Genomic DNA, 105500 nt, shown 5'->3' with positions numbered 1-105500 from the left:
CAGTCAGTGGTTGCCACTGAGAGGTCATGTTTTTGTTGCTTGGTCGCTACAAAGTTGACCTGACTACCAGCTTTTTAGATTCCCCAACACACTCTAAGCCATTCCTCATTCCAGAAAGCCGGGTACTGCGTAGGTTCAGTAGTATGAAGCGTCTTCATGGTGTAAACCAACTTGTCTAAATCAGTCTCTATCTCGGTTACTATCTTATCGAACTTAGCTAATTCTATGGTGATAAACGTGAGTTGGCTATCAATGATTTCACCAATTTCACTTCTAAGATTGGCCACGGTATGAAACGTCTCAGTTGGTAGGATGTTCTTGGCCAGAATGGCGATAGCATAAATCTTCGGTAACTTGGCATAGTCGAACGTCCCCCGTTCCACTACCGTATTGAACTTATGCAAGGCGTAAAAACGGTCCGCCGTCGCGGTTCATGCGCTGAATGAAATGTGGGGCTATACCCAACTGCATCTCAACGATAAACTGACTACCGTTCTCATCAGTGCAGGCCAGGTCGAAGATACCGCTACGGCTGTCGATAGTCAGCGCTTCAAATGTGTTTTTGTCAAATTGTACTTGCCGAATGGGGGTATCGGATTTGATGAGGGCCTGTAGCGCAGTACGTAAAAACAAGTTGTCGGCTTCATTACCAAAAGTGGCTTTGAAACCGTAATCAGAAAGTAAGGAGATATATGGACTGTTTTGCATAGGTCAAAGGAAGTTAGAGTGGCCTGGCTGCGGGGAGAACAGGAGTAATGCCAGAAGTTGCTTTATAACCCATTGCGCGGATAGCACTTACGTTGCCAGACACAGCAACGTACTAAAAAAGGGAATTGGCGGCCTGCTAATTTACTCAGCGAGTCTGTCCGGCTTTTTTCAGCCAGTCGAAGACGCGCGGCACGGGTAGCGCATCGACCTGATGCCCCTGATCTCCCACGGTAGTTTTGGCTGCGAACAGCGAATTGACAATTGCTTCTTCGGTGGCTTCGATAGCGGCCATAAACAGCGCCGACGTATTATCATTCCTCAACAGCGCCAGCGTATCGAGCGATGTTTTGCTGTCGTGCGGAAGCTGGTACGCGGTTGACACCGCAATCACGTAGTCGCCACTACCGTTCGATGCGATACCGCCGGTTTTGGCCAGCCCCATGAACGCTCGTTTGGCCAGTCGTTTCAGGTTGCGGGCATCCAGCGGTGCATCCGTCAGCACGACCATCATACACGAACCATCCAGGTTCTCTTTGAACGAATACTTGCCCAGCTCCACCCCCACGGGCATACCGGCAATCTGCAACACGCCACCGAAATTAGTTTGTACCAGCACGCCAACGGTATACCCCCCGAGTGACGACGGCAGCTTTCGCGACGACGTTCCGATGCCGCCTTTGAATCCGAAACAGACCGTTCCGGTACCAGCACCGACATTCCCTTCCGCTACCGGCCCGGTTTTGGCTTCCTGAATGGCGGTCAGCACGTGCTGTTTTGTAATGTGTCGCCCCCGGACGTCATTCAGGAAACCGTCGTTTGTTTCGCCCACAACCGGATTGACCGATCGCACCTGTTCGTTTCCTGGTTGCCTGAGTGTATAGTCGATAAGCGCATCGGTCGCCGTGGGTACCGACAGTGTGTTGGTCAGTACAATGGGCGTTTCCAGCGTTCCCAACTCCTCGACCTGACTGTAGCCGGTCAGTTTACCGAAGCCGTTACCGATGTAGATCGCAGCCGGACTTTTTTGCTGAAACAGATTACCCGTATGCGGCAGAATGGCCGTCACCCCCGTCCGAACCGACGCTCCCTGCTGAACAGTCACCTGCCCGACGCGCACGCCGGCCACGTCGGTAATGGCATTGAGCGGACCGGTCGGGAGTACCCCGAACCGGATACCGTACTCACGCGGCCGCTTCACCGACTGCGCTAACGTCATGGTAGTCAGGAATACGCCAAGGTTGACAAGGCAAAGTGTACGTAACGTAATTGGCATAAACCAGGCAGATCAGCGTAGCGAATCGGCTAAAATAAAAAATTAGTGGGCATCAGTCGCGCGATTCCCTTGCCTCGCTCAACATTACGGGCCGTAGGGTGTTTCATTGCTAGCAACCCAGCTACTTAACACCGAATCACCACTTTGCAGCATGGCTTCTGATCAATCCTCAATCGAGCAACTTAGTGTAAATACCATACGGCTTTTGTCGGTCGATGCCGTCGAAAAAGCCAACTCGGGTCACCCCGGCCTGCCCCTCGGCGCGGCACCTATGGCGTACGTACTCTGGTCGCGTTTCTTACGCTTCAACCCACAAGACCCCCATTGGCCCGACCGCGACCGGTTCGTCCTGTCGGCGGGTCACGGTTCGGCACTGCTCTACAGCATGCTGCATCTGTATGGCTATGACCTGTCGCTCGATGACGTGAAAGCGTTCCGGCAACTACACTCCAAGACGCCGGGCCACCCCGAGTCGAACCTGACGGCGGGTGTCGAAGTAACAACCGGACCGCTTGGGCAGGGTTTCGCCAACGCCGTCGGTATGGCGATGACCGAGCGTTTTTTGGCAGCCAAATACAACAAGGAAGGCCACACGATCGTCGATCACTATACCTATTCACTGGTCAGCGACGGCGACCTGATGGAAGGGATGACAGCCGAAGCTGCTTCGCTGGCCGGTCACCTCAAACTGGGCAAGCTGATTTTGCTGTACGACGACAACCACATATCGCTCGATGGCCCGACCAGTCTGGCGTTTACCGAAGACCGGATGAAGCGGTTCGACGCCTACGGCTGGCACACGCAGCAAGTCGAAGACGGCAACGATCTGGATGCGATTGAACAGGCGATCAACGCAGCAAAGGACGACACAGAACGTCCATCGATCATTGCCGTTCGGACGATCATCGGCTATGGTAGTCCGCTGGAGGGTACGAACAAGGTACACGGTAGCCCGCTCGGTGAAGAAAACACCCGTAAGGTCAAAGAGTACTTTGGCTTCGATCCCGACAAAACGTTTGTCGTCCCCGACGGTGTACAGGAACATCTGGCGGAACCCGGCAAAAAGGGAGCGGACCTGCAAGCCGACTGGCAGAAGAGGTTCGACGCATTCAAGAGTAACTTCGCCGACGATGCAAACCTGTTTGACCTATCGTTCGCCGGGAAACTACCCGATGGCTGGGATACGAACCTGCCCACGTTTGGTGCCGACGAGAAGCCAATGGCAACCCGGCAGGCATCGGGCAAAGTACTGGATGCACTGAAAGAAACGGTTCCCTACCTGTTTGGCGGATCGGCGGATCTGGCGTCGTCCAATGAGATGCCTAAAAGCGGTGATGTTAGCTTTCAACCGGGTCACTACGAAAATTCAAATGTCTGGTTCGGCGTACGCGAACACGCGATGGGCGGGGCGCTGAACGGTATGGCGCAGCACGGTGGCGTCCATCCGTACGGTGGCACGTTCCTGAACTTCTCCGACTATATGCGGGGTGCTATCCGCCTGACGGCGCTGGCTGAATCGCGGGTCACGTTTGTCTTCACGCATGACAGCATTGCTGTGGGCGAGGATGGTCCGACGCACGAGCCGATCGAGCAGGTTGTCTCGCTACGCACGATTCCAAACATCGTCGTTATCCGCCCCGCCGATGCCAACGAAACGGCCTGGGCGTGGCATATCGCTATGACGACGCCGAAATCGCCCGTCGTGCTGATTCTGTCGCGGCAGAAGTTGCCCGTGCTCGATCAGGAGAAATACGGGTCGGCCAAAAACGTCGAGAAAGGTGCCTATATTCTGAGCGAAGCCAACGGTGGCAAACCCGAACTGATTCTGATCGGTACTGGCTCGGAAGTCTCGTTGGTAATGAAGGCGCAGGAAGAACTACAAAAAGAAGGTATTCCAACGCGCGTCGTCAGTATGCCGTCGTGGGAACTGTTCGAGAAGCAGGACCAGGCGTATCACCACGAAGTACTGCCCCCAACCGTTCGGAAACGGCTGGCTGTCGAAGCGGGATCGCCCATCGGCTGGCATAAATATGTCACTGACGAAGGTACGACGATCAGCATGAACCGCTTCGGCCTGTCAGGGCCCGGTGATGACGTGCTGGCTTACTTTGGCTTTACCGTCGACAACGTGGTCAAGTCAGCCAAAGCCGTGCTGGCAGGTGAGCCGGAAGGCATGGAGAAGAAGGAAGTCCTGTCGTAACAGGAGTTTAGACAGCAAAAGGGCCCGGACTTGCATCCGGGCCCTTTTGCTTCGTATTAGCGAATCTCTACCTCATCGACACCCAGTTGGGCTGGCTTGCCTGGGTTCCGCATGTCGGCCGGCACCGTACCGATCGACCGGGCAACGATACGGACGTAGCGGGCTGATGTCTGCGCAAAGTCGACCGGGAGCCGGACGATCGTACGCTTGCCGTTTTCCTGCGCGTTCGTTTTCACCGTAGTCGCCGGGCGATACGTCTGTCCATCATCAGACACCGACACCTCGATTTGCCTGGGCAGGCAGATATTCTTGGCCGTGTATTTCAGGAACCCGACCCGTACACCCTGTACCGGCTGCGACTGCCCCAGATCGACCGTCAGGCCGAAGTCGCCAGCGAACGACACGATCCCCGCAACTTCATACCCGCCCATGCCGACGGTGTTGCCATCCGTCAGGCTCAGATTTTTATCGGGTCGCCCCGTCGCAGCCGGATATTGGAGGGTGTATGACTTGCCGGTTGCTTTCGAAACGAGAAACTCTTTCTGCACTTTAGCCAGCTGACTCAGCGGTGTTCTTCCGGCAAAAGCAGCCGTTCGTACCGTTGCCGTTTGCGCCAGCAGCACCGAGTCTTTTAATACGGGCGATTCCGCCGATGGAATACTCCCGTCAATCGTGTAGCGAATGTCGGTTACGTTAGCCAGCCGCTTATCGGGTTTGAGCGACACCGCGACGCGTCCGTCAGCCGTGGCCCGGCTCACCGGCACCGCATCGTATACCGTCCGGGCGTAGTTTGTCTTGACCGACGACAACCGCGCAAATAGACTGGGTATCCGTCGGCTGAAATCGTCGTAATTCTTGCCTTCCAGTGGGCTCCAGGCTACTTCAGCCAACGCAGCCGCCCGGGGCCAGATCATGTACTGCAACTGATCGACATCCGGAATATATTCAGTCCATACATTGCCCTGTACGCCCAGAATATGTTTTGCTTCGGCGGGCGACAGCTCTGTCGGCGTAGGGTTGTACGAGTAGACCTGCGACAGGGGCAGATTACCACCGAATGCCGTCGGCTCCTGCGCCGGATCGCCCTGGTAATGGTCGAAGTAACAGAATCCGCCCGGCGTCATCACAACGTCATGCTGTTGACGGGCCGCTTCGATACCGCCCTTCACGCCCCGCCAGCTCATCACCGTGGCATTCGGCGACAGCCCACCTTCCAGAATCTCATCCCAGCCAATAATCCGCCGACCTTTCGACGTTACGAACTTGTCGATGCGTCGGATGAAATAGCTTTGCAACTCGTTCTCGTTTTTCAGCTTCTCGCGCTTCATCAGTTGCTGACAGAAAGCGCTGTTTTTCCACGAGACTTTCGGACACTCGTCGCCACCAATGTGAATGTATTTACTGGGGAACAAACCAATCACTTCGGTCAGCACGTCCTGAAGAAAAGAGAACGTCTTTTCGGTCGGACAGAACACCTCGTCGAATACCCCCCATTTTGTAGCGGCACTGTACGGACCCGGTGCGCAGGCTAGTTCAGGGTAAGCCGACAAAGCCGCCAGGGCGTGCCCCGGCATCTCGATTTCCGGTACGACTGTCACGAACCGCGCTGCCGCATACCGCACCACGTCACGCACTTCATCCTGCGTGTAGAAACCGCCGTATGGCTTACCGTCGAACACCTGCGGGTCGTACTCATCGTAATGGCCGACCAATGTTTCCCGGCGGTTTGCCCCCACCTGCGTCAGCTTCGGGTATTTTTTGATTTCGATGCGCCAGCCCTGATCGTCGGTCAGGTGCCAGTGAAAGGTGTTGATTTTGTGCAGCGCCATCAGATCGATGTACTGCTTGATAAACGAGACCGAAAAAAAATGGCGGCTCACATCGAGGTGCAGGCCACGATACACGTAGCGAGGGCGGTCCTCGATCCGGCAGGCTGGTATCGCCAGATTGGTCAACCCACTATCGGGAAGCTGACGAGTGGGGGCCAATGCCGCCGGTGGTAGTAGCTGACGCAGCGTCTGAATACCGTAGAAGAAGCCGCTCGCTCGCGATGCTTCTACAGTCACCAGCTTGTCGGTGATGTCGATGCGGTACCCTTCCGTACCCAGTGACGTGTCGCGGGCCGGAATAAACTGAATAATGTTGCCGGGGACGGCCATACGGTTGCTCAGACGTACCGTCAGGGAAACGCCCGTTGCCCGATTCAGTTGCCGGGCGAATGTATCGGCGACCGCTTTCAGATCGGCCTGTCCGGGCGGGATCAGCAGGGTCGTTGTTCGACTGAGTATAAATTGACCGGCGCGGGGGTCGAGTTTGGCCGGTCGGGGAATAATGGTGTAGCGATCGAGTGACTGACTAAATCCGGTATGGACAAGCAGCAGGGTAAGCGCACTCAGCAACCAATAGCGGGCAAGCATGAAAAAAGGCGTTCAGATGATGTCGGCAAAAATACGTCGATTTCAGCTTGCACTCATCGCCAATGTGTAGGTGGGATCAATTACGCGCTGACCAACTACCGACTACCTGTCTGTAATGCCTGTCTGGTGATACACAGGACATTTCCACCATCCGAATTTTATTTTACTGTTAATATCGTGGCAGGAATATTGTTTTACCAGAAATCGATATACCTTCCCGAGTTAGTTGTCTACTGTATCATCTGGCGAATAAATAGCTATCTCTCAACCTGAATCGTATGCACTCTTCGTTACCTGTTCTTACCGTCGTTGGCCTGGTTTATTTAGGCAGCCTTTCCGCGATGGCCCAGCAAACGTCATCAACACTGGCTCTATCCGCAACCAGCCAGGCCGACGTAACAAGGCTCGCTGACAGTTCGTCGTCAAAAGTCCGTGCAGTCAGTCAACTTCTTAAAACGCGTTGTCTGGATACGGGCTTGTTACGCCTTGGCTCGACCTGCACCTTTCAAGTGACCGAACCAGTGATCGTCGGTGATCGGGCGTTTGCCGTTGGCGATCGGATTCACGCCCATGTCGAGGAAGTGAAAGGTGTAACAGGGCGCGTTTTCATGCGGACCGACCGGGTCGTCTCCGCAAAGACACAGGAAACCACAGTCTTGTCGATGGTTGCCGTTGAGCAACCTCGTCAGCCGGGGGTCAGCATCCCGCACCTGCTCGACGGCTGGAAACTAAGCTGGGAACAACGCTAGGCCAGTACTTTAGGGCCTTCCTGATTAATTTCGGAAACATATGCTTCACTGGTAATGCCAACGGCCAGAAAGGCCTGCTGCATGGCAGCGCCGATCTGCTCGGCGGTATCGGCATCCCGGCTCAGCGCAAACATCGACGGGCCTGAGCCGGAAATGCTGCATCCCAGCGCACCCGCATCCAGTGCCGCCTGCTTGACTTCGTTGAATTCGGGAATCAGAATCGACCGGACGGGCTCGATAATAACGTCGACCAACGAGCGGCTGATGAGGTCGTAATCGGGCGTCATCAGGCCGGCAATCAGGCCCGCCACGTTCCCCATCTGTATGATGGTATTCTTCAGCGACACCTCGTTTTTCAGAATAAACCGGGCATCTTTCGTATTGACCTCAATATCGGGGTGAACGAGCGTACAGAACAGCGACGCCGGCGTCTGAATCCGCACAACGTCGAGCGGATTATAGCTACGCACCATCACGAAGCCACCGAGTAGCGACGGGCCGACATTGTCGGCGTGGGCCGATCCGCAGGCAACACGCTCCCCTTCCATTGCGAACGGCAATAACTGCAAGGGCGTCAGTGGGCGACCCAGGAGTTCGTTGACCGCATACACGCCCGCAACGGCACTCGCTGCGCTCGATCCCAGCCCGCTGCCCAGCGGCATCTGTTTATTCAGCACCATCTCGATGCCGAGATCCGGTTGCCCGATATGCTTGAGGTAGGTTTGAATCGAAATGCCAGCTGTATTTCGGCTCGCTTCGCGGGGTAGCCGGCCTTCGTCGCCAATAATATCGGTGATGCGAACGCCGGGCGTTTCGCTGCGCGTCAGGATAACCTCATCGCCGGGACTGGCTACGGCAAAACCAAAAATATCAAATCCGCAAGCCACGTTGGCAACGGTAGCAGGGGCAAATACGCGAATGGATTCCACAATAAAACAGAAAAGCACACCGGTAACCGGGTTGTTGCAAGTTTAGCAATTTAGGGTCTGAAAACCAATCGGGCGGCAGGGTTAGCGACCGCGACTGTCCGTGTAAACCAAAACCACACCGGATTGGTATTTATACCTAGCTGACAATAGCCGGTTTGATTGCTGTATTATTTTCCCAAACCGCTGTATTTACCAATGATTATGGGGTAAACTAGGCAGGTTTGCGATTTTTCAGCAAAATTGCCACGCCAATCGCTTACCGGCTAACTGCTGGAAGACGAAGTCGCCTGTTCTGCTTCGTCGCTCCACGAATTTCGTTTACTAACCGATGAAGGACTACATCCGCCCAATCAAACGCCTGCTCGTTGTCAACCGGGGCGAAATCGCCATCCGCATCATGCGGGCCGCCACCGAGCTTGGGATCACCACCGTAGCCGTTTACACCTACGAAGACCGCTACTCGCTTCACCGCTATAAAGCCGACGAAGCGTACAAAATTGGCCGCGACGAAGACCCGCTGAAACCGTATCTCGACGTAGAAGGCATCATTTTGCTGGCCAAGCACCATCAGATCGATGCCATTCACCCCGGCTACGGCTTTCTGTCGGAGAACGTAAACCTGGCCCGGCGGTGCCGCGAAGAAGGTATTATTTTCGTCGGTCCATCGCCCGAAGCCATGGACGCCCTCGGCGATAAGGTACGCGCCAAAAACCTGGCTACTTCGGCACAGGTACCCCTGATCCCGGACTCGCGCGAGCCGGACATGACCCCTGAGTTTGCCCTCACGGAAGCCGAGCGCATCGGTTTCCCGGTGATGGTCAAGGCGGCTGCCGGTGGCGGTGGTCGCGGGATGCGTGTCGTTCGGCAGGCCGAAGATTTCGAGAAAGCCTTTGCGGAAGCGAAGAACGAAGCCCGCAACGCCTTCGGCGACGACACGATCTTCCTCGAAAAGTTCATCGAAGATCCCAAGCACATCGAGGTTCAGCTGCTGGGCGATCAGCACGGTAATATCGTTCACCTCTACGAACGCGACTGTTCGGTGCAGCGCCGGTTTCAGAAGGTTGTCGAAGTAGCCCCGTCGTTCGGACTGCGGCAGGAAACCAAGCAGAAATTATATGCCTATGCGTTGCAACTGGGCCGGGCGGTTAATTATTCCAATGCCGGAACGGTTGAATTCCTGGTCGATAGAAACGAAAACATCTATTTCATCGAAGTCAACCCACGGATTCAGGTTGAGCACACGATCACGGAAGAAGTAACGGGCATCGACATCGTTCGGACGCAGATTCTGATCGCGATGGGCTACCGGCTCAGCGACAACGGTATCTACATCACGCATCAGGACGAAGTGCCGCTCAACGGCTTTGCCATTCAGTGCCGCATCACGACCGAAGACCCGGCCAATGGCTTCAAGCCCGACTTCGGCACGATTACCGCCTACCGCAACGCGGCCGGGTTCGGTATCCGGCTCGACGAGGGCAGCAGCTATGCGGGCATGAAAATATCGCCCTACTTCGACTCGATGATCGTGAAGGTATCGGCGCGGGGACGGACGCTGAAAGGCGCTACCCAACGGTTGACGCGGGCGCTGCTCGAATTCCGTATCCGGGGGGTAAAGACCAACATCGGCTTCCTGCTGAACGTAATCAGTCACCCCATTTTCCAGCGGGGTGAAGCGCGGGTGTCATTTATCGAAACGCATCCCGAACTATTTAACTTCCGCAAGCCACAGGACCGCTCGACACGGGCGCTCAACTACCTCGCCGACGTTATTGTCAACGGCAATCCCGAAGTAAAGAAGAAAGACGACAGCAAAATTTTCCGCACGCCCGTCGTCCCCTTCTCCGATCCGTACAGCACCTACCCGGCCGGTAACCGCGACCGGTTGAAAGAATTGGGTCGCGACGGTTTCGTACAATGGGTGAAGGACCAGAAAAGCGTTCTGTACACCGACACGACCTTCCGCGATGGACACCAATCGCTGCTGGCGACGCGTGTCCGGACGCAGGATTTGCAGAAGGTCGCAGCCGGCTTTGCCAAGGCGCATCCTGAGCTGTTCTCGATGGAAGTCTGGGGGGGCGCTACTTTCGACGTAGCCATGCGTTTCCTCTACGAGAGTCCGTGGAAACGGCTGGAAGCCCTGCGCGAAGCCATGCCGAACATGCTGCTACAGATGCTCTTCCGGGGTTCCAACGCCGTCGGCTACTCGGCTTACCCAGACAATCTGATCGAGAAATTTGTCGAGAAATCGTGGGAATCGGGCATCGACGTGTTCCGTATTTTCGATTCGCTCAACTGGGTCGAAGCCATGAAAGTGAGCATGAAGGCGGTACGGGAGCGCACCGACGCACTTTGTGAAGCGGCTATCTGCTATACCGGCGACATGCTGGACCCGGCCAAAAATCAGAAGTACAATCTTCAGTACTACCTGGACATGGCCCGGCAACTGGAGGACGAAGGTGCGCACCTGCTGTGTATCAAAGACATGGCCGGCCTGCTGAAACCACTGGCAGCCGACGTACTGGTCCGTGAACTGAAGCAGGCCGTCGACATCCCGATTCACCTGCACACGCACGACACGGCGGGCATTCAGGCGGCTACCTACCTGAAAGCCATCGACGCCAATGTCGATATCGTCGACTGTGCGCTTGGTGCCTTGTCGGGCCTGACCTCGCAGCCCAATTTCAACTCGGTGGTGGCGATGATGGAGACGCACGAGCGCAACTGCCCCATCAATCTGACGTCGCTCAACGCCTATTCCAACTACTGGGAAGATGTCCGCGAGTACTACTACCCGTTTGAGTCGGGAATGAAAGGGGGCAGCGCGGAAGTCTACGAGAATGAGATTCCGGGTGGGCAATATTCTAACCTGAAACCGCAGGCGATTGCTACGGGTCTGGGCGACAAGTTTGAGACGCTCAAGAAAAACTACGTCATTGCAAACCGGCTGTTCGGCGATATCGTCAAAGTAACTCCTTCATCAAAAGTGGTAGGCGACATGGCGATCTTCATGACCGCTAACAACCTGACTGCCGACGACGTCGTCAACCGGGGTGAATCCCTGGCGTTCCCGGAATCGGTGCGGGGCTTCTTCAAAGGCGAGCTGGGCCAGCCGGTAGGTGGTTTCCCGAAAGACGTGCAGGAAGCCGTGCTGAAAGGAGAACAGCCAATCACTGGTCGCCCGAACGAGCACCTCAAACCCATTGATTTCGACGCCGACTTCAAGAAATTCGAGGAGAAATACCCACTCAACGCTGGTTTCGAAGACTACCTTTCCTACCAGATGTATCCGAAGGTGTATGACGAATATTACAAAGCCAACGAACAGTACGGCGACGTAAGCGTCATCCCGACCCCGGCTTTCTTCTACGGTCTGAAGGAGAACGAAGAGATTCTGATCGAGATCGAAGAAGGTAAGAATATTCTGGTACGACTCCTGTTCAAGTCGGAGCCCGATGAATACGGTATGCGGACGATCACATTCGAACTGAACGGTCAAAGCCGGCAGGTGCAGGTACGCGACCGGGCCTTGAAGGTGGCGAAACAACTGAACGCAAAAGCCAGCAAAGACGGCGATGTCGGTGCGCCACTTCAGGGTCGCCTGACACGAATCCTGGTGAAAGACGGCGACGAGGTGAAGAAGAACCAACCGCTGTTCGTCATCGAAGCGATGAAGATGGAAAGCATCGTATCGGCTCCGAAAGCTGGGAAGGTGTCCAAGGTTGTGCTGTCGGAGGGCACCGTCGTCGAGCAGGACGACTGGGTCGTTGAACTGTCGTAAACCCATTGTTTTTCAACACAGAGGCACAGCGCGCACCGAGTTTTCAGCTCCGTGTTCTCTGTGCCTCTGTGTTTATTATATTCTATGGCTGTATTTTCACAGATACGGGACAAGAGTGCTTGGGATATTGAATTGTTGTAGCTTTATGTAAAACGAGACCAGTTATGACTCCTAATCCCCCACTGTCTAATTTGCAGATGAGTTTACTGAAACTGTATACCAGCCATGTATCGGACGAAGACCTGATGGCTATTAATCAGCGTATCGTCGATTACTTCGCTGAGAAAGTAACACGTGCGGCAGATACAGTTTGGGACGAGAAGGGATATTCGGATGACCTAATGCAGCAGTGGCTAGAGGGCGACTTTCGAAAAGGCAAACCTGAATGAAAATTGTTCTCGATACTAATTGCTTACTGGTTTCACTATCAGCCCGTTCAGCTTATCACTGGTTGTTTCAGGCAATTCGGCAAAAACGATTCGAACTGTTCATTTCCAATGAGATATTGACTGAATACGTTGAATTAATTGATCGGTACTTCAGCCCGGCGGTGTCAGAACCTGTCTATCAGCTACTAACTCAATCCGATCACGTTCATCAAGTCGAGATTTTCTTTCACTGGCCACTAATTACGAATGATCCCGACGATGACAAATTTGTCGATTGCGCCTTTGCTGCCAATGTTGACTTCATTGTAACAGAAGACCGACATTACGAGGCATTGACAACCGTTGATTTTCCGAAACTGACGGTTATTAATCTAGAGACATTCAAATCGCTGTTGAAGATAAACTGATTTTATGTGTCAATTTGCAGACTGATTGGTCGTTGAATTTCCATAAATCAACTGTTTTTTTAACACAGAGCCGCAGAGAACGCGGAGGTAACCACTGTGCTCTCTGTACCTCTGTGTTTAGATATGGTTCTATTGGAAACCATGTATTAGCAACCTGGCCCCTAGCGCCAGTAGCGTGTTTTCTTCTACGACAACGGCACCGTACAATCCTGACCGTCAGCATCTACCCTTTATATACTTCGCCGGCCGACGTTGACGTTGCCTACCTACGTATACAGCAAATTGGTTACTTGTTGATCTGTAACAAGGCGTCCCGACCCGTGATTTCCGATGCGCTTGCCAAGGCGACGACCGGGCGTTCGGCGGCATTATGAACTGCCAGCTCGATGGCGTTGCGTAGGCTGGATAGGTGAAAGGGTTTGTTTAGATAAGCAGCCGGGTACGTATGCTTGGCTCGCTCCAGCGTTTCCCGATCCGTCGTCGCTGTAAGATAAATGATCGGGACGGGTCGTTTGGCCAGTAGGTGACGGGCAGTTTCAATGCCGTCCCAATCCCCTTTCACGACAATGTCACACAGTACCAGATCGACGGTATTGGTCTGATACAACTCAAGAGCTTTACGACCGTTGCTGGCGATCCCGACAACGCGGTACCCTTCTTCTTCCAACCGATCAGCCAGGTCCATTGCCAGGATAGGCTCATCTTCAACCAGCAGAATATTGACTTCTCCGGGCACTTTCATAGTACGTACAGCTTTGGGGTAGTAAGGGAATCGTTCGATTAGGATACCCCAAATTAGCCCCAAAACGGTTCGTCCGTCATACTCTTGACAGCCTGTTCGTATCGATTCGTGTATAAAAGTCGATCTATTGTATGGCAACCGTAACTTTTTGCGTATGAACAGAAAAGTCATACCAACCGCCTGATAAATAAGGCGTTATTACTCACCCGTTGTTCGTACGGAAGTTAGTCGCCTGCTGCTGTTTGGATGAGCAGATTCGCTTTCCTGACGTTCGTGTTTATACGATCGGTTTCGATCAGTCCGTCACGTAGCCGGATGATCCGGTGAGCGTACTCGGCGATGTCTTCTTCGTGGGTAACCATGATGACGGTGTTCCCCTTGCTGTGAATCTGATCGAAGAGGTCCATAATCTCGTACGACGTCTTTGTATCGAGGTTCCCCGTTGGTTCATCGGCCAGCAAAATACTGGGATCGTTAACCAGCGCGCGGGCTACCGCTACCCGTTGCCGCTGCCCGCCCGACAGTTCGTTAGGCCGGTGATGGGCGCGGTTTTCCAGTCCCACGTTTTTCAGCGCCTGCATTGCCTTCTCCGTACGATCGGCCTTGCTGTATCCTGCATAGATAAGCGGCAGCGCCACGTTTTCGAGCGAGGTTTGTCGGGGCAGCAGATTGAACGTCTGGAATACGAAGCCAATCTCTTTGTTGCGCACTTCGGCCAGGTCGTTCTCACCCATCCGGCTTACGTCCTGATTGTTGAGAATATACTGCCCGGACGTGGGGGTATCCAGACAGCCAACGATATTCATCAGCGTCGACTTACCCGACCCGGACGGTCCCATGAAGGCAACATATTCGCCTTTGCGAATCTGAATCGTGATCGACTTCAGGGCTTCGACGACCTCCGTCCCCATGACGTACCGTTTCGCAATCTGACTGGTTTCAATGATGTTCATGCTCCGTTCCCGTTAGGCTGCCCCACCGACAAGCCACCGTATCCACCAAAGCTAGCCTATTCCACAAATTTCTGCCGGCTGTTTTCGATCAGCGCCCGTTTTTTCTGATAATCCGCTAGAAACGCCTGATAGTCGGCGGGCGAACTGGCCGACTGTAAGTTGGCCAGCGCGTCGTCGGCATAATCGGGCAAGCCAATAGCCAGACACAAATTGGCGTATTTACGCAGCAGAACAGGCTGATCCTCGTTGTAGGGCAGCGCCGACAAAACCAGATCGTAAGCGGCCTGTGTCTGTTTTCGCGCCTGCAACTGATCGGCGACGGCGGTTACGATACGGGCATTAAGCGGAGCACGGTACAACGCCCGCTTAAACCACGTCATCGCTTTGGCGGGCTGTCGGGTTCGTTCATAGGTCTGCCCAAGCCAATAGTCAGCCTCGGCCCGCTGCTGCGGAAGGATCGAGTCGGTCATCGTTTCCGCCGACCCCACGCTGCGCCGGAATGCCGACAGCCGAATCGCGGCAACGTTACGCAGCGAAATAGCCAGTGGGTCGACTCCTTTGGTGGGCATGCCCGACAGCATGAGCTGGGCGTTACGCCATTGCAGTTGCTGCAAATACTCGTTCGTCAGATAGACGCCCGCAACGGTTTTCAAACTAGGATTGACGATGGTTTCCCAATACGCCCCCCGTCCGGCGTTATCGGGTCGATACGCCACGTAGATTGCCTTCTCGATGTCTGTCGTGGGTTTTCGTTCATCGTACAATACCTGCTTCAGCGAGGCCACCACCGGATCGGTTTTAGCCGCCGTTTCCCAGTACGACTGGGCGACGGGCAGGTCGCCCTTTTTCGTCAACGCAACCGCCCGGTAATAGATCGACGTTGTATCGTTGTTGGCACCAAACTGATCGGCTGCCGCCTGAAAGAGCCCTTGTTCCAGCATCCAGATACCGGCTGTCTGTCGATACGCTGGGCCGTCGAGCTTATTGTCTTGGGCCAACTGAGCCAGGATGTTAAAGGCTTCTGCCGGGCGAAACGCCTTGTATTCCGCCATCGCCTGGGCCAGCAGCAGTTCATCCGTAAAATCCTGATTCAGCGGATTCGCCAGCAGCGGCCGTAATCGGCTAGCCAGCACCGTATCGGGTTGCTGGTTGACGATCGCGTAGTTATACAGGTTGGCAAATCGCCCGATGCTCAGCCCCTGACCGGTCGGTGCAGCAGCCAGCCAGGCAGGTCGGGTCGGTCGGGTCGTGTCGTTCTGCGCGACCAGCCGCAGGGCCAGCGCATTCGCCTGATAGGATTCGTACTCGGACGGCTTGATGGAAGTAGCCAGGGTTGAGTCGGCTGACAACACCAGCGGATGACGTGCGTAGAAACCCAGCAGGTTGGCTTCCGGCACGTCGCCGTTACCGGCCTGTGTACTCGCGGCTTTCAGGTAATAGTAAGCTGAGTCGGCCACGCTCGTGCGGGCGTAGAGGAAGCCCAGGTTGTTTTTCAATTCCCCATTATCCGGGAAGGCGTGTATCCCCTGCTGCAACGCTTTGACAGCCTCGAAGAACAGACTCGTTTGCAAATAAGCCTGACTCAGCCCGGCATAATCCTGCGGGTGTGGTTGCTTGAGCGTAGCCCGTTGGTAATAAAACGACGCGGTTGCCTGATCGTCCTGCCGCATCGCCAGCGACGCCAGCGAATAGTTGGACTTATGATTCTGAAACTCCTGCTCCAACGCCAGCCGGTAGAACGCTTCGGCAGACGGCTGCTGATTGACGGCTACGTAATAGTCACCCAGTGCATTGTAATAGCCGGCTATAGCCTGCCGCAGCGAGATGAGCCCCCCCGTCGACAGCAGCACGATGGTAACGATGAAACCGACGATACGGAACAAACTCAATTCCAGTCGTTTGGGTTTGTACAGGATACGGTGAACGGCCCGGTGCTGTTTGAAGATTGGCCAGAAGTTTATGTACACATACACCACAAACACCAACCCCATACCCAAGTGTGTGTAGACGATCACGTCCTCAAACATCTCGGTAATCGGGTCGTTGGCCGTGGCAAATGCGTAGCCAATGGTTAGCGTGGTCAGCAGCGCCAGTCCTATGTACAGGAAGGCCCCGCCATCCCGAAACGACACGACATCCTGTTGTGCGATAAGCCGCCGAAAACCCCAGATGCCAATCGTCGCCGAAACCAAATAGAGCAGAAACGGGCTTATGGCCAGGACGTCCCACTCGACCATCTTGGTATTTTTCAGCCAGATCATCACCAGATTGACCAGGTACAGGCCCGTGATGACCAGAAAGTTGCGGGTCCCAAGTGTAGTTCCCGGCGCAGTGGTCGGTTCGGCAACCAACCCGGCGATTTCTGCCACCGGGCGATTCTGCTCGCGGCTCGTTGAGGTTAGCCAGACCAGCCCGGCAATAATCTCCGCGCTGATGAAAAAGATAAAGCCAACGCTAAATACCAGCAACACGGGTAGGCCGTAACTCAGCAGCGTCATGGCAGGAAACGCCACCGGCGTCACCGAGCGCAGCGCCAGTGCGGTTGCGCCCGTCAGGAGCGAGAACGCTAGCAGTCGGCTATAAATCGGCAGGTCAGGGCGGAAGGCGTGGAAGTAGTAGCTCAAGCCGCCGAACAGCACAGTCAGCATCAGAAACAGCGTATTACCGGTCAGTTCCGGTATGTCGAGCATTTCCCAGCGAAAGAACGCCATACCCAAAATCAGCATGCCCATGCCGATCAGGTAACGTAGCCGGTCGAAACGAGAAATAGCGCTGAAGATCAGGACAAACGCAATGGCTACACCCGTCAGGCAAGCCGTCGCCAGGGCGGGATGAATGGCCATGGCCGAGGCCAGGAACTGTTCTGATACGGTGTACGCTTTCCCGCCTGCGGTGTAGCTGAGCAGACCATCGGTAAATGTGTGAACGGCAACGGGAACCTCGGCTAGTTCACTGAGCACATCCCAATGAATGGCGGTATTGATGCCGTTGAGCCAGGCAAACGTCATCAGTCCCAGGCTGATAACCACTAAACATAAACCGACCAGATAACCCAGCCGGTGCGAACGATTCCACGTTTTCCAGAAAAACAGCGACGACATACTGCCCTAACGCACGCTCGCGCGGCTTAGTGCCTTGATAACATCGGGTATGAATCGTGTAGCCTGGACCTCCAGGTCCGGGTGGCCGTCAGGCCAATTGATTCAGGCGACAGCTGATGGGTCGCTATCGCGCCCACCCGGACCTGGAGGTCCAGGCTACACAATCTACATCCTACCCCCGACCGGTCATTTTCGTCAGCTTCAGTAGCCATTCGGCGGCTTCCGGCGTCAGTTGATCGGGTTGCAGCCGCCATTGCCAGCTACGGCCACCCAGACCCGGCGTATTCATCCGGTTCGTTTCGTCGAGCTTCAGCAAGTCCTGCACCGGAATGATCGCCAACCGCGCCACCGACTGCATCGTCAGCCGGCAGACTTGGTCGACGACGTTCTCCGTCGTTACCGGGAAGCCCATGTAGTCATTGAGCCGCTCGCAGACAGCTTCACTGCTTTCCCGGAACCAGCCCAGCGTCGTGTTATTATCGTGCGTACCGGAATAAACCACGAAGTTCTCAGCGTGATTATGTACGATGTGCGACGACGTAGGCAGATCTTCGCCAAAGCCGAACTGTATAACCCGCATGCCCGGAATACCGTAGTGGCGCAGGTGAGGCTGCACGTCGGCTGTGCGGGCACCCAAATCTTCAGCGATGATCGGCAGCGTGACGAATTGCCGATACATGGCGTGCATAAACGCTTCGATCGGTGCTTTCACCCATTCACCCACCTTGGCCGTCGGTTCACTCGCCGGAATTTCCCAGTAAACGGCGAAACCCAGAAAGTGGTCGAGCCGGGTAAGGCTGTAGAGCGACATCTGATGCCGCATTCGACGCATCCACCAAGCAAAGCCCGTCCGTTCGTGCTCTTCCCAGTCGTAAATCGGGTTACCCCACCGCTGTCCGTATTCGCTGAAATAATCGGGGGGCGCACCAGCTACGTATAAGGGTTGCAGGTTTTCGTCCAGCTTGAACATGGTCGGATTGGCCCACACATCGGCGCTGTTGAACTGTACGTAAATTGGAATGTCCCCGATCAGGTGAATTTTACGCGCATAGCAGTAATAAATCAGCTCATTCCATTGCCCGAAGAAGAAGAACTGCTGAATCTTGATGAGTTCGATTTTGTCGCGCAGCCGTTCTGTGTGCTGACTGATGGCGTCGGGGTCACGTCGTACCAGTTCTTCGGGCCAGCGTAGCCAGAACGGCTCACCAGTGTCTTCTTGTAACGCCGAGAACAGGGCATAGTCATCGAGCCAATGCGCCTGCCGTTCGATGAACTGTACGTAATCGGCCTGCCGAGCAATGGATGCGTCGCGCCGGAACGTTTCAGCTGCCTGCTCAAGCAACGGACGTTTCTTCAGCCAAGCCGCGTGCAGTGTCGACGGAGCCAGTACGAGCGGACCAGCCAGAACCGCCGGGTCGCCCGCCGACGGTTCACTCAGCGTTACGTCTTCGAGCGGCTTTTCGTGCAGGGTAGTCAGATCTTCTTCACGAAGCAGGCCTTCTTCAGCCAGCTTCTCCAGACTGATCATAAGCACATTACCGGCAAAGGCCGACGGGCTGCTGTATGGCGAAAAACCGGCTCCGGGGTCGACAGGTGTCAGCGGCAAAATCTGCCAGTATGTCTGACCAGCGGATTCCAGAAAATCAGCAAAGCGATAGGCCTCAGGACCCAGGTCACCGACGCCATGTGCTGATGGCAGTGACGTAATGTGGAGTAGTAATCCGCTTGAGCGTTGTTGTAGCATGAATAAGCAGTAACGTTGATACCAATTGGTGCGCCCGATACGGTCAGGTGACGTAACCCGTCGACCTGTCAGGCGTTTAATCGGTCAATCCGGCTCGGTTGACCAACTGACTTTTGTACAAATACGCGCCAGTCGCTTTTTGTTCTGTAAGATTGGTAAAAACCTTACTGCCAATCGAATCGTCTGAGCGGATACGGGTAAAATGCAAAAATGCCCGCTTTACTTTCCGCCGTTTATATCCTACTTTTGCAGTCCCAAACAATGGGCAACTTTTCAATCAGCAATACCACATACAGATGATTACGGAAACGGCAGTCAATACAGGTAAGATTACGCAGATAATCGGGCCGGTTGTAGACGTGAGTTTCGAAGGCGAAGGCACGCGGATTCCCGCGATCCTTGACGCCCTCAAAGTGACGAGAGCCAATGGTCAGCAGGTTATTCTGGAGTGTCAGCAGCACCTGGGTGAAGACCGCGTTCGGACCATCGCCATGGATTCGACCGAAGGCCTTTATCGCGGCATGGACGTAACGGCGCTGGGCACGCAGATCACCATGCCTACGGGCGACGGTATCCGCGGTCGGCTGTTCAACGTCGTTGGTGAAGCCATCGACGGTATCCCCCAGCCTAAAAGCGCAGGTGGCCTACCCATCCACCGGGAAGCCCCCAAGTTCGAAGACCTGGCTACGTCGACGGAAGTTCTGTTTACCGGTATCAAAGTAATCGACCTGCTGGAGCCCTACGCGAAAGGCGGTAAGATCGGTCTGTTCGGTGGAGCCGGTGTCGGCAAGACCGTACTGATCCAGGAATTGATCAACAACATTGCGAAAGCATACGCTGGTCTGTCGGTATTTGCCGGCGTGGGTGAGCGTACCCGCGAAGGAAATGACCTGCTTCGCGAAATGATCGAAGCCGGTATCATCAAATACGGCGACAACTTCAAACATTCGATGGAAGAAGGTGGCTGGGATCTGAGCCAGGTCGACCTCGAAGAAATGACTAAGAGCCAGGCTACGTTCGTGTTCGGTCAGATGAACGAGCCGCCGGGAGCCCGTGCACGGGTAGCCCTGTCGGGTCTGACGATCGCTGAACACTTCCGGGATGGTGATGGTGAAGGTGCCGGTCGCGACATTCTGTTCTTCGTCGACAACATCTTCCGCTTCACGCAGGCAGGTTCAGAGGTATCGGCTCTGCTGGGGCGGATGCCGTCGGCCGTAGGATATCAGCCTACGCTGGCTACTGAAATGGGTGTCATGCAGGAGCGCATTACCTCGACCAAGCGTGGTTCGATCACATCGGTACAGGCCGTTTACGTACCTGCCGATGACTTGACTGACCCTGCGCCGGCTACGACCTTCGCTCACCTTGATGCAACGACTGTATTGAGCCGAAAAATCGCCGAGCTGGGTATCTACCCTGCCGTTGACCCCCTCGACTCGACCTCGCGGATTCTGAGTGCCGAAGTACTGGGCGACGCGCACTACAACACGGCACAGCGGGTAAAAGAGATTCTGCAACGCTACAAAGAATTGCAGGACATCATCGCCATTCTGGGTCTGGAAGAACTGTCGGAAGAAGACAAACTGGTTGTAAGCCGTGCCCGTCGGGTGCAGCGCTTCCTGTCGCAGCCCTTCTTCGTAGCTGAGCAGTTCACCGGTCTGAAAGGCGTTCTGGTTCCCATCGAAGACACCATCAAAGGCTTCAACGAAATCATCGACGGCAAGTACGATCACCTGCCGGAAGCAGCCTTCAACCTTGTCGGTACGATCGAAGATGCCATCGCCAAAGGTGAGCGCATCATGAAAGAAGCCGGGCAGTAATACTTAGTTAGGGTTTTCAGTATTCGGTTTTCGGTTGGTCTCACGCGGCAATTGTCCTGCGCTAGTTTCCCGCAAACCGAATATTGAAAACCGCTTACCAAGTCTGATACTTCTGTCCAGGTAGCCCGTCTAACCGATTAACTAATCACCACAAGAAATATGAAACGTATCGTATTGTCTGGATTGTTAATCGGATCACTCGGCAACCTGGCGCAGGCGCAGACCATACCGGGAGCAACGACCAATGTGTCGAAACCCACGATACTGGGCGCAGTTCGGGACTCAGCAACGCTTTCCGGTCCGCAAACTACGGCAGGGCTGGCTACCGACGACACAGACGCGCAACTGGATAAAGCCGTGACTGCACTGAACAACGGTGACAAGGCGGGCTCGACACAGGCGCTACAGGCAGGTATTACCGGGATGGAAGCCACGGCCCAAAAAAGCTCCAGTTCGTTCAAAGACAAGGTACTCGCTCAGGTTAGCAAGCTGAAAGCGTTGTTACCCCTTATCGCTGGCGGTAGTCTTACTGGTAATGGGTTGCAGAAAGCGATCGGCCTGGCTAAGCTGGCATCGAATGCCGGTAAGCTGGATGGCCTATTGTCAGCAGGTTCGCTGCTTGGTAAAGCCAGTTCACTGACTAGCGGTCTTTCCGGCATCAGCAGTGGTCTTTCAGCGCTGGGTGGCAGTACACAATCTACAGGTCAGTCGCTGATTACGGCCGCCCTGGGTAGTGTTAGCAAACTCGATCAGGGTGGTTTTGCTGCCAAAGCCGCCGAACCGGTTGTCAAAAATCAGATCGGCAGCGTTCTTAATTTTGTAAAAGGGGCTTTATAGCCACATAGCCATGACGCTAGATATTATTACCCCCGACCGTAAGGTCTTTTCCGGTGAAGCAACGTCGATCACGTTTCCGGGTAGCGAAGGTCAGTTTCAGGTGCTGAACGACCACGCGCCCCTGGTCAGCACATTGGATCGCGGTCCGATCGTCGTTCAGTCGGCGTCAGGTCAGCAAGTATTCACTGTTGACGGTGGTGTCGTCGAAGTACTGCAAAACAACGTGCTGGTACTGGCCGAAGCCATCGTTGCTTAAGGACAAACTAGTTTGAACAGAACGGGGTAGCCTAGGCAGGCTACCCCGTTCTGTTCAAACATTCGGTATAATAGGGTCTGTTTCAATTCATAACGATATAATAAGGGGGCAACTGTGTAGTTGCCCCCTTATTATATCGTTACAAAACTATCCGGTAGATGAGACGCAACGGGTCGCCGGTATTGTCTCTACATGGCTGCTTCTTCGGCGTAGGCTTCGGTAGGGACGCAGGCGCAGACGAGGTTCCGGTCGCCGAAAGCCGAATCGATCCGGCTTACGCTTGGCCAGAACTTACGAGCCCGAACGTACGGCAACGGATAAACCGCTTTCTCACGACTATATGACCGATTCCAATTGTCCGACAACACGACAGTAGCCGTGTGGGGCGCATGTTTCAGTACGTTATCTGCCTTGTCAGCCGTACCGGCCTCGATTTCACGAATCTCTTCGCGGATGGCGATCATCGCGTCGCAGAACCGGTCGAGTTCAGCTTTTGATTCGGATTCGGTCGGCTCGATCATCAGCGTACCCGCAACCGGGAACGAAACGGTCGGCGCGTGGAAACCGTAGTCCATCAACCGCTTGGCAATGTCTTCTACTTCCACACCAGCCGCCGATTTGAACGGACGGCACTCGATGATCATTTCGTGTGCAGCGCGGCCGTTGGCACCGCTGTACAGCGTTTCGTAATGACCTTCAAGCCGCGCTTTGATATAGTTTGCATTCAGAATAGCCTGCTTGGTCGCACGGGTCAGTCCTTCGCCCCCCATCATCGCGATGTAGGCGTATGAAATGGTCAGAATACTGGCCGATCCATACGGGGCAGCCGATACCGCTGGGATAGCTTCATTACCACCCGTTTTTACCACCGCGTGACCCGGCAGGAACGGAACGAGTTGCTCGGCAACGCCAATCGGCCCCATGCCCGGTCCACCACCACCGTGGGGAATGCAGAAGGTTTTGTGCAGGTTCAGGTGACAAACGTCCGCACCGATCGTAGCGGGCGACGTCAGACCAACCTGCGCATTCATATTCGCGCCGTCCATGTACACCTGCCCACCATGCTGATGGATGACGTCACAGATCTCTTTGATACTTTCTTCAAACACACCGTGCGTCGATGGGTAGGTAACCATCAGGCAAGACAGGTCGTTGCTGTACTGTTCCGCTTTTGCTTTCAGATCAGCCACGTCGATATTACCCCGCTCATCGCATTTTACGATCACGACTTTCATACCGGCCATCACCGCACTGGCGGGATTGGTACCGTGTGCCGATTGCGGAATCAGCGACACCGTCCGGTGATTGTCGCCCCGGCTTTCGTGATACGCCCGAATAACCATCAGCCCCGCGTACTCACCCTGCGCGCCCGAGTTGGGTTGCAGCGACATAGCCGCAAAACCGGTGATGGTACAAAGCCACTTGTTCAGATCGGCAAACAGTTGCTGATAGCCCGTCGTCTGGTCTTTCGGCGCAAATGGGTGAAGCTTGCCGAACTCAGGCCACGTTACCGGAATCATTTCGGCGGTAGCGTTGAGTTTCATCGTACAGCTACCCAGCGAAATCATCGAGTGAACCAGCGAGAGGTCTTTTTCTTCGAGTGATTTCAGGTACCGAAGCATCTCGTGCTCGGTGTGGTGGGTGTTGAACACCGGGTGCGTCAGGTAGTCCGATGTACGGATCAGTCGCTCCGGCCAGCTAATTTCCAGGTTAGCCACCAGCGCATCGAGGTCTGCTTTTACGCCGAATACGTTGAGCAGTTCCGCTACATCGGCCAATGTCTTGGCTTCATCGAACGAAATGCTGACGTGCTCGTCGTCCGCGTGGTAGTGCAGGTTCAGCTGTGCCGCCCGCGCCGATTTGCGGAGCGACTCTACATCGTCGACCCGAACGGTGATGGTATCGAAATACGCTTCCGTTGTCAGACTCATACCGCTCTGCTGCAATGCCGTTGCGAACAGACTGGTCAGCCCATGCACGTGCTCGCCGATTGCGCGCAGGCGGGCCGGACCGTGGTATACGGCGTAGCTACCCGCCATCACCGCCAGCAGTACCTGCGCCGTACAGATGTTCGAGGTTGCTTTCTCGCGCCGGATATGCTGTTCGCGCGTCTGCAACGCCATCCGCAGGGCCGGCTTACCGGCCGCATCCTGCGATACCCCGATGATACGACCCGGAATCTGACGTTTGAAACTATCGCGGGTGGCGAAGAAAGCCGCGTGTGGCCCACCGAAGCCCATGGGAACGCCAAACCGCTGTGCCGAACCAACAACGACGTCGGCCCCCATTTCACCCGGCGGGGTGAGTAACGTCAGGGCCAGCAGGTCGGCGGCAACGGCCACCGTAATACCCAGTTCGTGCGCTGACGCAATCAGGTCGGTGTAATCGAATACTGAACCATCGGTAGCCGGGTATTGAAGGAGCATCCCAAAGATATCACCTTTCGTCAGATCGGCCCGCTGATGATCGCCAACCAGTACGCTGATACCGACGGGCGTTGCGCGGGTTTTGATGACGTCGATCGTCTGCGGGTGGCACCGTTCGGACACGAAGAAGGTCGTTGCATTTTTCCGGCTTGCCGGGCGCGTGGCAAACAGGAGGTTCATGGCTTCGGCAGCCGCCGTTGCTTCATCGAGCAGCGAGGCATTGGCCAGGTCCATCCCGGTCAGATCGGATACGACAGTCTGGAAATTCAGGAGTGCTTCCAGTCGTCCCTGCGCAATCTCCGCCTGGTAGGGCGTGTAGGCCGTGTACCAGGCCGGGTTTTCCAGAATATTGCGAAGAATCACGTTCGGCGTCAGGGTATCGTAATACCCCATACCGATGTATGACTTAAAAATCTTGTTTTGAGACGCTAGTTTGCGGAAATCAGCCAGAAATTGGGCTTCCGTTTTAGGAGCAGGCAGATCGAGTGGAGCCTGTAGCCGAATCGCTGCGGGTACAGTCTGATCGATCAGTTCATCGAGGGTGGCTACGCCAACGGTACGAAGCATATCGGCCTGAGCCGCGTCGGTTTGACCGTGATGACGGTCTTCAAATACGTCTGTTGGAAGAAGATTCAGTTTCATGCCGGGGTGGCCCTTGGTTGTCTGTCTGTCAAAACGCAAAGGTACGCAAAAGCTGCCACTACGGACTTGCCGCCCCCAAAAACAAGCAGTACTTTCGGCGGTAATCCGTTTACGGTATACGGTTTGCGGCTGATGGTTCATAATCCGCCCGCTACTGCGTCTGTAGACCGAAATCTGTAAACCGTGTTTCTAAAAAATGACCTGCCGAATCTGTGCCAGTCAAACTAATGTACTGTTTCGGGCGACGATCCTGAGCAAGTATGCTATCGCTTACTACGAATGCCCGACCTGCCGGTTCGTGCAGACCGAAACGCCTTATTGGCTCGATGAAGCCTACCAAAGCGCGTTCACGACGACCGATACGGGAACGCTTCGCCGTGGGCAGGTACTGGGCGACTCGGCCATTGCGCTCCTGTTTTTCCTCTTCAATCGGTCCGGGCGGTTCGTCGATTATGCTGGCGGGTACGGCGTCTTGACCCGCTACATGCGCGATGCCGGTTTTGATTTTTATACAACCGACCCGTACGCCCCGAACCTGCTGGCGAAAGGATTCGAGGCTCCCCTACCGGCCAACACCGCCGACCGGTATGAACTGGCGACAGCCTTTGAATGCTTTGAGCATTTCGTCCATCCCGCCGACGAGTTGCGCAAGATCCTGGCGTATACCGACAACGTATTTTTCACGACCCAGCCCTGCCCTACTCCGGCCCCGGCAGTAACCGACTGGTGGTATTACGCACCACACCACGGGCAGCATGTGGCCCTCTACCGCCCCGAAACGCTGGCTTACCTGGGTAAACAGGTGGGGTTGCATTATTACAACTTGCTCAACTACCATCTGTACACGCGTAAGCCGTTCCCCCCGCTGGTATTTCCTCTGTTAGTGGCCGCCGGCCGGTTTGGTCTGGCATCGGTACTTCGGCTATTTCTAAAGAGCAAGACCGTGTCCGACGCAGCGCTGCTCGAACAACGTACACAGGCAGGTCGACTGACGGTTTGAGCTTTTCGGTATACGGTCTTATAGTCTGTAACGAGCCCCGTATCGCAGGACAACCACCGTACGATAAACCACTGAACCCCGTAAGCCGTACATTGTAATTCCGTTCATATGCCCACCGCTCCTGTTCTGTTTCTGATCTTTAACCGACCCGATACCACGCAGCTTGTCTTCGAACAGATTCGGCAGGCCCGCCCCGCCCAACTCTTCATCGCTGCCGACGGCCCCCGGCCAACCAAATCGGGGGAGGCTATGCTGTGCGCGCAAACTCGTCAGGTTGTCCATCAGGTCGACTGGGATTGTGAGGTACGCACCCTGTTTCGGGAGCAGAACCTGGGTTGTAAGCGGGCGGTGTCGTCAGCGATCGACTGGTTCTTCGCGCAGGTCGACGCGGGCATCATTCTGGAAGATGACTGCCTGCCGGAGCAACCATTTTTTTCGTTCTGCACCGACCTGCTCGACCGGTACCGCGACGATGACCGGGTCATGCACATCAGCGGTATTACGTTTCAGGCACGGCGAGACGTAACAGCCGGCGCTTCGTACTACTTCTCGGGCTTTGCGTCTATCTGGGGCTGGGCCACCTGGCGTCGGGCGTGGCAGTACTACGCTGTCGACCCTACCGAGAACGCCAGCAACGTGTCGCTGGCAGCGCCGTACTTCAACCAACGGCAGCGGTGGCTGCTGGGTGAGGTAATCGCGGGTCGACTCGACACTTGGGATGTGCAATGGCTGGTCGCGATTCGCCGACACAACGGCCTGTCGATTGTGCCCCGCGTCAGTCAGGTTACCAATATCGGGTTCGGTCTGGGCGCGACCCATACCGTTCGAAAGCCGAACTGGCTGGCCGACCTGACTGCGGCTCCGCTCGAATTACCACTTGTTCACCCATCCACGGTCGCCATCAATACAGAAGCCGACTGGTACGACGCTACGCATATTCACCGGCAACCCTGGTATATGCGTATCCTGGAATGGGGATATTTTTCGCTGATGGGACTGGTAAAACGCTAGTCGATCTCCGCCAGCAACTGCCATAGTGCCTGCGTCACCCGGTCGGTAGTCAGGCTATCGACAGGTACCGGGGCTTCGGCAACGACGGTTGGGGCTATTGCTGGCAAACGGTGCATCCAGTCGTCGAAGAAAGCGGGATAAACATGCCGGATGTAGGGGGCGATAGCCGCTGGATACGGATGCCAGCGAACAATTGATTTCCCCGCCGACAGTGACAGGCAGGGCGTACCGACTGACGCGGCAATGTGAACGATACCCGAATCATTCGCCAGCACCAACCGGGCCTTTTGTACGACACCGATCAATTCTCCCTGCGACAGCTTCCCCATCAGCGATTGCACGGGCAGATTGGCTGGCAAGTGGGTTTTTAACTCGTCGTACAGGTAAGTCTCGGCCGCCGTTCCCGTTACCAGTACCGACCAGTCCGGCCGTAGTTGGTGCAATACGATCAGCACATCCGCAAATCGGCGCATCGGCCAGATTTTGTCGGGTGCCCCCGCCCCCGGCGATACAATGACGAACGTGCTGGGTAATGCTACGTGCGTCACCGAAACAGCTGGTAATTGCAAGGGTAGCAGGGGCACCGGCTGACCAAGCAGTTGGCTGAACACTTGCCGATTCCGCTCGGCTTCGAATACCACGGCGGCATCGGTAGGTAACAGGCTGGTATAGTAGCGATTACCCCAACTGGCCTCCAGCGCCGTTGTGTTCGCCAGATCGGTTACGCAGCCAATACGCGCTTCGGCATTGCAGACGCGCGTTATGAAGTCGTCCAGCACCAGTACCCGGCTGTACGTTGGCGTGAACGTTACAGCAAAACCTAACTGATGCAGCTTGCGACCTATTTGTAGTCGATACAGTGGTTGGGTAGACAGTTTGTAGATGTCGATCCAGTGAAAGCTGTCGAACAGGTCGGCGTCGGCAAACTCCGCCATTTGCCGAAAGGCCGCATTTCCAACCAGGCAAAACGCGTATGCCTCATAGTCGGGGTGGGCACGCAGCTGGCGTACGTAGGCCCGCAGCATCAGGTAGTCGCCCAGCGCGTCGAATTTGAGAATCGCCAACGTTGGTTTCTCCGGTGCCTGTCGACGCGTCGTCAGTATCGCCACGGTATCGACCAACCAGAGCACCAGGTCGATACCGAGCAATACGGGTCGCAGCCAGGGCGATGTTTTCAACAGGCGTATCGACTGCTTCAGGTTCATCAGGACTACCAGCTAATCAGGCGAGTGGGGTTTCGATAGCCGGGCTATAGGTACGAAGCCAATCCGCCTACGCCCTGCCAGTGAATCTTATTTTAATAGCTTATACAAACCAACGATCAGTCGATTGTGCCGTCGGTGCAACCACCGGGTCAGCGCCGAGCGGGTATACAACTGCATTGTCTGTTCATCTTCCAAAAACTGTTCGACGTATTGCTGCCCCCCTTTTGACTGCCCATGAATGCGAAAGGCCGACGTCGGTTCCCGCAACACCGCCGGCGGACTCTGCTGCGCCAGGCGTAACCAGAAGTCGTAGTCCATCGTAAAGTGCAGGTTTTCGTTCAGGTACCCTACCCGTTCGTGAACCGAACGTCGCCAGAATGTCGCGGGTTGACACACCGCATTCGTCAGGCCCAGATAAGCCTGGTTCGGTAGACTTCGCAGCAGCAGCTTGTAATACCGGATTGGTTGCTGAATAGGTGTACCAACGGCATCGACGATCAGGCAGTCAGCCGTAAGCCAGTCGCTATCGGGATGAGTGGCGAAATAGGTTCCGACGCGCAGCAGGGCACCGGGCAGAAAATAGTCATCGGAGTTGAGCCAGCAGACGATCTCGCCCGTTGCCCGTCGCAGGCCCTTATTGATCGCGTCGGTCTGCCCCCGATCCGGTTCGGAAATCAGTGTCAGTTGCGACTCGTAGGCTTTCAATACACTGAGCGTATTATCGGTCGAGGCACCATCCATCACGATGTAGTCCAGGTGCGGGTATCCCTGCGACAGTACCGATTCGACCGTTTGCCGGATAAAGTCACCCTGGTTGTACGACGGCGTAATGACTGTAATCGTCGGTAACGTCATGGCACTACGGGTTCAGACGGAGTCGCGCGTGTCTCCTGCTGTGCCTTCAGTCGTTCCAGATCCTGCCGCAGATAAGCCATCTCGTGCGTTATATCCTTGATCTGATTCTGTAGTTTCGAGATTACGACCGACAGGTGAACGAGAAAGACCAGCATGGCCGACAGGGCCGCCAGAAAGATCAGCGAAGGTGGATAGAATACGCCCAATAGCGTAGCGATCTGCTCCAGGCCCCGGCGCCAGATTGAAAATACGATCAGCAGTACCGTACAGACGATCCAGATAATCGAGTACTCCTCGCGCAACTTACCCCGGACAATCAGCCGGAAGATGGTCAGCATGAACAGCAGTGCGCCGGTGATGCTGACAATCTGTATGGTTATAGGAATCGTTTCCATGTCAGCCAGCTAAGGGCGTCAGGGTCCTGCGACCACGAAGCCGAATGTAGACAAATAAGATACCGAGCGTCACTTTGAGCATATAGTAGAACGCACGGCCCGTGTTGATCGACGACACGCCCCCCTGCCGTTCCCGCATCTGCACCGGTACTTCCTGAATGCGCAGCTGGTGCAGGCCAAACTGAACGATAGCTTCCGGCTCAGGGTACTCGTCGGGATAATATCGGTCGACAATCGCGAGCGTCCGGCGGTTGAATGCCCGGAAGCCCGACGTGCTGTCGTGAACGGTCTGCCCGATAAGCCAGCGGTTTAGCCGGCGGAAATAGTTGATACCGATTCGCCGAACGGCCGTCGACTGAAAACCCGTTCGTTCCAGAAAGCGGGACCCAATCACAACGTCAGCCTTATCAGCCAGCAATGGAGCCAGCAGTTTGGGGAGCTCATCTGCCGGATGCTGCCCATCGCCATCCATCTGCACAGCCATATCGTAGCCGTGTCGGTACGCGTAGCGATAGCCCGCCTGCATTGCCCCGCCGATGCCTAGGTTAACAGGCAGGTTGAGGTAGTTACAGCCGGGCAACGTTTGCAGTTGTACCAGTGTCCCGTCGGTCGAGCAATCGTTGACAACCAGTGTGTCGAGCACCAGTCCCGATTGGTGCCGGGCCTGCGCTACGTCGTTGACCACCGACACGATGGACGCTTCCTCGTTGTAGCAGGGAATGACGATCAGAATGCGCGGTGCTGGCGTCGGACTCATTCGTCGGTACGTTCGTAAATTTTGATCGACCCCATGTTACTGACGAGTTTGGCGCAGCGCACCTCTACCGGCTGCGGCTCCCGATCGAAAATGAGGTATTTAACTTTCAGCTGCTTAAAGCGAGGGGAACAGGGGTCCATCGCAACCGTATACGCATCTTCGAAACTCTGCTGAATAATCACGCTGTCGCGCCCGTCGATGTACGTCTGATACACGGTATGGGCATATCGGTTATAGGCAGAATCCCGTTTGGCAGTGGGGTCAAGTACGCGCATAATGGGCCGAACGGGTAACGTTTTCACGCCCGACAGCAGGTCGACTCCCGTGGCCGTCACCAGATACGAGATATACTGACTACCGAACACGGCCCAGCGCTTACCGGGATCTTTCCTGTCGATCTCCTGCACGGTTTTATAAATAGTGTGCTGTGTGATCGGGGCCAGTCCGACGGCGACCGGGTTAAATCCCAGGTTAGGCAGCAGATACAGCACCACCGCTCCGGCAAACAGCACCGTGCGGTATTTCACCTGTATGTTGATCAGCAGCAGCACGTTCAGGAACGTGAAGAAGAGCACGGGCAGAAACAGCTGGTAGGAGCGGAAAAGTCCTTCGGTATCGTTCAGATTGACATAGGCCGTGTACAGTACAAAGCCAAACGCGCCCGCGATGGCCAGCACCTTTGCACCCAGACTTGTCACGAGCTGATGTCGATTGATGTACGCGAGATATATGATCGTCAGTATTACGCCCGATACCCCCAACGGCACCTGCGTCCGGCGGGTTGGGCTCATACTCATCAGCGTCGATTCCGCCAGCCATTTCGGCCAGCCGTATTCAATCCATACAACCTGCGCCAGAATCCAGATTGCCAGCAGCGCCAGCATCCAGTCGACCTTGCGCTTCACGACGAAATACACCAGCAGGCTGGCCGCAATGACCGGGGTGAACGTGAGGTAGTGCGATAGTTCGCAAATGTTGAGCCAGCTTTTGGGGTACCGTTGCGGGCTAATCAGCCACGAATAGTATTCCGAATACCAGTTCGCGATAAAGCCGGTTCCGCCCGACTCCGACCGGCGTCCCGGATACACCGTGTTGACCATCGCGTCGACAGTTGGCTTCAGATCGCCGTACCAGAGCACGAATAGAGCGCCCAGTAGTGCCAGCGTTCCGGCCCCCACGCCAATAGCCGTCCACTGGTCAGCATCGAAGCGAAACTGATCCCGATGTTGCAGGCAGTACGCCACAAACAGAATCAGAAACGTGTAGCCCAGCGGCACCTGAAACGGCGGGTACACCAGCATCAGCGAACAGAGCAGCGACCAGCCAAACAGGAGTCCCCAGCCGATTTTACCGACCAGCCCCTGTTTGCCAAACAGAATGTACACCCCGCTGACAAACAGCAATGAAAACAAGCCGACCGCCATGTCACAGCCACCGTTCCACATCTGCGACGCCGACGACATCCATAACCACAGGCTCCCGAATACCGACAGCACAAAGTTGTTACCGGTCAGTAGCATGAACAGCAGAAAAGGCAGTAGCAATACGGTAAAATAATTGAAGTTGACCTGCCAGGCAACGGCCTGTTCCTGGCCCAGAAAGAAATGCCCCCACATCAGTGGCTTGAAAAGCATGAGCGGATGGTAGGCGGGTGAATTAAGCAGCGCAATCTTCTCGCCACCGAGTGCTTCATTCACTACCGGAAACCCTTTGTTGCTGTTGGAAAGCGTGTTCGGCACCCAGACGGCGTAATCGTCCATGCGGATGGCTTGCGGTTGGCCCCGCAACAGCCCCCGTCGGGCATCCGATCCATCCGGAATCAGTTGATTCCACATCGCCACCGACAGCGTATGAATTTTCAGCAACGACAGTAACAGAAACAACCCCGTCACGATGCCCATGTACCACTTCGTCCGGCGATCGAACCGAATCAGCGTAAACCCCGGCTCGGCAGAATCCGTCAGCGGCTCACTCCGTTCGACGGCCTGGATTTCAGAAACGGACTGATCCACGGTCGTGACAGCCGGTTTTGGGCGCGTTACCGGGGGGGTAGTGCGCTTTTTGTTGAATTTTGACATAGAGGAGAGAGAAACAAAAAACCCTTCAGGGCAATCAGGATGCGGTATGGAGGATGTCTTATCAAAAATAGCCAGCTCACCTTTCTTCTGCAACCTCAGCGAGGTGGATGCCCAAAATGACGATTGACCCGGCGACCAGTTTTTTGACAAAAACCGGGCCGGTTTTTGCCACTGCTGACGCGGCTATTTGCCGAATCCAGCCGGTTATACCGGCCTTTTGTTCGTACTTTGTCCGTTCATATAGTCATTATGGTGCCGTTTCTAAAACGTCTTTTACCGCTCATTATCGGGTTGGTACTGCTATACGTCGCGTTGAAAGACGTCTCATTTGCCACCATTGCGCAACAGTTTCGCCTAGCCGATTACCGCTGGATTCTGCTGATGGGTGTTCTGCTGATCGTTACTCTCTTTTTACGGGGAATGCGCGGCCGACAACCTTTACTGGCTCTCGGCTATACACCCACTACGTTTCGGGTAACGGTCGCGTTGCTGGCCGGCACCACGGCGAGCATGATTATCCCCGGCTCCGGTGAGCTGACACGCTGCGCTACCCTGCAACGCACCGACGGTGTTGCCTTCTCTCAGGCTGTTGGTGCGGTAGTTGCCGAACGGGTACTCGATCTGTTGGCGCTACTGGCCGTCGTTATGCTGACTATTGTGCTGGAGTTCGACCGGCTGCGCCACTATTTTGGTGGGTATGCGCTCCGTTTGCCCTCCACTACCGCCTGGTGGCTGCTGCTGGCCGGACTGGTGCTGGCGGGCCTGCTACTCTGGCAAGTCCGGCTAATCGACTTTACCCATCCTCGCTGGCAACGCCCTCTGGCAAAACGTATTATCGGCTTTGGACAAGGCTTGTGGGAAGGCTTACTTTCGCTACGTAAGCTACCCCAGCCGGTCCTGTTCATCACGCTTACCATACTAAATCAGGTGATGGCCTGGCTGATGACTTATTGCCTGATGATGTCGCTACCCACCACCCGGGCATTACCCCTGCTGTCGATACTGACCACCGAAACTGTCGCTTTCCTGGGCGCGATACTTGTCCCGACGCAGGGCGGTATCGGCACCTATCACCTGCTGATCGGACGTGTGCTGATGCTGTATGGATTGCCCCTTGCACAAGCAACCGCACTGGCCACGTTTCTGCACGCCGTCAATTTTGCCATGACGCTTTTCGTCAGTAGCATCGGTTTTCTGATTGCCTCGTTCTTCTTTGGGAATGGTCGTCGTACAGCACCGATGTAACCCTATCTCCAGACCTATAATATTTTCAAACCCTTTTATATCTCGTCCGCAGACCGAAACCTGGTCGAACAGTCAAAAGCTGGTTACGCAGGATATGGCCGTGTCACTCTTCTACCGGGTCTCCGGCTGCCATTCGTGCGCAGGTGGGCGACGAGGCAGAAACCGTTCAGGCCGAGAACAGGCCCGTCGTGAGGGTTTGTTCAGGCGACCTGAGCGCAGCGACAAGTAAGTGCCGACAAGGCCGTTCTTTTAGACATAAACTGTCTTGCCTATGAAATCCGTGCTGCTGTTTATGGCTAGTGGCCTGCTGACGAAGGTACTCGCCCAGTCGCCCGTTGTCCCCGCCCCCGACGTTCAAATCAAGACCGCCGTGTTGGCCGCCCCCGAAGACAAGCGGGCCGGTGCGACGGTGTATGGATACTCCCCAAAGAATGAGTTTGTGCTGTTACGAAAAGGGACAAACGAACTGGTTTGTCTGGCCGACGATCCCGCGCAGAAAGGATTGAACGTATCGTGCTATCACAAAGACCTTGAGCCGTTTATGGAGCGGGGCCGTGTGCTGAAGAAAGAAGGAAAAAAGCCCGACGAGATTCTGACGATCCGGGAGCAGGAGGTGAAAGCCAAAAAACTGACGATGCCGTCGCATCCGTCGACGCTGTATTCGTACACCGCTAAAGCCGACGACTTTACTCCCGAAACGGGCGACGTTGCCAGCGGCTACCTGCGTTACGTCATTTACATTCCCTATGCTACTGTCGAGAGTACGGGCCTGCCCCTTAAACCGGCGGCTCCCGGCATGCCCTGGATTATGGACCCCGGCACCCACCGGGCGCACATCATGATCAATCCGCCCCAGTTGCCGAGTGCATCGCACTGATAATCATTGGTATCAAACAGCTTTCCTTTTCCGATTTGCCCCCGATCGTGGATTGTCTTTATTGCGCTTTCGCAGCAACAGCCACAGCGGTAGCGGCCGAATTAGCCACCAAATCAGTTGGTATCCATCAGACTATTGAGTCGGACAAGGAAGTAAGATTTGGCTGAAATTATTACGACTGGTAACGGTTTAAAATGCAAACGAGTCCTACTGTTTCAATAGGACTCGTTTGCATTTTGGTTTACGTAAATTCTCGTTACTCTGTCAAACTCTGAGCCAGTAGCGACGAAATAACACGTACGGTTTCTGGCTCACTGAATATGTTACTTAATATGTCTATGAACTGTTGCTGATTTTTGGCTTCTACATTTCCATTAGCCCAACTGATATTCACAGGATAGACAAAAGCGCCATGCTCGATAGCTAGTAACTTGTATCTGTAATTGCTTAGAGCAGGCGCTATTATAGAGAACGTATGTACAATTTCCCTGGTGGGAAAATCGACTGTTTCCACTTCGGCAGAAAGAACGTTATTAGTTTTATGAATCAGGTGGTTCGCCTGTTCTTTCAAGATGTCTTTAGGGCTTTTTACTGGTTCGACAGCGAAATCAGGCCAAAGATTCTGCGTTTCCATCGTGATCAAAAACTTAATGTAAAGAATAGAGGCAAATGATCCGAATATTTCGCCTTATCAGGCATGTTCCTTCTTGTCAATAACGATACGCTACCATCCGTTTCGAGTATTTGTAAGCTATCCTTGACGAAATTATCAAGCAAAGCCGGACGAATCAACACTTGATCAAAGACATTCCACTCGTAACAGACATGCTCAGCATGTGCATAGTAATACGTCCCGGCAGCAAGTTTGTTCAGGTCACCGAATAGGGTCCACGTTGGATTATAAAAATACGGAAAATTCTGTTTTTGCACTGTCCGTGCCCCTTTCCGGGCCACCTCGCTCGACATCGTTGCGTGAAAACCATTCGCCTTGATCATACCCGTCTCAAACGGGTTCATGTTAAAGTCACCAATGACTACGTGTCTATTCACGCCCAATCGTTCCTCAGCTTTACGTAGTTGATCGGCAACAAGTGTAGCCGCTTCATTCTGACTATCTGCCGAATGGCTACGTTTGTCTACCAGATGGACACCTGTTAGCAAGAAGTCGACACTTGTTGAGAGCCGAACATGACGAATCGTCACTCGATCACTTTCATCGACAGGCGGAATAAAGTGGTGATCAAAGCGCGTGATAATTGTCAGCTTGAAACATTGGGATAGTGGATGATTTGAAAAATAATACGGTCCGGTTGTGTTCAATGCCTGAACCAACCGGACCGTACTAACTGGGTTTTCAGCCAATATCAGAATATCGACAGAACGACTGTGCGCAATGTTGACGATCTGTGTTGTGAGGTCTTTTTTCTGGACGTTCCAGAATAATACGTTTAATTCCATTTTCGGGTACGTTGCGCTATCAACCGCACTCCAAAAATCAGACATCGATTTTACAACCGGATAATTTCCGCGCCGATGGCGTTGAGTCGGGTATCGATGTGCTGATAGCCCCGGTCGATCTGTTCGATGTTGTCGATGATGCTGGTGCCGGTCGCCGACATAGCCGCGATCAGTAAGGCAACGCCCGCCCGAATGTCAGGCGACGACATGCGGATGCCTTTCAGCGGCATCTGCCGGTTCAGGCCTACTACCGTCGCGCGGTGCGGATCGCAGAGAATGATCTGCGCGCCCATGTCGATGAGTTTATCGACGAAGAACAGGCGGCTTTCGAACATCTTCTGGTGAATGAGCAGCGTGCCCTGCGCCTGTACAGCCGTTACCAGCACGATACTTAGCAGGTCGGGCGTGAAGCCGGGCCACGGCGCATCGGCAACGGTCATCATACCACCATCAAGGAAGGTGTCGATCTGATACCGCTCCTGCGCCGGAATGAAAATATCGTCGCCCCGGAATTCCATCTGAATACCCAGTCGCCGGAATTGCTCAGGAATGATGCCCAGTTGCGGAATCTGACAGTTTTTGATTGTAATTTCCGACTGTGTCATGGCGGCCATCCCGATAAACGAGCCAATCTCGATCATGTCGGGCAGCATGGTGTGCTCGGTACCGGTCAGTTCCGAGACGCCTTCGACGGTCAGCAGGTTCGACCCAACACCCGTGATTTTGGCACCCATGCTGTTGAGCATCTTGCTCAGCTGTTGCAGGTAAGGCTCACAGGCCGCATTGTAGATCGTGGTCGTGCCTTCAGCCATCACGGCGGCCATCAGTACGTTGGCCGTACCGGTTACCGAAGCTTCGTCGAGCAGCATGTACGTACCGCGCAGATTGCTGGCATCAACCTGATAATAGCCACCGTCGTTGGCGTCGTAGTTGAACTGAGCACCCAGCTTTTCAAAACCCAGGAAGTGCGTATCCAGCCGGCGACGGCCGATTTTGTCGCCACCCGGCCGGGGAATACGTCCCTTCTTGAACCGGGCCAGCATCGGGCCAAGCAGCATGACCGAACCGCGCAGGGCCGCAGCCTTCCGCTTATAGGTGTCGCTTTCGAGGTAGTCGAGATTCACGTCCGACGCCTGAAACCGGTACGATCCTTCGCCAATACGCGTCACCCACACGCCCATGTCGCCCAGCAGGTCGATCAGCTGATTGACGTCGCGGATATTGGGGATGTTGTGAATCGTGACGGGTTCTTTGGTTAGCAGAACAGCGCAGAGAATCTGGAGTGCTTCGTTTTTTGCACCCTGCGGAATCAGTTCACCCTTGAGTTTACGGCCACCCGTAATTTGGAAAGATGCCATGCCTGGAATGGTTGAAAGCTACGTCAGCCGGAGACGGTTTACCCACCACCCGACGACGCTATCTGGTTGTTTATTGAGTTAGCGTAAATAAAGCAGCAAGCCCGCCCTGTAATCACCCGACCGACAACTTACCGGCGACGCCGGTCATTGTTGTTGTTGTTCCGGTTCTGCCCGCCCCCGCCCTGATTATTGCGGTTGTTGTTATTACCCAGGTTGCGCCGGTCGTTGTTGTTATTATTCCGGTTCTGATTGCCCCCCTGGTTGCGGTTGTTGAAGTTACGTCGGTCGTTATTGTTGTTCCGATTCTGGTTACCACCTTGGTTGTTGCGGTTGTTGCCACCACCAATGCGCTGCGGTTGCGACGCTTCGCCGGCCCGTTCCCGTGGCGTCGACTCAACCAGCCCCTGCTCACGAATCAGCTTGACGTCGTCGTACAGTTTACCTTTCGATATCTCGATCAGGCCCTCGTAGATCGTCTCGTCTTCAACCGCTTCTTTGTTCCAGGCCTGGTAGAACGTGCGCATCAGCCGTACCAGATACGACACAAAGGCCCGCCGTTCATCGGCATCGTCCAGTGCGACGGCTTTCGCTACCAGTAAATCGACATTACGCCCAAAGTGTTTGAACTTCAGGTGGTGCGTATTGTAAGGTACCGGCTGCGGGTGCCGGCCCAGGGCTTCTTCCGACGGAGGTGGATACGGGCTGTCGACGTCCAGCGTGAAGTTGGAGATAATGTAAAGATCGTCCCACAGTTTATTGTAGTAGTCCTGACCTTCCTTCATGCCGGGGTGAATCTGGCGCATCAGCTCGATCAGGATGTGGGCGTAACGGGTACGCTTCTCCCGATCTTCGATGTTGACCATGTTATCAACCAGCTTTTGTATACTGCTGCCGTATTCTTTCAAGAGCCTTGCTGTTGGAGTATGGACAAAAGTACGAACAATCAACCAGTATCCACTGCCTGTATGCACCCACATCGGCAAGGTCGGAGAAAGGCGCTACCTTTGTCGCTCACAAACGCCATACCGGCTCTCTGCCCACTGAAACCGTTTCTACGCACGTACCGTCCCGAACTAGTCGACACCTTCCGATTGAGCGTCCCGATCATCATCGCCCAGCTGGGTGTGGTACTGATGGGCGTTACCGATAATCTATTTGTCGGACGGCTGCTGGGAGCGGTTCCGCTGGGGGCAGCTGGGCTGGCAACGTCACTCTCATTCCTGATGTCGAGCGTGGGTGTTGGTGGCTTATCAGTTGTTGCTGCGCTGGTCGCACAGGCCAATAGTCAGGATAATGCCCCGCTGATCAACCGCCTGTTTCGGGCCGGCCTGTGGGCGTCGGTACTGATGAGCGTCGTACTGGGCGGGCTGTCGGTGATACTGGCGTTTTACTTCGACCTGTTTGGGCAATCGCCCGACGTAACCCGGCTGGCGCGTGATTTCATGCTTATTCTGAGCGCGTCGGTGCTGCCGCTGCTGGTCTTCGTAGCGACCCGGCAACTGTGCGACGGCCTGCGGAAGCCCCGCGTAGCCATGCTGATTACGTTATCGGCGCTGTTGCTCAACGCCCTGTTCAACTACGTCTTTATCACGGGAGTCGGTCCATTTCCGGCCTGGGGGCTGATGGGATCGGCGGCCGCGACGTTGCTGTCCCGCGTGTACATGGCTGTAGCCATGCTGGTTTACGTTTACTGGCAGCCGTCATTCAAACCGTACTTGCTAGCCGAATTTGCGAAACTGCCGGTTCGGGCCGAAATCAATCAGATTCTGCGCCTGGGGATTCCGGGCGGATTAACCTTTTTCTTTGAAGTTGCTACGTTCTCCCTGGCCGTAGTCATCGTCGGCTGGCTGGGCGACGATCGGCTGGCTGCGCACCAGATTGCCATCAACATGGCATCGGTGACGTATATGATGGCGACGGGCATCTCATCGGCCGCAGCGATTCGGGTTGGTGCGGCTATCGGTTTCAGCGACGTCGACGGTGCATTGCGGGCAGGGGTAGCAGCTTTTGCGCTATCGCTCAGCCTGATGACGCTGGCTGCCGCGCTATTCCTGACGGCCAACGACTGGCTGGTTTCGCTCTACATTCGCGACAATCCCGACGTAATGCGCATTGCCGCATCGCTGGTTATCATCGCGGGCTTCTTCCAGCTTTCCGACGGTGTGCAGGTCGTGGCGCTGGGTAGTCTGCGCGGGATGGCAGACGTCAACGTACCGACGCTGATGTCGCTGGTTTCGTACTGGGTCATCGCCCTGCCGCTGAGTTATGTACTGGCGTTTCCGCTTGGTCTGGATGCGATCGGCGTCTGGATCGGTTTACTCACCGGCCTGACTGTCGCAGCCGCCCTGCTGACGACCCGCTTCTTCCGACGCATCCGTCGGTTGCGTCAGGCAGCTATTTCGACCCTGACCGCATAGTCCTGATCCGACTAGCCAAAGATCATGGTGAACGTGCTTCCCTGCCCCGGCTGCGATTCGACCAGCAACTGGCCTCCGTGCCGCTGCATGATTTGCCGCGACAGGCTTAATCCAATACCGGAACCGGTTTTCCGGGTTGTGTAGAACGGGATAAATATCTGCTCTAGCGCTTCGGGTTCGATGCCCGGTCCGTTATCGGCAACATGAATACGTATCTGCCCGCCACTTTGCTCCACACGGACCTGAATCTGGGGCGCTGCGCTGCGCTCCATACTCTCGGCGGCATTCTTCAGCAGATTCAGCAGCACCATTTCGATCTGGGCGGCATCGGCGCGAAGCGTCAGACTGGCGGCTACGTCACCGCGCTCGATGGGACAATGCGGATAAGCCGCCAGGGCCAGTCTGATTACCCGGTCCAGTAAGGCACCGACGGCAACCGACGCCAGCACAGGCTGCGGGATGGTTGTAAAATGACGGTAGGCATCAACAAACTGCATGATACCCGTTCCCCGCTGCTCGATGGTTGCCAGTGCGTCGCGCAGATCGGCAATCGAATCCGACACGTCGACCATGACCGGCCCGCCACCGGACTCAGCCACCGGTGCCAGATCTGTCTCGACGATGTCGCGCATGGTACCCACCAGCGATACAATCGGCGTTATGGAATTCATGATTTCGTGCCGCAGTACCTTCGTCAGGTTCTGCCAGGCATCGAGTTCGCGCTGCTGCAACTCCGACCGGATGTTCTGAATGGAGACGATGGTAATGTAACGGCCCCGCAGTTGCACCGCCGTGCCCCGAATCGACAGTTCGTCATCGGCCGGCGTTCGGTATACAATCGGCCCTTTCGCGCCGGAAATGGCCTGTAGCTGCGTTGCCAGCTCGGGATGGGTTGTTTCCAGTTCAGAAAGATTGCGGAGCCGGTAGCTGTTCAGCAGTCGCAGCGCCGTCTGATTGACCAGTTCGACCTGACCGTTTGTATCGAATGTGAGCAGCCCGACACTGACGTGCTGCACGATAGTATTGACGTAATGCAGGCTGGTTTCTTTCTCAGCACGCGCCTGCCGGAAGGCATCGAGCACGGCGTTGAACTGCCGGTTCAGGTCCTGAAACGTCGGTCCCAACTGATTGTCGGTGCGAAAGGAAACGGCAAAATCAGCGTACTGTACCGATTCCAGAAAACGAATCAGCTTCCGGTTTACCCCAATCACAAACTGGTACAAGTTAACCACCAGTACCAGCCACGCAGCCCCGATCGGTACGAGTACCGGCCAGGTGTGCGCCCATGCGTAAACGGCCACTCCGCCCCCCATCAGGAGCAGAATGGCCGTTAATCGCCAGCCGATGCCAAACGCAAACCGATCCATGACGGCTTACGCAGCAATCCAGCTGAACGGATATTCAAGCGTCGGAATTTTGGTGCGATCAGCGACCCGACGTAGCCGCGCAGGCAATGCCATCAGGTAGTCGCGAGCCCGCTGTCCGGCATCGTTCAGATCAGTAACCGCGTCGATATGCCAGTCGATCAACAGCGCGTCAATGATGTCGATGTAGTCGTTAGTCGTGTACACGCCAATGCGCTGAGCCGCGTCGGAAAAGTGGCTGAACGTCTGACTCAGTTTCACCCCTGTTTCGCGCAGGAAGTGAGCGGGCATAACGATCTTTTTGCGCATCATCTCCTCGAACGCCAGCATCATCTCCGACGGATCGACTTCGAAAATTTTGCTTACGAATGCCTTGTAGGCCTTGGCGTGGCGCATTTCGTCGGACGCGATGACACCACAGATTTTCGACAGTTGCGGACAACCCGCCTGTTTGGCCAGCGTAGCCGTCCGGCGGTGCGACACGTTCGTTGCCAGCTCCTGAAACGAGGTGTACACGAAGTTTTTGTAGGGGTCGGTACCGGTACCGATGTCGAAGCCGTCGGCGATCAGGTACTGCGTCGATACCTCCATTGCCCGCATGTTCACGCGACCCGACAGGTACAGAAATTTGTTGAGCAGGTCGCCATGCCGGTTTTCCTCGGCCGTCCAGCCGCGAATCCACGAGGTCCAGCCGGTGGGTTCCGCCTGATTGACGCCTTCCATATCCATCAGCCACGACTCATACGTGGGCAGTGCTTCTTCGGTAATCGTATCGCCAACGAGCACGGCCATGTAGTCGTACGACAGTTCGCGGGCGCTTTCGCGAAACAGCCGGACCTGCTCCGGGAAGTCCTCCTGCCGACTGTCGGGCAGGAAGTCAGACGGTTGCCAGTTGGTTTCAATGGGTTTGAGGTAATCGCCGAGCAGGGTGTCAAGATTTTCGCCGACGTGCCGCATGACGTCCAGCCGTGAGCCAGATAAAGCCATATATGAGTTGCGTAAAAGCGTTCTGAAAACTGAAAATGGTAAGCAAGTTACGGCTATTCCGGTGGGTTATTTGTACGCATCGGCACTTAAATAACGAACCTATACCGGCATCGGTTATTTTTGGCTGAAAAATACCCATTTGCCTGTCCGTGGCTGTATGAAAAAATTGCTCGACTACGTACTGAGTGTCGTTTACGTCCTTTATTTCGGTCTGGTGTTGCTGGTTTTCCATGTGTTACAGGCGTTTGCATTCAACGTCTTTGGCCGCCCCGCCCACAAGAAAGTCGTCGATTACATGAACGCCAGCATGACCTTTGGCTGGCTGCTTACCGGCACGACGGTTCGCTTCCGGCAGACAACACCGCTTCCCACTGACAGGCCCATCATTTTCGTTGCCAATCACCAGAGCATGTTCGATATTCCGCCGATCATCTGGTTCCTGCGCGCCCACACGCCCACCTTCGTGTCGAAAATTGAACTGGCGCACGGTACGCCGGCGGTGTCGTATAACCTGCGCAAAAGCGGGGCCGCCCTGATCGACCGAAAAGACTCCAAACAGGCCATCATGGAGATTTCGCGGCTGGGTAAACTGATTCAGGAACAGAACCTGTCGGCGGTGATTTTTCCAGAGGGAACACGGTCGGCATCGGGACAGATGCGCCCGTTTGCGACGGGTGGCGTGAGCGTATTACTCAAGCGGGCACCCAAAGCTCTTGTTGTCCCCATTGCCATTCGCGGTTCGGGTGCGTTTACGCCGAAAGGACTGTTTCCATTGACGTCATTTTCGCGGCTATCCTGGGTAACACTACCGCCCATCGACCCCGCCGGTCAATCTGCCGACGAGGTGGTCCGTCAGGCCGAAGCGGCTATCACGGCTGAACTTGCGCATCCGCTGGCGATGGTCAACGCCTAGCCGAACAAGCCCGTTCACACACCGGAACCGAGCGATCCAGGAAGCGCTCGACGTCATCGTTAGTCCGTAGAATCAGCACGGTTTTATCGGCGGGTTGCTCGCGGAGGATTTGCCGGATCTGCTTTGTTTTGGCGGGGTAATTCCACACGAACCGCAGAAAATCCCAGTCCAGCCGTTCCGGGCATCCGGCCGCCTGATCGGCGCGAACCCGGCCGTAGTTTTTCAGGATTCGGCGAACGACCCGCCACAGGCAGACAAGGCGCGGCCGTTCCAGCAGGATGAGCGTATCCGCCCGATCGATGCGCCCGGCAACGGCCGATTCGCGGGTGTAATTGCCGTCCGTTATCCACTGTTCATTCACGACGATACCCGCAATAGCCGCCGTAAACACCTCGTCTGCCTGAATCACCCAGCCCGGACTGAAGAAATATTTGTCGAGATGAAAAACGGGTATCCCTGTCCGGTCAGCCAGGTGCCGGGCCAGCGTTGATTTCCCCGAACCCGGACTCCCGAAAATAGCGACTCGTTTCATCGACAACAGGCTACAACACATACATTAACTTCTATTCATCACGCCAGGCAGACAACCAGGAATTTTCTCTGTCATCCCGACGTCAGGAGGGATCTTCGGTGAAAGGAGACTTTTATTCTACTCCGAAGATCCCTCCTGACGTCGGGATAACAAAAAATGGGTCTTTCTGTGAGCCACTTACATGCCGAACTTCTCAAGCCGCCGATAGAGCGCCTGCCGCGACAGACCCAGTTCACGGGCGACGTCGGTGATATTTCCCTGATGCTTCTGCATGGCGCGCTGAATCAGTTGCCGTTCCATATCGTCGAGTTGCATGGTCTGCATAACCGGCGACGAAGCCGCTGTACTCTTGCGGAAGGCCATGTCAGCGGGTTCGAGTATGGTACCCGGTGCCAGAATGACTGCCCGTTCGATGCTGTGCTGTAGCTCCCGCACATTACCCGGCCAGTCGTAACTTTTCATCTCGGTCAGCAGAGCCGCGCTTAGTCCGGTTACGGGCCGATTGTACTGCCGGGCGTAGCGATCGATGAAATGTTCAGCCAGCAAGCGCAGGTCTTCGGGGCGCTGTCGCAACGGTGGCAGCACCAGTTCGATGGTGTTGATCCGGTACAGCAAATCCTGCCGGAAACTCCGGTCGGCCACGCGCTCGTTCAGGTCGACATTGGTCGCGCAGATCAGGCGAATGTCGACGGGACGGGCTTTGTTACTGCCGACGCGCGTCACCTGTCGCTGCTGTAATACGGTCAGCAGCCGGGCCTGTTGCGCCAGCGTCAGGTTACCGATCTCATCCAGGAAAAGCGTTCCGCCGTTGGCCTCCTCAAACCGGCCGAGCCGGTCTTCACGGGCATCGGTAAAGGCTCCTTTGACATGACCGAACAGTTCGCTCTCGAACAGGCTTTCGGTCAGCGCACCCACGTCGACACTGACAAACGGTTTGTCGCGTCGGTTCGACTGCGCGTGGATGGCGCGGGCGATCATGTCCTTCCCAGTCCCGTTCTCACCCAGAATCAGCATGTTGGCGTCAGTCGGCGCAACTCGGCTGATGGTATCGAGCAACGGGCGTAGCGAGGGACCGACGAGCGACTGCGTGAGTGATGGCCCCGCCGTACTTTTCGCCGGCTTCCGGCTGCTATCGTTCTTACCGGCCGACGCTGCGTTGTCGTTCTTCCGCTCATCGCCACCAGTCCGGCGAGCGGATTCACCCCGGGCAATCGCGCCCCGGATCGTTTCAACGAATTTATCGTTCTGCCAGGGTTTCAGCACGAAGTCGACCGCACCCGCTTTCATCGCCCGCACGGCCATCTCCACGTCGCCGTAAGCGGTGAACAGCACTACCCGCGCCTGGGGGTCGATGTCCAGAATACGGTCCAGCCAGGCAAATCCTTCGCGACCACTGCTGACGTCGCGCTGAAAATTCATGTCGAGTACAATGGCGTCATAGTGACTGTTGTTAAGCAGGAACGGCAGTTTTTCGGGATTTTTTTCGATATCGATCGAGCCGAAATGACGTTTCAACAACAGGCGGGCCGCCAGCAATACATCGGGGTCGTCGTCGACCAGCAGTACTCGTGATTCTTGCATAGGCCAAAGATAGAAGAGCCGGGCAAATGTTGCTTCCCGTTCGGGAATAAACGAATGATTGCCCATTTCTTGCCAACTTTGCCGCCTGACCGGGGTGGTATCCGCCATCGGTTTCTACGAATGACTACAGCCGCTCCCGCTCCGCTCGACAACCGACTTTTCTACGCGCTCGTCGCCATTGGCCTGCTTTTGAATGCAACCGGTTTGCTGGTGCCGATTATCGAACCCGACGACGCGCTATATGCTACGCTGCCCAAAACGATGGTGGAAACGGGCGACTGGGTTCGGCTCTACGTGTTTGGCCGCGACTGGCTCGACAAGCCACACTTTCAGTTCTGGATGACGGCCATCAGCTATAGTCTGTTCGGTGTCAGTTCATTTGCCTATAAGTTGCCCGCGCTGCTGTTTTTCTTCGGCGGGGTATACTACACCTACCTGTTTGCCCGGCTGGCCTATTCAAAACTGGTCGCACAGGTCGCGACGCTGGTTTTACTAACGACCTTTCACATTATTCTGTCGAACAACGACGTACGGGCCGAACCGTATTTGACGGGTCTTATCATCGGGGCGGTCTATCACTTCTACCGGCTCTACCGCAATGGCCCCGGCTGGCACCTGTGGGCCGGTGCCCTACTGACGGGCTGCGCCATGATGACCAAAGGGCCATTCGTCGTGCTGACGATCGGATCGGGCCTGGTTGTCGACTGGTTGTTGACGGGGAACTGGCGCGAGTTGCTCAAGCCACGCTGGTACGTAGCAGCTATCCTGTCGATGCTCTTCGCACTGCCCGAGTTGTATTGCCTGTACGTGCAATTCGATCAGCACCCGGAAACGGTCGTGTTCGGGCGGACCAACGTATCGGGTATTCGGTTTTTCTTCTGGGACAGTCAGTTTGGTCGGTTCTTCAACACCGGTCCGATCAAGGGCGACGGCGACAAGTTTTTCTTTCTCCACACGCTGCTCTGGGCATTTCTGCCCTGGTCGTTGCCCTTGTACGTGAGCGTCGGACAGGCAATTGGGCGGCTGGTCAAACGGCAGCACCCACTACCGGAATACGTCTCGCTGGGGACGGGGCTGCTGATGTTTATCGTGTTCTCGCTGTCGCGGTTTCAGCTCCCGCACTACCTCAACATCCTATTTCCCTTCTACGCCGTACTGACCGCGCAGTTTCTGGTCAAGCTCAGCGCCACCAACCTGCGTCGCTGGTCGATTGGTCAGCTCGTGATTGGGCTGGCCTTGATTGGCCTCCTAGTGCCGCTGATGCTGTTTGTTCATCCCAACCGACTGACAATGGGGCTGATCGGGATGGCGGTGGTGACCATCGTTATGTTGCTGCTGTTTCGGCAAAGCGATTTACCCTCGCTGGTGGGGCGCATGACGCTCGTCATGCTGGTAGTGGCCGTAGTTGTCAACGTCTTTCTGTTCGGCACGTTCGTACAGTATCAGGCTGGCATGGCCGCTGCTGCTTTTGCCAATCAGTCGCCGACCCTGGCTGGCCGGAAAACGTTTCTGTACGGCTCCGACACCTTCGGCGAAAGCTCCTGGACGTATGAGTTTGACTTTCGGGGGCCGACGCAGTACGTCCATACCGATTCGACCCTGCGCCGGCAGGTAACGAATCGCCCGATGCTGGTATTCACCTCGGCACCGTATGCCGACACGCTAACCAACCACGGCTTTCGGGTACAGCACGTCGCGACTTTTCCTTATTACCACATCACGCAGCCCGAACCGGCATTTATGAACTACCAAACCCGTGCAGCAACAACGAAACCGTATGTACTGCTGGAGGTGCAGCGATAGGTTCACCGACCGGACACGCATCGTCCGCTATCGGACAGCCCACATCAAAACAATCTATCCAACTTACTGACAATCAAGCATCCACCAAGATTGGCATAGCATTGGTTCAGTAGTAAATGGCGAATGAAGAAGCGAAGCTACTCGCTCAGTCAACATTCACTCATTCGCTCATTGAACACATGGATCGCGTCTTACCTAAACGTTTCTGGACAAATCAGCGCCTTGCCCTCGTTGGGGGCGGCACCTTGTTAACGGCTCTTTTACTGTACACGTTTGTCTTCGCCGACCGTCGTTCTGCATTGAATGTCGAGAAAGATAAGATCACCGTGTCGGCCGTATCGACGGGTCCATTCGAAGATTTCATCGCCGTAACAGGCGTTGTTCAGCCGCTGAAAACCATCCGGCTCGACGCGATCGAAGGCGGCTACGTAACGCAGAAGCTGGTCGAGGGGGGGAGCACGGTGAAGAAGGGCGACGTACTGCTGAAACTGGAAAATCAGAGCCTCAAACTCAGCTTCCTGCAATCGGAAACCGAAGCCAACCGGCTCGTCAACGAATTGCAGAACACGCGCCAACGCCTGCAAATCGAGCGGTTTACGCTGCGAAAAAACCTCGCCGACCTCGAAGCCCAAATCGATCAGGCCAAAGACACCTACGACCGGCAGAGCAAGCTGTACAAGGATAAAGTCGTGTCGGAGGAAGATTACCTAAAAGCCAAACGAGCCTACGAACGGCTGGTCGGACAGCGCAAAATCGACATCGAATCGCAGAAGTATCAGGAAGACAACGCCAAGATTCAGATTAAACAACTCGAAGGAACGCTGAACCGCACGCAGCGCAACGTAGCCCTCTGGCAGCAGACGCTCGACAACCTGGTCGTCAAAGCCCCCGTATCGGGGCAGTTGTCGAGTATCGACGTAGAAGTTGGCTCGAACATCAACCGGGGCCAGAACATCGGGCAGATCGATGACATGAACGGCTTCAAGATGCGTGTCGGGGTCGATGAACATTACATCAGCCGGGTATTCGCGGGCTTGAACGGCACCTTCGAATTCAACGGCAAGAACTATCCACTCAGCATCAGCCGGGTGTACCCGGAAGTAAAAAGCGGCCGGTTTGAGGTCGACATGATTTTCCCACAGGGGGCACCCCAAGGCATCAAGCGTGGCCAATCGTCGCCGATACAATTGGAACTGGGCAAAGCGGCCAAGGCCACGCTGCTGCCGGTGGGTGGCTTCTTCTCCGACACGGGTGGCAACTGGGTATACGTGCTCGACAAAACCGGTAAGCGGGCCGTGAAACGCAGCATCACGCTGGGCCGTAAGAACCCCGAATTTTACGAAGTACTGTCGGGTCTGGAACCCGGCGATCAGGTCATCACCAGTTCGTACGAGAATTTCGGCGACAACGAGGTACTGAATTTCTAATTCGTCTTGAACTGTGCTTGTCTTGAACTGTGATTTTTTTGATTACACTGATTGACTGTGATTTTTCTTAATTATGAATCATAGCCTATCATCACAATCAAAAAAATCACAGTTCAAGACAGCAGTTCGAGATAAATCACTGTTCAACCATGATACAAACGGTTAATTTACAGAAGCTTTTCGCGACCGAGGAAGTTGAAACGACGGCGCTGAACGGCATTAACATGGAAGTAAAAGATGGCGAGTTCGTCGCTATCATGGGCCCGTCGGGGTGCGGTAAATCGACGCTGCTGAACATCCTGGGGCTACTCGACAATCCGAGTGAGGGCGAGTATAACTTCTACGGCACCGAAGTTGCCCGGATGACTGAACGGCAGCGGGCGCAGTTGCGGAAGGGCTCGATCGGCTTTGTCTTCCAGAGCTTCAACCTCATCGACGAACTGACGGTCTACGAAAACGTTGAACTGCCGCTGCTGTACCTGAAAACGCCCGCCGACGAGCGGAAAAAGCGCGTGGAAGAGACGCTGGAGCGGATGAGCATCATGCACCGCCGGAACCACTTCCCACAGCAACTGTCGGGTGGTCAGCAGCAGCGGACTGCCATTGCGCGGGCCGTCGTGGCGAAACCCAAGCTGATCCTGGCCGATGAACCGACGGGTAACCTCGATTCGAAAAACGGGGAAGAAGTGATGAAACTGCTGGGTGAGCTTAACGACGAAGGCACTACGATCATCATGGTTACGCACTCACCCTACGACGCGGGGTTCGCCCACCGGATCGTCAACCTGTTCGACGGAAAAGTCGTCACTGAGAACTTCCACGTGTAAGTATCTGAACTGTGATTCTTGTGATTACGCTGATAGACTGTGATTCAAGAAATCAATGCGATCAAAGCAATCAGATGAATCATAGTTCAGTATTGTCTTGAACTGTGATTCATCTGATTACACAGATCGGCTGTGATTTTTTTAAATCATTGTCAATCAAAGTAATCACAAGAATCATAGTTCAGACAATCACAGTTCAACCCTCTACCCTATGCTTCGCAACTATATCAAAATAGCGGTTCGCAGTTTGCTCAAGCACAAACTGTATTCCGGCATCAATGTATTCGGTCTGGCGTTGGGCATGGCCTGTGCCTTATTGATTGGCTTGTGGGTACGCGACGAGCTGAGCTACGACCGCTTTTGGTCCAATGCGAAGAACATCTACTTCGTGCGGTTTCAGTCGGAGTACCAGGGTGAAATCTACACCAACTTCGTCACGCCGGGGCCTTTGCAGGAAGCTATTGCCAACGATGTACCGGAAGTAGATGCCGTCACGAAAACAGACTGGGGGCGCGATTATCTGGTTAAAGTTGGTGATCGAAAAGCCAAGGAATTTGGTCATTTCGCCACGAGCGCCTTTTTCGATGTATTCGACATGACTGCCTTACAGGGTAATCCAAAGACGGCATTGGCGCAAACCAATCAGATCGTTGTTTCCCGGAAACTGGCTGAGAAATTTTTTCCGGATGGACAGGCGCTGGGCAAAACGCTGCAACTTGACAACGACAAATTCTACGTCGTCGGTGCGGTTGTCGATAACCTGCCAACTGCATCAACGATTCAGTTCGACTGGATCGTCAACTGGAAAGTGCAGGAGCAGGACTGGCAGACGAAGTGGGGTAATAATTCCTTCATGACCTATGCACGGCTCAACCCCAACACTACACAGGCGCAGGCGGAAGCGTCGATGAAATTGCTTTACAAACGGCATGCCCCCAAAGAGCACAGCGAGAATGTCGCCATGTTGCAGCCGCTCACCGATCTGCATCTGTACAGAGACTACAAGAATGGCAAGCCGGTCGGTGGCCGTATCGAGTACGTTCGCATCTTCTCCGTCGTTGCCCTGTTTATCCTGCTGGTAGCCTGTATCAACTTCATGAACCTGGCAACGGCTCGCTCAGCCATCCGCGCGAAAGAAGTAGGCGTGCGCAAGGTCGTCGGTGCGCTACGCTCCTCGCTGATCGGTCAGTTCATGAGTGAGTCGATCCTGACGAGTTTGCTGGCGATCATCCTGTCGCTGGTACTGGTCCGTATGGCACTACCGACATTCAACACACTATTCGACAAGCAACTAACCCTCAGCCTGACCGAACCCATGCTCTGGCAACTCGTTGCCGGTCTGGTACTGATAACCGGCTTCGTTTCGGGCAGTTACCCGGCCTTGTTTTTGTCGGGCCTCCAACCCATTCGTATTCTGAAAGGGCGCTTACAGGCTGGTAGCGGACCTGCCCTGTTCCGCCGGACGCTGGTCGTATTCCAGTTTGGTCTGTCGATGTTTCTGATCATAGGCATGCTGACCGTTAGTCGGCAAATGAGGTTTTTCCGTACCCATAACCTGGGTCTCGACCGGGAGAACGTTATCTCGATTCCGCTGGAAGGCGAGCTGGCCAGTGACAAAAAGCTGGATGTCGTCCGGCGGGCCGTTAGCCAGCTTCCATCGATTAGTTCGGTATCGACAGCCAACATGCTCCCAATCGATATTCAGAGTACATCGGGTGACTTGGTCTGGCCGGGGAAGGAACCCGGTATGGAAACCAGTGTATCGACCATGTCTGTCGGTAACGACTTTGTCAAAACGATGAACATCAAGCTGGTTGCAGGCCGGGATTTCCGTGCCGATAGTCCAGCCGACTCCTCGAATTACCTCATCAATGAAGCCACGGCCAAGTTAATGGGCATGCGCGATCCGGTTGGGAAGGAAGTAACGTTCTGGTATGGGAAAGGTCGTATCGTTGGGTTGATGAAAGACTTTCATATCAACTCACTGCACCAGGCCATCAATCCGCTGATTCTGACCTATACGCCACGAAATACAAGCTATTTGCTGATAAAGACCCACCCTGGCCAGACCCAGCAGGCGCTTACTGAGTTGGAACAACTGACTAAGTCATTCAACCCGAACTATCCATTCACCTATCACTTTCTGGACGAAGACTACGAGAAGCTTTACCGTAGTGAGCAGCAGGTACAGGAGTTGGTCAACTACTTTGGCATTCTGGCTGTCTTGATCTCGTGTTTAGGTTTGTTTGGGCTGGCGGCTTTCACGGCCGAACAACGGACCAAAGAAATCGGTGTCCGCAAAGTGCTTGGTGCCTCCGTCGCCAGCATCGTTGGTTTACTGTCTACGGATTTTCTCAAGCTCGTTCTGATTGCCATGGTACTGGCTTCCCCCCTGGCCTGGATGGCACTCGACAAATGGCTGAACAGCTTTGTGTATCGGGATACCCTGCCATGGTGGATTTTCGCCTTTGCGGCCCTGATAGCGGTAGTGGTCGCGCTGGCGACAGTAAGCTACCAAAGTATCCGGGCTGCGCTGGTCAACCCCGTCAAGTCACTACGCAGCGAATGATTGTCTGACGTGTCTTGAACTGTGATTCTTGTGATTACGCTGATAGACTATGATTCAAAAAATCAATGCAATCAAAGCAATCATAAGAATCACAGTTCAAGACTAGCACAGTTCAAGACTAGCACAGTTCAAGACTAGCACAGTTCAGGACATCGACCGTCCGAGCCCGTACGGCCCCTGTCCGATAGTGGACGTACAGACCTGCAACCGTACCATTAACCCGTTCATAATCAACGATTAAAAATCATGGCACGGCCTTCGATACTGTTCTACAAAACGCTATCGATTATGAAACCGCTCCTACTTTCTCTGCTGCTGGGTATCTCGTTTGCCGCGACGGCCCAAACATCCACGTCGACTTATTCCAGCACTCATTCGCAGATTAACGACAACGATAAAACGCTGTCTATCCAGATTGACGGGCAGCGTAACGGACAACAGTTTGCCTACAACCGGACATTCAACGTGCGGGGCATGAGCCGGGGGGAGAAAGATGCCCTGAAAAATCGCGTACTCGATTCGCTGGGTCTGGGTGAAGCACCACCCACTCCGCATCAGCCCATGCAGGTAGCACAGACAGTCCGATCGGAAAGAGACAGCCGCACAGTACCGGTTACGTTTACCTGCCCGACCTGTGAAGGGCGCGTGAAACTGATCGTCAGCGGACCGACGACCATTACGGAAGAGTTCGATGCACCAAAAAACAAGGGGCGCTTCCCCCGAACGATGTCGTTGCAGCCCGGCACCTATTACTACGAATACTGGCAGAACGGCGTGCAGCAGATGCACCTTCCCTTTACCGTGAAAACAGGGCAACAGAACGAAGTAACGGTGAAATAGTCGGCTTATAAAAAGCTGTTCAGCTCAAGTTGCAGGATGTCGGAAAACGATGATTCGGTCGTCAGGCCACCATCGCCTTTACGGTAGCGAAGCCATTGGCTGGTTTTGTAATTGTAAACGAACCCTTCAAGAATACCATAAGTGTCGTCTTCAATCAGCTTGATCACTTTGCCTGTATCATGTTTGAGACCACTCTTCTGGCATATTTCAACGATAACCCGTGTCTGTTCATACTGATGATCGTACAGAATCAGATCAGGAACCGGACTGGCATAGCCTTCGGTAAGCATCGTTTCCGGTAACGGCTCAAATGGAATCCGGCCCGACTGATAAAGCGGGTACAGTCCGGCGGTAAGCCGGGCAATTACGCTCTGGTGAATGATGGGCGCATTGACACCCATTTCATCTTCCAGAACAAGATACTGTAAGGATCTTGGCGGTGGATATTCGTTCATAGTCGACAAAAAAGAAACGCTTCTTTTCAAAGTTAATCAAAAGTTTATGCTGCGTAACTACCTCAAAATCGCCTTCCGAACACTCTGGAAAAACCGGACGCATACGCTGATCAATCTCGTCGGTCTGTCGGTCGCGTTCGGCACCTGCATCCTACTGTTTCTGACCGCCACCTTTGAACTGTCGTACGATCGCTTCCATGCGGATGCCAGTCGGATTTACCGGCTCAACTTCCTGGATACCCAGCGCGATGGTACGCCCGATCGAGGCCCGATCATGCCGTATCCGATTTCACCCGCGATCCGGACGGAGTTTCCGGAGGTAGAAGGCGTAACCCGCTGGTTCGATCAAAGTGCGAGTGTCCGCTGGCAGGATAAAACGTTCGGTGAAGATGTTCGGCGCGTGGATGCTGACTTTCTGACGATGTTTTCCTTTCCCATGCTTCAGGGCAAAGCCAGCACCGCCATGCAGGGCATCAGCGACATCGTCATCAGCGGGAAAATGGCAAAGGCCGTGTTTGGCTCGGTAAGCCCGATGGGCAAGACGGTACAGCTGCGGCTCGGCGATCAGTGGAAACCATTTACCGTAACCGGTGTCGCCGGCGACTCGCCGGAAAATTCATCGCTACAATTCGACGCCCTTATTTCCAGCCAAAACCAGGACGACTACCAGGCCTACAAAGACAAATGGGACCACGGTAACCATACGGTATTTATCAAACTGAAATCCGGTGTAACACCGGCTAGCCTTCAGCCTCGGCTACAGGCCCTGATGAACAAGTATTTTGCGGGCGACATTGCCGAACGAACCAAACAGGGTTACCCCAAAAACGAACTGGGTTTTCAGCGTAGCCTGCTGCTGCAACCGCTGACCGACATCCATTTCGATCAATCGATGGGCGGCAACACGACCAGCCGCGTATACATCTACAGCCTGCTGGTGATCGGCTTGTTTATCCTGGTCATTGCCTGCATCAACTTCGTCAATCTAACCATCGCCCAGTCCATCACGCGGGCGCGGGAAGTGGGTGTCCGCAAGTCGCTGGGTGCGCAACGCAGTCAGTTGTTCGGTCAGATCTGGGGCGAAACTGTACTGCTGTCGGGTACCGCTTTGCTGCTTGGTCTGGGGATGGCTTATGTTCTGCTACCGACGTTCAACAAACTGTTCCGCAGCCACCTGTCGATCCAGAATTTCCTGACCCCGAACGTACTACTGGTTACGGGCTTGGGCTTCCTGCTCATTACCCTGCTAGCCGGCGGTTACCCGTCCTGGTTTGTGACCCGGTTCAGCGCCGTTGAAGTGCTTAAAGGAAAAGTAAAAGTCAGCAAGCCGGGTGTATTGCGCAATACGCTAATCATCACTCAGTTTGCCATTGCCTGTCTGCTCATCGTCTGCACCCTGATCATGCGGCAGCAGGTGACGTATCTGCAACAGCGGCCGATGGGTCTGAACAAAGAGCAGGTCATCAGCGTACCCGTTGGTGGCGATGTCAACGGCACTACCTTTCTACGGCAAATGCGCGAGCGGCTGGCTAATCAGCCCAACGTCGTGGCCGTAACTGGAACGGGGGTAAACATCGGTGCCGGTCTGGATGGCAGTTCGTCACGAATGACCTACGGCTTCAACTACAACAAACGGGAGATCAGCTGCGACTGGCTGCGCGTCGATTTCGATTACCTGAAAACGCTGGGTATCAAACTAAAGGCCGGCCGTGAATTTTCGCCCAGCTATAGTACCGATTCGACAGCCGCCATTCTGGTATCGGAGAGTCTGGCCAAGCAACTGGGTGAAGCCAATCCGATTGGCAAATACATTGAACCGGATTCGGGCCGAAAATACCAGATCGTCGGGGTCTTTGCCGACTTCAATCTGTATTCCCTGCATAAGAAAGCGGAACCAATCGCGCTGCAAATGTTGCCTGATAATGCAATCAACTACGTACTGGTTCGGGTAAATCCGCAGAACCTGACGGGCGCGATGGAAACGGTGAAAGCTGCCTGGAAAGAAATCGACCCGAAACACGAATTCATCGGCTCGTTCGTCGACGAAAACGTCGAGCGCTGGTACAAAAAAGAGCAGCGCCTGTCTACGATTTTCTCGTCGGCGGCCGGGATTGCGATTCTACTGTCGTGCATGGGCCTGTTTGCCGTCGCGCTCATCAGTATTGAGCAGCGGACCAAGGAGATCGGTGTTCGGAAAGTCCTCGGTGCCTCCGTCGCCAGCATCGTTACCCTGCTGGCAGGTGATTTCCTAAAACTGGTGTTGATTGCGATTGTCGTAGCGTCTCCCCTCGCCTGGTACGCCATGAATCAGTGGCTGGGTGATTTCGCGTACCGCATCGACATGCCGTGGTGGGTATTCATTCTGTCGGGTCTGCTGGCGGTATTGATTGCCTTCGCTACGATCTCGTTCCGCAGCGTCAAAGCTGCCCTGATGAATCCCGTCAAATCGCTCCGCAGCGAATAATACCCTACCACCATCATGCTCTCGAACTATCTGAAAATCGCCTGGCGGGGTCTACTAAAAAATCGCCTGTTCACGTTTCTCAACCTGCTTGGTCTGGCAACCGGACTGGCCGTTGCGCTGCTGCTGATGCTATACGTGAAAGATGAACTCCTGTTCGATACGTATCATGCTAAAGCGGACCGAATTTATCGGGTTGGCTTAACGGCCACGTTCGATGGAAAAAGTATGAACTGGGGCAATGCCCCCAACGCTGTCGGCCCCGCTCTCAAAGCCAATGTTCCCGCAGTGGAGCAACAAGCCCGGTTCCTACGTCATAATTTCGGTCAGACTGCCTTTGTAAAGTCCGGCGATAAGAAATTTGCGGAGACTAACTTTTACTGGGCCGACGGTAGTCTGTTCGACATCTTCGACGTTGCGCTGATCCAAGGCAATCCAAAAACGGTACTGGACGGTCCTCACAAGGTGGTAGTAAGTCAGGCAACCGCCGAGCGGTATTTTGGCAGTGATAATCCGATTGGAAAAACCCTGTACGTCGACAATAAAGACACACTGCAAGTAACGGGAGTCTATAGAAACTTCCCCAGTACGTCGACCATCGACGCAGACATGATTGGCTCGTTCAGCAGTATGCACTGGGCTCAGAACCCAAGCTGGAGTAATGCCAGTTTTGAAACCTACATTTTGCTTCGTCAGCAGGCGCAACAGGCGCAGGTGGAAAGGCAGTTGGCGGGGCTTGTCGATAAACACGTCCCTAAGGCCGAGCAATGGTACAAAATATGGCTTCAACCACTCACCGGTGTTCACCTGCACTCGGCTGATATGACCAACACCAATACCACCCGCATCGGCGATCTGCGTCAGGTTAAGATTCTGCTCATTCTTGCCGTTGTCATTCTGCTGATTGCCTCGATTAACTACATGAATCTGGCGACGGCCAAAGCGCAGATTCGCTTTCGTGAGGTCGGGGTTATCAAAACCATTGGCGCATCAGCCAGGCATCTCATTAGCCGCTTTTATCTGGAAACGGGCCTGATGGTTACGTTGGCACTCATACTGGCGATTGGCCTTGTCGTTGTGGGCCTACCGCTTTTCAACCAGATGACAGACAAGCATATACCGTTCATGGCGCTGCTAACCCCTGAAGTAGTCGTTGGCCTACTGTTGATCGGTCTGCTCATTACACTCATTGCCGGGTCTTATCCTGCCTTTTACCTGTCGTCGTTTTCGCCCAAATACCTGCTCAGCACAAGCTTCCGAAATCAGTCGGGGGCGGGTATGCTCCGGCGGTCGCTGGTGGTGATTCAGTTTGCGGCTTCGATAATTCTAATGGTTTGCACGTTCATTTTCTACCAGCAGTTGCAGTTTATTCAGGCGCAGAAACTGGGCTATGAGCCTACTCAGGTGGTGGCAGTTATGACATCGGCAGCGAAGGATGTAAGCCAGATCGATGCCCTGATGAACGACTACCGAAGCCTCAGCAGTGTGGTCGATGTGTGTCGCGCCCAGACGTTTCCGGGCCGTGGCGGTAGCGGACGGACAATCAGCCGATCGGGCAATGCAGGTAATACGCACGAAGGCATGGCCATTCAGACCAACCGGGTTAGCAACGAGTTCATGAATGTGCTCGGTCTGAAACTCCTGGCTGGTCGCACCTTACCAGCTACCAAAGATGCCAAAGACACAACCGTTCAGGTTGTTCTGAACAAAACGGCGGTCAATTACTTGGGGCTTACGCCACAAAATGCCATAGGTCAGAAAGCCCGTAATCTGTTCGGTGAGGGCCAGGCTGAAATCATAGGCGTCGTCGATGACTTCCATTTCCAGTCGTTTCACACACCTATTGGTGCGTACGCTTTCCATAATGCCGATACCGAATCACGGCCTTACCTGCTGGTTAAAACCCACACGACCCAATTGAGCCAAACCATGCGTCAATTGGAAGCTGTTTTCCAGAAGGACATGCCCGACTCGGCCTTTGAATACACCTTCCTTGATGAGTTTTTGAATACGCTGTATCGTTCGGAGCAACGGACGGCGCAGGTAGTGCTGGTCTTCTCGGCACTGGCTATCCTGATTGCCTGTCTGGGTCTGTTCGGATTGGCCGCTTTCACGGCCGAACAACGGACCAAAGAGATTGGCGTACGGAAAGTACTCGGCGCCAGTGTCAGCAGTATCATGCTATTGCTTTCTAAAGACTTTTTGAAACCGGTGCTTACCGCTATCCTGATTGCCAGTCCGATTGCCTGGTATGCAGCGACGCAGTGGCTTCAGGGGTTTGCCTATAAAACCCCCGTAGCGTGGTGGATTTTTGCGCTGGCCGGTGCAACGGCAGCAGGTGTCGCCTTGCTGACCGTCAGCTTCCAGAGTATCAAAGCCGCCCTGGTCAACCCCGTCAAATCGCTTCGCAGCGAATAATCCGATACCGCCCGGCACCCACTGTTGGTACGAGTCATGTGCCAGTCAAGCGAGGTTTATACTTCACTTGACTGGCACATGGCTTTTTACCCTTCGGGAGAAACCGCCACCTAACGTTTGAGAATAGATACGCCCTTTTACGCTGTCGTAGCACTACGCTCACGAGTCATTTGCCTGATTTTACAGTAGACTATAAGTTATTACCGACTTACTACTCATAAACCCCTACCTACGTCATGAGTATCACCCTCGATCAAGCAGAGAAAGCTATTCAGGCGGCTAAAGCCAAAGCCGCAGACATTAACACGTTGATGAACATTGCCATCGTCGATGCTGGCGCGAATCTGATTGCGTTTGCGCACATGGACAATGCCTGGCTGGGTTCTATCGACATCGCGCAACGCAAAGCCCGCACAGCCCGCTATTTCGATATGCCAACGGGTGAGTTAGGTAAGCTGTCGCAACCCGGCGGATCGCTGTATAACATCGAACACTCGAATGGTGGACTGATTACGTTCCCTGGTGGCCTCCCCATTAAAGACGCAAGCGGAACCGTTATCGGTGCCATTGGTGTATCGGGCAGCACGGTGGAAAATGATCACACGGTTGCGCAGGCAGGTGTTGATGCGCTTGCGTAATTACAGCAAACAGAAAAGAGCACGAGCACCAGACACACATGCTGGTGCTCGTGCCCTTTCCCTTCGCAGACCAGCGTTTATAGTTCCTCGACATTGCTATCACAGGCGATTCACCCAGCGTTACCAACGCATACTGATTTACGTTTAAACCTGTTCAACACTGGACAAACTATGTCCGTTAGCGGACAGAATTTGTCCAACAAAACGTCGTTTCTGACCAACAGAGGCTGATTTTGGGTAGTGGCATAGTAGTTGACTTATGGCCGAAGTCAGCTCACCATACCCGACTATGCTCTCAAACTATCTCAAAATCGCCTGGCGGAACCTGCTGCGCAACAAAGGTTACTCGGCTATTAACATCGGTGGACTAACAGTTGGCATGGCCGTGGCTATGCTGATTGGTTTGTGGATCTGGGATGAGCTGTCGTTCAACCAATCGTTTGCGAACTACAGTCAGATTGCCCAGGTCATGCAGCACCAGACAGTCAACGGGCATATTGGTACGCAGAAGGATATTCCGACTCCGCTGGATGCCGAGTTGCGCACCAAATACGGCGATAATTTCAAACACATAGCCATGGCCACCTCGGAGGGTGACCGGGTTCTGTCGTTCGGCGAGAAAAAACTGGCGCGGTCGGGCAACTATATGGGTCCCGAAATGCCCGAAATATTATCGCTGACCATGCTGAAAGGTACCCGGCAGGGCCTGACAAATACGAATTCTATTCTACTCTCGGCCTCAACGGCTAAAGCGCTTTTCGGTGATGTTAACCCAATGGGCAAACTCATCAACATCGAAGGGCGAGCCGACGTAACCGTAACGGGCGTGTATGAGGACCTGCCGTTCAGTACGGAGTTTCGAAACCTGACGTTCATTGCCCCCTGGAACCTGTTTGTATCGATAAGCCCGTGGGTAAAGCGATCGTTAGACAAGCAGGAATGGGGCAATAACTCATTTCAGCTTTTTGTGCAACTCGCCGACAACACCGATATGCCGACGGTGAGCGCGCACATCAGAAATGCCAAGCTGAACAACGTACCCGCTGCCGAACGGAAATTCAACTCCACGCTGTTTCTGCACCCAATGAGCGACTGGCGGCTGTACTCGGCCTGGGAAGAAGGCGTACAGACAGGAGGATACATTCAGTACGTACGACTGTTCGGACTGGTAGGTATTTTTGTGCTGTTGCTGGCCTGCATCAATTTCATGAATCTGAGCACGGCCCGTTCCGAAAAACGAGCCAAGGAAGTCGGGATTCGCAAAGCCGTCGGCTCGGAACGCAGTCAGTTGGTCAGCCAGTTTTTCAGTGAGTCGTTTCTGGTTGTTAGCCTGGCATTCGTCGGGGCCACTCTGCTGGTTCTGGTTGCGTTACCCTGGTTCAATACGATAGCCGACAAGCGCCTTTCTTTACCTTGGACCAACGTGTCGTTCTGGCTGATCAGCCTGGGCTTTATTGGCATCACCGGCCTGTTGGCGGGCAGCTATCCGGCCTTTTATCTCTCCTCGTTCCAGCCCATCAAGGTTCTGAAAGGACTGCGGATTAGAACGAGCGGCCTGGCAGCATCCCCCCGCAAGGTGCTGGTCGTCGTTCAGTTTACCGTTTCGCTGACGCTGACTATTGGTACGATCATCGTGTACCGGCAGATTCAGCACACCAAAAACCGGCCAATTGGCTACGATAGCAACGGCGTGGTTATGATGGAGATGATGTCTCCCGCCTTCTACGGTAAATACGACCTGCTCAAAACCGAACTGACCAACCTGGGCGTCATCCAGAACATGGCGGAATCGTCCAGCCCGCTTACAGGCGTGTGGTCGAACGATAGCGACTTTAGCTGGCCTGGTAAAGACCCCGCCCTCGACCCGGATTTTTCGAAAATATTTGTCACGCATGACTATGGTAAAACGGTCGGCTGGCAGGTCAAGGAAGGGCGTGATTTTTCACGAGCGTTCACCACCGATTCATCCGCGATCATCGTCAACGAAGCTGCGGTTAAGTTCATGAACCTCAAACACCCGATCGGTACGGTCGTCAAATGGGGAGAAACGAGTACGCCCAAAGCCAGGTACTTTACCATTGTGGGCGTTGTCAAAGACGTGCTAGCCGAATCGCCCTACGAACCCGTAAAGCAGGCGATTTACGTCATGGATTACGAGAACGCCAACTGGATTGTGCTCAAGCTAAACCCAAACCGAAGCGCGCGTGAGTCGCTGGCCGCTATCGAGGCTACGTTCAAGAAATACGTACCATCGGCTCCGTTCGTGTATTCATTTGCCGATCAGGAGTTTGGCAAAAAATTCGCGTCCGAAGAGCGCATCGGCACACTGGCGGGCGGCTTTGCCGGACTGGCCATTCTGATTTCCTGCCTGGGCTTGTTTGGCCTGGCTTCGTTCACCGCCGAGCAGCGCACCAAAGAGATTGGCGTCCGCAAAGTACTGGGCGCCAGCGTCCTGAACGTGTGGGTTCTCCTCTCGAAAGATTTCGTCGGGCTGGTTCTTATTGCCTGCCTGATCGCCGTACCCGTAGCGTACTATTACCTTAACGACTGGCTGAACGATTACCAGTATCGCACTACCCTGTCGTGGTGGATTTTTGCAGCTGCCGTATTGGGTACCATAACGATCACGTTGCTGACCGTCAGCTTTCAAAGCATCAAAGCCGCCCTGGTCAACCCCGTCAAATCGCTCCGCAGCGAATAAACAATTCCAACCATGATGACCAACTATCTGAAAATTGCCTGGCGGAACCTGCGTCGCGAGAAAGGATTTGCCACCATTAATATCGTGGGGTTAGCTGTCGGTATGGCCGCGACCATGCTGCTTCTCCAGTACGTGAACGTCGAACGGAGCTACGATCAGTTTCACCGCAACGCCGACCGAATCGTTCGCGTTACGTCGCAGCGCCACGAGCATGGCATAATGGCTTCCCAGTGGGCTGGTGGGCCATTCGCATCAGGCAATCACCTGAAAGCCGCCTTCCCCGAAGTAGCGGACTATGTCAAGCTATATGGACTGCCCCGGCGCGTGCTTGCGGTACAACGACGGGAGTTTCGGGTGGAAAAGGGTATGTACGCAACGCCTTCGTTTTTCAACGTCTTCTCGTTTCCATTGGTAGAGGGCAACCCGCAAACGGCGCTGACGGAACCCATGACCGGCGTTTTGTCGGTGTCGCTGGCGAAGCGGTTGTTCGGGTCGGCCAATCCGGTTGGGCAACTCGTCCGCCTTGAACGGGAAACCCCCATCCGGATTACCGGCATTTTCGCCGATTTCCCCAAAAACTCGCACCTACAGGCCGACTATCTGCTATCGTTCAGTACGTTTGAGACATTAAATAATCCGAAAAAAGAACCGGACAAGAGCCTGGATAACGCCTGGACATGGGACGGCTGTTTAACATATCTGCTCCTAAAGCCCGGTGCAGACAGGCAGGCCTTGGCCAGTAAGCTGCCGGCCTTCACGGTCGGCCAGAATCAGCGCGACCCAAAAACGGGCGATGGGCTTTCGCTTCACCTTCAGCCGCTGACCGATATTCACCTGTATTCGCACTTGCTGTACGAAGCCGGACCAAACGGCGATGGCAATGCGGTGTACGTGCTACTCTGCGTAGCCTTGTTTATCATCGGCATTGCCTGGATCAATTACGTCAATCTGGCGACAGCACGGGCCGTCAGCCGGGCAAAAGAGGTGGGTGTCCGCAAGGCCGTGGGTTCGCACCGAAGTCAGTTGATCGGGCAGTTTATGATTGAATCGGCTCTACTCAACCTGATCGCAGTCGGTGGCGCTTTCGCCCTGATCACAGCGGCTCTGCCCTTATTTAATCAGTTTACCGACCAGCAACTGACCTATGATTTCGTCACGTCGGGACGGTTCTGGCTAGGTTTGGGTGTTATGTATGCCATTGGAACAGTGCTGTCGGGCTTGTATCCTGCCTTTGTCCTGTCTGGATTCAAGCCGGTTGCTGTACTCAAAAGTGGGCTGGCCGGATTTCGCGAGGGAATTGCGCTCCGTAAATCGCTGGTTGTCGTTCAGTTTGCCGCGTCGGTGTTCTTGCTGGTAGCCACCATCACAGTGTTCCGGCAACTACAATTCATGCGCAGCCAGAACCTGGGCGTGGCCATTGATCAGACGATGGTGCTGAGCAGGCCCGTCGATGACTCGACGCGGGCGGGCAGAATGAAGGCCTTTAAAACGTACCTGCGCACTGAGTCGGGGGTACGGCAGTTGACCGTATCGTCTACCGTTCCCGGCGAGAAAGTGGAATTTGTGGCGGGTGGGCTTCGCTTGTTTGGCAGGCCCAACGAGGAGGGAAAACAATACCGGATCATCAACACCGATTACGACTTTATCAATACGTACGGGTTAAAACTAGTAGCAGGCCGGAATTTCGATTCAGCACTTGGCGAGAAAGACGCGGTTATTTTCAATCGAACGGCCTTACGGCAACTGGGCTTTACCGACCCCGCTAAAGCCATCGGTCAGCAAATCGATTTTTGGGACGATAAACTCACCATCGTGGGTGTTATTGACAACTTCCACCAGCAATCACCCCGCGAAGCCTACGACCCGCTTATACTGCGTCTCAACCCCACCATTGCCGGACCAATCTCCATCAAACTAGCGGGCAGCGAATCGACCCGGATGGTCGGGGTTATCCGGCAAGCCTGGCAGCGCTTCTTTCCCACGGACCCGTTCGAGTTTTCCTTTCTGGATGAACAGTACGACAGACAGTACCGGGCGGATGACCGGTTTGGGCAGTTATTCGGTTTTTTCACCCTGCTGGCGGTGCTGGTTTCCTGCTTAGGTCTACTGGGTCTCGTCACCTTCACGGCTCAGCAACGAAAAAAAGAGATCGGGGTTCGCAAGGTCCTCGGCGCCAGTGTAACAAGCATCGTGGCGCTGCTCTCCCGCGACTTTTTAAAACTCGTGTTCATCGCCATTGTAGTAGCTTCCCCCATTGCCTGGTATGCGATGCACCAATGGTTGCAGGACTTCGCTTACCGCATCGACATTTCGTGGTGGATATTCGCACTGGCCGGACTCTTAGCGGTAGGTATTGCCTTGCTAACCGTATCGTTTCAAAGCATCAAAGCCGCGTTGGTCAATCCCGTCAAATCACTCCGCAGCGAATAAACCATCCCAACCATGCTGACGAACTATCTCAAGATTGCCTGGCGGAATCTGCTGCGCAACAAAGCCTTCTCGGCCATCAACATCGTCGGACTGGCGATTGGGCTGGCCACCTGTCTACTTATCAGCCTGTTTGTACTGGACGAACTCAGCTACGACCGATTCAACGAAAAAGCCGACCGCATTGTCCGGGTTATTTTTCGGGGAACGATGAACGGTGGGCAGATTGCCGAAGCGACGGTTATGGCTCCAACAGCTCAGACGCTCAAAGTCAACTACCCGGAAATACAGGCTGTAACCCGACTCCGGCGGGGTGGCTCGGCGCTGTTCAGCTATAAGGACAAAACGTTCAAGGAAGACGCCGTTGCCTTTGTCGACTCTACGTTTTTCGACGTATTCACGCTACCCTTCCGCGCCGGGAATCCCCGCACAGCACTGACCCGCCCAAACACCGTCGTCATCACGCAGCCCGTTGCGCAGAAATATTTCGGCACTGATGACCCCATCGGCAAAGTACTGCGTATCAAGGGCGAGTCGACGACGTATACGGTTACCGGCTTAATCGACGCGATGCCGTCAAACGCGCATTTCCACATCGACTTTCTGCTTTCAATGGCGAACAGCCCCGAAGCAACGTCGACGTCGTGGATGGCATCGAACTTCTACACGTATCTGGTGCTGCCCGAAGGCTACGATTACAAGCGACTGGAAGCGAAGTTACCGCAGCTTGTCAGTACGTACATGGGGCCGCAGCTTCAGCAGGCGTTTGGCATGAGCATGGCGCAGTTTCGGCAGAAGGGCAACAGCGTCGGCCTGTTCCTGCAGCCGCTCACCGACATTCACCTGCATTCGAGTCTGACCAGCGAGATCGAACCGGCGGGTAACATCCAGTACGTGTACATATTCGGCGCTACGGCCCTGTTCATGTTGCTGATCGCCTGCATCAACTTCATGAATCTGTCGACGGCGGGCGCGACCAAACGAGCCCGCGAAGTCGGCATTCGCAAAGTCATGGGATCGCTCAAACAGGCACTGATCAGTCAGTTTCTGATCGAGTCGATTCTGCTGACGACGATTGCTATGGTACTGGCCCTTGGGCTGATCTGGACAGTATTACCCGCTTTCAACGAACTGGCCGGGAAGGCATTGACGCTACGCTACGAGCAACTACCCGGCATGGTGACAGGTCTGTTGCTGTTCGGACTTCTCATCGGCGTGCTGGCCGGCAGCTATCCCGCTTTCTTCCTGTCGTCGTTCAAACCCATCACCGTGCTGAAAGGCGGGAATGTATCAAAAACGGTGGGCCGATCGGGTGTGGGGTTACGCAGCGGTCTGGTCGTGTTTCAGTTTTTCATGTCCAGCCTATTGATTATCGGCACGACCGTAGTCTATCAACAGCTTAGCTACATACAACATAAAAATCTGGGTTATGACCGGGAGCAGGTACTGATACTGCCGCAGGCCTGGCAACTCGGTCCGCAGCAGGCCGTTCTGCGCGACCAGCTTCTGCGCGACTCGCGGGTAGTCAACGCGAGTCTTTCGTCGTATCTCCCCGCCGGCCCCAGTGAATCGAACAACTTCATTGTCTACGCCGACAACAACGACGCCCAGCTAACCAAAACGCTCTGCTATACTGTCGATTATCGCTATCTGGCTACAATGGGTATGCAACTGGTAACTGGTCGTGCATTCTCACCCCAGTACGGTACCGACTCATCGGCCATTGTACTGAACGAAACGGCGGCTAAAGCACTGGGCTGGGGCGACAAAGCCATTGGCCATACGATCACCCACCCCGACAACGACGGGACGGCGAAAACGTATACGGTCATCGGTATCGTGCGCGATTTCCATTTCCGGTCCCTGCATGAAGCGATATCCCCATTGCTGATGACGCTGGGGCAGGGAGGTGGCAATCTTATCGTCAAGACCAAACCGGGCGACGTAACTGGTTTGCTGGCGAATCTGAAACAACAGTGGGCTACGCTGCTCCCCGACGAGCCGTTTGTCTATTCGTTCCTGGACGAGAACTTCAACAAAACGTATCTGGCCGAGCAGAAGACGGGTCAAATCCTGGGTTTGTTCGCCGGCCTGACCATCTTCGTTGCCTGTCTGGGTCTGTTCGGGCTGGCCACGTTTACCGCGCAGCAGCGGACCAAAGAGATTGGCGTTCGCAAGGTGTTGGGCGCATCCGTCACCAGTATTGTTGCCCTGCTTTCCCGCGACTTCCTCAAGCTGGTCCTCATCGCCATTGTAATAGCTTCCCCCATTGCCTACTACGCCATGCAGCAGTGGCTCCAGGACTTCGCCTACAAGATTACGATTGAATGGTGGGTCTTTGCCCTGGCCGGACTATTGGCGATTGGTATTGCGCTACTAACGGTCAGTTTTCAAAGCATCCGGGCCGCCTTAGTCAATCCCGTCAAGTCATTACGTTCGGAGTAGAGCCGCAACCCTTTGCGGCTCAGCACCTGGATGGCTCAGCAACAGGATGAATGAGATCAGATAATCAGTTCAGCAACCCACCCTAGCACCAAATTCATCCCATTTTTCAGCCGGTTCAACCCATTTTCCCCACACACGTTTTAGCTCGCCCTAGCTTTGATCAAAAATCAAGCAACAGCTATGTGGGAACAGTCACGCACACGATACGTAGAACCGCTATTTCTGATCGGCCTGGCAACGGTGTACGTCGTCCGTCGCCTGATAGCTGAGTCTAATGAGTTCGATAGTATAGTTGGCCTTTCTGCCAGTAGCGACGGTATCCCGGCTAATATATACTGGCCGGAACTGGAGAACTACGATTATTTTCTGAACAACAATGTGCCACTCATTGCGGGCGTCGGCCTGTTTCTGGGAGCCTGGGCAATCTTTCGGTACCTCGCTTATCCCCGGCTGTCGGCGCAGACTGCCAGCAGAGCGGGTTGGCTGTACGTCGGCCTGACGGTAATACTGCTGCTGGCAAGTGCTTTCGTTTACCACTACCTGAAGCAGTACGTTCGCCACAGGCGTTTCGAGTCGGGCGATATTTTCGGCATCGAGGTTTATTCACTCTATCGCAAACGAACCGTATTGGCCGACGCGATTGGGCTGGGGATTCTGCTGGCCACGTACGAGATTATTCGGGGGTACTACGTGTACTTGTCCGACAACACCCGGCAGGAGTCGCTGCCCGTTCTCCGCGTCGTTGGTTATCTGCTGATTAGTAGTATTACCGTACTGCTGATATTCTTCGCCATGGATTTACACCTGCCTCCCACCTTGTGGCAGGAGTCGTTTCGCGACGTTCTACTGTATCTGGGATTGGGCGTTCAGATCCTGTTTTTCCAGGCGATCATTTACAGACACCTGCTCAGCAGGTCAGTCAATCTGAATGCGATTTCACCCTTCACAGTCGGCATCTTTATATTGGCCGTTCTTGTCGTAACGACCGTTATCTGGCAGGCAAGCACTCAGTTTTACTACCGCTCCCTCGATCCGATTATTACGTACAGTGCCATCGTCGTGATCGGCTCGGTAGCGATTGCGTACGGACGCCGGGTGCTGAATCGCGAGAAAACAGTGCTTCAAACGCAGGTGTCGGCCAAGTCGGCGGAACTGTCCAGCCTGCGGGCGCAGATCAACCCGCACTTTCTGTTCAATGCGCTGAACAGTCTGTACGCGACGGCACTCAAGGAAAACAGTGAAAAGACCGCCGACGGCATTCAGAAGCTGGGCGACATGATGCGGTTTATGTTGCAGGAAAATAACCACGACCGCATCCCGCTCGACAAGGAGATCGAATACCTGCACAACTACATCGACATCCAGCGATTGCGGGTCGATGAAACACATCCCATCGATATTCGGGTGACGATTCAGCAACCCAACCGCGAGATCTACATCGCCCCTATGCTGCTGACGCCCTTCGTGGAAAACGCGTTCAAACACGGTATCAGTTTGCGGAGTCCGTCCTGGATTTTCATTACGCTCACCCTGGACGCAACGACACTGTACTTCAAAGTGCATAATTCGCGCCACCCACGCCCGGCCGAGTCGACCGATCCCGAACGCACACGCTCTGGCGTCGGGCTGGACAACGTTCGGAAACGCCTGCAACTGATCTATCCGGGTCGACACACACTCGACATTCAGCAGTCGGAACAGGATTATTTCGTCTCGCTGACGCTGGTCTGCTGACAAGGTGGCTCAACAAGCCGCATCGCTCGAATCGTTAAAACACCAACATGTACGTAATCCACCCGTTCAACTGCAAGGCATCAACCACAGCCACGAGGTTTTTGATTCGGCTCTGCGCCGTCGGCTGAATGATCAGAACGGGGTTTGCGGCCAACGCGACACGGCGCAGTATGCTCCGTAGTTTGGGCATCGCACAGTATGTCTCAACATAATCAGCGTCACCACCAGCCCGAAACTGCCAGAGCCCAATCCGATCATTGTCCAGCAATTCATTCATAAAGTCAACTTAACTTATCTTGCTCATGAAACGCGTTTATCTTCCCCTGCTATTACTCTGGCTGATTCCGGTTGTGATCGCTCAACTGCTGATTGGCTTCGTATCAGCCAGTCCAGCTTCGACCGGTAATGCGCAGCCACAGTTGCGTTTTTTACTACAGGCGAATGACGCATCCTGTACCGTTGAGGTTGCCGCCGACGGCACCGTTTCCGGTCTGTTGACGTTGGGAGAAGATCGCTGGACGAAGTAATCTGAACTGCGCATGGCCCTGACTGCAATTGCTATCGACGACGAACCACAGGCACTGGACGTAATCCGGCTACACGCAGCCAAGGTCTCGTTCCTGCAACTGGATGCTACGTTCACCGATGCCTTCGAGGCCATTGCGTACCTGCAAACGCACCGGGTCGACCTGGTATTTCTGGACATCAAGATGCCCGACATTTCGGGGGTCGACGTGGTGAAGTGCCTACCCCGAAAGCCGATGGTCATTTTCACGACGGCTTATTCCGACTATGCCGTACAGGGGTTCGAACTCGATGCGATCGACTACCTGCTGAAGCCGTTTTCACTGGCACGCTTTCTCAAAGCCTGCACGAAGGCACTCGATAGTCAGTCAGCGCGTGCCGACGAAGAGCCGTTTATTTTCGTCAAGACGGGTTACGAAGAAGAGAAGGTCCGGGTCGATGATATTCTGTACCTCGAAGCCGACGGCAACTACCTGTCGTTTGTATTGCCGGCCCGGCGGCTGCTCAGTCGACAAACGATAACCGATGCGTTACAGCTACTCCCGCCCGGTCTGTTCGTACGGGTGCATCGGTCATACGCCATTGCCGTTCGAAAAATCGACCGGATCGCGCGGCAGGAGATTCGTATCGCTGACCATACGATTCCCATCGGTGCGTCGTATGAACACACGCTGACCGACATCCGCACCGCGCTCAACCTGCGCTGACCCGGCAAAACACCCGACCGGCCAGTCTGTCTTTTTCGATCCATAAACCCTGTCCACAAGTGAACGCAACTCGTCCGTTTACGGACAAAGACGTCATTTTCACGTAAGTAAATCACTATCGATCAGTCAGTTAATTAGTTGGTACGACTTTGGACCAGTACACTACAGGTCGCTCTGTTGCGCCCACTAACCTGACCGATCATGCTGCGTAACCACATCAAAATCGCACTTCGGACCTTCTGGAAAAACAAGCTGTTCAGCGGTCTCAACATAGTCGGGCTGGGCGTTGGCATGGCGGCCGTCTGGCTCATGGTCCTGTACGTGGTCGAGGAACGCAGTTATGATCGCTTCCACGCCAATGCCGATCGGATTGTCCGGGTTGTTCAGCACATGCAGTGGCCGGGCGGAGACCTGCACATGGCAGCAACGTCGGCCCCCTTTGCGGAAGCCCTGCAACGTGATTATCCGGACGTAGAAAAGACGGTCCGATTCAACGCGGAAGGCGGTGGACTGATTACGTACGGCGACAAAAAAGTAGACGTCCCCGCCATCTTCTTCGCCGATTCGACGGTGTTCGACGTGTTTACGTTTCCCTTTCTGTACGGCGATCCACGGACGGCGCTCCGTAATCCGCAGAGCATCGTGCTGACGAAGCGCACCGCCGAAGCGCTGTTTGGTACTGCCGGTAACGCGGTGGGCAAGGTCATCGAGTTCAGCAATCATTTTCCGAATACGGTGACGGGCGTTATCGAGGATGTACCAACGAACTCGCACCTGCAATTCAGCGCCCTACGGTCCCTTCCCGATAACTATACAAGTGGGTGGCAGCAGTCGGAACTGTACACGTATCTGTTGCTGGCAAAGGGTAGCGCCCCCGAAACGCTGTCGGCAAAGCTGACCGATTTCTTTCCGAAATACCTGAAGAAGGAACTGGGCAACGTGACGTATCGCCTGGAACTACAGCCCCTGACATCGATTCACCTGCACTCGCATCTGGACTACGAAATCGGTCCGAATGGCAACGCGCGCACAGTCTCTATCTTTGCCGCCGTAGCCGCGCTGATTTTACTGATTGCCGGTATCAACTACGTAAACCTGAACACAGTTCGCGCCCTCAAACGCACACGCGAAGTCGGGGTTCGGAAAGCAATCGGCTCCTACCGCCAGCAACTGATCGGGCAGTTTTTGACTGAGTCGCTGCTGATGACACTACTGGCGGGACTGGTCAGTACCGGGCTGGTCGAGATGGCATTGCCTTATTTCAATCAGCTTGCCGACAAAGCCTTGTCGCTGGGCAGTTGGTCCAGTACGTTGTTGACGGTCGCGCTGTTTTCGGTACTGATCGGTACGCTGAGCGGCTTATACCCCGCCCTGCGGATGTCGGGTTTCCGACCGGTTTCAGCCCTGCGTGGCCAACAGAGCAGCCCGCAAAACCCGGTCAGGCTCCGGCAGGCGCTGGTTGTCTTTCAGTTCGTTGCCACCGTCGCGCTGATCGCCTGCTCAGTCGTTGTGTACCGGCAGATGCAGTTTGTCAGCCAGGCAGATTTAGGGTTCAACAAAGAACAGGTGCTCACTTTTCACATCGACGACGAAGCCGTCCGGCAGCGTGTCGACGCGTTGAAGGAAGCTCTGGTCCGCAACCCGCTGATCGAAGGGGCGGCTGCCGCCAGCAATCCGATTGGCAACAACAACATCGGCGGCACGAGTATGTTTTTCGAGCAACAGGGTGCGTTCGGTCCCAATCCACAGCTGGTTCAACGATTCCTCGTCGACCCGGACTACCTGCCTACGCTGGAGATCGAGCTGGAAAGCGGCCGCAATTTTTCCCCGTCCTTTAAAAGCGACGCGTCGAACGCCGTACTGATCAATCAGACCCTGGCGCGGCAGCTTGGTCCGCAGCCGGTTGGCAAGCGGGTCCGTTATTTTATCGATCAGGCCAACCACACGGCCGAAGCCCGCATCGTCGGCGTTGTCAAGGATTTCCACACCTATTCGCTTCAACACAAAGTCGAGCCGCTGGTGCTACAGATGCCGACGGCACCGGATAAAGACAATCTGTACGTTCGGGTTCGTGCGGGCAACGTACCGGCAGCGCTGGCCTATATCCAGACTGTTTACCGGACGTTCTCGCCCACGGCTACGCCTGATTTTCACTTTCTGGACGAAAATTTCTCGAAGCAGTACCAGGCCGAACAGAAGCAGGGCGACGTGCTGCTGACGTTTACCATATTGGCTATCTTCATTGCCTGTCTGGGCTTGTTCGGGCTGGTTGCGTTCGCAGCCGAACAGCGGACCAAAGAAATCGGCGTTCGGAAAGTACTCGGCGCATCCGTCGCCAGTATTGTCGCCCTGCTGTCTCGTGACTTCCTCAAGCTGATACTCATCGCCATTGTGATCGCGTCGCCCCTTGCCTGGTACGCCATGCAGCAGTGGCTCCAGAATTTCGCCTATACGATCGAACTGAGCTGGTGGCTGTTCGCCCTGGCCGGTCTGCTCACTACGGTCATTGCCTTACTGACGGTCAGCTTTCAGAGCATCCGGGCGGCAACAGTCAATCCGGTTAAGTCACTACGTTCGGAGTAGAGCCGCAACCCTTTGCGGCTCTACTCCCGGATGGTCCAGCACCCGGATGAATCAAGGCCGGATATATCAAATCTAACTAACCAATTTCTCAACGCGACCATCGCAAACGGTTGCGGCTCTCCATAACCTACCACGACTATGCTCCGTAATTATCTTAAAATCGCCTGGCGCAACCTGATCAGGCACAAAGGTTATTCAGCCATCAACATCGGCGGGCTGGCCGTCGGGATGGCGGTGGCCATGCTGATTGGCCTGTGGATTTACGACGAATTATCCTACAACAAGTCGTTTCAGCACTACGACCGGATTGCCCGGGTCATGCAACACCAAACTGTCAACGGCCACGTGCTGACACAGCAGATGATACCGATTCCGCTGGATGCTGAGTTACGCACAAACTACGGTGACGCCTTTGCGCATCTGGCCATAGCGTTCTGGCAGGAAGACCGTATTCTTTCCTATGGCGACAAACACGTAACCCGCTCGGGCAATTACATGGGGGCCGAAATGCCCGAAATACTGTCGCTCCAGATGCAACGGGGCAGTCGGGCAGGATTGAGCGATGTGCATTCGATTCTGCTATCAGCCTCGACAGCAAAGGCGCTTTTCGGCGATGCGAACCCGATGGAAAAGATCATCGACATCGATGGCCGAGCCAACCTGAAGGTGACAGGCGTTTACGACGACTTACCCGCAAACAGCGAGTTTCATGAACTAACCTTTATTGCCCCCTGGGATCTGTTCGTAGCAACGCAACCCTGGGTGAAGCAATTGCGGGATAAACGCCGGTGGGACGATAACTCATTCCAGTTGTTTGCCCAACTGGCCGATAATGCCGACATGGAAACGGTCAGTACCCGGATCAAAAACGCCAAACTGAACAATCTGTCGGCCGACGAGAAGCAGTTCAAGGCCGAGATTTTTCTGCACCCCATGCGCGACTGGCGGTTGTACTCCAACTGGGAAGAGGGCGTGAAACAGGGCGGCTACAGCCAGTACGTCCGGTTGTTTGCCATCATTAGCGTATTTGTGCTGTTGCTGGCCTGTATCAATTTCATGAACCTCAGCACGGCCCGATCCGAAAAACGGGCTAAAGAAGTCGGGATTCGGAAGGCCGTCGGGTCGGAGCGTCGTCAGTTGGTCAATCAATTCTTCAGTGAGTCGTTTCTGGTCGTTGCCTTGGCGTTCGCCGGCGCGGTGCTGCTGGTACTGCTCCTGCTGCCCTGGTTCAACACGGTGGCCGACAAACAGCTGACATTTCCCTGGACCGAAGTTTCGTTCTGGCTCACCTGTCTGGGCTTCATCACCATTACGGGCCTGCTGGCGGGCAGTTATCCGGCCTTTTATCTTTCCTCGTTTCAACCCATCAAAGTCCTGAAGGGCAGCGGTTCGGCGCTACGGCTCGGGTCGGGGCGACTGGCAACCGTGCCGCGTAAGGTGCTGGTCGTCGTTCAGTTTACCGTGTCCATCACGCTCATCATCGGGACAATCATCGTATACCGGCAGATTCAGCATACCCAGGACAGACCCACCGGGTACGACCGCACCGGCTTGTTGACGATGAAGATGACGACCCCGGCGTTTTACGGTAAGTACGACCTGCTGCGTACCGAGCTGACGAGCGCAGGACTTATCGAGGAGATGGCTGAATCGTCGAGTCCGATAACGGGTGTCTTCGCGGATGAAGGTGCGTTTAGCTGGCCGGGCCAAGACCCTGGTGTCAGCGGTCAGTTTGGGACCGTCTGGGTAACACCCGAATTCGGCAAAACCGTGGGCTGGCATGTCAAGGAAGGCCGTGATTTCTCGCGCAAGTTTTCGACCGATTCGTCGGCCATTCTTGTCAACGAAGCAGCCGTTACGTTTATGGGTTTGAAAAATCCGGTCGGTACGCTTGTTCACTGGGGGCTGAAGAACAAGCAGTACCGCGTTGTGGGGGTTGTCCGAAACGTACTGGCCAATTCGCCCTATGACCCGGTCACGCCGGTCTTTTACTTCATGGACTACAACAACGTCAACTGGATCACGCTCAAACTCAACCCGAACCGGAGCACCAGCCAGGCCATTGCGGGTATCGAAGCTACATTCAAGAAACACATCCCATCGGCCCCGTTCGACTACAAATTCATCGATCAGGAGTTCGGTGAAAAATTCGCGTCGGAAGAGCGAATCGGCAAGCTGGCCGGTGTATTCTCCACCCTGGCCATTCTGATTTCCTGCCTGGGCCTGTTCGGGCTGGCATCGTTTACCGCCGAACAGCGTACCAAAGAGATTGGCGTGCGCAAAGTGCTGGGCGCGTCGGTACTAAACCTGTGGGGGCTACTTTCGAAAGACTTTGTGACCCTGGTACTCATCGCCTGCTTCATCGCATCGCCCATTGCCTGGTACTACCTGAACGAGTGGCTGTCGGACTACGAGTATCGCACCGAACTATCGTGGTGGGTTTTCGTCGTTGCGGGGCTGGGCGCGCTGCTTATTACGCTGCTGACAGTAAGTTTCCAAAGCATCAAAGCCGCCCTGATGAACCCGGTTAAATCGCTTCGTAGTGAATAAAGCCACATTCCCGAATGAGTCGCAGACCCTTTCAACTATACGTCAACCAGCACAATCATGCTAGCTAATTATCTCAAAATCGCCTGGCGTACCCTTTGGAAAGATAAGACCTTTTCGCTGATCAATATTGGCGGGCTGGCGCTAGGGTTGGCGATAGCGCTGTTGATTATTCAGTACGTACGGTTCGAACTGAGTTATGAACGTGATAATCCGCAGGCAAGTCGGCTGGTGCGCCTGACTATGGATTACCTGAATGGAGATGCGGTTAGTACCCAGGATACGGAAACGCACCCACCCCTGGGGCCCAGAGCCAAACGCGAACTGAAAGAGGTTATTAACTACACGCGCGCCTATCCGATCAGTGAGCCAACAATAACCGTTCGGGTTGGTAATACCTATCGTCTGGTAGAGCGCGTTTTTGCGGTCGACTCGTCTTTCTTTTCCCTATTCAATTATCCGCTGCTGCGTGGAAGCCGGACAGCGCTTTTTACCCACCCTCGTCAGGCCGTTCTGACGGAATCGATGGCGCGAACGTATTTCAACACAATTGACGTGGTGGGTAAAACATTGACGATTGCCCGATCAAAAGGAAACGTACTAATCAACATCGTAGGGGTAATACCCGACAGTCCGGTCAATACACACCTGAAGGTCAACATGCTGCTCTCCTACCCCACCATGCTGACCGAGTTTGGCGAGACGGAAAACAACTGGGACGGCAACAACACGCTCACCTATGTCCAGCTGGCGGAGAAGACCCGTTACGAAGACTTCGAGCGATCGCTGGTAGCGTTCAACGATCAGTTGCATGCGGAAAAACGACTGTTGCACGAGCGGATCATCAGTCAGCCAATACGTGACATTCATCTGCATTCGCACAAAACGTTTGAGGTCGAACCAAACGGTGACGCCCGGTCGGTCTATTTTCTGCTGAGCGTAGCCCTGCTCGTCCTGTTTAGTGCGGTGGTCAACTACGTTAACCTGACTACCGCCAAGGCCCTCGACCGGGCGCGGGAGATAGGCCTGCGTAAAGTCGTGGGATCGACCCAGACACAGATTCGCACACAGGTCTTCACCGAAACTATCCTGATCAATGTTACCGCAGGTTTACTGTCCCTGCTGTTGATTGCCTTTCTGGAACCCGTGTTTGTGCGGGTGGCAGGCTTACCCGACGGATTCAACGTATTCGGAGACATGTATTTCTGGTTTAGCACTGGTGCCTTCCTGCTGCTCAGTATAGTGCTATCGGGTTTCTACCCGGCGTTCGTACTCTCTTCGTTCAAACCAGTCACCGTACTGAAGGGAAGTTTTGCCCGGTCTATCAAAGGGGCAACGCTTCGTAAAGCACTGGTTGTTTTTCAGTTTACGATCACCCTGATTTTACTGGTACAGACCTTCGTCGTTTACCAACAGGTATCGTTTTTACGAAAACAGGATCTGGGTGTCAGCCTTGACCGAACGCTGGTGGTGAAAGCCCCTGTAAAAAGCAACGCTACCAATCATAGCCAGTTTCGGCAAACGTTGCTCAGTCAGGCGCAGGTAAAAGCGGTTTCGTTTTCCAGCACTGTACCGGGCCTGGGTACCGTTCAGCTGAGTTCCACAACGGGCATCAACCTGACCGACACGCAGGAGAAAACCGCCTATAATTATTACCTGACCGATATTGATACGTCGTTCATCGATCTGATGGGCCTTCGCCTGCTGGCCGGCAGGAACTTCGATGCATTCACTCCGCCAACCCTGACGGATACGACGGATCGACAACTGATTGTCAACGAAGAAGTCTTACGGTTGTGGAGTATCCCGTCGCCCCGCGAGGCTATTGGCCGAAAAGTCACATTCTGGGGCCGTCAGGCCACGATTCGCGGGGTAGTTAGTAACTACCACTACGAATCGCCAAAAGCCAGCTACATCCCTATCATCCATTTGTACTCACCCAAGTTCGACGCGTTTGCCAGTGTGAAATTTTCGGGCGGACAAGCGGATGAACAACTGGCTACATTGAAGAAAGCCTACAAGGCTACTTTTCCTGATGCGCCCTTCAGTTATTTTTTCATGGACAGCGAGTACGATAAGCAGTACAAGGCGGACGACCGATTTCAGCAGGTATTTGGTGCATTGACGGGTTTCGCCATGTTGATCTCCTGCCTGGGATTATTTGGACTTGCGACGTTCACGGTGGCCAAACGGACAAAGGAAATTGGCATTCGTAAGGTGATCGGTGCCAGTACCGCAAATCTGCTGGTGTTGCTCTCGAAAGACTTTATCCGGACGGCATTAATCAGTATTTCGATTGGCCTACCCATCACGTATCTGCTGGTCAGAAACTGGCTGGCCGATTATGCCGCCCGCATCGAGTTGAACTGGTGGCTGTTTGCGGCCCCGTCCCTGCTCATCATGCTGCTGGTCGTCATATCGATCAGTGGCAAAACAATGGCTACAGCCCTGATGAACCCGGTTAAATCATTACGATCGGAGTAGAACGGCACCCTGGTTTGAGCCGCAATATGTTGCGGTTCTACTTATTTATCTATCAATTAGCAAAACCATGCTGACTAGCTACATCAAGATTACCGTACGAAATTTGTGGCGCAATAAACTGTATTCCGCTCTGAACATCGGCGGTCTGGCGCTGGGCATGGCCATCAGTATGCTGATGTTGCTGTACGTCGTACACGAGTACAATTACGACCGCTTTCACCCAAAGGCGCAGCAAACAGTTCGCATGACGATCGAGCAGGAACGTGATGGGATGCACCTTAACTCGGTAGCCGTATCGTTTAGGGTGAGTGATCGGATCAAACGGCAGGTACCGCACGTGGAGCAAATGACCCGGCTGATTTCCAGCGACTGGCAGGGGAAGGACATCGTCCGTTATCAGGATCAGCAGTTCTTCGTCAAAGACATTCTATATGCCGATTCGTCGTTCTTCGACTTTTTCGCGTTTCCAATGAAACAGGGCAACGGTCGCCTTGCCCTTTCCCGACCCGGCTCTGTTATTCTAACCGAATCACTGGCTCGTAAATTTTTCGGTCAGGCCGATGCACTGGGCAAGACAGTACTCTTCAACAACAAGCATCGGCTCACGGTGGCCGGTATCATGCAGGACTTACCGTCGAACACAGCGTTTACGTTTCCAATGCTGATTGCAACCAGCAGCTTCAAACAGCTTGCCCCCGCCTGGCGATGGGAAACGGCCCCTGAAGGCGAAACGTATTTCCGGCTAAGTCCTACGATTACCAGTCAGCAGTTCGCGTCGTTTCTCAATAAGCACATCAAGCTTTCGGACGAGCCAAAAACGAAAACGACGGCACTCATCGACCCGCTGACCAGCATGCACATTGGAGGAAACGTCACAAACTCGACAGTGGGCAGCTACGTACAAACATTTCTCTGGATCGGCATCAGCGTTTTACTGCTGGCTCTGATTAATTACATGAATCTGACTACAGCCCGCGCTACGGTACGGGCCAAAGAAGTTAGTATGCGGAAAGTACTGGGGGGCGATCAACGGGCGCTCGTTAGCCAGTTTTTCGTCGAATCGGCTTTCGTCAGTACGCTGTCGTTTTGCCTGGGCGTTGGTTTAATGCTCCTGATCAAGGACCCGTTTCTCAGCCTGATCGACGCCAAAATTGATCAATCCTTTCTTATCAGTTCGTTCTCGCTACTGACGCTGACGGGCATTCTACTGACGAGCATTCTGGTATCGGGTAGCTATCCGGCCTTTGTGCTGTCCCGCTTTTCGCCGATTAACATCCTGAAAGGTCAACTCAGTCTACCCGGCAACCTGTCTGTTCGGCAAGTGCTTGTCGTCTTTCAGTTCGTGGTGTCGATCACATTGATTTTCTGTACGGTTGTGGCGCAGCGGCAACTCCGGCATATGCAGACCAAAGACTTGGGCCTGAACGTCGATCAAGTGATGGGCATCTCACTGAGTGGATCGCTGGGAAAGCAGTATAACAGTTTCAGGCAGGACATACTGGCGCAAAGCGGAGTCGAACGAATTGCGACTAGTGCGATGGCTTTTTACAACGGCGGCTTCAACGTCTGGGCGGTAAAGACGGCTAAGATGCAAAAACCCATCACACTGACAGGTTTGAGTGTTGATAGTGCATTTGTACCAACGCTCAGGTTACGCTGGAAAAATCCACCGCAGGACGCGACAGCGGGACAGGTGTTCATCAACGAAATGGCCGCCAAAGAACTGGGCATTGCCAAGAATCCATTAGGGCAAATACTAAGTTTTGGCGGCATGGAACAAGAGGTACGCGGGGTAGTCGAAGATTTCCATACGAGTTCGGTAAAAGATCCGATTCAACCCACCTTACTGCTGGTTAGCCCCGACACCAGCCGGACGTTTGCGGATTACAATGGCACACTGTATGTCCGTTTTAGAAAAGGCGCTGATCTCCAACAACAGGTCAAGGCTATTGGTCAAGTCGTTCAGAAACATGCCCCAAACTCCCCTTTCGATTACTACTTCCTCGATGATGCCTTCAACCGCCTTTTCCAGACGGAACAGCGACTGGCTAATGTGCTGAACGTGTTTACAGCTGCGGGTATCCTGATCGCATGCCTGGGTCTGTTTGGTCTGGTCGCTTTTGCCGCCGAGCGCCGGACAAAAGAAATCGGCATTCGAAAAGTACTGGGTGCTTCGGTTAGCAGCCTTGTCGGTTTACTGTCGCAAGACTTCCTGAAACTGGTGGCGCTGGCGATACTCATTGCCTGCCCGATAGCCTGGTACACGATGAATGAGTGGTTACAGGCGTACGCGTACAGAATTACGATCGACTGGTGGCTTTTCGTACTGGTCGGGGCGCTGGCCCTGGGCATCGCTTTCCTGACAGTCAGCTACCAAAGTATCCGGGCCGCACTGGTCAATCCCGTCAAGTCATTGCGTAGCGAATAACGCGTTTTTGCGACAGGATTTACAGGATAAACAGGATGCGTAATCGGTTAGCCGCGCGGGAAAAAGTGGCGTATCCGTAATCCTGAAAATCCTGTTTATCCTGTCAAAAAGCTACTAGCGGTGTAATTTTTTACTTTTGCGGTCAATTAAACACGCCCAATCATGACCGTACTTGCTCCGTGCCCACTGTGCCAATCAACGTATACCTATGCTATGGACAACCTGCTGGTGTGTCCCGAATGTGGCCACGAATGGAATCCTACTGATGAGCCGACTGCCGACGATTCACTTGTCGTTAAAGACGCGAACGGCAATATTCTCCAGAACGGCGATACCGTGGTGACCATAAAAAACCTACCCGTGAAAGGGTCGGCGCAGGGGATCAAAGCCGGCACCAAGGTAAAAAACATTCGCCTGGTCGACAGCGATCACAACATCGACTGCAAGATCGATGGCTTCGGCGCGATGGCGCTTAAATCGGAGTTCGTCAAGAAAGCTTAGGTTATTGTACAGTCTTCGCGTATTCATTTTGTCATCCCGAGCCTGCGAGGGATGACAAAAAATCAACTATTCATTGTATCACAGACCCCTGAAAACAGCTAAGGCCGACCCAACCGGGCCGGCCTTACTATTGCCATTCACACTAGTGACTTAAGCCAGTTCGAAGCGATCCAGCATCATTACTTTGCTCCAGGCCGCTACGAAATCGTTCACGAACTTCTCGTTGGCGTCGGAGCTGGCGTATACTTCGGCAATTACGCGCAGTTCTGAGTTCGAGCCGAACACGAGATCGGCACGGGTACCGGTCCATTTCAGTTCGCCCGTTGCCCGGTCGCGACCTTCGAATACCTCTTTGTGATCGGCCGTCGCTTTCCAGGCGGTCCGCATGTCGAGCAGATTCACGAAAAAATCGTTGGTCAGCACTTCCGGCCGGTCGGTGAAGATACCGAGGTTCGAACCGTCGAAGTTGGCGTTCAGGGCGCGCATACCACCGACCAGCACCGTCAGTTCGGGGGCCGTCAGCGTCAGCAGTTGTGCCTTGTCGATCAGCAACTCTTCGGTCGATACCGTGTATTTCTTTTTCAGGTAGTTGCGGAAGCCATCGGCGATCGGCTCCAGCACGGCGAATGACTCGACGTCGGTCTGCTCCGCTGACGCGTCCATCCGACCGGGCGTAAACGGCACCGTAACCGAGACACCGGCGGCTTGCGCGGCTTTCTCGACAGCGGCACTACCGGCCAGCACGATCAGATCGGCCAGCGATACTTTTTTACCACCCGTCTGGGTGCTGTTGAACTCCTCCTGGATGCTTTCCAGCGTACCCAGCACCTTTGCCAGCTGAGCCGGGTTGTTGGCCTCCCAGTCTTTCTGCGGAGCCAGCCGGATACGTCCGCCGTTGGCACCACCGCGCTTATCCGAACCCCGGAAGGTCGACGCCGATGCCCAGGCGGTCGATACCAGTTGCGGGATCGTCAGACCCGACGCCAGGATATTGGCTTTCAGCGCAGCAACGTCGCTGTCGTCGATCAGTTCGTGGTTCACGGCCGGAATCGGATCTTGCCAGATCAGTTCTTCCTGCGGCACGTCCGGACCCAGGTAACGGGCGATCGGACCCATGTCGCGGTGCGTCAGTTTGAACCAGGCACGCGCAAACGCATCCGCAAAGGCATCCGGGTTTTCCAGGAAGTGCCGCGAGATTTTTTCGTAGGCCGGGTCCATCTTCATCGACAGATCCGTCGTCAACATCGTTGGCCGGTGTTTCTTGCTGGCATCATACGCGTCCGGAATCGTGTTCTCGGCATCCTTCGCTACCCACTGATGCGCACCGCCGGGGCTCTTGGTCAGTTCCCACTCGAAGTTGAACAGGTTCTCGAAGTAGTTGTTGCTCCACTGCGTCGGCGTGGTCGTCCAGGTTACTTCCAGCCCACTGGTGATCGTATCGGCCCCTTTACCGCTGCCGAACGAGTTCGCCCAGCCAAAGCCCTGCGACTCCAGATCGGCAGCTTCCGGATCAGCGCCAACGTGTTCTGATGGAGCGGCACCGTGGGTTTTACCAAAGCTGTGCCCACCAGCGATCAGCGCTACCGTTTCTTCGTCGTTCATCGCCATCCGACCGAAGGTCTGCCGAATGTCATGGGCCGCAGCGATCGGATCGGGGTTACCGTCCGGTCCTTCCGGGTTCACGTAGATCAGCCCCATGTTGGCGGCTGCCAGCGGTTGTTCCAGGTTACGGCTGTGCAGTTTGCCGTCGGCATCGTCGTCCGACACCACTACGCCGTGATTTTCGTCGACGCCTTCCGAGCCGCGCGCATAGCGTTTGTCGCTACCCAGCCATTTATCTTCCGCACCCCAGTATACATCCAGTTCAGGCTCCCACACGTCGGCCCGGCCACCGGCAAAACCGAAGGTCTTGAAGCCCATCGACTCCAGTGCTACGTTACCGGTCAGAATCAGCAGATCGGCCCACGAAATTTTACGACCGTACTTCTGCTTGATCGGCCACAGCAGCCGGCGCGCCTTGTCGAGGCTAACGTTATCGGGCCAGCTGTTGAGCGGAGCAAACCGCTGCTGACCAGCGCCTGCACCCCCCCGGCCGTCACCGATGCGATAGGTACCCGCGCTGTGCCAGGCCATCCGTATGAACAGCGGACCGTAGTGACCAAAGTCAGCAGGCCACCAATCCTGCGAATCGGTCATCAGCGCGTGCAGATCCTGCTTTACAGCCTCCAGGTCAAGGCTTTTGAATTCTTCAGCATAGTTGAACGATTCACCCATCGGGTTCGATGCCGACGAGTGTTGCCGAAGCAGGTTAACTTTCAACTGGTTAGGCCACCAATCGCGGTTTTGCATGCCATTACCAGCAGCGTTCGTTTTTTCGGCCGCTCCGTTGGTCTGAGCACCACCGTAAACCGGGCACTTGCTGATGTCACCTGAATAGTTGTCCATAAGAGTAGACTAGTAATGATTGCTTAGCGGCACGTTCGTGTATGCGCGCTTTGTTTGACCCGACAAGTTTACGGACAATTACCATATCTATCAAATTGATTTGTTTTATTATTTCATATATAATATCTATATAATCAATCAGTAGGCAGAGATCCCGATATTGACGATGCGCTACCCACTGACTGACAATCGGTTAGCTAACTGTCCGGTCCGGGAAGTCACTTCGTCCAATTACGGACATAATTTAAACCACCCAAACAAACAAACCACTACTAATCAACTAGTTATACTTTACGGTACGAACTTTGGTCCATCGTCCTGTACGATACGCATGGTACGCCTAAACGACAGTCTGTATGCTTGTTAACTACCTCAAGATTGCGCTACGTACACTGCGCAAAAATCGAGTATTCTCGCTGGTCAACATCGCCGGGCTGGCGCTGGGCATCACGGCATTTGTACTGATCCTGGAGTACGTAGCGTACGAACGGAGCTATAACCAGTTTCACACAAACCTTCCGACACTGTACCGGCTGCTTAACCAGAATAAGGCTGGCGACGTCTGGTCTGATCTGTCGCCACCCATCGGGCCGCTGGTCAAAGCGAAGTGTCCGGAAGTACGGGCGTTCTGCCGTATCGCTGAACACTCGGCCAACGGTATCGTCAGCTTTCCCGACGCGCCAACAAACCAGTCGTTTCGGGAAAGCAAGCTGGCGTATGCCGACGCCAGCTTCTTCACGCTATTCTCGTTTCCACTTGTAAAAGGGGTTGCCAGCACGGCGCTTACCCAACCCAATACGGTGGCCCTGTCGCAGTCGCGGGCTCGTACGTATTTCGGTACCCGGAATCCGGTGGGGCAGACCCTAACGCTCAACAATCAGTTCGGCAAAACGCCGTATACGGTAACAGCGGTCTATGCCGACATGCCCCAACATTCAGACTTGTCGTTCGACGCGGTGTTTTCGCTGCAAACACTGGCAAGTTCCGCGAATCTGAACAACAACGACTGGGCGCGTCTCGACAGTTTTTACGGCACGTATCTGACCACCTTTCTGCAACTGACGGATGCCACACAGTCAGGCGAAACAGCCAACGATAAGGCGTTGGCAGCGAAGATTAATGCCCTGGCCAAACAGGCAGCGTTCAACAGCGACAATCAGTTTATCGTGCAACCCGCGACGACGCTGCACCTGGCCGCTTCCCTGAGCGACGTTTATACAACCAGCGGCAGCTTGGGCTTCGTGTACCTGCTCAGCGGTATTGCCGGGCTAGTTTTGCTGATCGCCTGGTTCAACTACGTCAACCTGTCGACTGCCGGGGCGCTGAAACGGGCAAAAGAGGTCGGCGTTCGGAAAGTAATCGGCGCCGGGCCGGGGCAACTCATCGGGCAGTTTCTGGGAGAGTCGTTACTCCTGAATGGATTGGGGTTCGCGCTGGCACTACTACTGGTCGCGCTGCTACAGCCGGCTTTCAATGACTTTATCCAGAAAGACTTGTCGCTCCTTGATCTCAGTAGCGGCACGTTCTGGCTGGCCGGGGCGGGTTTGCTCGTAGCCGGAGCAATGGCGTCGGGCGGGTACGTAGCCTTTACCATGACGTCGTTTCAGCCGATACAAACGCTGAAAGGCACGTATCAGGGTGGCAGAAGTGGCCTGTTACGCAAGGCGCTGGTTGTGGCCCAGTTTAGCGCGTCGATCGCTCTGGTCATTGCGACGCTGGTACTTTATCAGCAGTTGCAGTACATGCAGACCAAAGATCTCGGCGTCAGCCTGACACAGCGCGTAGTCATCAGAGGACCGCAAGTGGCGCAAACCGGTTCGTTCAAGCCGGCAACTACCGTTCTCGAAGACCAGCTCAGTCAGCTCCCCTACGTCAAGAGCTTTTGCCAGACGAGCGTCGTACCGGGCAACTTCTACAATTTCACGGCCAACGGCATCACCCGCCAAAACCCACGACCCGGCGACGACAGAAAAACGTATTCAATGGGTATCATCGACGACCGTTTCCTGCCGACCTACGAAATCAAGCTGGTGGCTGGCCGGAATTTTACGATGCAGGAAGCGGAGCTGGGGTACGAGAAAAGTGGCCGGGTAATGATCAATGAAACGGGCGCGCGTCAGCTGGGTTTTGCTTCACCCGCTCAGGCAGTCGGACAACGTATCAACTGGGGCCAACCGTTCGAGGTTGTCGGTGTCGTTGCCGATTACCATCACCAGGGCGTGAAGTACGCCATCGAACCGGTCGTCTTTCTGCCGCGCCGGTCGGTCAGCGACCTGACGGTTCAACTCACCACCGATCGGGTACAGGACAAACTAGCGAAGCTGGAGCAGTTGTACAAGGCTGCTTATCCGGGCAATCCGTTTGAATTTTTCTTCGCCGACGAGAACTACAATCGGCAGTACCAGTCCGAGCAGCAGTACGGTCAGGTCTTCACCGTTGGCTCGTCGCTCGCCATTTTCATTGCCTGTCTGGGCCTGTTTGGTCTGGCGACCTTCACGACGCAGCAGCGTACCAAGGAGATCGGCGTTCGTAAGGTGCTGGGCGCATCGGTTACCAGCATCGTCGCCCTGCTCTCCAAAGACTTTCTCAAACTGGTAATTATTGCTATTCTACTGGCTTCTCCCCTGGCCTGGTACGCCATGAATCGCTGGCTGCAGGACTTCGCTTATCGCGTCGAGGTCAGTTGGTGGGTCTTCGCGCTGGCAGGTCTGCTGGCCGTAGGCATCGCCCTGCTGACAGTCAGCTTTCAAAGTGTCCGGGCCGCGCTGATTAATCCCGTCAAGTCGTTGCGGAGTGAGTAGCAGAACTGTTAAATAACGTTAAGGAACAGCCAATGCATCAACGGGTTAGCTACCTTTCCACTGTATTGACCGTTCCTTTATTATGTTCAAAAAATACCTGAAAATTGCCTGGCGGAACAGCGTCCGGAACAAGAAATATAGCCTGATTAATATCGTCGGACTCTGGTCGGGAATCCTGTTTGTACTGCTGATCGGCCTGTACATCCGAACGGAGTGGCAGGTGAACCGAACGTTGCGCCATCCTGACCAGCAATACATTCTGCTTAGTCACTGGAAAGATCCCAACATGGGCCCCGGTTTTACAACGCTGGCTCCCCTGGCGAAACAATTGCAGCAGCAGTATTCGACACTGGTCCGCAACTATTACCGCTGGGACGGACTGACATCGGTCGTGTCCAGAAACAACAATCATTTCCGGGAAAGCATCGCCTTGGGCGACAGTACGCTACTAGCCATGTACGGCTTTCGCTTGTTGCACGGCGACGCGCAGACAGCCTTGAAGCGCCCCTTCTCCGTCGCGCTGACAGCCGAAAAAGCACGCAAGTATTTCGGCCGCACCGACGTACTTGGGCAGACGGTAACCATCCAGAATTTCGCGGGCGACAATCAGCCGTTCACGATCACGGCCGTGCTTGATGATCTACCGACCAACTCCGTCACGCAGTTGAGCACAGCTTCTGCCAATTCGTTTTTCATTCCCGGCAGCGCAGCCACCTATTTCAACCGGGGTGATTTCGATTCGTGGCAAAACGCGATCATCCCCTCCTATCTCGAACTACAGCCAGGCGTGACAGCGGCTGCGCTGGCGAAGCCCATTCAACAGCTGATCAATCAGCACACGAGCGAGATCGTCCGTCAAAATCTGTGGGTCGAGCCGGTTCTGCTGACCGATTACTACCGGCAGAAAGACAATCAGCTGGTGAACCGAATGCTGCTGACGCTGGGCCTGACGGGCTTGTTTATTCTGCTCATGGCTGTCGTTAATTTCGTCAACCTGACCATCGGTCAATCACACACGCGCATTCGGGAAATCGGGGTACGGAAGGTGCTGGGCAGTCCGCGCAACCAGCTCATCGGACAACTGCTCACCGAGTCGCTGCTGCTGACGAGCCTCGCGACCGGTTTAGCCTTCGCGACCTATCCATTCGCCAGATCTTACTTTGAGGAAGTCGTGGGGAAACCGTTGCTGCCGCTGTCGAGCCTTCCCATTGGCTTCGCCGTCGTACCGTTCCTGCTTGTACTACTAGTGGGTCTGCTGGCGGGTTTCTACCCGGCCGTCGTGCTGTCGTCGCTGCGCATGGTCGACGCGGTGAAGGGACAGCTTCAGTCGGTAGCCGGTAAAACAAGCCTGCGCAAAGTGCTGATCGGCTTTCAATTCTGCGTCGCAGCGCTGGTACTGATTGCGGCCGTACTCGTTACGCAACAGGTGCAGTTCTTTTTCGGGCAGAAACTGGGCTACGATCGGACGTATGTCGTGTCGGCACCGGTTCCCCGCGACTGGTCGCCGGCGGGTGTGCAGCGCATGGAAGCCCTGCGTCAACAGTTTGCCCGACTGCCGCAGGTAGCCAGCGTCAGTCTGTCGCACGAGATTCCGAACGGTAACTTGGGCACCCAACCCATGCTGTACCGGCAGGGCGTCGACTCCAGCCGGGCGACGCCGATGCAGGCGCTCATCACCGACGATCAGTATCTGAACACGTACCGGATTCCGCTTCGGTCGGGTCAGTTTTTCGACGGGAGTATCAGTGATTCGCTGGGTGTGGTCATCAACGAGAAAGCCGCGCGGGCACTGGGGTATGCGACTCCACAGGCCGCGCTCGGACAGCCGGTACGAGTCACCAGCGATCCACGGGTGTTTACGATCCGGGGCATTACAAGTGATTTTCAGACGGGTTCGATGCATCAGGCCATTCAGCCCCTTGCTTTCTTCTCGGTTAGCAACGTCGCCATCTACCGCTATTTTTCGTTCCGGCTACAGCCCGGCACTGTCGGCAAAACCCTCGACGCCATACAAGCCAGGTGGGCCGTACTGATGCCCGGCAGTTCGTTCGAGTACACCTTCATGGACGATACGCTGCGCAGCCTGTACGAAGCCGAATTTCAATTGCAGCGGGCGACCTATCTGGCAACGGCGCTGGCAGCACTCATCGCCCTGCTGGGTATTCTGGGGCTGGTGTCGATTGCCGTCCAGCGGCAGACCAAAGCCATCGGTATCCGCCGTGTGCTGGGCGCGTCGATCGGCGACATCGTTGGCTTATTCGTGCGGGAGTTCATACCGATCATGGGCATCGCGGGTGTCGTGTCGGCAGCGCTGGCGTATGGGCTGATGCAGCAATGGCTCGACCAATACGCGTACCGCATCGATGTTTCGCTCTGGGCGTTTGTACTGCCCCTGCTGATGCTGATGGCGAGCGCCATGGTCCTTACCGGCTCGCAGGCCGTCCGGGCCGCGCTGGTCAACCCCGTCAAGTCGCTCAAAAGCGAGTAGCAGTTGTGAAAAATCGTCACGTCGCGCATCAGACACGTATCGGGAATCACGACGTATGCCACTGTACAAGCCGGCAGACTATGGTATCAAAAGCAATCCATGTCGATACGCACAACCACTTGTACAATTTATGTATAGCTACAGTGACAATTCGTTGTTAACAAGCTATTTTGTAACTAATTAGCCGTCAATATTCAACCAACCCCTTTCCTGTATGCGAACCCTTATCCATGTGCTGGCGCTGGTCCTGCTCGTACTGTCGCCCGCTATCGCCCAGCTCGATCCCCGCGCCCTGAAACTGACACCGGCCCAGCCCGAAGCCGGCCAATCGATAACCGTCACCTACGACCCCAAAGGCACCAAACTAGCCACGGAGTCGACCGTCGACGCTACCGCCTATGCGCTCACCGGCGATGAAGACGGCGTAACCGCCATTATGATTCCGCTCACCAGAGAGGGTGGAAGCTGGAAAGGCTCGCTGACGGTTCCAGCCAAAGCGCTGGCACTTGCCTTCACGTTTACCAATGGCCACAAACGATCTGACACCAACGAGGAGAAAGGCTATGCATCGTATCTGTACAAAAACGGAACGATTCTACCCGGTAGCCGGGCCACACTGGGCGACTGGTACGGCGGGCAGGTGTATCTGGCCGGACTGGATTCCGACAGAGACCGGGCCAGAGCGTTCTTCCAGGACGAGTTCAAAGCGAACCCGGCTATGAAACGCAAATTTATCCGGCCTTACCTCTGGACGTTTAGCCGCCGGGTTCCGGCCGATAAAGTAGTGATGGAAGCGGAAGCCGCAGAACTGGCCAAGCAGCCTAACCTGACGACGGATGAACTTGGCACACTGGCGGGTACATACGAGACCATCGGCAAAAAAGAGGAGTCGGAGAAATACAGTAACCTACGTCGGCAGAAAGACCCCAATGCGGGCGATGCACTGTATATGGCTTACCGGCGGTTCGGCGCGGCTAAAGATGCAGCAACCAAAAAGCTGATTCTCGACAGCATACGGACACGCTTCGCCGACTCAAAGCAACTGCCCAGTTTCGATGCTATGCTTACCGGAAATCTGGCCCGAGCGTACATCGACGCCGGGGATCTGGACAAGGCCGACAAACTAGCCGACACCCCCGCCCGCACGGTATCGATCATGCAGGCTTATAACGGGATTGCCTGGAATAATGCCGAAAAGGATACGAATCTGGTCATGTCGGCGAAACTGTCGAAACAGGCAGCGGACTGGGGCAAAGCACAGATTGGTAAGCCCCGTAGTGCCAGTGATGCCAAAAGTCAGACTGACGTGCAGCTCGACAAGCAGCGCAAAAACGCCTATGCGCATTTTGCGGACACTTACGGTTTCGTTTTGCTGAAGCAAGGTAAAGCAGCGGAAGCATTGCCCTATCTGAAAGACGCTGCGGTATCCATCGATTACAGCGATCCGGGTATAAATGAGCGGTATGCGCAGGCACTGGCGCAGACAAACGCCGATGCCGACCTGGTGGCCCTTGGTCAGAAAACAATCAAAGCAGGCAACAGCAACGACACGCTGGAAGCGTTCTTTAAAACAGCGTACACGAAACAGAACGGAGCCGCCGGTTACGATGCCGCACTGGCGGAACTGAAGAAAGCGGCTGCGGTTGACGCGAAGGCCGAGCTGATGGAAAAGCTGATTAACAAACCGGCACCAGCCTTCACCCTGATGGACCTCGACGGAAAATCGGTAAGTCTGGAATCGCTGAAGGGCAGTGTTGTCGTCGTCGACTTTTGGGCAACCTGGTGCGGTCCCTGCGTTGCTTCGTTCCCCGGCATGCAGAAAGCCGTAACCAACTACGCGCAGTCGCCCGACGTGAAGTTTCTGTTTGTGAACACCTGGCAAAGCGAAGCCGACAAAAAGAAAAATGCGGCCGACTTCATCGCGAAGAAAAAATACCCTTTCCAGGTTCTGCTCGATGAAAACGACGATGTCGTGACGAACTTCAAAGTGTCGGGAATTCCAACCAAATTCATTATCGACAAAAACGGCAATGTCCGCTTCCGAAGTGTTGGCTACAATGGCGACGCCGACCGCACAGCTGCCGAAATCAGTCAGATGATCGATATTCTGCGCGAGCTACCTACGCAGGGCGCTACGACCAGCAAAACGGGCGAGTAAATTACCACTACCTAGCATTGAAAAAAGCCACCGGTCGGATACCGGTGGCTTTTTTTAGTATGATTCGTATACGACTAGTCTAGTCGGTTTGTACGATGTTGCCCCGAATTTCACCATTGGGATTGGCCGTCGTGTGCAGGTTCGCATATGTCCGTTTGGCATACATAGCATCCTGCTGATCCTGCGTTAACGTCGTCTGGCCAACAATCGGACTGGTTAGCGTACTACCGAAGTTGGTAGAAACACCCCCATTGTTCCCCGCAGCGGTAGTCGCCGTTACCGAGTGAATATGACCCATTGTTGGCGTCAATCCCTGGTACGTGACAGTATAGCTGAGTACCCTGGTTACCCGGTTGTAGTTGGCGGTATAGTTACCCGTAGCACTCGTGCTAACTGGTGGCACTTCGTTCGCGCCACTCATGCTAGCACCGAATGTATCGTTTGGGTCGTCGGGAGTGGAGCTGCTACCCGTCATACTACAGGAAGTCATCAGCAGCGGAGCGCCAATCAGCATGAGCGCAGCCGCCATCATTTTCGTGTTGATCATGTGTCGTAGTGGTTATGGTTGTCACCAGTGAACTCACCTGTCAACACGTATTCGCCCAAACATTACCGGAGACGATGCTCATTCTTAGCGAACGCGCTCATCGTCCGTCCGGTTTAACGACAAACCCAAAGAAGATAAACCACTGACTACCAACAAAAAGTCCGCTAGCTGACAGACAATCAACTAGCGGACTTTTTGTTTACGAATACGCACTTCTTTACTGTGCTTTTGCCAGCCAGAGCGACGCATTCAGGTGCAGGGCGGGGTGCGAGGTGTAGCCCGATGGCTGATCGCCCGACCAGCCATTGAACAGGTTGTCGTTCGGATCGCCCGTACCATCGTCGGCAGGTGAACTGTCGCCAACGAACACGACCCGGCCACTGCCGTAGGTCGAGAGTAAGGCCATCACCCCGGTCGAGCCGTTCAAGGTGCTGCTACTCCGCCAGAACAGACCCTGCACATTGGCGTTGGTCGACGGGTACAGTGTAGCCGTGGTGCCGTTGTAAAAGGCCAGCTTCGAGGCCGTACCAGCCGCTCCATTCAGCACGAGCTGGGCGTTGGCATTACTACCGGTGTACACCTTCGTCGTGGGCTTCTCGCTGATATCGACATAGTCGACGACGAACCCGAATGGCTTGTTATTGTTGATGCCGTTGTTGCTCATCAGGTCGTTCCAGACGCGGGGCGAGTCATAACCATCGCCATCCCGGTCCGACGGGTTGTAGCCGTTAGCGTCTGCGCCACCTGTCGTCGCAGCCGTGTGGTCGGCAACCATCATCAGCCCACCACCATTGTTCACGAAGTTCATAATGGCCGTTTTCTCAGCCGCCGAAAACAGTCGGTTCGGCTCCACGACGACGTACACATTGTAGTTGCTCAGGTCCTGCGGGTTCGCTGAATTACCATATGTAATCGACGCACCGACGGGCAGCGTTTCCACCAGTTGCCCACGTTTCACCAGTTCAACGGCCCAGGCCGAAATACCGCCTTTCCAATACGTCTCGGACGTGCTCGACGTGATACCCGTGTACGAGGGTGTCGGCGTACGTTGTGCTTTTAGCTCTGTCGTTGTCCCGCCCGTATAGCTCGGCACGCTTTCGGTACCGTCGGCGTCGATCTGCCAGTCGGCACTGCCCGCGTTTTCGTAATGGCTGGCATCGAAGAGGAACTTCTTGCCCGTCGTCGCTGGCGGGTTGGTTGTACCGCCACCGCTGTTGTCGTTGATGGCAATATCATCGATGTTGATGCGCGACGAACCACCCGACAGCTTGCGGATTTCGAGCCGCACCGAACCCGACAGGTTCAGCGTGAACGTCTGCGTCTGAAGCGACGATCCGGTCGTCACGGCCGAACCCGACTGAGTCCAGCTACTACCGCCGTTGGTCGAGTACCACAACCCCCACTGGCTGGCGGCATCCCCACTATAGGTACCATGTTTAACGGTTACGGTACTGATACCCGACGTTACGTCGAACAGCATCGTAATCTTTCCCGTGTTGCGAATTCGGCCCGACCACGAGCCCGCTTTCAGATCACCACTGAGGTTACCGACCAGCGCATCGTACATATTCCAGGAGCCAGAATTCAGCGTCACGTTGTCGCCACTGGCCGAGCCGGTCGGAGATACGTCGTAAGCGGTTTTTGGGCTGGTCGAGCCGACTTCGAATCCTTCCGACAGCGACACGGCGGCTGTGCGGGCGGCACCGACTGTCAGCGGTTGATCGACGCCGGGCGTCAGGTCGTTGAACGAGTGGCAACCGACCAGCAGCGCCGTTACAGACAGGCCAATCAGTCCCCATTTTTTCACAGGCATTCGTTGCATCATTGCGTTGTTTTTGAAATAGAAAAGAGAATGACAATATTCTCATTTCTACGGAGATCCGAACCGCTTTCGTCGATTATTATTTTGTTATTTCTCGGTTTCGTTGACAAAACAGCTCCATTGACTAGCCGGTTGACGCCCACCGCACGGGGTTGGCAAAACACCAGTCAACGGGTTCTATCTCCGTTTTTTTAACGAACGATTAACCCGCAGCAAACACCGTTTTACGGCCTGTAGCTGTTGTATTACTGATCGCCTTTTCCTCCGCCGATCCGCTCTACCGAGCCTTTCTACGCAGCCTGAGTCGACCTATTGATTCATTCATTTTTAGCGTAACGAAACCATGAACGCGTTCAAAAACTTCCCGACGACAACCCTGCTACTGGGTCTGGGATTACTGTTCGCACACCCAGAGTCGATTCTGGCACAGTTCACAACCGATACCCAGCCGGCCCCCGTTGTTACCGCTCCGAAACAGCACGACCTGCTGGCAACTGTTGCGTCGTACCGCGACGATGTCCGGCAGTCGGTTCTACTGGCTAGTCAGCAACCACAGGTATTGACCCAACTGGCGCAGCAACAGGCACAGACACAGCGGGCGTTCGCCGATCTGATTCAGCCCTTCGGCCAGACCAAGCAGGGCTGGTTTTACGACATGGCCCGCTTCCCCGACGTACTCCACGCCCTGGCGACACTGCCCGCCGGTACTGATAAAGCCACGGTGCAGGCCATGACGAAAACGCTGCCCACCGACCTACAGGAAACGGCCTGGAAGCTGTACCGCCACCACAACGCCGATCTGGTGCAGGCCGACCAGCTCAATCAGCAGGCCGATCAGGCATTCGACAAGCTGCTGGCTCCGCTGGACGAGCCTACGCAAACGGCCTTTCGCCAGTTGCTGAACACGCCCGACGTACTATCGCTCCTGACAAGCCAACCCGACCAGACCGCACAACTGGGCCAGTCGTATCAGGCCGATCCGGATGGTATCACTCAACAACTGGCAACCTTGCATGATAAGCAACAGGCGCAAAACCAGCAGGAACTGGCCGAGTACCAGCGCGAACTAAATCAGGACCCGCAGGCACAGCAGGAATTGCAGCAGGCTGGTCAGGCGTATGCGCAGGCGAATGGGTACAGCACCACTGGCATCAACCCGAACCCGGCTTGGGTCAACACGTCGTACTATTACCAGAATCCGTATTCATTCTGGTTTGGTTACCCATCCTGGTATGGTTCGCCGATGTGGTATCCATCAGCCTGGTGGTACGGCACCGGTTTCTATTACGGGGCGGGGGGCAACATGGTCGTGTTCGGTATGCCTTCGATGGGCTTTTCGAACTGGTTTTTCAACCGGGGCTACGGGTACTACCCGCATCTGTACAACCGGTTCAATACCTACTATACGCGTAATATCGGTTATCACCGCTATTGGTCGCCGAGCAACTCCGGGTTTATGTATGCTGCCCATCGGGCCTTTACGCCTACGGTCGGTATGATCGGCGGGCGCCCCAACTGGCTCGGTAGTGGTCGGACCTACTCATCGGGAGGCCTGACTAATGCTGGCGGACGCGTGTCGGCTCCAATGGGTAATTTTGGTGGTGCCCGTACCTACAGCGGTGGCTTCGGCGGTCGGTCGTTTGGGGGCGGCAGTTTTGGTGGTATGCGTTCCTTCGGTGGAGGGGGTGGCTTTCACGGCGGTGGCCGGGGCGGTCGGTAGCCAGGTTTAAACACAGAGACACGGAGGTTACACGGAGTAAACGGAGTTTTTATACTCTGTCTTCTCTGTGTAACCTCCGTGTCTCTGTGTTTAGAAACCCTTCTTTACTTATAAATCGCCGGGGTGTCGAACGTAACGGGGAACGGCTTTGGCGCGCTGGCGTTCGAGTTTAGTTCGTTCTGCGAATAGATAAACCGCCACGGCAACTGCGACCCGGTATTGGGCGTTAGTTTAATCCCGACGGCTTCGTTGCGCGTCCGGCGTTCGTCGTTCCAGCCAATGTGCTGCCCGTAGAACGACACGTACCGTTCCTGCAGGATCTCACGCAGCAGTGCATTGTCGTCCGTAAGCCCGTCAGCGTTTTCGATACCTCCGCTGGCAAAATCGGCCGCGACGTAGGCATCGTATTTGTAAGTTCCCGTTGTCAGGTAGGTCAAACTGATATAGCCGCCCCCGTTCAGAAAGGCCCGGTATGCGTTTAAATGGCCGAGTGCCGTAGCAAACCCTTTACCACTCCGCAGCGCCATCTCCGCCAGCGTCAGGCTATTTTCCTGATACGTCACGAGCGGGAAACTGGCAGCCTGCGCGAAGAAGCCGCTCGCGGTCGCTGAACTCGACGTGTTGGGTTCGATCTTACCCGGCGTATTGACGCCATTTTCCAGGTAATAGAACCGGTAGCGGGCCGTTTCAACGGTCTTGCTATTGCCCCGGTAGCGCTTACCGGCGGGGTTGAGCAGCCCCACGTTGTAAGCCCCCACCGCGTAGATATCGCCCGTTCGCTGGATCGTCAAAAAGGTGTAAAACTGGTTCTGATTGACGTTGGCCGTTGTGCCGTGGGGCGCGTAGAGCGAGTTGGCGTAGGCACTGACTCCGCTCATTGCCGCCGTGTAAGCCGCGTCGTACTGCTTCGTATCGGTCAGCAGCCGGGCTTTGAGCGTGTAGGCGACCTGCTTCCACTTCGTCGCGTCGCCCCCGAAGTGAATATCCTCCGTCGAAACGGTACCCAGCCCCGAATTCAGGTCGGCAATGGCGTCGTCGAGTAGGGCGATGAGTTTCGTGTACACGGTGGCCTGCGGCTCGAACGCCGGGTTAGGGTACAGCGCGTTGTTACTCGCCTGATCGAAGGGAATATCTCCCCAGAGTTCGGTGGCGGTCGCCAGCGCATTGGCCCGCAGAATCTTGGCGATAGCCGCCATTTTCCGGTTACCCAGCGCATTGGCCTGTTCGATGGTCAGCAGCGCATTGGCGTTGACACCCGCAAACGCCAGGTTCCAGTCGGTGTCGTAAATTCCGGCCGATACGTTGTAATTGTAGTAATCGAGCCACTGCCGGTCGGCTCCGGTCAGGTAGCCGTCCCAGATGGTCGTCAGGCGGCTGGCCATACCTTCCTGCAGGGCCATGTTGGCAATTTCGGTACCCGTCAGCAGCAGACTGGCCGTCGAACTTGTCGGGTTATTCGGGTCGACGTTCAGGTTGTCGACAATGGAAGAACAGGACGATACCCACAGGCTGAGCAGCAGGCTAACTCCGGTCATATACAGGCGTTTCATACGTGGGTGGGTGGGTTAGTAGTTGATTTTCAGACTAAACAGCAGCGACTTTGTATTGGGACTGTTGAAATAATCCTGTCCCCGCGAGTTGCTTGCGCCGTTCAGCGCCGTTTCCGGGTCGATACCCGCGATCTTCGTCCATAGTATCGGATTGCGGCCCGTTACGGTGAAATCAATCGACTGGAGTTTGGTCTTCCGGCGAAAACCGGGCGATGAGAAGCTGTAGCCCAGCGACAGTTCGCGCAGACGGGTCCAACTGCCGTCTTTAATAAACTGCTCCACCAGCGTGCTGAATCCGCCCCCGATGGACGTGTAGTACGATTGGTCGAGCAGGACCGGACCGGCACCGAAGTCCTGGATTGCCCCGCGCACCGTCGTTCCGGCCGCGACGGTCTGCCCCGCGTAGTTTTTCAGCGGCTGGGTCAGCGTAACCTCGTTACCAACGTCGGCGTGGGTGCCGAAATACGTTAACACACCCTGTGTACCGGTATAGAAGTCGCCCCCCTGAAACGTCTCGAACAGCACGTTGAGCGACAGTTTTTTGTACGACAGATTCGTACCGAACCCACCCCGGTAGTTGGGATTTGGGTTACCGATGACGCCGAACGATGAGGCTACCTGCGGAAAGCCATTGGCGTTGAGCGTCAGCGACCCGTCGTCGTTGCGCATGTACGTGCCACCGTAGAGCGATGACATGGCGTAGCCCACCCGCGCGACCGTCGACGCTGTACTACTAAATCCACCGAGCGTGATGATGTCGGTACCGGCCAGGTTGGTTACCGTGTTGACGTTGCGGCTCAGGTTGCCTGACACAGTCCAGTTGAAATTTTTGGTTTGCAGCAGGTTGTAGCTCAGATCCAGCTCCCAGCCCTTGTTCATCATCGAGCCGGCGTTGGTGTATTTCGACGTATAGCCCGTCGAACCAGCGGTGGCGACATCGAGCAGCAGGTCGTTGATTTCGTTGCGGTAGTAAGTGAAACCCGCCGTCAGCTTGTTGTTGAGGAAGCGCAGGTCAGCCCCGAGTTCGTACTCGGTCTTGCGTTCGGGGCGCAGGTACGGGTCGCCCTGCCGACTACTGCGCACGTAAGCGCCGTTGCCATAACCGGCCCCGCTGAGCGTACTGGCCCAGCTACTGTACGACGCATTGACGTAAGTCGTCGTGTTACGGTACGCATCAGGCTGTACACCCACCACGCCGTACGAGGCCCGCAGCTTACCAAACGACAGAATCGAATTGTCACGAAACAGGGGCAGTTGCGTAAACTGCCAGGCTACGTCGGCCGACGGATAGTAGAACGTCGACTGAGTCTGACTACCAAAGGTCGAGCCGGACTCCCCCGCCAGCGATGCGTTGATGAACAATTGGTTGTAGAAGCCTACGTTCAGCGTCGAATATAGCCGGGCCATCCGCCGGTGGGTCGTCGTACGGTACGGCTGATCGTTGGCTGACAGCGAATTGCCGAAATTGGGCGGTGCGTCGGCGATGATAAACGTGTTCATCGTGCCACCCAGGTTCAGGTATTTTCGGTCGTTGATGTTGAACCCGACAATCAGCGTACTGGTAATATTCTTGCCAAAGTCCCGGAAGGCCCGCCCAATCAGGTCGGCGTTCATCTCCGACTCTTTGTAGATGGCTTCTTCGAACGAACCCAGCCCGCTGTTGATGGCCGAGTTGACCGGATAGTTCGTGATGCGGTGATCGGTGTTGGCGTCGATACCAGCCCGCGCCGTAACATCGAACCACGAGCCGGGCGTAATCAGCAGTTCTGAACTCAGAATAAACCGGTCGACCTCCGAATAGTTAGTCAGCTGGTTGATGGCCCACAGGGGGTCGTTGTACACCGGATTCGACGACGCACCGAGGTAATTCCGGTACGACCGCTGCCGGTTGGGGATGGCACTCGCCGTCGGCGACGCGTAGTAGTTGCCGATATAAGGGCGACTATCGAAGTCAGCGGGGCTGCGCAGCATACCGATGTATAACCCGTTGATGCTATTGCTGCGCTGAATCCGGTTCGACGTTACCCGTGCGTACGTCGCGTTGGTCGTCGCTTTAAAGATGTTGTTGAAACGTCGTTCGGAGTTGAACCGGACCGTGCTGCGCTTGTAATCGCTTTGCCCATTGATGATGCCTTTCTGCCGCAGATCGCCGATGCTCAGGTAGAACGTACCTTTTTCACCCCCACCGCTGATGGCCAGGTTATTGTCGATGTACGTGCCGGTGCGAAAGGCTTCGGCAAGTCGCGCGTCGTTGTAGGTTTCGCGCGAATTTTTGGTGATGATCGGGTAAATTGTCTGCCCGTTGTAGGCTTCAAACCGCTGTCCGGTGGTATTAACTACGTCCTCTCCACCGGCGCGGGCGGCAATCTTGTCACCCCACGAAAAGGCACTCGTTGGGCTGTAGACGCCCCCCGACCCTTGCCCATAGGCCGTTTGCAGCGGATGCAGCCGGTTCGCTTTGTCGAACGACACCGTCGAACTGTAGGAAATATTGACCTTGTCGGCGTTACTCCCTTTTTTGGTCGTAATCACGATTACGCCGTTGGCCGCCCGCGACCCCCACAAAGCCGCAGCCGATGCGCCCTTCAGAATCTGCATCGACGCGATATCGTCGGGGTTGATATCGTTCAGGCGCGACTGCTGCGTTACGCCCGACGACCCATCGCCCAGCGTCGAATTACTGATTGGAATACCGTCGACAATAACCAGCGGCTGTGTCGAGCCGGTGATGGTGTTCTGTCCGCGAATCTGAATGTACGACCCCGCGCCGGGATCACCCGCCGACCGCGTGATGAGTACCCCGGCGGCTTTCCCAGCCATACCGTTGATGACGCCCGTTTCGCCCGACCGCACGATGTCTTTAGCGTCAATCTTGGACGCCGTCGCCCCCAGTTTATCCGCGTTTTCCTTGAATCCCAGGGCGCTGACGATTACTTCATCGAGTGAGGTTTCGTCGCGTTGCAGCTTGACGTTGATCGTGCTTTGGTTACCCATTGGCACCTCCAGCGTTTTCATGCCGATAAACGAAAACACCAGCGCCCCATTACGAAGCTGATTGGCCGGTACCGTGATCGTGTAGGCCCCTTCTGCATTGGTCGAAGCACCGGTCGTGGTCCCTTTAATAACCACGTTTACCCCCGGCAGGGCAGCATTGTCTTCGCCGGACGTGACCACGCCTTTGATCGTTCGGCCCTGCGCCCACCCCCGCACCGGGACGGCCAACGCAAAGACCAGCATAGCAAGTAGTAAACGATTCTTCATAGATTGAATTCAGGTTAGAAACACACTAAAATTGATAGGTGAAGCGGTAAGCGATCAGCAACGGCCAGCCGGTTGAAAAGACAAGGTGGTACCCGGCGACTCGAAAACGCAAGTCGCAGTGGTTATCCGGAAAGCAGCGGGCAGCGGGCGTCGACAGTGCGCCCTATCGGTTTAATCCAAACTTAATAGTCGACCAACCTCCTGTCAATATGCAAACCATACAATATTCTATCTTTCATATTATTTTAGAATTTTGTTATAACTTTAAAGGCATACATCAAAATATAATTGTCTTTAAACAGCTAATACCAGAATATAATCATTAAAAACTTCGCAATTTTCATTGCATCGACGGGCCCGGTTTTTACTTTTGACCAGTCACTTTGTGTGCCAACTCAATCCCGTAACGACTAACCGCCCTCCACAATGAATCAACTGGCTGCTTTCACCCGCCAACCCAGTATGCTACTGTGCTGGTTGACATTATCACTGATGGCAGGCTCGGCTTGTCAGGCTGTGGGCGCCGACTCGCTACGGGTTACGGTTACGGAAGGCACCAACATGGCCGCAGCCCTGTCGCCCGACGGCAGCACCATCGCTACCGATTTGCAGGGCACGATCTGGCTTGTACCGAGCCGGGGTGGTACGGCCCGCCCCATCACCGACGCCCTCGGCGACTGTCGACAACCAGCCTGGTCGCCCGATGGCAGCCGGGTCGTCTTTCATGCGTTCTGGGATGGTCGTTATCACCTCTGGATGGTTGATAAAACCGGCCGAACGCGAAAGCAACTGACGACGGGTGTGTACGACGACCGCGAACCGCACTGGTCGCCCGATGGAAAGTCGATCGTGTTTTCGTCGGACCGCAGCGGCAACTACGACATCTGGCGGCTGACCCTTGCGGATGGAAAGCTGACCCAGCTAACAAACAACGGAGCCAACGATTACAATCCGGCCTTTTCGTCTGACGGTACGCAGATCGCGTTCGTCTCGGAACGCCCCGACGCACCCGGCCTGTACCGCCTGACGGCCGACGGGAAGGAACAGCTGGTCTACGGCACGACGGCAAAGCTGGCCGCTCCGGCCTTTTCACCCGATGGCAAACAACTCCTGTACAACGCACTGACGAAAGAGCAGAGTGGCCTGTTCAGTGTAGCGGTCGACGGAGCCAAGCCGGTTACCGTATCCACATCCGCCGAAGACGTGTTTCCGTTTCGGGCCACCTGGTTTTCACCCACCGAATACCTATACACCGCCGATGGGCAACTGAAACGGCAGAAACTGGGGCAATCCGGCGCAACAGTCATTCCGTTTCAGGCCACGGTCGTGTTGGGTCGAACACCCTACAAACGCAAAACCTACGACTTCAGCTCGACAGCCGCCCGGCCGGTGCGCGGCATCAAAGGCCCCACCCTATCGCCCGATGGAAAGCGGATTGTGTTTGCAGCCCTCGGCGACCTGTGGCTGTTGACGATCGGTACCCCCAAACCGCAACCCCTCACCAACGACGCCTACCTCGAAGCCGACCCCATCTGGTCGCCCGACGGGTCACAACTGGCGTTTACGTCTGACCGACAGGGCAATATGGATTTGTGGGTGCGCGACCTAAAAAAAGGACAGGATCAGCGGCTGGTCGATCTGCCCGACGACATCAACTTCCCGAGCTGGTCGCCCGACGGCAAACGCATCGCCTTCTATCAGGGCGACGCCCGCAACATGTGGGGGCGGGGTACGCTGCACACCGTCGATGTATCGACGGGTAAGATCGATAAGCAGCACGAGTCGATGTTTGTGCCGAGTCAGCCAAGCTGGTCACCCGACGGCCGGACCATTGCCATGTCAGCGCTGGACGTGTATTCATCGCGCTACCGCGAAGGGGTCAACGAAATCACGCTCGTCAGTGTCGACGGAGCGGCCGATGGGTCCGCCGACCGGCACGTAACGCCCACCCCCGAACATTCGCTCGGCACGCGGGGCAAAAACGGCCCGGTCTGGTCGCCCGACGGTCGCTGGATGGCGTACATCCAGGATGGGCTGCTTTGGCTTTCGCCCACCGACAAAACCGGTACGATCACCGGCAAGCCCCGGCAGTTAACGACCGAACTGGCCGACTCACCTACCTGGTCGGGCGACTCGCAACGGTTGCTGTATCTGGCCACCGACACGCTACGGCAGGTGTACCTGGCCGATAACCGGACCGAAACCGTACCGATGCAGTTTACATGGCAGCCCGCCAACCCCACCAGCTCATTGGTCGTTCATGCCGGGCGCGTGTTCGACGGCCGTTCGGCGACATACCGCACCAACGTCGACATTCTGATCGATGGTAACCGGATTCGCGCGATCGAACCGCACCGGGCCAGCCGGGCGGGCCGGGTCATCGACGCATCAACCAAGACAATCATTCCCGGTCTGTTTGAAATGCATTCGCACCAAAGCGCGATGTCGGGCGAACAGCAGGGGCGGTTGTGGCTGTCGTACGGCATTACCTCCGTGCGCGAACCCGGTGCCGATCCGTACGACGCCCTCGAACGAAAGGAGTCGTGGGCCAGCAATCGCCGGGCGGGGCCGCGTCAGTTCTTTACCGGTGGCCTGACCGACGGCACCCGCATCTATTACGGACTGGCCACCAGTATCTCGTCGCCCGAACAGCTCGACCGTGAACTGAACCGATCCGTGCGGTTGGACTTCGACCTGATAAAAACCTACGTCCGCATGCCCGATGCCCTGCAACAGCGCATCACGAGCTTTGCCCACGCCCACGGCATGCCCGTTTCATCGCACGAAATTTACCCGGCCATGCGCTACGAAGTCGACGCCGTTGAGCACATCGGCGGTACGAGTCGACGGGGGTATTCACCCAAAATTTCGGCCATGAACCGCACTTATCAGGACGTCATTCAACTCATTGCCAAATCAGGCATGAATATCACGCCCACAGCTTCACTACAGGGAGGCTTCTACGTAGTGGCTGGGCGCGACCCTAATTTTTTCGAGAACAAACAATATAAGGCATTCTATTCCGAAAGTTTCACCAACGCGCTACAGGCCGGGGCCGCGCAGGTCACCAAAATCAATCCGGGTTACCTGAGCAATTTCGGTAACCTGCAAAAGACCGTTAAAACGCTGATTGGTGCGGGGGCGCATGTCACGACGGGTACCGATAGCCCGTTTGTACCGTACGGGATGAGTCTGCATACGGAGTTACAGACCTTTGTCGACGCCGGACTGACGCCTTACGAAGCCCTGCGCTCGGCCACCCTCTGGGCCGCCGAAGCAGTCGGCGTCAGTCGGGATCTGGGTTCGCTCGAAGCAGGCAAACTGGCTGATCTGGTCATTGTCGACGGTGATCCACTTACCCACATCCGCGACGCCTGGAACGTGGAAATGGTTATCAAGAATGGTACGGTCTATTCGCTGGAAACACTCTTGACCAAACCCTGATCTACTGGCACGGGCCCGCCACCGTACCAAGGCCCCACTCCGCTGATGGACAAACAGCATGGGCGGGTCTGATGCACCGGGGTGCGCAGCTAATCACAGGCTTGCTTGAGACGTTTTACGACGCAGGCCAGTTGACGAGTTGAATCACAATTGCAGCCCGCGTTGTCAGGGCATTGATCAATACTGTATGCGCTGACAGATCCGTCAGGTTTGGCAGGTCGTCCGCACGCTCCAGCAGTTGGGTCAGTTGCCAGTTCATGTCTTTCAGCAACTGGAAAATCTGGGAAACAGGACATAATCCCGTGTACGCCTTCGCAGGTCTTTCCGTGATGAGCTTCATTGCGCAGGCATTGAGTCGATCAAACTCAAGGTGCAATCGTTCTATCGATTCGGCCCAGTTCGTCAGAACATGCTGTGGTTGCAGCTCGGCCCCCTGTCGTAATTCGTTGATAAGTATGGTTGTTTTTATCGTCATAGGTTTTCGCCAATGCGCTCGCTAGTCCGGTTGGTTCAACCCAACATACCGATGCTTTCGCTACATACTCATTGTGACTATCATTTCCCGGTAAGGTTACACCAGCGCGATAATCTATGCACTAGCTGGTACGGCATTGCTCGCTACCACGCTTTGGGCAGTCCGTTCGCGATTGGACGCAGCCTGTCCAGCCTGTTCAAAAACGGACACAGACCAACACAGCCAACCACCTAACCATCAACTCGTTACCTCTTTGGCACGACCATTGGCACGTAGTATTAAACTGCTCAAGACAAAATTTCTACGACGACACGCAACGTTTTGAGCCGGACTTGCATCCATAACGCATCAAACCTACAACGCCATGACCCGCAATTACTTCCTACTATCCCTACTCACGGCCGGCGCCCTGTCGCTGTCTGCCTTTACGCCCACTACCCGCATCCGCGACGGACGGGATACCCCTTATCTGACGAAAAATTTCTCGGGCACTGTCAACGCCGTAAAGGCCGAAACGTCGGGTGGTAGTCTGACCATCGAAGGCGGCTCGGGTCAGGGCGCAAAAGTTGAGATGTTTGTTCGACCCAACAACTGGAATGGGCGCAACGAACTCGACAAAGCGGAGATCGAAGAGCGCCTGAAAGACTACGACATCACCATTGCGCAGGAAGGTAGTACCCTCGTGGCCACCGCTAAACGACGCAGCAACAACAACAACGATTGGAAGCGCTCGGTGAGCATCAGCTTTGTATTCTACACCCCACGGCGGGTATCGTCGGACATGCGTACCTCGGGGGGCAGCATTCACCTGTCGGCGCTGACGGGGAATCAGCGGTTCCGCACCAGCGGGGGTAGTCTGCACATCGACGATATTCAGGGGAGCCTGAACGGGCAGACATCCGGCGGCAGCATTCACATGAACCGCTGCAACCAGACCGAACGCGACGGTGGTCTTGACCTGCAAACGTCAGGCGGTTCGATCGAAGCCCGCGCTTCATCGGGTAAAATGCGGCTGCACACATCGGGGGGCAGCATCAACCTGGACGACTTGAAAGGCGACATCGACGCGCAGACCAGCGGTGGCAGCGTGCGGGGCAATCACATCGACGGTGACATTATTGCCAGCACTTCGGGGGGGTCGGTTCGGCTGTCGGACATTGCCGGTAGTATCGACGCCAGCACCAGCGCCGGTTCCATCGACGTAAGCCTGGCCGAACTTGGCAAACACGTCAAACTGAACACCAGCGTGGGTAGCGTACACGTCCAGATGCCGCTCAACAAGGGACTGACGCTTAACCTGAGTGGCAACCGGGTCAACCTGCCCAACCTGCGGAACTTCGACGGCGACATCCAGAAAGACCGCGTACGGGGTCGGCTGAACGGCGGTGGCATTCCTGTCGACATCTCGGCCAGTGTGGGCTCGGTATCGATCAACTAAGCGGACCCTGGCAACGCAACAGTGGTGTCAGGTTACGACCCTGACACCACTGGCTGGTCAATCCACAGTCTTCCTTCATCGCAAAACCCCGCTTCGGCACACTATTGCCGGGGCGGGGTTTTCGTATCTTTACAGACTGATCGATCCCGTTGTCATGTTTCGTTTGCCCAACCCTGTTCCGTTTGCCAGCCTGCTGCCGTCGTTCGACGGGGAGTTGTACTTCGATGAGTCCCCTGCCCATACAGCGCAACGATTGCTCTACGCAACCGATGCCTCGGTGTATCAGGAGATCCCCATCGCCGTGGCGCTGCCAAAATCGGTTGCTGACATCAAACGGTTGCTGCGCTTTGCGCAACAGCATCGGCTCGGTTTGATTCCACGGGCAGCGGGTACGTCATTGGCCGGACAGGTTGTGGGCAGCGGTATCGTTGTCGACATCTCGACCCACTTCGGACAGATTGTCGAAGTCGACGCAGGCAACCGATGGGTCCGTGTGCAGCCGGGCGTCATCCGCGACGATCTGAATGCCTTTCTCAAGCCCCACGGCCTGCTGTTCGGTCCCGAAACCAGTACCGCCAGCCGCGCAATGATCGGGGGTATGATCGGCAACAACTCCTGTGGCCTGCACTCGATTATCTGGGGTACCACCCGCGACCACTTGCTGGAAGTAAAGGTTGTGCTGAGTGATGGCGCGGAGGTTACGTTCGGCGCGTTGTCGCGCGCGCAGTTCGATGCCAAATGCCGGGGTGAAACCATTGTCAGTCCCCTTGAACAGCGGTTGTACGCCCAGTTCCGCGACTGGCTGTCGGACCCCGTCGCCCGGCAATCCATCCGCGACGGCTACCCCAAACCAACGGTTACGCGACGCAACACGGGCTACGCACTGGACGAATTTCTGTCCTTTTGGAACGATCAGCCGGATGCGTCGGCAACGTTCAACTTTGCCCGGCTGATTGCCGGATCAGAAGGTACGCTCTGCTTTATCACGGAAGCAAAGCTGAATCTGCTGCCGCTGCCACCCGCTGAGACGGCGCTGGTCTGCGCCCACTTCGTCACGATCCGGGAATCGCTGGAAGCCAATCTGGTAGCGCTCGATCATCAGTGTGCAGCCTCCGAACTAGTCGACGACTACATCCTGCAACTGACCAAAACAAATATCGAGCAGGCTAAGAATCGCGCCTTCGTAGAGGGTGATCCAAAAGCGATTCTGATGGTCGAATTTTTCGACACGACGGCCGATGGCGTTCGCCGGAAAAGTGCCGCCTTTGTGCAGGCGCTACAGGCAAAGAACCTGGGCTATGCCTATCCGGTGCTGTTCGACGACGACACGAAAAAGCCGTGGGCGCTGCGGAAAGCGGGGTTGAGCATCATGTACAACATCCCCGGCAAAGCCAAGCCTGCCAACGTCATCGAAGACACCGCCG

General features: G+C 55.1%; 71 protein-coding genes (1 of these 71 running past the window's edge). 40 read left to right on the top strand and 31 right to left on the bottom strand.

All coding sequences use genetic code 11. The features are described from left to right. Window positions 1-74 precede the first annotated feature (74 nt). From CLV58_RS28955 to CLV58_RS09415, 3 genes are all read right to left on the bottom strand, one after another. Entirely contained in the window at window positions 75-404 is a 330-nt protein-coding gene (locus tag CLV58_RS28955; RefSeq protein ID WP_281257896.1) for a PD-(D/E)XK nuclease family transposase, read from the bottom strand. Further along, on the bottom strand, window positions 397-708 hold the full coding sequence (locus CLV58_RS28950) for a PD-(D/E)XK nuclease family transposase (protein ID WP_281257895.1): 312 nt from the start codon (window positions 706-708) through the stop codon (window positions 397-399). The genes CLV58_RS28955 and CLV58_RS28950 overlap by 8 nt, the downstream gene beginning before the upstream one ends. Before the next feature lie 145 nt (window positions 709-853). After that, the gene (locus CLV58_RS09415) at window positions 854-1924 is read right to left on the bottom strand and encodes a DmpA family aminopeptidase (protein WP_106137532.1); all 1071 of its coding nucleotides are present in this window, start codon (window positions 1922-1924) and stop codon (window positions 854-856) included. Window positions 1925-2132: 208 nt separating this feature from the next. On the opposite strand from CLV58_RS09415, the gene tkt reads away from it, so the two are divergent. After that, window positions 2133-4181 carry a transketolase gene (gene tkt / locus CLV58_RS09410; protein WP_106137531.1) on the top strand — a complete coding sequence of 683 codons (2049 nt, stop codon included), beginning with the start codon at window positions 2133-2135 and terminating at the stop codon, window positions 4179-4181. Between the two features lie 56 nt (window positions 4182-4237). On the opposite strand, the gene CLV58_RS09405 is transcribed toward tkt, so the two are convergent. After that, window positions 4238-6598, bottom strand: coding sequence for a glycoside hydrolase family 20 protein (locus CLV58_RS09405; protein ID WP_106137530.1), 2361 nt, complete (start codon window positions 6596-6598; stop codon window positions 4238-4240). A 278-nt stretch (window positions 6599-6876) separates the two neighbouring features. Here CLV58_RS09405 and CLV58_RS28005 point away from each other — a divergent pair, with 278 nt between their 5' ends. Continuing rightward, a complete protein-coding gene (locus tag CLV58_RS28005) occupies window positions 6877-7347 on the top strand; it encodes a hypothetical protein (protein WP_146141399.1) in 471 nt (156 codons plus the stop codon). Here the strand turns inward: CLV58_RS28005 and CLV58_RS09395 are convergent. Beyond that, entirely contained in the window at window positions 7344-8276 is a 933-nt protein-coding gene (locus tag CLV58_RS09395; protein WP_106137528.1) for a homoserine kinase, read from the bottom strand. The two genes, CLV58_RS28005 and CLV58_RS09395, sit on opposite strands and share 4 nt — an antisense overlap. Window positions 8277-8604: 328 nt before the next feature. Here CLV58_RS09395 and CLV58_RS09390 point away from each other — a divergent pair, with 328 nt between their 5' ends. From CLV58_RS09390 to CLV58_RS09380, 3 genes are all read left to right on the top strand, one after another. Beyond that, on the top strand, window positions 8605-12057 hold the full coding sequence (locus CLV58_RS09390) for a pyruvate carboxylase (RefSeq protein ID WP_106137527.1): 3453 nt from the start codon (window positions 8605-8607) through the stop codon (window positions 12055-12057). Between the two features lie 164 nt (window positions 12058-12221). Then, complete coding sequence (locus tag CLV58_RS09385) at window positions 12222-12446, top strand: hypothetical protein (protein ID WP_106137526.1); 225 nt, start codon at window positions 12222-12224, stop codon at window positions 12444-12446. After that, complete coding sequence (locus CLV58_RS09380; RefSeq protein WP_106137525.1) at window positions 12443-12853, top strand: putative toxin-antitoxin system toxin component, PIN family; 411 nt, start codon at window positions 12443-12445, stop codon at window positions 12851-12853. Before CLV58_RS09385 ends, CLV58_RS09380 begins: the two co-directional genes overlap by 4 nt. 286 nt (window positions 12854-13139) lie before the next feature. On the opposite strand, the gene CLV58_RS09375 is transcribed toward CLV58_RS09380, so the two are convergent. The 4 genes from CLV58_RS09375 to malQ form a co-directional block, all read right to left on the bottom strand. Continuing rightward, entirely contained in the window at window positions 13140-13595 is a 456-nt protein-coding gene (locus CLV58_RS09375; protein ID WP_106137524.1) for a response regulator, read from the bottom strand. A 224-nt stretch (window positions 13596-13819) separates the two neighbouring features. Further along, window positions 13820-14548: an ABC transporter ATP-binding protein gene (locus tag CLV58_RS09370; protein WP_106137523.1), complete on the bottom strand. Its 729-nt coding sequence runs from the start codon at window positions 14546-14548 to the stop codon at window positions 13820-13822. A gap of 56 nt (window positions 14549-14604) precedes the next feature. Continuing rightward, entirely contained in the window at window positions 14605-17649 is a 3045-nt protein-coding gene (locus CLV58_RS09365) for a tetratricopeptide repeat protein (protein ID WP_106137522.1), read from the bottom strand. Window positions 17650-17821: 172 nt separating this feature from the next. Continuing rightward, window positions 17822-19393, bottom strand: a complete 1572-nt coding sequence (gene malQ / locus CLV58_RS09360; protein ID WP_106137521.1) for a 4-alpha-glucanotransferase — start codon at window positions 19391-19393, stop codon at window positions 17822-17824. A 296-nt stretch (window positions 19394-19689) separates the two neighbouring features. Between malQ and atpD the strand changes: the two genes are divergently transcribed. From atpD to atpC, 3 genes are all read left to right on the top strand, one after another. Then, the gene (gene atpD / locus CLV58_RS09355) at window positions 19690-21213 is read left to right on the top strand and encodes a F0F1 ATP synthase subunit beta (RefSeq protein ID WP_106137520.1); all 1524 of its coding nucleotides are present in this window, start codon (window positions 19690-19692) and stop codon (window positions 21211-21213) included. A 159-nt stretch (window positions 21214-21372) separates the two neighbouring features. After that, a complete protein-coding gene (locus CLV58_RS09350; protein ID WP_245882283.1) occupies window positions 21373-22050 on the top strand; it encodes a hypothetical protein in 678 nt (225 codons plus the stop codon). A 10-nt stretch (window positions 22051-22060) separates the two neighbouring features. Next, on the top strand, window positions 22061-22306 hold the full coding sequence (gene atpC, locus CLV58_RS09345; protein WP_106137519.1) for an ATP synthase F1 subunit epsilon: 246 nt from the start codon (window positions 22061-22063) through the stop codon (window positions 22304-22306). A 188-nt stretch (window positions 22307-22494) separates the two neighbouring features. On the opposite strand, the gene gcvP is transcribed toward atpC, so the two are convergent. Then, window positions 22495-25374 (bottom strand): aminomethyl-transferring glycine dehydrogenase, encoded by a 2880-nt coding sequence (gene gcvP, locus CLV58_RS09340; RefSeq protein WP_106137518.1) that lies wholly within the window; start codon window positions 25372-25374, stop codon window positions 22495-22497. A gap of 196 nt (window positions 25375-25570) precedes the next feature. Here gcvP and CLV58_RS09335 point away from each other — a divergent pair, with 196 nt between their 5' ends. After that, on the top strand, window positions 25571-26374 hold the full coding sequence (locus CLV58_RS09335) for a class I SAM-dependent methyltransferase (protein WP_106137517.1): 804 nt from the start codon (window positions 25571-25573) through the stop codon (window positions 26372-26374). 108 nt (window positions 26375-26482) lie between these two features. Next, entirely contained in the window at window positions 26483-27385 is a 903-nt protein-coding gene (locus CLV58_RS09330; protein WP_106137516.1) for a hypothetical protein, read from the top strand. Here the strand turns inward: CLV58_RS09330 and CLV58_RS09325 are convergent. From CLV58_RS09325 to CLV58_RS09305, 5 genes are all read right to left on the bottom strand, one after another. Continuing rightward, window positions 27382-28590, bottom strand: coding sequence for a glycosyltransferase family 9 protein (locus CLV58_RS09325; RefSeq protein ID WP_106137515.1), 1209 nt, complete (start codon window positions 28588-28590; stop codon window positions 27382-27384). The genes CLV58_RS09330 and CLV58_RS09325 overlap by 4 nt on opposite strands. A gap of 87 nt (window positions 28591-28677) precedes the next feature. Beyond that, window positions 28678-29445: a glycosyltransferase family 2 protein gene (locus CLV58_RS09320; RefSeq protein ID WP_106137514.1), complete on the bottom strand. Its 768-nt coding sequence runs from the start codon at window positions 29443-29445 to the stop codon at window positions 28678-28680. Continuing rightward, window positions 29442-29840: a DUF2304 domain-containing protein gene (locus tag CLV58_RS09315; protein ID WP_106137513.1), complete on the bottom strand. Its 399-nt coding sequence runs from the start codon at window positions 29838-29840 to the stop codon at window positions 29442-29444. Before CLV58_RS09315 ends, CLV58_RS09320 begins: the two co-directional genes overlap by 4 nt. Before the next feature lies 1 nt (window position 29841). Further along, on the bottom strand, window positions 29842-30597 hold the full coding sequence (locus tag CLV58_RS09310) for a glycosyltransferase family 2 protein (RefSeq protein WP_106137512.1): 756 nt from the start codon (window positions 30595-30597) through the stop codon (window positions 29842-29844). Next, on the bottom strand, window positions 30594-32675 hold the full coding sequence (locus CLV58_RS09305; protein ID WP_106137511.1) for a DUF7657 domain-containing protein: 2082 nt from the start codon (window positions 32673-32675) through the stop codon (window positions 30594-30596). The genes CLV58_RS09310 and CLV58_RS09305 overlap by 4 nt, the downstream gene beginning before the upstream one ends. Window positions 32676-32924: 249 nt before the next feature. Here CLV58_RS09305 and CLV58_RS09300 point away from each other — a divergent pair, with 249 nt between their 5' ends. Together CLV58_RS09300 and CLV58_RS09295 are read left to right on the top strand one after the other, a co-directional pair. After that, the gene (locus tag CLV58_RS09300; protein ID WP_146141398.1) at window positions 32925-33920 is read left to right on the top strand and encodes a lysylphosphatidylglycerol synthase transmembrane domain-containing protein; all 996 of its coding nucleotides are present in this window, start codon (window positions 32925-32927) and stop codon (window positions 33918-33920) included. A gap of 271 nt (window positions 33921-34191) precedes the next feature. Next, on the top strand, window positions 34192-34797 hold the full coding sequence (locus tag CLV58_RS09295) for a hypothetical protein (RefSeq protein ID WP_106137509.1): 606 nt from the start codon (window positions 34192-34194) through the stop codon (window positions 34795-34797). Window positions 34798-35053: 256 nt separating this feature from the next. Here the strand turns inward: CLV58_RS09295 and CLV58_RS09290 are convergent, their stop codons facing one another. From CLV58_RS09290 to CLV58_RS09275, 4 genes are all read right to left on the bottom strand, one after another. Beyond that, a complete protein-coding gene (locus tag CLV58_RS09290; RefSeq protein WP_146141397.1) occupies window positions 35054-35431 on the bottom strand; it encodes a hypothetical protein in 378 nt (125 codons plus the stop codon). 5 nt (window positions 35432-35436) lie between these two features. Beyond that, on the bottom strand, window positions 35437-36255 hold the full coding sequence (locus CLV58_RS09285) for an exonuclease/endonuclease/phosphatase family protein (protein WP_146141396.1): 819 nt from the start codon (window positions 36253-36255) through the stop codon (window positions 35437-35439). A gap of 50 nt (window positions 36256-36305) precedes the next feature. Further along, window positions 36306-37613, bottom strand: coding sequence for a UDP-N-acetylglucosamine 1-carboxyvinyltransferase (gene murA, locus CLV58_RS09280; protein WP_106137506.1), 1308 nt, complete (start codon window positions 37611-37613; stop codon window positions 36306-36308). A 128-nt stretch (window positions 37614-37741) separates the two neighbouring features. Then, window positions 37742-38518, bottom strand: coding sequence for a DUF4290 domain-containing protein (locus tag CLV58_RS09275; RefSeq protein WP_106137505.1), 777 nt, complete (start codon window positions 38516-38518; stop codon window positions 37742-37744). A 60-nt stretch (window positions 38519-38578) separates the two neighbouring features. Between CLV58_RS09275 and CLV58_RS09270 the strand changes: the two genes are divergently transcribed. Continuing rightward, entirely contained in the window at window positions 38579-40030 is a 1452-nt protein-coding gene (locus CLV58_RS09270; RefSeq protein ID WP_106137504.1) for an MATE family efflux transporter, read from the top strand. 11 nt (window positions 40031-40041) lie between these two features. Here CLV58_RS09270 and CLV58_RS09265 read toward each other — a convergent pair whose 3' ends face one another. Both CLV58_RS09265 and CLV58_RS09260 read right to left on the bottom strand, forming a co-directional pair. Continuing rightward, window positions 40042-41397, bottom strand: a complete 1356-nt coding sequence (locus CLV58_RS09265) for a sensor histidine kinase (RefSeq protein ID WP_106137503.1) — start codon at window positions 41395-41397, stop codon at window positions 40042-40044. A 6-nt stretch (window positions 41398-41403) separates the two neighbouring features. Then, window positions 41404-42351, bottom strand: a complete 948-nt coding sequence (locus CLV58_RS09260) for an acyl-ACP desaturase (RefSeq protein WP_106137502.1) — start codon at window positions 42349-42351, stop codon at window positions 41404-41406. Window positions 42352-42538: 187 nt separating this feature from the next. Here CLV58_RS09260 and CLV58_RS09255 point away from each other — a divergent pair, with 187 nt between their 5' ends. Then, window positions 42539-43294 (top strand): lysophospholipid acyltransferase family protein, encoded by a 756-nt coding sequence (locus CLV58_RS09255; RefSeq protein WP_106137501.1) that lies wholly within the window; start codon window positions 42539-42541, stop codon window positions 43292-43294. On the opposite strand, the gene CLV58_RS09250 is transcribed toward CLV58_RS09255, so the two are convergent. Both CLV58_RS09250 and CLV58_RS09245 read right to left on the bottom strand, forming a co-directional pair. Further along, window positions 43284-43826, bottom strand: coding sequence for a P-loop NTPase family protein (locus CLV58_RS09250; RefSeq protein WP_106137500.1), 543 nt, complete (start codon window positions 43824-43826; stop codon window positions 43284-43286). The two genes, CLV58_RS09255 and CLV58_RS09250, sit on opposite strands and share 11 nt — an antisense overlap. Before the next feature lie 177 nt (window positions 43827-44003). Next, window positions 44004-45407 carry a sigma-54-dependent transcriptional regulator gene (locus CLV58_RS09245; RefSeq protein WP_106137552.1) on the bottom strand — a complete coding sequence of 468 codons (1404 nt, stop codon included), beginning with the start codon at window positions 45405-45407 and terminating at the stop codon, window positions 44004-44006. A 120-nt stretch (window positions 45408-45527) separates the two neighbouring features. Here CLV58_RS09245 and CLV58_RS09240 point away from each other — a divergent pair, with 120 nt between their 5' ends. The 5 genes from CLV58_RS09240 to CLV58_RS09220 all read left to right on the top strand — a co-directional run bounded on the left by CLV58_RS09240 (window position 45528) and on the right by CLV58_RS09220 (window position 52873). After that, entirely contained in the window at window positions 45528-47210 is a 1683-nt protein-coding gene (locus tag CLV58_RS09240) for a glycosyltransferase family 39 protein (RefSeq protein ID WP_106137499.1), read from the top strand. Between the two features lie 179 nt (window positions 47211-47389). Beyond that, window positions 47390-48637 carry an efflux RND transporter periplasmic adaptor subunit gene (locus tag CLV58_RS09235; RefSeq protein ID WP_106137551.1) on the top strand — a complete coding sequence of 416 codons (1248 nt, stop codon included), beginning with the start codon at window positions 47390-47392 and terminating at the stop codon, window positions 48635-48637. A 149-nt stretch (window positions 48638-48786) separates the two neighbouring features. Then, a complete protein-coding gene (locus CLV58_RS09230; protein WP_106137498.1) occupies window positions 48787-49464 on the top strand; it encodes an ABC transporter ATP-binding protein in 678 nt (225 codons plus the stop codon). 211 nt (window positions 49465-49675) lie between these two features. Beyond that, window positions 49676-52033 carry an ABC transporter permease gene (locus CLV58_RS09225; RefSeq protein ID WP_106137497.1) on the top strand — a complete coding sequence of 786 codons (2358 nt, stop codon included), beginning with the start codon at window positions 49676-49678 and terminating at the stop codon, window positions 52031-52033. Window positions 52034-52321: 288 nt separating this feature from the next. Then, window positions 52322-52873: a hypothetical protein gene (locus CLV58_RS09220; protein WP_106137550.1), complete on the top strand. Its 552-nt coding sequence runs from the start codon at window positions 52322-52324 to the stop codon at window positions 52871-52873. Window positions 52874-52878: 5 nt separating this feature from the next. On the opposite strand, the gene CLV58_RS09215 is transcribed toward CLV58_RS09220, so the two are convergent. Continuing rightward, complete coding sequence (locus tag CLV58_RS09215) at window positions 52879-53328, bottom strand: hypothetical protein (RefSeq protein ID WP_106137496.1); 450 nt, start codon at window positions 53326-53328, stop codon at window positions 52879-52881. 46 nt (window positions 53329-53374) lie between these two features. Between CLV58_RS09215 and CLV58_RS09210 the strand changes: the two genes are divergently transcribed. The 7 genes from CLV58_RS09210 (at window position 53375) to CLV58_RS09180 (ending at window position 68152) form a co-directional block, all read left to right on the top strand. Continuing rightward, the gene (locus tag CLV58_RS09210) at window positions 53375-55792 is read left to right on the top strand and encodes an ABC transporter permease (protein ID WP_106137495.1); all 2418 of its coding nucleotides are present in this window, start codon (window positions 53375-53377) and stop codon (window positions 55790-55792) included. A 15-nt stretch (window positions 55793-55807) separates the two neighbouring features. Further along, on the top strand, window positions 55808-58207 hold the full coding sequence (locus tag CLV58_RS09205; protein ID WP_106137494.1) for an ABC transporter permease: 2400 nt from the start codon (window positions 55808-55810) through the stop codon (window positions 58205-58207). Window positions 58208-58443: 236 nt separating this feature from the next. Continuing rightward, on the top strand, window positions 58444-58845 hold the full coding sequence (locus tag CLV58_RS09200) for a GlcG/HbpS family heme-binding protein (protein WP_106137493.1): 402 nt from the start codon (window positions 58444-58446) through the stop codon (window positions 58843-58845). Between the two features lie 289 nt (window positions 58846-59134). Further along, window positions 59135-61546, top strand: a complete 2412-nt coding sequence (locus CLV58_RS09195) for an ABC transporter permease (RefSeq protein WP_106137492.1) — start codon at window positions 59135-59137, stop codon at window positions 61544-61546. 12 nt (window positions 61547-61558) lie between these two features. Then, on the top strand, window positions 61559-63976 hold the full coding sequence (locus tag CLV58_RS09190; protein WP_106137491.1) for an ABC transporter permease: 2418 nt from the start codon (window positions 61559-61561) through the stop codon (window positions 63974-63976). A 12-nt stretch (window positions 63977-63988) separates the two neighbouring features. After that, entirely contained in the window at window positions 63989-66418 is a 2430-nt protein-coding gene (locus tag CLV58_RS09185; RefSeq protein ID WP_106137490.1) for an ABC transporter permease, read from the top strand. 180 nt (window positions 66419-66598) lie between these two features. After that, complete coding sequence (locus tag CLV58_RS09180) at window positions 66599-68152, top strand: sensor histidine kinase (RefSeq protein WP_106137489.1); 1554 nt, start codon at window positions 66599-66601, stop codon at window positions 68150-68152. Between the two features lie 34 nt (window positions 68153-68186). Here CLV58_RS09180 and CLV58_RS09175 read toward each other — a convergent pair whose 3' ends face one another. Next, window positions 68187-68429: a hypothetical protein gene (locus tag CLV58_RS09175; protein ID WP_106137488.1), complete on the bottom strand. Its 243-nt coding sequence runs from the start codon at window positions 68427-68429 to the stop codon at window positions 68187-68189. A 25-nt stretch (window positions 68430-68454) separates the two neighbouring features. Between CLV58_RS09175 and CLV58_RS09170 the strand changes: the two genes are divergently transcribed. The 7 genes from CLV58_RS09170 (at window position 68455) to CLV58_RS09140 (ending at window position 79927) form a co-directional block, all read left to right on the top strand. After that, window positions 68455-68679: a hypothetical protein gene (locus CLV58_RS09170; RefSeq protein ID WP_106137487.1), complete on the top strand. Its 225-nt coding sequence runs from the start codon at window positions 68455-68457 to the stop codon at window positions 68677-68679. Window positions 68680-68691: 12 nt separating this feature from the next. Next, window positions 68692-69384, top strand: a complete 693-nt coding sequence (locus tag CLV58_RS09165; protein WP_106137486.1) for a LytR/AlgR family response regulator transcription factor — start codon at window positions 68692-68694, stop codon at window positions 69382-69384. 201 nt (window positions 69385-69585) lie between these two features. Continuing rightward, complete coding sequence (locus CLV58_RS09160) at window positions 69586-71967, top strand: ABC transporter permease (protein ID WP_106137485.1); 2382 nt, start codon at window positions 69586-69588, stop codon at window positions 71965-71967. A gap of 138 nt (window positions 71968-72105) precedes the next feature. Further along, window positions 72106-74517, top strand: coding sequence for an ABC transporter permease (locus tag CLV58_RS09155; RefSeq protein ID WP_106137484.1), 2412 nt, complete (start codon window positions 72106-72108; stop codon window positions 74515-74517). Window positions 74518-74574: 57 nt separating this feature from the next. Beyond that, a complete protein-coding gene (locus tag CLV58_RS09150; RefSeq protein WP_106137483.1) occupies window positions 74575-76998 on the top strand; it encodes an ABC transporter permease in 2424 nt (807 codons plus the stop codon). A gap of 67 nt (window positions 76999-77065) precedes the next feature. Continuing rightward, window positions 77066-79426 carry an ABC transporter permease gene (locus tag CLV58_RS09145; protein WP_106137482.1) on the top strand — a complete coding sequence of 787 codons (2361 nt, stop codon included), beginning with the start codon at window positions 77066-77068 and terminating at the stop codon, window positions 79424-79426. A gap of 162 nt (window positions 79427-79588) precedes the next feature. After that, on the top strand, window positions 79589-79927 hold the full coding sequence (locus tag CLV58_RS09140; protein WP_106137481.1) for a zinc ribbon domain-containing protein YjdM: 339 nt from the start codon (window positions 79589-79591) through the stop codon (window positions 79925-79927). A 150-nt stretch (window positions 79928-80077) separates the two neighbouring features. Here CLV58_RS09140 and katG read toward each other — a convergent pair whose 3' ends face one another. Next, window positions 80078-82372 (bottom strand): catalase/peroxidase HPI, encoded by a 2295-nt coding sequence (gene katG / locus CLV58_RS09135; RefSeq protein ID WP_106137480.1) that lies wholly within the window; start codon window positions 82370-82372, stop codon window positions 80078-80080. Window positions 82373-82728: 356 nt separating this feature from the next. Here katG and CLV58_RS09130 point away from each other — a divergent pair, with 356 nt between their 5' ends. The 3 genes from CLV58_RS09130 (at window position 82729) to CLV58_RS09120 (ending at window position 89819) form a co-directional block, all read left to right on the top strand. Beyond that, window positions 82729-85173 (top strand): ABC transporter permease, encoded by a 2445-nt coding sequence (locus CLV58_RS09130; RefSeq protein WP_106137479.1) that lies wholly within the window; start codon window positions 82729-82731, stop codon window positions 85171-85173. Window positions 85174-85255: 82 nt separating this feature from the next. Next, entirely contained in the window at window positions 85256-87661 is a 2406-nt protein-coding gene (locus CLV58_RS09125) for an ABC transporter permease (RefSeq protein ID WP_106137478.1), read from the top strand. Between the two features lie 214 nt (window positions 87662-87875). Beyond that, a complete protein-coding gene (locus CLV58_RS09120; protein ID WP_106137477.1) occupies window positions 87876-89819 on the top strand; it encodes a TlpA family protein disulfide reductase in 1944 nt (647 codons plus the stop codon). Window positions 89820-89898: 79 nt separating this feature from the next. Here the strand turns inward: CLV58_RS09120 and CLV58_RS09115 are convergent, their stop codons facing one another. Next, window positions 89899-90366 carry a CHRD domain-containing protein gene (locus CLV58_RS09115; protein WP_106137476.1) on the bottom strand — a complete coding sequence of 156 codons (468 nt, stop codon included), beginning with the start codon at window positions 90364-90366 and terminating at the stop codon, window positions 89899-89901. A 217-nt stretch (window positions 90367-90583) separates the two neighbouring features. Further along, window positions 90584-92191 (bottom strand): hydrolase, encoded by a 1608-nt coding sequence (locus tag CLV58_RS09110; RefSeq protein WP_245882281.1) that lies wholly within the window; start codon window positions 92189-92191, stop codon window positions 90584-90586. Window positions 92192-92531: 340 nt separating this feature from the next. Here CLV58_RS09110 and CLV58_RS09105 point away from each other — a divergent pair, with 340 nt between their 5' ends. Further along, complete coding sequence (locus CLV58_RS09105; protein ID WP_106137475.1) at window positions 92532-93908, top strand: hypothetical protein; 1377 nt, start codon at window positions 92532-92534, stop codon at window positions 93906-93908. A 104-nt stretch (window positions 93909-94012) separates the two neighbouring features. Here the strand turns inward: CLV58_RS09105 and CLV58_RS09100 are convergent, their stop codons facing one another. Both CLV58_RS09100 and CLV58_RS09095 read right to left on the bottom strand, forming a co-directional pair. Then, window positions 94013-95458, bottom strand: a complete 1446-nt coding sequence (locus tag CLV58_RS09100; RefSeq protein ID WP_106137474.1) for a SusD/RagB family nutrient-binding outer membrane lipoprotein — start codon at window positions 95456-95458, stop codon at window positions 94013-94015. Between the two features lie 15 nt (window positions 95459-95473). Beyond that, window positions 95474-98719: a SusC/RagA family TonB-linked outer membrane protein gene (locus CLV58_RS09095; RefSeq protein WP_106137473.1), complete on the bottom strand. Its 3246-nt coding sequence runs from the start codon at window positions 98717-98719 to the stop codon at window positions 95474-95476. Window positions 98720-99145: 426 nt separating this feature from the next. Between CLV58_RS09095 and CLV58_RS09090 the strand changes: the two genes are divergently transcribed. Continuing rightward, window positions 99146-102163 (top strand): DPP IV N-terminal domain-containing protein, encoded by a 3018-nt coding sequence (locus CLV58_RS09090; protein WP_245882280.1) that lies wholly within the window; start codon window positions 99146-99148, stop codon window positions 102161-102163. 115 nt (window positions 102164-102278) lie between these two features. Here the strand turns inward: CLV58_RS09090 and CLV58_RS09085 are convergent, their stop codons facing one another. Continuing rightward, the gene (locus CLV58_RS09085) at window positions 102279-102638 is read right to left on the bottom strand and encodes a hypothetical protein (RefSeq protein ID WP_106137472.1); all 360 of its coding nucleotides are present in this window, start codon (window positions 102636-102638) and stop codon (window positions 102279-102281) included. 364 nt (window positions 102639-103002) lie between these two features. Between CLV58_RS09085 and CLV58_RS09080 the strand changes: the two genes are divergently transcribed. Both CLV58_RS09080 and CLV58_RS09075 read left to right on the top strand, forming a co-directional pair. After that, window positions 103003-104076 (top strand): DUF4097 family beta strand repeat-containing protein, encoded by a 1074-nt coding sequence (locus tag CLV58_RS09080; RefSeq protein WP_106137471.1) that lies wholly within the window; start codon window positions 103003-103005, stop codon window positions 104074-104076. Window positions 104077-104230: 154 nt separating this feature from the next. After that, a protein-coding gene (locus CLV58_RS09075; RefSeq protein ID WP_106137470.1) for an FAD-binding and (Fe-S)-binding domain-containing protein crosses the window boundary here: on the top strand, window positions 104231-105500 show its 5' portion. It continues 1712 nt past the right edge of the window; only the first 1270 of its 2982 coding nucleotides appear in the window; it begins with the start codon at window positions 104231-104233; its stop codon lies off the right edge, out of view.

The sequence above is a fragment of the Spirosoma oryzae genome, assembly GCF_003002825.1.
Taxonomy (GTDB): Bacteria; Bacteroidota; Bacteroidia; order Cytophagales; family Spirosomataceae; genus Spirosoma; species Spirosoma oryzae.
Note: the sequence above shows the minus strand (reverse complement) of the source record. Positions and strands in the feature narration are given on the sequence as shown.

What these genes read in the sequence shown, in the direction of transcription:
- katG (WP_106137480.1), bottom strand. Translation starts at nt 82,372, where the DNA reads ATGGACAACTATTCAGGTGACATCAGCAAGTGCCCGGTTTACGGTGGT.
- CLV58_RS09110 (WP_245882281.1), bottom strand. Translation starts at nt 92,191, where the DNA reads ATGATGCAACGAATGCCTGTGAAAAAATGGGGACTGATTGGCCTGTCT.
- CLV58_RS09325 (WP_106137515.1), bottom strand. Translation starts at nt 28,590, where the DNA reads ATGAACCTGAAGCAGTCGATACGCCTGTTGAAAACATCGCCCTGGCTG.
- gcvP (WP_106137518.1), bottom strand. Translation starts at nt 25,374, where the DNA reads ATGAAACTGAATCTTCTTCCAACAGACGTATTTGAAGACCGTCATCAC.
- CLV58_RS09140 (WP_106137481.1), top strand. Translation starts at nt 79,589, where the DNA reads ATGACCGTACTTGCTCCGTGCCCACTGTGCCAATCAACGTATACCTAT.
- malQ (WP_106137521.1), bottom strand. Translation starts at nt 19,393, where the DNA reads ATGCTACAACAACGCTCAAGCGGATTACTACTCCACATTACGTCACTG.
- CLV58_RS09250 (WP_106137500.1), bottom strand. Translation starts at nt 43,826, where the DNA reads ATGAAACGAGTCGCTATTTTCGGGAGTCCGGGTTCGGGGAAATCAACG.
- CLV58_RS28005 (WP_146141399.1), top strand. Translation starts at nt 6,877, where the DNA reads ATGCACTCTTCGTTACCTGTTCTTACCGTCGTTGGCCTGGTTTATTTA.
- CLV58_RS09315 (WP_106137513.1), bottom strand. Translation starts at nt 29,840, where the DNA reads ATGGAAACGATTCCTATAACCATACAGATTGTCAGCATCACCGGCGCA.
- CLV58_RS09295 (WP_106137509.1), top strand. Translation starts at nt 34,192, where the DNA reads ATGAAATCCGTGCTGCTGTTTATGGCTAGTGGCCTGCTGACGAAGGTA.
- CLV58_RS09370 (WP_106137523.1), bottom strand. Translation starts at nt 14,548, where the DNA reads ATGAACATCATTGAAACCAGTCAGATTGCGAAACGGTACGTCATGGGG.
- CLV58_RS09165 (WP_106137486.1), top strand. Translation starts at nt 68,692, where the DNA reads ATGGCCCTGACTGCAATTGCTATCGACGACGAACCACAGGCACTGGAC.
- CLV58_RS09290 (WP_146141397.1), bottom strand. Translation starts at nt 35,431, where the DNA reads ATGGAAACGCAGAATCTTTGGCCTGATTTCGCTGTCGAACCAGTAAAA.
- CLV58_RS09155 (WP_106137484.1), top strand. Translation starts at nt 72,106, where the DNA reads ATGCTCCGTAATTATCTTAAAATCGCCTGGCGCAACCTGATCAGGCAC.
- CLV58_RS09310 (WP_106137512.1), bottom strand. Translation starts at nt 30,597, where the DNA reads ATGAGTCCGACGCCAGCACCGCGCATTCTGATCGTCATTCCCTGCTAC.
- CLV58_RS09255 (WP_106137501.1), top strand. Translation starts at nt 42,539, where the DNA reads ATGAAAAAATTGCTCGACTACGTACTGAGTGTCGTTTACGTCCTTTAT.
- CLV58_RS09150 (WP_106137483.1), top strand. Translation starts at nt 74,575, where the DNA reads ATGCTAGCTAATTATCTCAAAATCGCCTGGCGTACCCTTTGGAAAGAT.
- CLV58_RS28950 (WP_281257895.1), bottom strand. Translation starts at nt 708, where the DNA reads ATGCAAAACAGTCCATATATCTCCTTACTTTCTGATTACGGTTTCAAA.
- atpC (WP_106137519.1), top strand. Translation starts at nt 22,061, where the DNA reads ATGACGCTAGATATTATTACCCCCGACCGTAAGGTCTTTTCCGGTGAA.
- CLV58_RS09320 (WP_106137514.1), bottom strand. Translation starts at nt 29,445, where the DNA reads ATGACGTTACCGACGATTACAGTCATTACGCCGTCGTACAACCAGGGT.
- CLV58_RS09160 (WP_106137485.1), top strand. Translation starts at nt 69,586, where the DNA reads ATGCTGCGTAACCACATCAAAATCGCACTTCGGACCTTCTGGAAAAAC.
- CLV58_RS09215 (WP_106137496.1), bottom strand. Translation starts at nt 53,328, where the DNA reads ATGAACGAATATCCACCGCCAAGATCCTTACAGTATCTTGTTCTGGAA.
- CLV58_RS09145 (WP_106137482.1), top strand. Translation starts at nt 77,066, where the DNA reads ATGCTGACTAGCTACATCAAGATTACCGTACGAAATTTGTGGCGCAAT.
- CLV58_RS09080 (WP_106137471.1), top strand. Translation starts at nt 103,003, where the DNA reads ATGACCCGCAATTACTTCCTACTATCCCTACTCACGGCCGGCGCCCTG.
- CLV58_RS09130 (WP_106137479.1), top strand. Translation starts at nt 82,729, where the DNA reads ATGCTTGTTAACTACCTCAAGATTGCGCTACGTACACTGCGCAAAAAT.
- murA (WP_106137506.1), bottom strand. Translation starts at nt 37,613, where the DNA reads ATGGCATCTTTCCAAATTACGGGTGGCCGTAAACTCAAGGGTGAACTG.
- CLV58_RS09210 (WP_106137495.1), top strand. Translation starts at nt 53,375, where the DNA reads ATGCTGCGTAACTACCTCAAAATCGCCTTCCGAACACTCTGGAAAAAC.
- CLV58_RS09335 (WP_106137517.1), top strand. Translation starts at nt 25,571, where the DNA reads ATGACCTGCCGAATCTGTGCCAGTCAAACTAATGTACTGTTTCGGGCG.
- CLV58_RS09350 (WP_245882283.1), top strand. Translation starts at nt 21,373, where the DNA reads ATGAAACGTATCGTATTGTCTGGATTGTTAATCGGATCACTCGGCAAC.
- CLV58_RS09095 (WP_106137473.1), bottom strand. Translation starts at nt 98,719, where the DNA reads ATGAAGAATCGTTTACTACTTGCTATGCTGGTCTTTGCGTTGGCCGTC.
- CLV58_RS09405 (WP_106137530.1), bottom strand. Translation starts at nt 6,598, where the DNA reads ATGCTTGCCCGCTATTGGTTGCTGAGTGCGCTTACCCTGCTGCTTGTC.
- CLV58_RS09415 (WP_106137532.1), bottom strand. Translation starts at nt 1,924, where the DNA reads ATGACGTTAGCGCAGTCGGTGAAGCGGCCGCGTGAGTACGGTATCCGG.
- CLV58_RS09305 (WP_106137511.1), bottom strand. Translation starts at nt 32,675, where the DNA reads ATGTCAAAATTCAACAAAAAGCGCACTACCCCCCCGGTAACGCGCCCA.
- CLV58_RS09200 (WP_106137493.1), top strand. Translation starts at nt 58,444, where the DNA reads ATGAGTATCACCCTCGATCAAGCAGAGAAAGCTATTCAGGCGGCTAAA.
- CLV58_RS09380 (WP_106137525.1), top strand. Translation starts at nt 12,443, where the DNA reads ATGAAAATTGTTCTCGATACTAATTGCTTACTGGTTTCACTATCAGCC.
- CLV58_RS09285 (WP_146141396.1), bottom strand. Translation starts at nt 36,255, where the DNA reads ATGGAATTAAACGTATTATTCTGGAACGTCCAGAAAAAAGACCTCACA.
- CLV58_RS09105 (WP_106137475.1), top strand. Translation starts at nt 92,532, where the DNA reads ATGAACGCGTTCAAAAACTTCCCGACGACAACCCTGCTACTGGGTCTG.
- tkt (WP_106137531.1), top strand. Translation starts at nt 2,133, where the DNA reads ATGGCTTCTGATCAATCCTCAATCGAGCAACTTAGTGTAAATACCATA.
- CLV58_RS09205 (WP_106137494.1), top strand. Translation starts at nt 55,808, where the DNA reads ATGCTCTCGAACTATCTGAAAATCGCCTGGCGGGGTCTACTAAAAAAT.
- atpD (WP_106137520.1), top strand. Translation starts at nt 19,690, where the DNA reads ATGATTACGGAAACGGCAGTCAATACAGGTAAGATTACGCAGATAATC.
- CLV58_RS09220 (WP_106137550.1), top strand. Translation starts at nt 52,322, where the DNA reads ATGAAACCGCTCCTACTTTCTCTGCTGCTGGGTATCTCGTTTGCCGCG.
- CLV58_RS09330 (WP_106137516.1), top strand. Translation starts at nt 26,483, where the DNA reads ATGCCCACCGCTCCTGTTCTGTTTCTGATCTTTAACCGACCCGATACC.
- CLV58_RS09390 (WP_106137527.1), top strand. Translation starts at nt 8,605, where the DNA reads ATGAAGGACTACATCCGCCCAATCAAACGCCTGCTCGTTGTCAACCGG.
- CLV58_RS09180 (WP_106137489.1), top strand. Translation starts at nt 66,599, where the DNA reads ATGTGGGAACAGTCACGCACACGATACGTAGAACCGCTATTTCTGATC.
- CLV58_RS09170 (WP_106137487.1), top strand. Translation starts at nt 68,455, where the DNA reads ATGAAACGCGTTTATCTTCCCCTGCTATTACTCTGGCTGATTCCGGTT.
- CLV58_RS09125 (WP_106137478.1), top strand. Translation starts at nt 85,256, where the DNA reads ATGTTCAAAAAATACCTGAAAATTGCCTGGCGGAACAGCGTCCGGAAC.
- CLV58_RS09085 (WP_106137472.1), bottom strand. Translation starts at nt 102,638, where the DNA reads ATGACGATAAAAACAACCATACTTATCAACGAATTACGACAGGGGGCC.
- CLV58_RS09245 (WP_106137552.1), bottom strand. Translation starts at nt 45,407, where the DNA reads ATGCAAGAATCACGAGTACTGCTGGTCGACGACGACCCCGATGTATTG.
- CLV58_RS09185 (WP_106137490.1), top strand. Translation starts at nt 63,989, where the DNA reads ATGCTGACGAACTATCTCAAGATTGCCTGGCGGAATCTGCTGCGCAAC.
- CLV58_RS09175 (WP_106137488.1), bottom strand. Translation starts at nt 68,429, where the DNA reads ATGAATGAATTGCTGGACAATGATCGGATTGGGCTCTGGCAGTTTCGG.
- CLV58_RS09115 (WP_106137476.1), bottom strand. Translation starts at nt 90,366, where the DNA reads ATGATCAACACGAAAATGATGGCGGCTGCGCTCATGCTGATTGGCGCT.
- CLV58_RS09265 (WP_106137503.1), bottom strand. Translation starts at nt 41,397, where the DNA reads ATGGATCGGTTTGCGTTTGGCATCGGCTGGCGATTAACGGCCATTCTG.
- CLV58_RS09100 (WP_106137474.1), bottom strand. Translation starts at nt 95,458, where the DNA reads ATGAAACGCCTGTATATGACCGGAGTTAGCCTGCTGCTCAGCCTGTGG.
- CLV58_RS09195 (WP_106137492.1), top strand. Translation starts at nt 59,135, where the DNA reads ATGCTCTCAAACTATCTCAAAATCGCCTGGCGGAACCTGCTGCGCAAC.
- CLV58_RS09375 (WP_106137524.1), bottom strand. Translation starts at nt 13,595, where the DNA reads ATGAAAGTGCCCGGAGAAGTCAATATTCTGCTGGTTGAAGATGAGCCT.
- CLV58_RS09235 (WP_106137551.1), top strand. Translation starts at nt 47,390, where the DNA reads ATGGATCGCGTCTTACCTAAACGTTTCTGGACAAATCAGCGCCTTGCC.
- CLV58_RS09225 (WP_106137497.1), top strand. Translation starts at nt 49,676, where the DNA reads ATGCTTCGCAACTATATCAAAATAGCGGTTCGCAGTTTGCTCAAGCAC.
- CLV58_RS09120 (WP_106137477.1), top strand. Translation starts at nt 87,876, where the DNA reads ATGCGAACCCTTATCCATGTGCTGGCGCTGGTCCTGCTCGTACTGTCG.
- CLV58_RS09190 (WP_106137491.1), top strand. Translation starts at nt 61,559, where the DNA reads ATGATGACCAACTATCTGAAAATTGCCTGGCGGAACCTGCGTCGCGAG.
- CLV58_RS09230 (WP_106137498.1), top strand. Translation starts at nt 48,787, where the DNA reads ATGATACAAACGGTTAATTTACAGAAGCTTTTCGCGACCGAGGAAGTT.
- CLV58_RS09270 (WP_106137504.1), top strand. Translation starts at nt 38,579, where the DNA reads ATGCACCCACATCGGCAAGGTCGGAGAAAGGCGCTACCTTTGTCGCTC.
- CLV58_RS09365 (WP_106137522.1), bottom strand. Translation starts at nt 17,649, where the DNA reads ATGTCGTCGCTGTTTTTCTGGAAAACGTGGAATCGTTCGCACCGGCTG.
- CLV58_RS09090 (WP_245882280.1), top strand. Translation starts at nt 99,146, where the DNA reads ATGAATCAACTGGCTGCTTTCACCCGCCAACCCAGTATGCTACTGTGC.
- CLV58_RS09260 (WP_106137502.1), bottom strand. Translation starts at nt 42,351, where the DNA reads ATGCGGCACGTCGGCGAAAATCTTGACACCCTGCTCGGCGATTACCTC.
- CLV58_RS09240 (WP_106137499.1), top strand. Translation starts at nt 45,528, where the DNA reads ATGACTACAGCCGCTCCCGCTCCGCTCGACAACCGACTTTTCTACGCG.
- CLV58_RS09385 (WP_106137526.1), top strand. Translation starts at nt 12,222, where the DNA reads ATGACTCCTAATCCCCCACTGTCTAATTTGCAGATGAGTTTACTGAAA.
- CLV58_RS09300 (WP_146141398.1), top strand. Translation starts at nt 32,925, where the DNA reads ATGGTGCCGTTTCTAAAACGTCTTTTACCGCTCATTATCGGGTTGGTA.